Annotated in this window: 96 protein-coding genes and 1 pseudogene (2 of these 97 cut by a window edge); 55 read left to right on the top strand and 42 right to left on the bottom strand. The window is 71.1% G+C overall.

Annotated features, from left to right (window positions below; translation table 11 throughout):
• From treS to ABZ880_RS15315, 7 genes are all read left to right on the top strand, one after another.
• Nucleotides 1–1,223 carry the 3' portion of a maltose alpha-D-glucosyltransferase gene (gene treS / locus ABZ880_RS15345; RefSeq protein ID WP_361261790.1) on the top strand. 496 nt of this gene lie to the left of the window's left edge, so 1,223 of the gene's 1,719 nt are visible here — the last part of the coding sequence; its start codon lies beyond the left edge, outside the window; the stop codon is at nt 1,221–1,223.
• 26 nt (nt 1,224–1,249) lie between these two features.
• Nucleotides 1,250–2,611, top strand: a complete 1,362-nt coding sequence (locus ABZ880_RS15340) for a maltokinase (RefSeq protein WP_361261787.1) — start codon at nt 1,250–1,252, stop codon at nt 2,609–2,611.
• A 4-nt stretch (nt 2,612–2,615) separates the two neighbouring features.
• The gene (gene glgB, locus ABZ880_RS15335; RefSeq protein WP_361261784.1) at nt 2,616–4,814 is read left to right on the top strand and encodes a 1,4-alpha-glucan branching enzyme; all 2,199 of its coding nucleotides are present in this window, start codon (nt 2,616–2,618) and stop codon (nt 4,812–4,814) included.
• A gap of 62 nt (nt 4,815–4,876) precedes the next feature.
• On the top strand, nt 4,877–5,965 hold the full coding sequence (locus ABZ880_RS15330) for a glutamate--cysteine ligase (RefSeq protein ID WP_361261781.1): 1,089 nt from the start codon (nt 4,877–4,879) through the stop codon (nt 5,963–5,965).
• Nucleotides 5,966–6,135: 170 nt separating this feature from the next.
• Complete coding sequence (locus tag ABZ880_RS15325; protein ID WP_361261778.1) at nt 6,136–8,040, top strand: AMP-dependent synthetase/ligase; 1,905 nt, start codon at nt 6,136–6,138, stop codon at nt 8,038–8,040.
• Nucleotides 8,041–8,261: 221 nt separating this feature from the next.
• On the top strand, nt 8,262–9,635 hold the full coding sequence (locus ABZ880_RS15320; protein ID WP_361261775.1) for an NAD(P)/FAD-dependent oxidoreductase: 1,374 nt from the start codon (nt 8,262–8,264) through the stop codon (nt 9,633–9,635).
• 79 nt (nt 9,636–9,714) lie between these two features.
• Nucleotides 9,715–11,955 (top strand): FUSC family protein, encoded by a 2,241-nt coding sequence (locus tag ABZ880_RS15315; RefSeq protein WP_361261772.1) that lies wholly within the window; start codon nt 9,715–9,717, stop codon nt 11,953–11,955.
• 6 nt (nt 11,956–11,961) lie between these two features.
• On the opposite strand, the gene ABZ880_RS15310 is transcribed toward ABZ880_RS15315, so the two are convergent.
• The 6 genes from ABZ880_RS15310 to ABZ880_RS15285 all read right to left on the bottom strand — a co-directional run bounded on the left by ABZ880_RS15310 (nt 11,962) and on the right by ABZ880_RS15285 (nt 15,892).
• Nucleotides 11,962–12,393: a hypothetical protein gene (locus tag ABZ880_RS15310; RefSeq protein ID WP_361261769.1), complete on the bottom strand. Its 432-nt coding sequence runs from the start codon at nt 12,391–12,393 to the stop codon at nt 11,962–11,964.
• Nucleotides 12,394–12,421: 28 nt separating this feature from the next.
• Nucleotides 12,422–13,261, bottom strand: coding sequence for a DUF1206 domain-containing protein (locus ABZ880_RS15305; protein WP_361261854.1), 840 nt, complete (start codon nt 13,259–13,261; stop codon nt 12,422–12,424).
• 20 nt (nt 13,262–13,281) lie between these two features.
• Nucleotides 13,282–14,151 (bottom strand): ANTAR domain-containing protein, encoded by an 870-nt coding sequence (locus ABZ880_RS15300; protein WP_361261765.1) that lies wholly within the window; start codon nt 14,149–14,151, stop codon nt 13,282–13,284.
• A complete protein-coding gene (locus ABZ880_RS15295) occupies nt 14,148–14,384 on the bottom strand; it encodes a DUF5133 domain-containing protein (RefSeq protein ID WP_361261762.1) in 237 nt (78 codons plus the stop codon). The genes ABZ880_RS15300 and ABZ880_RS15295 overlap by 4 nt, the downstream gene beginning before the upstream one ends.
• Before the next feature lie 28 nt (nt 14,385–14,412).
• Complete coding sequence (locus tag ABZ880_RS15290; RefSeq protein WP_361261759.1) at nt 14,413–15,261, bottom strand: SigB/SigF/SigG family RNA polymerase sigma factor; 849 nt, start codon at nt 15,259–15,261, stop codon at nt 14,413–14,415.
• Nucleotides 15,262–15,448: 187 nt separating this feature from the next.
• Entirely contained in the window at nt 15,449–15,892 is a 444-nt protein-coding gene (locus ABZ880_RS15285; RefSeq protein WP_361261756.1) for an ATP-binding protein, read from the bottom strand.
• Between the two features lie 265 nt (nt 15,893–16,157).
• Between ABZ880_RS15285 and ABZ880_RS15280 the strand changes: the two genes are divergently transcribed.
• From ABZ880_RS15280 to ABZ880_RS15270, 3 genes are all read left to right on the top strand, one after another.
• Nucleotides 16,158–16,379, top strand: a complete 222-nt coding sequence (locus ABZ880_RS15280; RefSeq protein ID WP_361261753.1) for a hypothetical protein — start codon at nt 16,158–16,160, stop codon at nt 16,377–16,379.
• Nucleotides 16,380–16,421: 42 nt separating this feature from the next.
• Complete coding sequence (locus ABZ880_RS15275; RefSeq protein ID WP_361261750.1) at nt 16,422–17,909, top strand: aminotransferase class I/II-fold pyridoxal phosphate-dependent enzyme; 1,488 nt, start codon at nt 16,422–16,424, stop codon at nt 17,907–17,909.
• A 278-nt stretch (nt 17,910–18,187) separates the two neighbouring features.
• Nucleotides 18,188–18,643, top strand: a complete 456-nt coding sequence (locus ABZ880_RS15270; protein WP_361261747.1) for a cyclic nucleotide-binding domain-containing protein — start codon at nt 18,188–18,190, stop codon at nt 18,641–18,643.
• 4 nt (nt 18,644–18,647) lie between these two features.
• On the opposite strand, the gene ABZ880_RS15265 is transcribed toward ABZ880_RS15270, so the two are convergent.
• Nucleotides 18,648–19,979: an MFS transporter gene (locus tag ABZ880_RS15265; RefSeq protein ID WP_361261744.1), complete on the bottom strand. Its 1,332-nt coding sequence runs from the start codon at nt 19,977–19,979 to the stop codon at nt 18,648–18,650.
• Between the two features lie 96 nt (nt 19,980–20,075).
• Nucleotides 20,076–20,690, bottom strand: coding sequence for a LysE/ArgO family amino acid transporter (locus ABZ880_RS15260; protein WP_361261742.1), 615 nt, complete (start codon nt 20,688–20,690; stop codon nt 20,076–20,078).
• 66 nt (nt 20,691–20,756) lie between these two features.
• Here ABZ880_RS15260 and ABZ880_RS15255 point away from each other — a divergent pair, with 66 nt between their 5' ends.
• Nucleotides 20,757–21,668, top strand: coding sequence for a LysR family transcriptional regulator ArgP (locus ABZ880_RS15255; protein WP_361261739.1), 912 nt, complete (start codon nt 20,757–20,759; stop codon nt 21,666–21,668).
• Here the strand turns inward: ABZ880_RS15255 and ABZ880_RS15250 are convergent.
• Entirely contained in the window at nt 21,650–22,369 is a 720-nt protein-coding gene (locus ABZ880_RS15250) for a TetR/AcrR family transcriptional regulator (protein WP_361261736.1), read from the bottom strand. The genes ABZ880_RS15255 and ABZ880_RS15250 overlap by 19 nt on opposite strands.
• 125 nt (nt 22,370–22,494) lie before the next feature.
• Between ABZ880_RS15250 and ABZ880_RS15245 the strand changes: the two genes are divergently transcribed.
• A complete protein-coding gene (locus ABZ880_RS15245) occupies nt 22,495–23,709 on the top strand; it encodes a saccharopine dehydrogenase C-terminal domain-containing protein (RefSeq protein WP_361261733.1) in 1,215 nt (404 codons plus the stop codon).
• Between the two features lie 110 nt (nt 23,710–23,819).
• Complete coding sequence (locus tag ABZ880_RS15240; RefSeq protein WP_361261730.1) at nt 23,820–24,074, top strand: WhiB family transcriptional regulator; 255 nt, start codon at nt 23,820–23,822, stop codon at nt 24,072–24,074.
• 65 nt (nt 24,075–24,139) lie between these two features.
• On the opposite strand, the gene ABZ880_RS15235 is transcribed toward ABZ880_RS15240, so the two are convergent.
• From ABZ880_RS15235 to ABZ880_RS15220, 4 genes are read right to left on the bottom strand one after another with little or no spacing between them, the layout of a single operon-like run.
• Nucleotides 24,140–25,966: a HAMP domain-containing sensor histidine kinase gene (locus ABZ880_RS15235; RefSeq protein WP_361261727.1), complete on the bottom strand. Its 1,827-nt coding sequence runs from the start codon at nt 25,964–25,966 to the stop codon at nt 24,140–24,142.
• On the bottom strand, nt 25,963–26,661 hold the full coding sequence (locus tag ABZ880_RS15230; protein WP_361261725.1) for a response regulator transcription factor: 699 nt from the start codon (nt 26,659–26,661) through the stop codon (nt 25,963–25,965). Before ABZ880_RS15230 ends, ABZ880_RS15235 begins: the two co-directional genes overlap by 4 nt.
• 19 nt (nt 26,662–26,680) lie before the next feature.
• Complete coding sequence (locus tag ABZ880_RS15225) at nt 26,681–27,445, bottom strand: L,D-transpeptidase family protein (protein WP_361261722.1); 765 nt, start codon at nt 27,443–27,445, stop codon at nt 26,681–26,683.
• Between the two features lie 41 nt (nt 27,446–27,486).
• Nucleotides 27,487–28,911, bottom strand: coding sequence for a M1 family metallopeptidase (locus tag ABZ880_RS15220; protein ID WP_361261719.1), 1,425 nt, complete (start codon nt 28,909–28,911; stop codon nt 27,487–27,489).
• Nucleotides 28,912–29,063: 152 nt separating this feature from the next.
• On the opposite strand from ABZ880_RS15220, the gene ABZ880_RS15215 reads away from it, so the two are divergent.
• Nucleotides 29,064–29,423, top strand: coding sequence for a DUF488 family protein (locus tag ABZ880_RS15215; protein WP_361261716.1), 360 nt, complete (start codon nt 29,064–29,066; stop codon nt 29,421–29,423).
• On the opposite strand, the gene ABZ880_RS15210 is transcribed toward ABZ880_RS15215, so the two are convergent.
• The 5 genes from ABZ880_RS15210 to ABZ880_RS15190 all read right to left on the bottom strand — a co-directional run bounded on the left by ABZ880_RS15210 (nt 29,378) and on the right by ABZ880_RS15190 (nt 35,797).
• Complete coding sequence (locus ABZ880_RS15210; RefSeq protein ID WP_361261713.1) at nt 29,378–31,234, bottom strand: GMC family oxidoreductase; 1,857 nt, start codon at nt 31,232–31,234, stop codon at nt 29,378–29,380. The two genes, ABZ880_RS15215 and ABZ880_RS15210, sit on opposite strands and share 46 nt — an antisense overlap.
• Entirely contained in the window at nt 31,231–32,613 is a 1,383-nt protein-coding gene (locus tag ABZ880_RS15205; protein ID WP_361261710.1) for a hypothetical protein, read from the bottom strand. The genes ABZ880_RS15210 and ABZ880_RS15205 overlap by 4 nt, the downstream gene beginning before the upstream one ends.
• Nucleotides 32,610–33,296 carry a GntR family transcriptional regulator gene (locus ABZ880_RS15200; RefSeq protein WP_361261707.1) on the bottom strand — a complete coding sequence of 229 codons (687 nt, stop codon included), beginning with the start codon at nt 33,294–33,296 and terminating at the stop codon, nt 32,610–32,612. The genes ABZ880_RS15205 and ABZ880_RS15200 overlap by 4 nt, the downstream gene beginning before the upstream one ends.
• 180 nt (nt 33,297–33,476) lie before the next feature.
• On the bottom strand, nt 33,477–35,147 hold the full coding sequence (locus tag ABZ880_RS15195; protein WP_361261704.1) for an FAD-binding dehydrogenase: 1,671 nt from the start codon (nt 35,145–35,147) through the stop codon (nt 33,477–33,479).
• 17 nt (nt 35,148–35,164) lie between these two features.
• Nucleotides 35,165–35,797 (bottom strand): TetR/AcrR family transcriptional regulator, encoded by a 633-nt coding sequence (locus tag ABZ880_RS15190; protein ID WP_361261701.1) that lies wholly within the window; start codon nt 35,795–35,797, stop codon nt 35,165–35,167.
• Between the two features lie 125 nt (nt 35,798–35,922).
• Between ABZ880_RS15190 and ABZ880_RS15185 the strand changes: the two genes are divergently transcribed.
• The 4 genes from ABZ880_RS15185 to ABZ880_RS15170 all read left to right on the top strand — a co-directional run bounded on the left by ABZ880_RS15185 (nt 35,923) and on the right by ABZ880_RS15170 (nt 39,936).
• Nucleotides 35,923–36,549 (top strand): alpha-ketoglutarate-dependent dioxygenase AlkB, encoded by a 627-nt coding sequence (locus ABZ880_RS15185; protein ID WP_361261699.1) that lies wholly within the window; start codon nt 35,923–35,925, stop codon nt 36,547–36,549.
• 166 nt (nt 36,550–36,715) lie between these two features.
• Complete coding sequence (locus ABZ880_RS15180) at nt 36,716–37,819, top strand: acyltransferase (protein ID WP_361261851.1); 1,104 nt, start codon at nt 36,716–36,718, stop codon at nt 37,817–37,819.
• A gap of 93 nt (nt 37,820–37,912) precedes the next feature.
• Complete coding sequence (locus tag ABZ880_RS15175; RefSeq protein WP_361261696.1) at nt 37,913–38,659, top strand: MBL fold metallo-hydrolase; 747 nt, start codon at nt 37,913–37,915, stop codon at nt 38,657–38,659.
• A gap of 41 nt (nt 38,660–38,700) precedes the next feature.
• Complete coding sequence (locus ABZ880_RS15170; RefSeq protein ID WP_361261693.1) at nt 38,701–39,936, top strand: DUF4032 domain-containing protein; 1,236 nt, start codon at nt 38,701–38,703, stop codon at nt 39,934–39,936.
• 1 nt (nt 39,937) lies between these two features.
• Here the strand turns inward: ABZ880_RS15170 and ABZ880_RS15165 are convergent, their stop codons facing one another.
• Nucleotides 39,938–40,810 (bottom strand): universal stress protein, encoded by an 873-nt coding sequence (locus tag ABZ880_RS15165; RefSeq protein ID WP_361261690.1) that lies wholly within the window; start codon nt 40,808–40,810, stop codon nt 39,938–39,940.
• Nucleotides 40,811–41,057: 247 nt separating this feature from the next.
• On the opposite strand from ABZ880_RS15165, the gene ABZ880_RS15160 reads away from it, so the two are divergent.
• From ABZ880_RS15160 to ABZ880_RS15135, 6 genes and pseudogenes are all read left to right on the top strand, one after another.
• Complete coding sequence (locus tag ABZ880_RS15160) at nt 41,058–42,224, top strand: transposase (protein ID WP_361261688.1); 1,167 nt, start codon at nt 41,058–41,060, stop codon at nt 42,222–42,224.
• A 120-nt stretch (nt 42,225–42,344) separates the two neighbouring features.
• The gene (locus ABZ880_RS15155) at nt 42,345–42,701 is read left to right on the top strand and encodes a VOC family protein (RefSeq protein ID WP_361261685.1); all 357 of its coding nucleotides are present in this window, start codon (nt 42,345–42,347) and stop codon (nt 42,699–42,701) included.
• 130 nt (nt 42,702–42,831) lie between these two features.
• The gene (locus ABZ880_RS15150; protein WP_361261682.1) at nt 42,832–44,508 is read left to right on the top strand and encodes an FAD-dependent oxidoreductase; all 1,677 of its coding nucleotides are present in this window, start codon (nt 42,832–42,834) and stop codon (nt 44,506–44,508) included.
• Nucleotides 44,505–45,965: an ATP-binding protein gene (locus ABZ880_RS15145; protein ID WP_361261680.1), complete on the top strand. Its 1,461-nt coding sequence runs from the start codon at nt 44,505–44,507 to the stop codon at nt 45,963–45,965. Before ABZ880_RS15150 ends, ABZ880_RS15145 begins: the two co-directional genes overlap by 4 nt.
• Nucleotides 45,962–46,315 carry a UBP-type zinc finger domain-containing protein gene (locus tag ABZ880_RS15140; RefSeq protein ID WP_361261677.1) on the top strand — a complete coding sequence of 118 codons (354 nt, stop codon included), beginning with the start codon at nt 45,962–45,964 and terminating at the stop codon, nt 46,313–46,315. The genes ABZ880_RS15145 and ABZ880_RS15140 overlap by 4 nt, the downstream gene beginning before the upstream one ends.
• Nucleotides 46,316–46,458: 143 nt before the next feature.
• Nucleotides 46,459–49,415: pseudogene (locus tag ABZ880_RS15135) on the top strand (AAA family ATPase).
• 12 nt (nt 49,416–49,427) lie between these two features.
• On the opposite strand, the gene ABZ880_RS15130 reads toward ABZ880_RS15135, so the two are convergent.
• The 4 genes from ABZ880_RS15130 to ABZ880_RS15115 all read right to left on the bottom strand — a co-directional run bounded on the left by ABZ880_RS15130 (nt 49,428) and on the right by ABZ880_RS15115 (nt 56,063).
• Nucleotides 49,428–50,558, bottom strand: a complete 1,131-nt coding sequence (locus ABZ880_RS15130) for an SGNH/GDSL hydrolase family protein (RefSeq protein WP_361261848.1) — start codon at nt 50,556–50,558, stop codon at nt 49,428–49,430.
• Between the two features lie 104 nt (nt 50,559–50,662).
• On the bottom strand, nt 50,663–53,029 hold the full coding sequence (locus ABZ880_RS15125; RefSeq protein WP_361261674.1) for a glycoside hydrolase N-terminal domain-containing protein: 2,367 nt from the start codon (nt 53,027–53,029) through the stop codon (nt 50,663–50,665).
• A gap of 20 nt (nt 53,030–53,049) precedes the next feature.
• A complete protein-coding gene (locus ABZ880_RS15120) occupies nt 53,050–54,849 on the bottom strand; it encodes a carbohydrate-binding protein (protein WP_361261672.1) in 1,800 nt (599 codons plus the stop codon).
• A 26-nt stretch (nt 54,850–54,875) separates the two neighbouring features.
• Nucleotides 54,876–56,063, bottom strand: coding sequence for an ROK family transcriptional regulator (locus tag ABZ880_RS15115; protein WP_361261669.1), 1,188 nt, complete (start codon nt 56,061–56,063; stop codon nt 54,876–54,878).
• A gap of 95 nt (nt 56,064–56,158) precedes the next feature.
• Here ABZ880_RS15115 and ABZ880_RS15110 point away from each other — a divergent pair, with 95 nt between their 5' ends.
• Nucleotides 56,159–56,890, top strand: coding sequence for a hypothetical protein (locus ABZ880_RS15110; protein ID WP_361261666.1), 732 nt, complete (start codon nt 56,159–56,161; stop codon nt 56,888–56,890).
• A gap of 15 nt (nt 56,891–56,905) precedes the next feature.
• On the opposite strand, the gene ABZ880_RS15105 is transcribed toward ABZ880_RS15110, so the two are convergent.
• Nucleotides 56,906–58,702, bottom strand: coding sequence for a M4 family metallopeptidase (locus ABZ880_RS15105; protein WP_361261663.1), 1,797 nt, complete (start codon nt 58,700–58,702; stop codon nt 56,906–56,908).
• A gap of 256 nt (nt 58,703–58,958) precedes the next feature.
• Here ABZ880_RS15105 and ABZ880_RS15100 point away from each other — a divergent pair, with 256 nt between their 5' ends.
• A complete protein-coding gene (locus ABZ880_RS15100) occupies nt 58,959–60,170 on the top strand; it encodes a serine hydrolase domain-containing protein (protein WP_361261660.1) in 1,212 nt (403 codons plus the stop codon).
• 21 nt (nt 60,171–60,191) lie between these two features.
• Here ABZ880_RS15100 and ABZ880_RS15095 read toward each other — a convergent pair whose 3' ends face one another.
• The 5 genes from ABZ880_RS15095 to ABZ880_RS15075 are packed head-to-tail and all read right to left on the bottom strand — an operon-like array spanning nt 60,192 to nt 67,719.
• Nucleotides 60,192–62,855 (bottom strand): discoidin domain-containing protein, encoded by a 2,664-nt coding sequence (locus ABZ880_RS15095; protein ID WP_361261657.1) that lies wholly within the window; start codon nt 62,853–62,855, stop codon nt 60,192–60,194.
• A gap of 22 nt (nt 62,856–62,877) precedes the next feature.
• Nucleotides 62,878–64,599: a DUF2264 domain-containing protein gene (locus ABZ880_RS15090; protein WP_361261655.1), complete on the bottom strand. Its 1,722-nt coding sequence runs from the start codon at nt 64,597–64,599 to the stop codon at nt 62,878–62,880.
• On the bottom strand, nt 64,599–65,465 hold the full coding sequence (locus tag ABZ880_RS15085; RefSeq protein WP_361261652.1) for a carbohydrate ABC transporter permease: 867 nt from the start codon (nt 65,463–65,465) through the stop codon (nt 64,599–64,601). Before ABZ880_RS15085 ends, ABZ880_RS15090 begins: the two co-directional genes overlap by 1 nt.
• 8 nt (nt 65,466–65,473) lie before the next feature.
• Nucleotides 65,474–66,400, bottom strand: a complete 927-nt coding sequence (locus ABZ880_RS15080) for a sugar ABC transporter permease (RefSeq protein WP_361261650.1) — start codon at nt 66,398–66,400, stop codon at nt 65,474–65,476.
• Nucleotides 66,397–67,719 (bottom strand): extracellular solute-binding protein, encoded by a 1,323-nt coding sequence (locus ABZ880_RS15075; RefSeq protein WP_361261647.1) that lies wholly within the window; start codon nt 67,717–67,719, stop codon nt 66,397–66,399. Before ABZ880_RS15075 ends, ABZ880_RS15080 begins: the two co-directional genes overlap by 4 nt.
• Before the next feature lie 91 nt (nt 67,720–67,810).
• Between ABZ880_RS15075 and ABZ880_RS15070 the strand changes: the two genes are divergently transcribed.
• Complete coding sequence (locus ABZ880_RS15070; RefSeq protein ID WP_361261644.1) at nt 67,811–68,857, top strand: LacI family DNA-binding transcriptional regulator; 1,047 nt, start codon at nt 67,811–67,813, stop codon at nt 68,855–68,857.
• 1 nt (nt 68,858) lies between these two features.
• Here ABZ880_RS15070 and ABZ880_RS15065 read toward each other — a convergent pair whose 3' ends face one another.
• On the bottom strand, nt 68,859–70,151 hold the full coding sequence (locus ABZ880_RS15065) for an alpha-L-fucosidase (protein WP_361261641.1): 1,293 nt from the start codon (nt 70,149–70,151) through the stop codon (nt 68,859–68,861).
• A 244-nt stretch (nt 70,152–70,395) separates the two neighbouring features.
• Between ABZ880_RS15065 and ABZ880_RS15060 the strand changes: the two genes are divergently transcribed.
• The 6 genes from ABZ880_RS15060 to ABZ880_RS15035 all read left to right on the top strand — a co-directional run bounded on the left by ABZ880_RS15060 (nt 70,396) and on the right by ABZ880_RS15035 (nt 77,589).
• The gene (locus ABZ880_RS15060) at nt 70,396–72,000 is read left to right on the top strand and encodes an ABC transporter substrate-binding protein (RefSeq protein WP_361261638.1); all 1,605 of its coding nucleotides are present in this window, start codon (nt 70,396–70,398) and stop codon (nt 71,998–72,000) included.
• 124 nt (nt 72,001–72,124) lie between these two features.
• Nucleotides 72,125–73,102 (top strand): ABC transporter permease, encoded by a 978-nt coding sequence (locus ABZ880_RS15055; protein WP_361261845.1) that lies wholly within the window; start codon nt 72,125–72,127, stop codon nt 73,100–73,102.
• Entirely contained in the window at nt 73,099–74,019 is a 921-nt protein-coding gene (locus ABZ880_RS15050; protein WP_361261635.1) for an ABC transporter permease, read from the top strand. The genes ABZ880_RS15055 and ABZ880_RS15050 overlap by 4 nt, the downstream gene beginning before the upstream one ends.
• On the top strand, nt 74,016–75,029 hold the full coding sequence (locus ABZ880_RS15045; protein WP_361261632.1) for an ABC transporter ATP-binding protein: 1,014 nt from the start codon (nt 74,016–74,018) through the stop codon (nt 75,027–75,029). The genes ABZ880_RS15050 and ABZ880_RS15045 overlap by 4 nt, the downstream gene beginning before the upstream one ends.
• A complete protein-coding gene (locus ABZ880_RS15040) occupies nt 75,026–76,138 on the top strand; it encodes an ABC transporter ATP-binding protein (RefSeq protein ID WP_361261629.1) in 1,113 nt (370 codons plus the stop codon). Before ABZ880_RS15045 ends, ABZ880_RS15040 begins: the two co-directional genes overlap by 4 nt.
• Nucleotides 76,135–77,589 carry a glycoside hydrolase family 3 N-terminal domain-containing protein gene (locus ABZ880_RS15035; protein WP_361261626.1) on the top strand — a complete coding sequence of 485 codons (1,455 nt, stop codon included), beginning with the start codon at nt 76,135–76,137 and terminating at the stop codon, nt 77,587–77,589. The genes ABZ880_RS15040 and ABZ880_RS15035 overlap by 4 nt, the downstream gene beginning before the upstream one ends.
• Nucleotides 77,590–77,599: 10 nt before the next feature.
• Here ABZ880_RS15035 and ABZ880_RS15030 read toward each other — a convergent pair whose 3' ends face one another.
• Entirely contained in the window at nt 77,600–78,928 is a 1,329-nt protein-coding gene (locus ABZ880_RS15030) for a helix-turn-helix domain-containing protein (RefSeq protein WP_361261623.1), read from the bottom strand.
• Nucleotides 78,929–78,958: 30 nt separating this feature from the next.
• Entirely contained in the window at nt 78,959–80,875 is a 1,917-nt protein-coding gene (locus ABZ880_RS15025; protein ID WP_361261620.1) for a glycoside hydrolase family 97 catalytic domain-containing protein, read from the bottom strand.
• A gap of 185 nt (nt 80,876–81,060) precedes the next feature.
• On the opposite strand from ABZ880_RS15025, the gene ABZ880_RS15020 reads away from it, so the two are divergent.
• From ABZ880_RS15020 to ABZ880_RS14990, 7 genes are all read left to right on the top strand, one after another.
• Nucleotides 81,061–81,735 carry a polysaccharide lyase family 7 protein gene (locus tag ABZ880_RS15020; RefSeq protein ID WP_361261617.1) on the top strand — a complete coding sequence of 225 codons (675 nt, stop codon included), beginning with the start codon at nt 81,061–81,063 and terminating at the stop codon, nt 81,733–81,735.
• Nucleotides 81,736–81,843: 108 nt separating this feature from the next.
• Nucleotides 81,844–83,229, top strand: coding sequence for a CAP domain-containing protein (locus tag ABZ880_RS15015; protein WP_361261614.1), 1,386 nt, complete (start codon nt 81,844–81,846; stop codon nt 83,227–83,229).
• A 63-nt stretch (nt 83,230–83,292) separates the two neighbouring features.
• On the top strand, nt 83,293–83,970 hold the full coding sequence (locus tag ABZ880_RS15010; RefSeq protein ID WP_361261611.1) for an AIM24 family protein: 678 nt from the start codon (nt 83,293–83,295) through the stop codon (nt 83,968–83,970).
• 172 nt (nt 83,971–84,142) lie between these two features.
• A complete protein-coding gene (locus tag ABZ880_RS15005; RefSeq protein ID WP_361261608.1) occupies nt 84,143–85,183 on the top strand; it encodes a tetratricopeptide repeat protein in 1,041 nt (346 codons plus the stop codon).
• On the top strand, nt 85,180–86,217 hold the full coding sequence (locus ABZ880_RS15000) for a polyprenyl synthetase family protein (RefSeq protein ID WP_361261605.1): 1,038 nt from the start codon (nt 85,180–85,182) through the stop codon (nt 86,215–86,217). Before ABZ880_RS15005 ends, ABZ880_RS15000 begins: the two co-directional genes overlap by 4 nt.
• A gap of 108 nt (nt 86,218–86,325) precedes the next feature.
• Nucleotides 86,326–87,285, top strand: a complete 960-nt coding sequence (locus ABZ880_RS14995; RefSeq protein ID WP_361261602.1) for a threonine/serine dehydratase — start codon at nt 86,326–86,328, stop codon at nt 87,283–87,285.
• 171 nt (nt 87,286–87,456) lie between these two features.
• Complete coding sequence (locus tag ABZ880_RS14990) at nt 87,457–89,079, top strand: serine/threonine-protein kinase (protein ID WP_361261599.1); 1,623 nt, start codon at nt 87,457–87,459, stop codon at nt 89,077–89,079.
• Here the strand turns inward: ABZ880_RS14990 and ABZ880_RS14985 are convergent.
• On the bottom strand, nt 89,071–90,516 hold the full coding sequence (locus ABZ880_RS14985) for a serine hydrolase domain-containing protein (RefSeq protein ID WP_361261596.1): 1,446 nt from the start codon (nt 90,514–90,516) through the stop codon (nt 89,071–89,073). The two genes, ABZ880_RS14990 and ABZ880_RS14985, sit on opposite strands and share 9 nt — an antisense overlap.
• An 84-nt stretch (nt 90,517–90,600) precedes the next feature.
• Here ABZ880_RS14985 and ABZ880_RS14980 point away from each other — a divergent pair, with 84 nt between their 5' ends.
• The 3 genes from ABZ880_RS14980 (at nt 90,601) to ABZ880_RS14970 (ending at nt 93,501) form a co-directional block, all read left to right on the top strand.
• Nucleotides 90,601–91,572 carry an LLM class F420-dependent oxidoreductase gene (locus ABZ880_RS14980; RefSeq protein WP_361261593.1) on the top strand — a complete coding sequence of 324 codons (972 nt, stop codon included), beginning with the start codon at nt 90,601–90,603 and terminating at the stop codon, nt 91,570–91,572.
• 108 nt (nt 91,573–91,680) lie between these two features.
• On the top strand, nt 91,681–92,697 hold the full coding sequence (locus ABZ880_RS14975; protein ID WP_361261590.1) for a hypothetical protein: 1,017 nt from the start codon (nt 91,681–91,683) through the stop codon (nt 92,695–92,697).
• Between the two features lie 93 nt (nt 92,698–92,790).
• On the top strand, nt 92,791–93,501 hold the full coding sequence (locus tag ABZ880_RS14970; protein WP_361261587.1) for a DUF2238 domain-containing protein: 711 nt from the start codon (nt 92,791–92,793) through the stop codon (nt 93,499–93,501).
• On the opposite strand, the gene ABZ880_RS14965 is transcribed toward ABZ880_RS14970, so the two are convergent.
• A complete protein-coding gene (locus ABZ880_RS14965; RefSeq protein WP_361261584.1) occupies nt 93,422–93,925 on the bottom strand; it encodes a DUF6328 family protein in 504 nt (167 codons plus the stop codon). The two genes, ABZ880_RS14970 and ABZ880_RS14965, sit on opposite strands and share 80 nt — an antisense overlap.
• 181 nt (nt 93,926–94,106) lie before the next feature.
• Here ABZ880_RS14965 and ABZ880_RS14960 point away from each other — a divergent pair, with 181 nt between their 5' ends.
• Nucleotides 94,107–94,457: a hypothetical protein gene (locus ABZ880_RS14960; RefSeq protein WP_361261582.1), complete on the top strand. Its 351-nt coding sequence runs from the start codon at nt 94,107–94,109 to the stop codon at nt 94,455–94,457.
• 10 nt (nt 94,458–94,467) lie between these two features.
• Here ABZ880_RS14960 and ABZ880_RS14955 read toward each other — a convergent pair whose 3' ends face one another.
• Nucleotides 94,468–95,451, bottom strand: coding sequence for an aldo/keto reductase (locus ABZ880_RS14955; protein ID WP_361261579.1), 984 nt, complete (start codon nt 95,449–95,451; stop codon nt 94,468–94,470).
• A gap of 136 nt (nt 95,452–95,587) precedes the next feature.
• Between ABZ880_RS14955 and ABZ880_RS14950 the strand changes: the two genes are divergently transcribed.
• The gene (locus tag ABZ880_RS14950) at nt 95,588–97,321 is read left to right on the top strand and encodes a cholesterol oxidase substrate-binding domain-containing protein (RefSeq protein ID WP_361261576.1); all 1,734 of its coding nucleotides are present in this window, start codon (nt 95,588–95,590) and stop codon (nt 97,319–97,321) included.
• Nucleotides 97,322–97,373: 52 nt separating this feature from the next.
• Here the strand turns inward: ABZ880_RS14950 and ABZ880_RS14945 are convergent, their stop codons facing one another.
• Nucleotides 97,374–97,979: a TetR family transcriptional regulator gene (locus ABZ880_RS14945; protein WP_361261573.1), complete on the bottom strand. Its 606-nt coding sequence runs from the start codon at nt 97,977–97,979 to the stop codon at nt 97,374–97,376.
• Complete coding sequence (locus ABZ880_RS14940; protein WP_361261571.1) at nt 97,976–99,415, bottom strand: MFS transporter; 1,440 nt, start codon at nt 99,413–99,415, stop codon at nt 97,976–97,978. The genes ABZ880_RS14945 and ABZ880_RS14940 overlap by 4 nt, the downstream gene beginning before the upstream one ends.
• A 394-nt stretch (nt 99,416–99,809) precedes the next feature.
• Between ABZ880_RS14940 and ABZ880_RS14935 the strand changes: the two genes are divergently transcribed.
• From ABZ880_RS14935 to ABZ880_RS14925, 3 genes are all read left to right on the top strand, one after another.
• Nucleotides 99,810–100,160, top strand: a complete 351-nt coding sequence (locus ABZ880_RS14935; protein WP_361261568.1) for a tyrosinase cofactor — start codon at nt 99,810–99,812, stop codon at nt 100,158–100,160.
• A gap of 34 nt (nt 100,161–100,194) precedes the next feature.
• Nucleotides 100,195–101,019: a tyrosinase family protein gene (locus ABZ880_RS14930; RefSeq protein WP_361261565.1), complete on the top strand. Its 825-nt coding sequence runs from the start codon at nt 100,195–100,197 to the stop codon at nt 101,017–101,019.
• Nucleotides 101,020–101,129: 110 nt separating this feature from the next.
• Nucleotides 101,130–101,582 (top strand): SRPBCC family protein, encoded by a 453-nt coding sequence (locus tag ABZ880_RS14925; protein WP_361261563.1) that lies wholly within the window; start codon nt 101,130–101,132, stop codon nt 101,580–101,582.
• 23 nt (nt 101,583–101,605) lie between these two features.
• Here ABZ880_RS14925 and ABZ880_RS14920 read toward each other — a convergent pair whose 3' ends face one another.
• On the bottom strand, nt 101,606–102,304 hold the full coding sequence (locus ABZ880_RS14920) for a ribonuclease H (RefSeq protein WP_361261560.1): 699 nt from the start codon (nt 102,302–102,304) through the stop codon (nt 101,606–101,608).
• Nucleotides 102,305–102,335: 31 nt separating this feature from the next.
• A complete protein-coding gene (locus tag ABZ880_RS14915) occupies nt 102,336–103,133 on the bottom strand; it encodes a VOC family protein (protein WP_361261557.1) in 798 nt (265 codons plus the stop codon).
• Nucleotides 103,134–103,284: 151 nt separating this feature from the next.
• Here ABZ880_RS14915 and ABZ880_RS14910 point away from each other — a divergent pair, with 151 nt between their 5' ends.
• From ABZ880_RS14910 to ABZ880_RS14880, 7 genes are all read left to right on the top strand, one after another.
• Entirely contained in the window at nt 103,285–104,289 is a 1,005-nt protein-coding gene (locus ABZ880_RS14910; protein WP_361261842.1) for a zinc-binding alcohol dehydrogenase family protein, read from the top strand.
• A gap of 261 nt (nt 104,290–104,550) precedes the next feature.
• Complete coding sequence (locus tag ABZ880_RS14905) at nt 104,551–105,993, top strand: family 2B encapsulin nanocompartment shell protein (RefSeq protein WP_361261554.1); 1,443 nt, start codon at nt 104,551–104,553, stop codon at nt 105,991–105,993.
• A gap of 14 nt (nt 105,994–106,007) precedes the next feature.
• Entirely contained in the window at nt 106,008–107,057 is a 1,050-nt protein-coding gene (locus tag ABZ880_RS14900; RefSeq protein ID WP_361261552.1) for a family 2 encapsulin nanocompartment cargo protein terpene cyclase, read from the top strand.
• A gap of 47 nt (nt 107,058–107,104) precedes the next feature.
• Complete coding sequence (locus tag ABZ880_RS14895) at nt 107,105–107,983, top strand: geranyl diphosphate 2-C-methyltransferase (protein ID WP_361261549.1); 879 nt, start codon at nt 107,105–107,107, stop codon at nt 107,981–107,983.
• Nucleotides 107,984–108,212: 229 nt separating this feature from the next.
• Entirely contained in the window at nt 108,213–108,887 is a 675-nt protein-coding gene (locus tag ABZ880_RS14890; protein ID WP_361261546.1) for a response regulator transcription factor, read from the top strand.
• A 30-nt stretch (nt 108,888–108,917) separates the two neighbouring features.
• The gene (locus ABZ880_RS14885) at nt 108,918–110,579 is read left to right on the top strand and encodes an ATP-binding protein (RefSeq protein ID WP_361261543.1); all 1,662 of its coding nucleotides are present in this window, start codon (nt 108,918–108,920) and stop codon (nt 110,577–110,579) included.
• Between the two features lie 106 nt (nt 110,580–110,685).
• A complete protein-coding gene (locus tag ABZ880_RS14880) occupies nt 110,686–111,600 on the top strand; it encodes an SGNH/GDSL hydrolase family protein (RefSeq protein ID WP_361261540.1) in 915 nt (304 codons plus the stop codon).
• Here the strand turns inward: ABZ880_RS14880 and ABZ880_RS14875 are convergent.
• The 3 genes in view from ABZ880_RS14875 to ABZ880_RS14865 are tightly spaced (each overlapping or abutting the next) and all read right to left on the bottom strand, a layout consistent with a single transcriptional unit that may run on beyond the window.
• Nucleotides 111,563–112,231, bottom strand: a complete 669-nt coding sequence (locus ABZ880_RS14875) for a TetR/AcrR family transcriptional regulator (protein ID WP_361261537.1) — start codon at nt 112,229–112,231, stop codon at nt 111,563–111,565. The genes ABZ880_RS14880 and ABZ880_RS14875 overlap by 38 nt on opposite strands.
• Nucleotides 112,228–114,234 (bottom strand): CocE/NonD family hydrolase, encoded by a 2,007-nt coding sequence (locus ABZ880_RS14870; protein WP_361261534.1) that lies wholly within the window; start codon nt 114,232–114,234, stop codon nt 112,228–112,230. The genes ABZ880_RS14875 and ABZ880_RS14870 overlap by 4 nt, the downstream gene beginning before the upstream one ends.
• A protein-coding gene (locus ABZ880_RS14865) for an ABC transporter ATP-binding protein (protein WP_361261531.1) crosses the window boundary here: on the bottom strand, nt 114,231–115,343 show its 3' portion. It continues 636 nt past the right edge of the window; the window shows 1,113 of its 1,749 coding nt (coding positions 637–1,749); its start codon lies off the right edge, out of view; its stop codon occupies nt 114,231–114,233. The genes ABZ880_RS14870 and ABZ880_RS14865 overlap by 4 nt, the downstream gene beginning before the upstream one ends.

The raw sequence follows: 115,343 nt of genomic DNA, 5'->3' as shown, positions 1-115,343 counted from the left end.
CCAACTGGACCTTCGATCCCGTCCGGGGGCAGTACTTCTGGCACCGCTTCTTCTCCCACCAGCCGGACCTCAACTACGAGAACCCGGCGGTCCAGGAGGAGATCCTGGCCGCCCTCCGCTTCTGGCTGGACCTCGGCATCGACGGCTTCCGGCTCGACGCGGTGCCCTATCTGTACGCGGCCGAGGGAACCAACTGCGAGAACCTGCCCGCCACCCACGAGTTCCTCCGGCGCGTACGCCGCGAGATCGACGCGATGTATCCGGACACGGTATTGCTGGCCGAGGCCAACCAGTGGCCCGAGGACGTCGTCGACTACTTCGGCGACTACCAAAACGGCGGCGACGAATGCCACATGGCGTTCCACTTCCCGGTCATGCCGCGCATCTTCATGGCCGTACGACGGGAATCCCGCTACCCCGTCTCGGAAATCCTCGCCAAGACCCCCGCCATTCCCTCGAACTGCCAGTGGGGCATCTTCCTGCGCAACCACGACGAGCTGACCCTGGAAATGGTCACCGACGAGGAACGCGACTACATGTGGGCCGAATACGCCAAAGACCCGCGTATGCGCGCCAACATCGGGATCAGGCGGCGGCTCGCCCCGCTCCTGGACAACGACGAGAACCAGATCGAGCTCTTCACCGCCCTCCTGCTGTCGCTGCCCGGCTCGCCGATCCTCTACTACGGCGACGAGATCGGCATGGGCGACAACATCTGGCTCGGCGACCGCGACGCCGTACGCACGCCCATGCAGTGGACACCGGACCGCAATGCCGGCTTCTCGTCCTGTGACCCCGGGCGGCTGTTCCTGCCGACCATCATGGACCCCGTCTACGGCTACCAGGTCACCAACGTCGAGGCGTCCATGTCCGACCCGTCCTCGCTGCTGCACTGGACCCGCCGCATGATCGAGATCCGCAAGCAGAACCCGGCCTTCGGACTCGGCTCCTTCACGGAACTCCAGTCGTCGAACCCGGCGGTCCTGGCCTTCCTGCGCGAGTACGGCGACGACCTGGTCCTGTGCGTGAACAACTTCTCCCGGTTCGCGCAGCCGACCGAGCTCGATCTGCGCGCCTACGACGGACGCCACCCCGTCGAGCTCATCGGCGGGGTGCGCTTCCCCGCGATCGGTGAGCTGCCGTACCTGCTGACCCTTGCCGGCCACGGCTTCTACTGGTTCCGGCTCACCCGAGTCGCATCCCGCATCGGCCGCCGACCTTGAGCACGCCGACGAAAGGACGCGTGACCATGCAGAAGACCGCATCGCTGCGCCCCAGACGTACCGTCGCCTCCGGGCCCATGGCCTCGCTGGCCGGGCTGCTGCGCGAGTGGCTGCCGCGGCAGCGCTGGTTCGCGGGCAAGGACCGGCCGGTCACGGACCTCGGCCTGCTCTCCATGACCGAGCTGTTCCCGGGCTGTCTGCATCTGCTGGTCCACGCCGGTCAGTCGGGAGTGCCCGCACCGGGCGGCGCCTCCCCGTCCGGCGACTGCTACCAACTGCTGCTCGGCGTGCGCGAACACCTCTCACCGCGGCTGGGGCGGGCGTTGATCGGCAGGGCGACGGTCGGTCCGCTGGCCGGACTGACGGTGTACGACGCTCTCCAGGACCCCCGTTCGGCGCAGCTGCTGTTGGAGCGGCTGCGGCACCCGGGAGCGGCGGGCCCGCTGCGTTTCGAGGCCGACCCGTCGGTGCCGGTGCCCGCCGGGCTGGTGCCGCGGGTGCTGGAGGCCGAGCAGTCCAACTCCTCGCTGGTGTACGGCGACGAGTTCATCCTCAAGGTGTTCCGCCGCATCCAGCCGGGCGTCAATCCGGACCTGGAGGTGTCGGGCGCGCTGGCGCAGCAGGGCTGCGGCCGGGTGCCGGCTCCCGTGGCGTGGTTCCGTACGACGCATCCGCAGGAGGCGACGCTCGGCGTGCTGCAGCCGTTCCTGCGCAACGCCTCCGACGGCTGGACGCTGGCCCTGCAGGCGCTCGCCGCGGGCGACGACTTCACCGCGCAGGCGCACGAGCTGGGGCAGGCCACCGCGGAGGTGCACCTCGCGCTGGGCGCAGCCTTTCCGGCCGGGGCGCACGACGAGAGCGGGCGGACGGCGGCCGCGATGACCGAGCGTCTGGACGCCGCGGCGCACTGCGTGCCGGCGCTGCGCCCGTACGTGCCCGGGCTGCGCACCGCCTTCGGAGCGCTCGTCGCCTGCGATCCCGGGCCGCCCGCACAGCGCATCCACGGCGATCTGCACCTGGGGCAGGTGCTGCGGGCCGGCCGGGACTGGTTCGTCATCGACTTCGAGGGGGAGCCGTCCCGCCCGCTCGCCGAGCGGTGCAGCGCCCAGTCCCCGGTGCGGGACATCGCCGGCATGCTGCGCTCCTTCGACTACGCGGCCCGGCAGCGCCGCCCGTGGCGCCCCGAGTGGGCGCGCCGCTGCCGGGAGGCCTACTGCGCGGGCTATGCCGACCGTGCCGGCTGGGACCCGCGCAAGAAGCACGGGCTGCTGCGCGCCTATGAGACCGACCGAGCCGTGTACGAGGTGCTCTACGAGGCCCGGCACCGCCCCGACTGGCTCCCCGTACCGATGGCGGCGATCGAACGTCTCGCCGTAAGAGGAGGCTGAAGAGATGGCCCTGCGTGACACCTCGCTCCCCGTGCCGTCCGGCCGCCGAGGGACGGCGCCTCCCCTGGACCCCGGCGAACGCGAACGCCTGCTCACCGGCCGGCATCACGACCCGCACGCGCTGCTGGGCACCCATCCGGTGCCGGGCGGCATCGCCTTCCGGGCCCTGCGCCCGTATGCCAGAGCAGTGAGCGTCGTAGTCGACGGCAAGCGGCAGAAGCTGATCTCGGAGGGCGACGGTCTGTTCTCCGGCGTGCTGCCGCTCGACGCGATCCCCGCGTACACGCTGGTGGTGACGTACGCGGACGGCGAGCACGAGGCGGCCGACCCGTACCGCTTCCTGCCCGCCCTGGGTGAGCTCGACCTCCATCTGATCCGCGAGGGCCGGCACGAGCAGCTGTGGAAGGCGCTCGGCGCCGAGCCCATGATCCACGAGGGCGTGAGCGGCACCCGGTTCACCGTGTGGGCGCCGAACGCCCAAGGGGTGCGCGTCGCCGGGGAGTTCACCTGCTGGGACGGAACGGCGCTGCCGATGCGCTCCCTGGGCGCCTCCGGCGTGTGGGAGCTGTTCGTGCCCGGGATCGGGGAGGGCGCGCACTACAAGTTCGAGATCACGTCCCGGTACGGCGGCCGTTTCCTCAAGGCCGACCCGATGGCGCGGTACGCGGAGGTCCGGCCGGACACGGCGTCGATCGTGCACGCCTCGCACTACGAGTGGGGGGACGCCGAGTGGATGGCGCACCGGGGTGACGTCCCGGTGCACGAGGCGCCCTTCTCGGTCTACGAGGTCCATCTCCCGTCCTGGCGCCCCGGGCTGACGTACCGCGAACTCGCCGAGCAGCTGCCGCCGTACGTCAGCGGCCTCGGATTCACCCACGTCGAGTTCATGCCGGTCGCCCAGCACCCCTTCGACGGTTCCTGGGGCTATCAGATCACCGGCTTCTACGCGCCGACCTCGCGCCTCGGCACGCCCGACGACTTCAAGTACCTGGTCGACGCGCTGCACCAGGCCGGCATCGGCGTGATCATGGACTGGGTGCCGGCCCACTTCCCCAAGGACGACTGGGCGTTGGCGCGGTTCGACGGGGACCCGCTCTACGAGCCCGGAGACTCGCGGCGGGCCGAGCACCCGGACTGGGGGACGTACGAGTTCGACTTCGGGCGCACCGAGGTGCGCAACTTCCTTGTGGCGAACGCCGTCTACTGGTGCGAGGAGTTCCACATCGACGGCCTGCGCGTGGACGCGGTCGCCTCGATGCTCTACCTCGACTACTCGCGCGACTCGGGCCAGTGGTCGCCCAATGTGCACGGCGGGCGCGAGGACCTGGACGCGGTGGCGTTCCTGCAGGAGATGAACGCGACCGTGTACCGGCGGGCCCCGGGCGTGGTGACGATCGCCGAGGAGTCCACGGCCTGGGACGGGGTGACGCGCCCCACCGACAGCGGCGGCCTGGGGTTCGGCCTGAAGTGGAACATGGGCTGGATGCACGACTCCCTGGGCTACATCGAGCACGAGCCGGTGCACCGCAAGTACCACCACAACGAGATGACCTTCTCGATGGTGTACGCCTACAGCGAGAACTACGTCCTGCCGATCTCGCACGACGAAGTGGTGCACGGCAAGCAGGCGCTGGTGTCGAAGATGCCGGGCGACTGGTGGCAGCAGCGCGCCAACCACCGCGCCTACCTTGGCTTCATGTGGGCCCACCCGGGCAAGCAACTGCTCTTCATGGGGCAGGAGTTCGCCCAGGGGTCGGAGTGGGCCCAGGAACACGGCCCGGACTGGTGGGTGGTCGCCGACGGCTACGGCGCGGCGGCCGATCACCGCGGGGTCCGTGACCTGGTCCGCGACCTCAACACCGTCTACCGCCGCACGCCCGCCCTGTGGCAGCAGGACACGCGGCCGTCCGGTTTCCAGTGGGTGATGGGGGACGCCGCCGAGGACAACGTCTTCGCGTTCCTGCGCTTCGCCGCCGACGGCGCCCCGCTGCTCGCGGTCTCGAACCTTTCCCCCGTCGTAAGACACGACTACCGTCTTTGGGTCCCGGACGACATCCCCGTCTGGCGGGAGATCCTCAACACCGACGCCGCGTGCTACGGCGGCAGCGACGTCACCAACGCCGACGATCTCAAGCCGGAGGAGGAAAGGATCACACTCACCCTGCCGCCGCTCGCGACGGTCTGGCTGACCCCGTTGGCGTGACCGATCAATTGGGTACCCGGTGCTCGTCGAGCCGCAGCCCCGCCACAGAAAGGCGGCCTCACGTGCGCACCGTAGGAGTGGAGGAGGAACTCCTCCTGGTGGACCCGGACAGCGGGGAGCCGAAGGCGCTGTCCGCCGCGGTGCTGGCCCGTGCAGCGCAGGACGACACGTGCGGGGGCGTGTTCGAGAAAGAGCTGTACAACCAGATGCTGGAGTTCAACACGCATCCCCAGTCCGACATGGCGGACCTGAGCGCGGAGATCGTCCGCTGCCGGCGGGAGGCCGCCCGGCACGCCGGGACTCTCGGTTGCACGGTGGCCGCCCTCGCCACCTCGCCCCTGCCCGTCAGCCCGTCCGTCACCAGGGGCGACCGCTACCAGTGGATGGCGGAGCAGTACGGCATCGCCGAACAGCAGCAACTGGTGCTCGGCTGCCATGTCCATGTGGCCGTCGAGTCCGACGAGGAGGGCGTCGCGGTTCTCGACCGCATCCGGCCCTGGCTGTCGGTGCTGGCCGCGATCAGCGCCAACTCCCCCTTCTGGCAGGGCCGGGACACGCGCTACGACAGCTATCGCAGCCGGGTGTGGCAGCGCTGGCCGTCGGCCGGACCGACCGAGGTGTTCGGGTCGCCGGAGCGCTACCACCGGCGGGTGGCGGACATGGTCGCCAGCGGGGTGATCCTCGACGAGGCGATGGCGTACTTCGACGCCCGGCTGTCCCAGCGGTATCCGACGGTCGAGATCAGGGTCGCGGACGTGTGCCTGCACGCCGGCACGGCGGTGCTCGTCGCCACGCTGGCCCGGGGGCTCGTGGAGACCGCGGCGCGGGACTGGCGGGCGGGCCGTGCGCCCGTCGACCACAGCGTGAGCCTGCTGCGGCTGGCCGCGTGGCGGGCCGCACGCTCCGGGGTCGGCGACGAGCTGCTGCACCCGGCGACCATGCGCCGGCTGCCCGCCGAGACCGTGGTGCGGGCACTGCTGGAGCATGTCGGCGACGCACTCGCCGACAGCGGCGACCTGGAGCGTGCCGACGCCGGCTGCTCCCGGCTGCTCGACGGCGGCACCGGCGCCCGCATCCAGCGCGAACTGCTGGCGCGGAAGGGGAGTCTGCGGGAGGTCGTCACGGAGTGCGCGCGCCACACACAGGCGTGAATCGGCACGCCTCGGAGCATCAGGTTCACCTCGTGTCCCTCGAACGTTCCGAGATCATCACGGGATCGCACGTTCCGGTCACCATCCGCACCCACCTGGGCTAGATTCGAGCACCGTCGACAACGGAACTCGTCGGCAGGGTCACCCTCCGTACACTTCAGGAGCAGCGCATGCGCGACGTCGCCCTCGCTCCCCCCACCGTCTCGCCACTGACCGGCGGGCTGGCCGACAGCCTCTTCGACTTGGCGGCTGTCGATCCCACCCTTCCGCTGCTCGCACGCCGCTCCGACCCCTCCTCCACATGGGAGGAAGTCACCGCCGTGGAAGTGCGGGACGAGGTGGTGGAGCTGGCCAAGGGGCTGGTCGCGTCCGGCATTTCACCGGGCCACCGCGTGGCGATCATGGCGCGCACCCGTTACGAGTGGACGGTGCTCAGCTACGCGCTGTGGGCGGTGGGCGCCGAGATGGTGCCGATCTATCCGACGTCCTCGCGCGACCAGGTGGAGTGGATCCTGCGCGATGCCGGCTGCGTGGCCGTGGTGGTGGAGGACGAGCAGGCGGTGATGACGGTCGGCTCGGTGTGCGGATCCCTGCCCTTGCTGCGCCACGTCTGGCAGTTGGACGCGGGAGCCCTGGCCCAGCTGGCCGAGCGGGGCACGTTCATCCCGCTGGCCACCGTCGACTCGCTGCGCCGCATCGTGCTGCCGGACTCCACCGCGGCCATCACCTACACCTCCGGCACCACCGGCCGCGCGCTGGGCTGCGCCCTCAGCCACCGCAACCTGGCGAGCCCCTGCGACACGCTCCTCAAGGGCTGGGGCCACACCGTGATCCCGCCCGGCGAGCGCCAGGCGACCGTGCTGGCCTTCCTGCCCTTCTCCCATGTCTACGGCCTGCTGGTGCAGAGCCTGTGCATCCGCGGCGGCATGCTGATGGGCCATGAACCCGACATGACCGAGGAATCCCTCTCGGCGTCCCTGCGTTCCTTCCGCCCCACCTACCTCTGCGCGGTTCCCTCACTCCTGGAGAAGATCTACAAGAACTTCCTGCGCACCGCTCAGGAGGCGGGCCGGGGCGCCCTGTTCGAGCGGGCCGCGGACACGGCACGGGACTTCGCCGCGGCCCTCGAGCGGCAGCGGCTGGGCGGCGGATCGGGTCCCGGTTTCGATCTGCGGCTGCAACACGCCCTGTTCGAGCGGACGGTGTACCGCAAGCTGCGGGCCGCGCTCGGCGGCAGGGTGGTCCGGGCGACGTCCGGCGGCTCGCCCCTCAGCCGCGAACTCTCCCTCTTCTACGAGGGCATCGGCATCTACGTCAACGACGGGTACGGCCTCACGGAGGCCTCCGGCGGTGTCACCGCGCAGCCGCTGGGGCGGGAGATGTCGGGAACCGTCGGGCAGGCGCTGCCGGGCAACGACATCATCCTGGCCGACGACGGCGAGATCCTGGTCCGCGGGCCCTCGGTGTTCCAGGGCTACATCAACGCCGAGGCGGCGACGCGGTCCGCCCTGCGCGGCGGCTGGCTGGCCACCGGTGATCTCGGACGGCTCGACTCGGAGGGCTATCTGACGATCACCGGCCGCAAGAAGGACATCATCGTCACCAGCAGCGGCAAGAACGTCGCCCCGGCGGCCCTGGAGCAGCGCCTGAGGATGCATCCGCTGATCCACCAGGCGGTCGTCGTCGGCGACAACCGCCCCTGTGTCGGGGCGCTGATCACCCTGGACCCGAAGTTCCTGGCGTACTGGCGCGGCTCACTGTCGCTGCAGAGCGACACGCCGAGCCGGGAGGCCCGCGAGGAGAACGCGCTGCGGGAGGAGATCGGGCGGGCCGTCGCCGCGGCCAACAGCGCGGTGTCGCGCACGGAGTCGATCCGCGTCTTCCGGGTGCTGTCGGAGCAGTTCGACATGTCCAACGGGCTCATGACGCCGTCCATGAAGCTGCGCAGGGACGCGATCGTGAAGCACTACGCCTTCGAGATCGACGCCATGTACCAGGCGCGCTCGCGCGCTCCGCGGCAGCAGGTGCCGGACGAGCTGTCGAGCTGGGACGAGGCGGACAACGTCTTCCGCTGAACACCTCTGACCGCATCCGTGAAACATGTGATCCAAAACGTTCACTCCCGCCCGGTGCGTTTCCGGACGCGGGCGGGCATGGTTGTGCTCGACGCGTTCGTCTGCCTGCCGCGTCCGGCTGGCGCAACGGCCGGCACAACGGTGGGATCGATGTGGTGGGAGCAGAGATCCAGGGCAGGCGAAGGACGTTGGACACAGGCCGCCTGGAGCCGCAGAAAGGGATGAACACCGTGACACGACCCAGGATCCTGGTGGTGGGCGCAGGTTTCGCCGGCGTGGAGTGTGTGCGCCGACTGGAGCGGAAACTCGCGCCGGACGAGGCGGACGTCACCCTGGTGACGCCGTTCGCCTACCAGCTCTACCTGCCGCTGCTGCCCCAGGTCGCCTCCGGCGTGCTGACGCCCCAGTCGATCGCAGTGTCGCTGCGCCGCAGCAAGAAGTACCGCACCCGGATCATTCCGGGCGGAGCCATCGGCGTCGACCTGAAGGCCAAGGTCTGCGTCATCCGCACCATCACCGACCAGATCGTCAACGAGCCGTACGACTACATCGTGCTGGCCACCGGCAGCATCACCCGCACCTTCGACATCCCGGGTCTGACCGAGCACGCCTTCGGTATGAAGACCCTCGCCGAGGCCGCGTACATCCGCGATCACGTCATCTCCCAGCTCGACCTGGCCGACGCCAGCGACGACCCGGCGGAGCGGGCCTCGCGGCTGCAGTTCGTGGTGGTCGGCGGCGGCTACGCCGGCACCGAGACCGCCGCCTGTCTGCAGAAGCTCACGCACGCCGCCGTCAAGCGCTACCCGCGCATCGACCCGGCGCTGATCAAGTGGCATCTGATCGACATCGCCCCGAAGCTGATGCCCGAACTGGGCGACAAACTCGGCCGCAGCGCCCAGGAGATCCTCAAGCGGCGCGGCATCGACGTCTCGCTGGGCGTCTCCATCGCCAAGGCGGGCCCCGAGGAGGTCACCTTCACCGACGGCCGGGTGGTCCCCACCCGCACTCTGATCTGGACCGCCGGCGTCGTCGCGAGCCCGCTCATCGCCACGCTCGGCGCGGAGACGGTGCGGGGCCGGCTCGCGGTCAACGCCGAGATGAACCTGCCGGGCCACGACGGCGTGTTCGCGCTCGGCGACTCGGCCGCGGTGCCGGACAAGGCCAAGGACGATGAGGCGGCGATCTGCCCGCCGACCGCGCAGCACGCCATGCGGCAGGGCAAGCACGTCGCCGACAACGTCATCGCGACCCTGCGCAACAAGCCCCTGACGCCGTACGTCCACAAGGACCTCGGCCTGGTGGTCGACCTCGGCGGGACGGACGCCGTGTCCAAGCCGCTCGGCATCGAACTGCGCGGCCTGCCCGCCCAGTTCGCCGCCCGTGGCTACCACTGGATGGCGCTGCGCACCAACGTGGCCAAGGTCCGTGTGGCGACGAACTGGACGCTCAACGCGATCGCCGGCGACGACTTCGTGCGCACCGGCTTCCAGTCCCGCAAGGCCGCAAGGCTCAAGGACTTCGAGTTCACCGACGCCTACATGACGCCGGAAGAGGTGCGGGCGCACTGCGAGGCGAGGGATCTCAAGGAGTGAGGCGGGTGGCGGCGGTCCGGTCGCGCCGTGTCATGCTGAGATCCGGATCATGACGTGAAGCGGGAGTGAGTACGGCGGCGTGAGGGCAGCGGGTGGGTCGGTCCGGGCGCGGCTGCGCGATCTCGTCGCGGCCTCCGATCCCGGGCTGCTGCGCCTGACCGCGGGCCTCAGGACCGTGGGGGCCATCGCCCTCACGCTGGCCGTGCTCTCCCTGCTCGCGGACGACGTGCGCCTTCTGGTGGCGGGCGCCATCGCGGCGATGGTCTCCACCTTCGCCATCCGGGAGAAGCAGCGGACCCAGCAGGCCGTCACGCTCGCGCTCGGTCTTCCGGTGGCGCTGGCCTCCGTGTCGCTGGGCGCGCTGCTGCACTCCCGGGTGGTGGGCGGCGACCTCTTCTTCGTCGCCCTGATCTTCTGCGCGGTCTACGCCCGCCGCTTCGGCGACCGCGGCACGGCGCTCGGGCTGATCGGCTTCCAGGTCTACTTCCTGTCCCTGTTCGTCGGCGCCACCGTCTCCGCCCTGCCGCAGCTGTACGGGGTCATCGCGGTCGCGTTCGCGTCCAGCGCCGTGGTGCGTTTCGCCCTCGTGCCGGAGACTCCGGCGGGGATCCTCGACCGGCTGCGCGACGCCTTCCGCGCCCGGCTGGCCCAACTGGTGTCCGCGCAGCTGGAACTGCTCGACGCCGGCCCGGACGAGATCGACAAGGCCCTGCAGGCGACGCGCGACGGCACCGCGCGTCTGAACGAGTCGGCCATGATGATCCAGGGCCGTCTGGAGGAGGGCACCGCCGACGAGGCCGTGGCCCGGCTGGTGCAGCGCCGCATCGCGGACGCCGAGATCGCCGCCGAGCGCCTCGGTCTGCTGATCCTGACCGCGCGCAGCGCCGAGCGGGCGGACACGCTGACCCTGCATCTGCCGGGTGCGCCCGTGCCGCCGGGCGGGCATCTGCCCGTACGGGACGAGGCGACCGTCACCCTGCGCCGCGATCTGGAGGCGCTGCGGCTGCTCGTGCTGCGGCCCGTCGCCGAGGACACCGGCACCGGACTCTCCCAGCTGCGCAACCGGCTCCTGGGCTACCGGGACGAGGAGAACCTGCCGAAGGCGTCGCCCGCCGTCCAGGACGTGTTCCGCGGCATCGGTGAGGCGGCCCGGGCGGTGCTCGGGCTGCGGATCGCGCTCGACGGGCCGCAGGACGACTCGGACGACACGCCGTCGACGGCCCGGTCGCGGGAGGAGTTGGACGCCGAGGACGCGGCGATCGACGCGGGCGAGGAGGTCGAGGAGGAGGCGACGGGGCTCAGCCGGGCCTCCACGCGTGCCGCCGTACAGGTCGCAGTCGGGTCGGCGCTGGCCATCGTCGGCGGCGAGTTCCTCTCCAGCCAGCGCTGGTACTGGGCGGTGCTGACCTGCTGGATCGTGTTCATCAACACCGCCTCCACGGGCGAGATCCTGGTCAAGGGCTACCGGCGGCTGCTGGGCACGGTGCTCGGTGTCGTGGCCGGTCTGCTGCTGGCGGGCCTGGTCGGGCACCACACCTGGACGGCGTTCGCATTCGTGCTGCTGTGCGTGTTCGCGATGTTCTACACCGCACCGCTGTCGTACACGCTGATGTCCTTCTTCGTCACCGCCGCCCTGGGCGTGCTGTACACCCTGCTGCACACCTACAGCCTGTCCGTGCTGGTGCTGCGGGTGGAGGAGACGGCGCTCGGCGCGGCCTGCGGTGTGATCGCGGCGGCGCTCGTGCTGCCGGTGCACACGGACCGCCGTACGAACGACCTCCTCGTCACCGTGCTGGAGCGGCTCGGGGATGTCACCGAGGCCGCCGTGGAGCAGCTCAGCGGCGGGGACCCGGCCGAACTGCTCGACAAGGCACGCGAGTTGGACCAGGCGCTGGCCGATCTTCGGGCCGCCACGCAGCCGCTCACCCATCCGGTGACCCCGTTGCGGACCCGGCGCAACACCGCCCGCTACGTGGTCGCGCTCCTGGAGACGTGCGCGTACCACGCCCGCTCGCTGGCCGCCATGGCCGAGCTGCTGCCCACGCATCCCTCGATCGCGGCGGATCCCCGGCTGCGGCGGGCCGGGCAGCGGATCCTGCGCAACATCTCGGCGATCGGCGCGCGCGTCGCCGACGGGCGGGCCGCCGCCGAGGTCGAGACAGGGGCGAGCATCGCGGCCCTCCTGGAGACCGAGGTGCCGGGCAGCTCCCGCTACGGGCGCATCACCGACCGGGTGCTCAGGCATCTGCAGCGCCTGGACGAGGCCGTGGTGGGCCTGGCCCGGCCGCTGAAGGTACCGGTGGCGGCGCCGAAGCGGTGACCGTGCTCAGAAGTCGGTGGGCAGGTCGCTGGCCTCGGCGATGCCGCGCAGTTCCTCGTTCTGACGGTGGCGTTCCAGCAGGTAGTCGGCGATCTCGCCCAGCCGTGCCGGGTCGGCGGCGGTGTCCGCGTCGGTGATCACTCTGACCGGGCCGGTCTCCTCGAGGTCGATCTCGACGACCTCGTTGTCCAGCCGGCCGGTGACGGCGGCGGCGATGACCAGGGCGGCCTCGTCGCGAACCTCCTGGGACAGGCCTTCCGTACGGTCGCCGTCGAGTGCGAAGTCCAGCGCGGGCAGTCGCTGCTCCTCGAGCGCCCGCAGGACCGGTTCGACCACGCCGAGCAGCTGCCGGTAGTCCTCCGTGTCCATCCGGGTGCGCAGGATTCCGAGGTAGAGGTCGACGGGCCTGTGTTCCGGGGGAAACTCGGATTCGCTCATCCGGTCCGTGTTCCCCGCGATCCGCTTCTCAGACCCGGCGCCAGCGGGCCAGGGCGAACGAGAACATCCCGAACAGCACCAGACCGGCCGCGACGCAGACGAGCAGCCACGGCCCGAGCGGAGTGTGCGCGAACGAGCGCAGGGTGTCGTCCAGTCCCTTGGCCTTCTCGGGCCGGTAGTCGACCGCGGCACGCACGGCGAAGGTGCCCGCGGCGGCGAACACCAGGCCGCGCGCCGCGCCGCCCGCCACCCCGGTCACGTCCGTCAGCCGCCGGGCCCACGGGGCCATCTCGCCGAGCTTGACCTTGTCGCGGTGGTCGCGGCGCAGGGCCCGGGCGCCGATCCACACGCCCGCCACCACGACACCGGCCCCGGCCGCGCCCACGAGCCACTGCCCGGCGGTCAGGTCCAGGACCCGGGCCGTGACGTCGCGGGACTGCTCGTCGCTGGACCCGCCGCTGCCGTCGTGCGGTCCGGCCGCGAACGTGAACACCGAGTAGGCGACGACGACGTAGAAGACACAGCGGGCGGCCGCGAGCAGCCGCTTTCCGGCGCTGCGGCCGTCCGGCCCGACCGAACCGAAGATCACCTCCGACAGCCGCCACACCGCCATGCCCGCGAGGCCGAGGCCGAGCGCCCACAGCAGGACGGCGCCGAACGGCTGTTTCGCGAGCTCGGCGAGGGCGCCTCCGCGGTCCGCCTGCCGGTCGGCGTCGCCGAAGGCGATCTGCAGGGCCAGGACGCCGACCAGCAGGTAGATGACACCGCGTGCGGCGAGACCGGCCCGGGCGGCGCTCTCGGTCACCGAGCCGCGCGCCACCCGCTCGGCATCGAGCCGGCCGGTGCGCGCCACGGCACCGGAGTTCATGCGGACCTCCCTGGGTGCGTTCATGACCTGCGCATCCGCGTGCCCCGCATGCCGCGGCCGAGGGCGTGCAGATGCTCCAGGGCGTCCAGGACCACCGTGCGGTCGTGCCAGGCGAGCCACCTGCCGCCGTCGGCACCCACCACGTCGAGGGCCTTCATCTGGATCCTGGTCAGCCCGCCGAGGGTCCCTTCGAGATGGGCGGAGACGATGCCCACGCACAGGCCCGCAGTGGTCGTGAGTGGGACGCTGTGACAGGACCTGCTGCCGGCCGCGAGGATCGCCGCCCGGGCGGGCTCGGTGAAGACCGGGTCGGTCTCCACATCGTGGACGGTGACCTGGGTGCCCTCCCGGGCCGCCTGCGCGCAGGCCGTGCCGTCCTCGCCGACGAAGCCGAAGAAGTCGACGAAGTCGGCGGTGAGGCCGGTGTGCTTCTCTATGAGCAGACCGGGCTTGACCCGGTCTGCCACCTGGACGTTGCCCATGCCGGTGCCGACCACGGCGAGGGTCTGGCTCAGTACGGCGCCCAGGACGGCACCGCGGTTGCCGGGGTCGGGCCGGTGGTCGGGGTCGAAGTGCAGGGCGGGCGCCTGCTGGCGCAGGCGCCGCGGGAACCACAGCTTTTCCCGCGGGTCCGGGCGCGGGACGGTGGCCACGACGCCCGCGAGCGTCCGCAGCTTGACGTTGTACCGCTGCGAGGCCCGCTGCAGGAGTGCGAACGCGCTGTCCCCGTCGGGCAGCCCGTACCGCTCCTGCAGGATGCCCTGGGCCTGGGAGATCAGCGGGTGGGCGCGGGCCCGTGCGCGCAGGTCGCGCAACTCCGCCCGCAGCCTTGCCAGTTCGTCACGCTCCGGCGTCTGGTCGTCCGCCGCTGCGTGCCCGGCGTCTGTCATGGAACTCCGATCTCATTTGTGTCCGGTCGGGAAAAGGGTGCGGTCGCGAGCAGCCGGTGGGCCGCTTCCAGGGCCCGCCGCACATCTCGCGTGCCGGTCGACACGCAGAGGGTGTAGGCCAGGTCCTGTGCCCGCGGGCTCGCCCAGCCCCGGCCCGTCTCGGCCTCTTCGGCCAGCTCGGCCTCGTACTCCTCGACGAGCCTGCGCAGAACGGCTGGATGGGGGATCAGCATCGCTCTCACTCCTCGTTCGCTCGGGGGCTCAGGCCGCGACCGCTCGCCGACGGCCGCTGCGCCGGCTGCCCTGGCCCATGGCCTCGGCGCGCACGCGGGCGCAGCTGCGGCTGATGAGGCGGGAGACGTGCATCTGGGAGATGCCGAGCTGGTCGGCGATCCGGCTCTGTGTCATGTCCTCGAAGAAGCGCATGTAGAGGATGGTGCGCTCGCGTTCGGGCAGACGGCGCAGGCCTTCCTTGGCGGACTCGCGGTCGATCACGACGTCGTACGAGGAGTCCGGCGCGCCGAGGACGTCCGCGAGGCTGTAGCTGTCGTCCTCGCCCGAGAGCTCGGCGTCCAGCGACAGGGTGCTGAAGCTTTCCAGGGCCTCCAGACCGCTGTTGACCTCTTCCTCGGTGAGGCCGGTGTGGGCGGCGATGTCGGCGACGGAGGGTTCGGGGCTGCCCGGGGTCTGGGTCAGCTCGCGGCGGGCCACACGCACCTTGTTGCGGAGTTCCTGGACCCGGCGGGGCACCCTCAGGGCCCACATGCGGTCCCGGAAGTGCCGCTTGACCTCGCCGGTGATGGTGGGCACGGCGTAGCTCTCGAACGCTCCCCGCTCGGGGTCGAACCGGTCGACGGCCTTGATCAGGCCCAGTGCCGCGACCTGGCGCAGGTCCTCCACGGCCTCGCCGCGGTCGCGGAACCGGCCGGCGATGCGGTGGGCCATGGGCAGCCAGGCGGCGACGAGTTCATCGCGGAGCGCGTCCCGCTCGGGGCCGTCGGCCAGGTCGGCGAGACGGGCGAACCGGGCCGCCGTGTCGGGGGCGTCGTCGTGCTTGCGTGCGGTGGAGGTGGTCGGGCGGTTCTCCGTGCCGGAACCGTTTGTCGACATGTCGATAAGCATGCGGAATCGCTCCTGAACAGTGGTTTCAGGGACTTACCGCGGGAAGGGTGCACCCGGACCGACTGGAGGGCCGGGCAGCCATACCGCTCCCGCTGACGCGCCTCCGGTCCGAAGCACGAAATTCCATCTGCCCTGCCGCTGCGGGAACAAACGCCGTCGCAGCCACGGAAGGCATTCAGTCGAGGGCGACCACGGCGGTGATGCACTTGCCGCCGGTGGGCAATTCGGACACGCGGACGTCGCGTGCCAGCCGACAGACGATGGGCCAGCCGTGCCCCCCGACCCGCTGTCGTCGCCGCAGGTCCGCGGGGTCCCGGGCGACGGGCAGCCGGTCACTGCGGTCGCTCACCGAGACGCGGACGCCCGCTGCGACCACCTCGACGCGGAAGTCGGTGACCCCGCCGCCGTGCAAAATCGCGTTGGTCGTCAGTTCCGAGGCGACGAGCAGGGCGTCGCCGAGCGCCTCCGGGTCGCAGTGCGTGTGGGTGGCACGGCAGCGTTCGGTGACCGCCCGCTCGACGGCCCTGCGCGCCTCCGCCGGTTTGCAGGATCGTGGCTGCCCGGACCGCTCCGCGCCGTGCCGCTCGAGGGCGGAATCGGTCCTGTGCTGCTCGCACATCACCTGGCTCCCTGATCGGTGAAGAAACCGGCTTCCCTGGTGGGGGGAGGGAAGCCGAACCCGGCCCGCCCGCGGCCGCCGCATCGGGGCAAACGCCTCGCGGACGCGGCTGTTCCCCCGCTCGTTCGCAGCGACTTACGCCCTCGCACTGCGCGAGCACCGCGGGCCTCTTTTCTTCGGCTCACCTGCAGAGGCGCTGCCAAACCTCCCTTCCGGATATGCGCGGCCGACCCATCGGGGCGCCCAACCTGGGTACGCGGGTGCCATGACCGATGTCGTGGATTCGGACGAGCTGCTGCGGCGCATCCAGCGTGCGCGGGCCTGCGCGCAGCAGGAGAAACGGGAGTGGCGGGCGCGGGGCGAGGGCCTGCGGGCGAGTGATCCGGAGGCGGCGCGCGAGGCCGCCGTACGGACGCTGGCCTACGACGCCGTCCTCAGGGTGCTCGACGAGATCCTCACCCCGGGCCGGGGCACCGAACAGGGCTGACCGGCTGATTGACGGCACCCGATGCCGGGAACCCGGGTGCGCATGGCAGCCGATCACAGCCGAGCACCCGTTCTCGAAGCCCTGGTCGAATACCGCCGCCACGGGCGGCTGGGGTTCACCCCACCGGGGCACAAACAGGCCCGGGGCGCCGACCCGGCCGTACGGGAAGTGCTGGGTGATGCCGTCTTCCTCGGGGATGTGCTGGCGTCCGGCGGGCTGGACGACCGGCTCACCCGGGGGCGGGTACTGGATCGCGCCGAGGAGCTGATGGCCGATGCCGTGCATGCCGAGCACACGTTTTTCACCACGTGCGGCAGTTCCCTGTCCGTCAAGGCGGCGATGCTGTCGGTCGCGGGGCCGCACGAGAAGCTGCTGATCGGGCGGGACGCGCACAAGTCGGTCGTGTCTGGTCTGATCCTGTCCGGCATCGAACCCGTGTGGGTGGAGCCCCGGTGGGACGCCGAGCGGCGCCTTGCGCATCCGCCGTCCGCGGAGCAGTTCGAAAAGGCCTTCGAGGCCCATCCCGACGCCAAGGGCGCCCTGATCACCAGCCCGACACCGTACGGCGCCTGCGCCGAGCTGTCGGCGATCGCCGAGGTCTGCCACCGCCGCTCGATGCCGCTGATCGTGGACGAGGCGTGGGGAGCCCATCTGCCGTTCCACGACGATCTGCCGTCCTGGGCGATGGACGCGGGCGCCGACGTCTGCGTGACCAGCATCCACAAGATGGGCAGCGGCCTGGAACAGGGCTCCGTCTTCCATCAGCAGGGCGGTCTGGTCCCGCCGCAGCTGCTGAAGATGCGCGCGGACCTGCTCGGCACCACCAGCCCGTCCGTCCTGCTGTACGCCGGCCTTGACGGCTGGCGCCGGCAGATGGCCCTGCACGGACACGAACTCATGGGCACCGCGCTGGATCTCGCGGCCGAAGTCCGGGCGGCGATCGAGGAGATCGACGGCCTGCACGTCAACGACCGGGCCGACCTCTGCGGCGAGGGGCTCGCCGACGACCTCGATCCGCTGCCCGGTGTCATCGACGTCGAGGGCCTCGGGATCACGGGATTCCAGGCCGCCGACTGGCTGCGGGAGCACCGGCACCTGGACATGCATCTGACCGATCACCGCCGTATCGGCGCCCAGATCACCCATGCCGACGACCGGGAGACGACCGGTCAGCTGCTCACCGCGCTCAAGGCGCTCGCGCAGGCCGCGCCCGAACTTCCGCGCGCTCCGCGGGTGGATGTGCCGGAGCCGTCCGAACTCCGGCTCGCCCAGGCCCTGTTGCCACGGGACGCCTTCTTCGGCGCCACCGAGGACGTGCCCCTCGCCGAGGCCGCCGGCCGGGTCACGGCGGAGATGATCACGCCGTACCCGCCCGGCATCCCGGCCGTCCTCCCGGGTGAGCGGCTCACCGAACCCGTGCTTCGGTATCTGCGCACCGGGCTGGACGCGGGCATGAACCTGCCGGACCCCACGGATCGGAAGCTGGAGACGATCAGGGTCGTGGCCGCCAGTGAAGACCCCGCGAAGTGAAACCGGTCACGTGACCGGGTTCCGGGTACGCGAAACGCTCCCGGATGGTTTACGGTTCATCCATACGTGGTGACGGAGTGGACCGTACCGTCCTCCGACACCACCGCTTACGGCCCTGGCTGGTCTCCCCCGTCCAGCCAGGGCTTTTTCATGTTCTCCTCGCGTCTTCGGGATTATTGACCGGAACTGTCGTCCGCCGAGGTGCCCGGGGCGTCCGCAGCGGCTGAAATGGGCGTAGGGAAAGCACCGGAACCGATCGCCGGCAGGAGCCCCGCGTCATGACCAAAGCGATAAAACTGCTGACCGCCCTTCCGCCGCCCCAGCGCCAGAGCCTGATGACGCTCGCGCGGGAGGTCTCCTTCCCGGAGGACACCCGGATCTTCGAGGCGGGCGGCCGGGCCGACCGCTTCTGGGTCATCCGCTCGGGGGCCGTCTCCCTGAACCAGCGGGTCAACTCGCTGCAGCGGGTGACCGTGGCGAGCCTCGGTGCGGGCGATCTGCTGGGCTGGTCCTGGCTGTTCCCGCCGCACGAGTGGGACTTCGGTGCGGAGGCCTTCAGCCCCGTGCGCGCCTACGAGTTCGACGCGGCGGCGGTGTTGCGGCTGTGCGAGGAGGATCCGAAGCTCGGCCTCGCACTGGTGCGCAACGTCGCCGAGATCCTCGCGCACCGCCTGGAGATGACCCGCGGCAAACTCATGGAACAGCACACCAGCAGCCGGCGCAGCTCCCTGTAAGGCCTCAGATGCGGTAGCGGCGCAGGGCCGGTACGGCCGTGGCCAGGCCGAGCATCACGGCGACGACCAGGAGGCCGCCGCCTGCGGTCGCCGTGCGGGGGCCGAAGGCGGAGCCTGCGGTACCGTGCAGGACGTCGGCCAGGCGGGGGCCGCCCGCGACGACGACCGTGAAGACGCCCTGCATACGGCCGCGCATCTCGTCGGTGGCGGCGGACAGCAGGATCGCGCCGCGGAAGACCATGGAGACCATGTCGGCGAGCCCGGCCAGGGCCAGGAACGCCGCCGCGATCCACAGGTTGCCGCTCAGCCCGAAGCCGGTGATCGCGGCGCCCCAGGCCACGACCGCGCCGATGACCATCCAGCCGTGCCGGCGGGCCCGGGAGAAGGTGCCGGAGAACAGTCCGCCGAGCACGGCGCCGATGGGGATCGCCGCGAACAGCAGGCCCAGCGCGAGCCCTTCGCCGTAGGAGCCGTAGGTCTCTGCGGCGAGCTGGGGGAACAGCGCGCGGGGCATGCCGAAGACCATCGCGATGATGTCGGCGAGGAAGGACAGCAGCAGCACCTTGTGCATGGAGATGTAGCGGAAGCCCTCGGCGATCTCGCGCACTCCGGCGCGTCGCGCGGCCGCGCCGGCCAGGGGCGGCAGCGCGGGCAGCTGGTAGACCGCCCACACCGTCACGCAGAGGGCGAGCGCGTCGATCAGGTACAGCTCGGGCAGGCCGATGACCGGGATGAGGGCGCCGGCGAGCAGCGGTCCGACGACCTGGCCGGTCTGCATGACGGTGGAGCCGAGGGCGTTGGCGGCGGGCAGCTGTCCCTCGGGGACGAGGCGGGCGATGGAGGCGTTGCGGGCGGGGGCGTTCAGACCCCAGAACGCCTGCTGCATGGCGAGCAGCACCATCAGCGCGGCCACGGACTCCAGCCCGGTGAAGGCCTGCAGCCAGAACAGCAGCGAGGTGACGGCGATGCCGCTGTTGGTGATCAGCAGCAGCTTGCGGCGGTCCATGCTGTCGGCGATCGCGCCGCCCCACAGCGCGAACACCATCAGCGGCAGGAGACCGGCGAGGCTCGCGGCGCCGACCCAGGCGGAGGAGCCGGTGATGTCGTAGATCTGCTTGGGTACGGCGACCGCGGTGAGCTGGCTGCCGACGGCCGTGACGATGGTGGAGGACCACAGGCGGCGGTAGGCCGGGATGCGCAGGGGGCGGGTGTCCATGGCCCAGCGGCGCCAGCCGCGCCGGGGCGGTTCGACCGCCACCGGGTCCGGGGCCTCCGGTGTCTGCGGTTCGGTGCTGCTCTCGCTGGTGTCCACGGGCGTCCTGGTTGCTCGATACATCTTTCGGGGCCAGGGTTCACTATCCCAGCACCGTCCGGGAGTTCGGGACGCGCAGTCTCAGGTTGTGGAATCCGGACCGTGGACTTCATGGGCCCTTCACGCCCTGGCGACGAGCATCCCGCCGAGGCCGATCATCGTCGCGGCGACGAGACCGTCCAGGACCCGCCAGGCCGTCGGCTTCGCCAGAAAGCGGCCGAGCGCGCGGGCGCCGAAGCCGAGCGCCGCGAACCAGCACAGGCTGGCGGCCGCGGCGCCGAGGCCGAAGGTCCAGCGCAGCGGGCCGCGGTCGGCGGCGATCGAGCCGAGCAGGAACACGGTGTCCAGGTAGACGTGCGGGTTGAGCCAGGTCATCGCGAGGCAGGTGAGCACCGCCCGCCGACGCGATCCCGCCGCCTCCCCCTCCGCCCGCAGCGCGCCGCCCGGCTTCAGCACCCGGCGGGCGGCGAGGGCGCCGTAGCAGAGCAGGAAGGCACCGCCGATCCAGCCGACCGCGGTGAGTGCACCGGGATACGCCACCACCACGGCGCCGACGCCGCCGACACCCAGCGCGATGAGGGCGGCGTCGGACAGGGCGCAGATGCCGACGACGGCGAGGACCGCGTCGCGGCGGATCCCCTGGCGCAGGACGAAGGCGTTCTGGGCGCCGATGGCGACGATGAGCGAGAGGCCGGTGCCGAATCCTGCGGCCGCGGCGGTCAGTGCGGTGGACATGGCATCGACGCTACGGAGACGATCACTCCACGTACAGCTAAAGATTCTTACGTATCATTAGCGCTCGTGAAGACAGAGCTGACCGAGCTTCCGCTCGACCAGGTGCGGACGCTGCTCGCGGTGGTGGACGAGGGCACCTTCGATGCGGCGGCCGCCGCCCTGCATGTGACGCCCTCGGCGGTCAGCCAGCGGGTGAAGGCCCTGGAGCAGCGCACGGGGCGGGTGCTGCTGATGCGCACCAAGCCGGTGCGGCCGACCGAGTCGGGCGAGGTCGTCGTGCGGTTCGCCCGCCAGCTGGCCCGGCTGGAGCGCGATGCACGCGCCGAGCTCGGCATGAGCGGCGCCGGGGAGCCGACGCGGGTGTCGATCGCGGTGAACGCCGACTCCCTGGCCACCTGGTTCCTCACCGCCCTCACCCGGGCGCGGGAGCAGGAGCCGCGGCTGTGCTTCGAGCTGCGCCGCGAGGACGAGACCCGTACGGCGACGCTGCTGCGGGAGGGGCAGGTGATGGCCGCGGTGACCTCGTCGCCCGAGCCGGTGACCGGGTGTTCCGTCCGCGCGCTGGGCCGTATGCGCTATCTCCCGGTGGCGAGCCCGGAGTTCGCCCGGGAGCACCTGGCCGGGCCGCTGCGGGACGCGCTCGCCGAGGCGCCCTCGATGGCTTTCGACCGCAGCGACGACCTGCAGGACGCCTTCGTACGCCGGCTGCGGCGCGGCAAGGGCGGTGCAAGTCCGGTACGGCACTTCGTGCCCACGTCGGAGGGGTTCGTGGCGTCCGTGGCCGCCGGCCTGGGCTGGGGCGTGGTCCCGGAGGTGCAGGCCGAGCCGCTGCTGCGCGCGGGCCGCCTGGTCCGCCTCGCACCGGAGCGGGCGCTGGACGTGCCGCTGTACTGGCAGCAGTGGAAGCTGGACTCGCCCGCGCTGGCGGTGGTGGCGGAGGCGGTCATCGAGGTGGCGGGTCAGGCCCTGCGCGGCTGAGGAACCGCTGCCAACTGCGCCGCCGCGCTGTCCAGCAGCATCTCCAGCGCCGTCGGGTAGGCGCTGTTCACCATGCGGGCCGCCAGGAGGGGCGCCGCTTCGGCGATCCGCGGATGGGTGGTGCGGGGCAGGCGGGCGTACGTCGAGCGCCACATGTCCTCGTCCGCGTGCAGTGCGGCGCTCGGCAGTGCCAGGGAGGCGGCATCGAGGGCGGCGAAGGCCAGGGTCTGGTCGATGAAGGCGTGGTAGATGCGGACCGTGTCCGGAAGCGGGAAACCGGCGGTGCCCAGGACGTCCAACACGGCTTCGTCGGCGGCCAGTTCGTTGGCCCGACCGGTGACCCGGCTGGTGGTCAGCACCGCCGCCTGCGGGTGGGCGACGTAGGCGGCGTGGATGCGCAACCCGACCGAGCGCAGGTCCGCGCGCCACTCCCCCGTCGGGCGCCAGCCGTCGAGGGCCTGGCCGATGAGCGCGTCGCCGATGGCGAGGGTCAGCTCGTCCATGCCGCGGAAGTAGCGGTAGAGCGTGCTGGGGTCGGCGTCCAGGGCGAGGCCCAGGCGGCGGGCGGTCAGGCCCGCGCTGCCGTGTTCGCGCAGCATGCGCAGCGCCGTGTCGACGATCAGCCGCTCGGAGAGCACGGTGCCGCTCTTCGTGGGCCGACGCCTGCGGCGCTTCTCCTCGGGCACGACCGGTTTGGGCACGGCGGCCTCCCCTCCCTGCGCTCTCCGTCCTTATGCCAACGCCATTGACCTTATCCGGGACGGCGGCGTTGTATCTCGACCAGGGGCCCCGCGTTCACAGACCTGCAGCCGAGGGAGTTCGTGTCATGCGTGTACTGCTCGTGGGTGCCGGCGGTGTCGGCACCGCCATCACCCGGATCGCCGCCCGGCGTACGTTCTTCGACGCGATGGTGGTGGCCGACTACGACCTGTCGCGGGCCGAGGCCGCGGTCGCGGCCCTCGACGACGGCCGTTTCAGCGCCGCGCGAGTCGACGCGAGCGACGAGGAGGCGGTGGCGGAGCTGCTGCGCGGGCGCGGGTGCGACGTGCTCCTTAACGCCACCGACCCGCGCTTCGTGATGCCGCTGTTCCGGGCCGCCCGCGCCGCGGACGCCGGCTATCTCGACATGGCGATGTCGCTGTCGCACCCGCACGCCGAGCGGCCGTACGAGGAGTGCGGGGTCAAGCTCGGGGACGACCAGTTCGCGCAGGCCGAGGAGTGGGAGAAGGCGGGCGCGCTGGCGCTGGTCGGCATGGGGGTCGAGCCGGGGCTCTCCGACGTCTTCGCCCGCCATGCCGCCGACGAACTCTTCGACGAGATCGAGGAGATCGGCGTCCGCGACGGCGCGAACCTGACCGTCGACGGCTACGACTTCGCGCCGTCCTTCAGCATCTGGACCACGATCGAGGAGTGCCTCAACCCTCCGGTCGTCTACGAGGCCGGCCGCGGCTGGTACACCACCGAGCCGTTCAGCGAGCCGGAGGTGTTCGACTTCCCGGAGGGCATCGGTCCCGTCGAGTGCGTCAACGTGGAGCACGAGGAGGTGCTGCTCGTACCGCGCTGGGTGGACGCGCGCCGGGTCACCTTCAAGTACGGCCTGGGCCGGGAGTTCATCGACACGCTCCGCACGCTGCATCTGCTGGGCCTGGACGGCACCACGCCGGTGACGGTGCCGAGCGCCGCCGGACCGGTCGCGGTCTCACCCCGGGACGTCGTCGCCGCGTGTCTGCCGGACCCGGCGACGCTGGGCGAGCGGATGCACGGCAAGACCTGTGCGGGCACGTGGGTGCGGGGCACGAAGGACGGGGCGCCGCGCGAGGTGTACCTGTACCACGTGGTCGACAACCAGTGGTCCATGGCGGAGTACGGCAGCCAGGCAGTGGTGTGGCAGACGGCCGTCAACCCGGTCGTGGCGCTCGAACTCCTCGCCACGGGTGCCTGGTCGGGCTCGGGTGTCCTCGGTCCGGAGGCGTTCCCGGCCCGTCCGTTCCTGGAGCTTCTGACCGCGTACGGCTCGCCTTGGGGCATGCGCGAGGGATGAACACGGATTCTCCGCGACTTACTTCGTTTCACTCGTGCATCGACAGGTGACCCGAAAACGAGTAAGCCATTCGCGAGGGCACGTACGACTTCGATCGCAGGTGACTATTCATGGACAACTGGCGAGACCAGGCCGCGTGCCGCTACGAGGATCCCGAGCTCTTCTTCCCGATCGGCACGTCCGGCCCCGCGTTGTTGCAGACGGAACTGGCGAAGGCGGTGTGCGGACGGTGTCCGGTGCGGGAGCGGTGCCTGGAGTGGGCGCTGGGTCACGGGGAGATTCTGGGTGTGTGGGGCGGCACCGGCGAGACGGAACGGCGTGCGCTTCGCCGACGGCGGGCTCGAGCGGGGGCGCGCCGCGGGTAGTGCCGCGACGGGTTGTCGGGCGTCTGCTGCGCCGTTGTGGCTGGTCGCGCAGTTCCCCGCGCCCCCTACAGGGACGTTGCAGCGCCCGGTAGTCGCAAAGTGAACTCGGCTCCCGCGCCGGGTTCGCTTGCCGCGACGACACTTCCGCCGTGCGCGGCGATCAAGTGACGGACTATGGGTAGGCCCAGGCCGCTGCCTCCGGTTCGCCTGCTTCGGGACTTCTCGGCGCGCCAGAATCTGTCGAAGACGTGGGGCAGGTCCTCGGGGGCGATTCCCGTGCCGGTGTCGGTGACGGTGAAGACGACCTCGTCGCCGTCCCGGCGGGCCGTCAGGGTGACCGTGCCGTCGGCGGGCGTGTGGCGTAGGGCGTTGGAGACCAGGTTTCCCAGCGCCTGCCGCATACGTACCGGGTCGGCGTCCAGCCAGGGGCCGTCCTCGGTCTTCGTGTGTACGGCGACGCCCGCCGCGGCGGCGGCGACACGGTGGGCGGCGGCGACCTGGTCCAGCAGCTCGTCGGCGCGGACCGGCTCGCGGTGCAGCCGCAGGGTGCCCGCGTCGGCGGCCGCGAGGTCCTGCAGGTCGTCGATGACGCGCTGGAGCACCAGCGCCTCCTCGTGCAGGGAGGCGAGCAGTGCGGGATCGGGGTCGACGACACCGTCCCGGGTGACCTCGAGCCAGCCCCGGATGTTGGTGAGTGGGCTGCGCAGTTCGTGTGCGATGTCGCTGACCATGGCCTTGCGCTGAGCCTCGATGCGTTCGCGGCGCTCGGTGAGGTCGTTGAAGGCCTCCGCGAGGATGCCGGTCTCGTCCCGGGTGGTGACCGGGACCCGCACATGCATGTCCGGCGGCTGCTGGGCCGCTTCGGTCAGCGCGCGAAGCGGCCGTACGAGCCGGGTGGCGACCACGGCGGTGACGGCGAGGGTCACGGCGAGGACGAGACCGGCGGCGCCGACGATCTTGGCCTTGTTGGTCGGGGACATGTCGAAGCGGGGCGGGGTGGTGGGGTCGTCCCCGCCGAGGTACAGCTCCGCCACGGGGGCGACGTACGGGGCGAGTTGGACGCGCAGGGCGTCGTCGGTACAGGTCTGCGCGGTTTTCGTCACCTTCGCGTCGCCCATCTTGGCGTACTCGGCGATGACGTACCGGCTCGAGGTGGCCTTGCCGGTGGGATCGAGCATGAGGTGCAGGGGCGAGCCGAGGTCGAGGCCGTGCCGGTGCAGGCAGGCGCGGGCGCCCTCGGTCAGGTCGTCGAGCGCCTTCCTCTCGGTGCGTGTGGGTTCGCCGAGCAGTCCGTAACCGCAGTCCTGCGCCAGGTAGTCGGAGGTCGGGCCGCCGTCGGAATTGACGATCACGGGACGGCCGCTCGGGCTCTGCTCGACCTTGGTCTCGACGCCGAACCGGTGGTAGCACGTCTGTTGTTTGGCCGCGATCGCCTCCAGCCGCTCGCGCTCGCCCGCCGTGAGCCGGTACGGACCCACGGCACGGGGGTCGATCCCGCTGAGCTGGGCGCCGGACTCGGTGTAGGTGTCGGTGTGCAGTGGGTCGACGGTGGCGGCGGCGCCGAGGGGCAGGGACGTTCCCTTCGGCGCGGAGTCGGCGATGAAGGTGCGGTCGGCGGTGGTCAGGGCGATGCGCCGGCCGGTGGTGGCTGCGAGGGTGCGGACGGTTGCCTGAACTCCCTTCCATTCGGGGTGGGTTGCGGCGTAGCCGCTGAGCTCCGCCAGGATCCGCATGTCGTCGGCGAGGTCCTGTCCCTGTTCCTCGCGCAGGGCGCGGGTGGTGGTCTCCACGGCCAGCCAGGCCGTCGCCGCCACGGAGCAGACCGCGATGAGCACCGAGGCGATCAGCAGCCGTACCAGCAGCCGTTTGCGCAGGGGTATGCGGCGCTTCACGGGCGGGCGCCGCTGAGTTTGTAGCCGACGCCGAACACCGTCAGCAGGCGCACCGGGCGGCGCGGGTCGGCCTCGATCTTCCGGCGCAGGTTCATGACGTGGACGTCGATGGCCCGCTCGGTGGAGGCGCGGTCGAAGCCGCGGGTGCACTGCAGCAACTGCCGCCGGGAGAAGACCCGTTCGGGCTCGCCGGCCATGGCGAGCAGGATCTGGAACTCGGCGGGGGTGCACTCCACGGGCTCTCCGTCGCAGCGCACCTCGTGCCGGGCCGGGTCGACGGTAATGCCCGCGGCCCGTACGACGGGATCCTCGCGTACGCCGACGGCACGGCCGCTGCGTCGCAGCACCGTCCGGATGCGGGCCATGAGTTCGCGCGGGCTGTACGGCTTGGTCATGTAGTCGTCGGCGCCCAGCTCCAGGCCGAGCAGGACGTCGTCCTCCTCGGAGCGGGCGGTGAGCATCAGCACCGGGAGGTCCTCGTCGCTTCCCCTCAGCACCCGGCAGACTCCGAAGCCGTCGACGACGGGCAGCATCAGGTCGAGGACGACCAGGTCGGGTCTGAGTCTGCGGGCGGCGTCCAGGGCGGCCGCGCCGTCGTGGACGACGGTGGCGGTGTGGCCCTCCGCCAGCAGGGAGCGGCGGATGAGTTCGGCCTGCATCTCGTCGTCCTCGGCGACCAGTACATGTGCGCACACGCGGCGGATCCCAATCGGCTCAGCGGGCGAGGGACTTGGCGTCCCCCATGACGACGACCGGATGGCGGTCGGGGTCGAGCGCCCGCAGGAGGTCCTTCATGTCCGCCTCCGAGATGCTGACACAGCCGTGGGTAGGGCCGCCGTGGTCGACGTGGAACCATATGCCGCCGCCGCGGCTCGCGCCGAGGGGCCGCGTCCAGTCGAGCGGCGAAGTGCCGGGTTCCCGGTTGTAGTTGATGGCGATCACGTAGTCGAAGGAGCCCGCGAGCGGTTCGCCCTCGAAGCCGGTGCCGGGTGCGGTGAATCCGCCGGAGCGGTGGTACGGCAGCCGGGTACCGGGGTCGCGCAGCAGCCCGCCCGCGTCGGTGAGACCGTAGACGCCGACGGGTGAGCGCAGGTCGCCGCCCATGTGGTGCTCGGACCAGCCCTTGAGCGCGTTGTGCGCGGGCCAGTTGTCTCCGGCCTGCCAGCCGGTGGCGGTGTGCTCGTACAGAACCACCGTGGACAGTGGAGAGTTCTTGCCGCGCCCGGTGACGACGACGGCCTGGCGGGCGTCGGCCGGGATCTCGGCGAGCGTCTTGGGCCCCAGGCCGGGCAGCTGCTGCGGGGCGGACTCGACGGTCAGCTCGCGTGAAGGGGCGGGTATCGGTACGGCCGCGGGTGTGCTCGCCCCGGCCTTGGCGTCGCCGGACGGGTGGCCCGGCGACGCCATGGCCCCGCCGCCGCACCCCGTCAGGAGCAGCGGGGCGGCGAGCAGCACGGCACGGCGTCTGTGCGTGATCATGATTCGACCTTGGCCCAGACTTGTGAGGAACTCGTCAGGATCTAGGGGGTGTTCGGCTTCCCGGCAGAGTACAGCCAGGTGGTGAACACACTGTCGAGGTTCTTGCGGGACTCCTGTTCCGCGAGGTGGACGAACTGTCGGGTGGTGCCGTGGCCGCCTCGGTGTTCGGTCGCCCAGGCGCGCAGGATGCGGAAGAAGGTGCGGTCGCCGACGGCCGTGCGCAGGGCGTGCAGGGCCATGGCGCCGCGTTCGTAGACGGGGGTGCCGAAGATGTTCTCGCCGCTGCCGGGGTCGCCGGGCGGGAACTCCCACAGGTCGTCGCTTGCCGGGCGGTCGTAGAGCTCGTCGAAGGTCTCCTGCGCGGTGTCGCCGCCGTGCTGCTCCTCGTAGAGCCATTCGGCGTAGGTCGCGAAGCCCTCGTTGAGCCAGATGTCCTTCCAGGAGGTGAGGGAGACGGAGTCGCCGAACCACTGGTGGGCGTTCTCGTGGACGAGGGTGGACAGGTCGGGCGCCGAGTCGTACAGGGGGCGGGACTGGGTCTCCAGGGCGTAGCCGACGTCCGGGGCGCGGTCGACGATGGAGCCGGCGTTGCGGAACGGGTAGGGCCCGAAGAGTTTGCTCTCCCACTCCAGGACGGACGGCAGCTTCTTCAGTACGGACTCCGCGTCGGAGGCCTCGCGCGGGTCGACGGCGTTGTAGACCCGTATGCCGTTGTGGGTGGTGTACTGCTCGACCTCGAACTTCCCGACCGTCGCCGTGGCGAGATAGGCGGCCATGGGCTCGCGCTGGCGCCAGTGGAACGTGGTGTGGCCCTGTGCGGTGCGCTGTCCGACCAGGACACCGTTGGAGACGGCGGTGCGTCCCTTGGGGACGGTGACCGTGATGTCGTACGACGACTTGTCCTTGGGGTGGTTGTTCGCCGGGAACCAGGTCATGGCGCCCTGCGGCTCGCCGGCGACGAAGGCGCCGTCGTCGGTGGGGATCCAGCCGTCGAGCGAGCCGTCGGGGTCGGTGACGGGCTTGGGGGTGCCGTTGTAGGCGACGGTGACGCGGAACTCCTCGCCCGGGAACAGGGGCCGGCCCGGTGTGACGACGAGTTCCTGGCCGTCACGGCGGAAGTCCGCCGCGGTGTGGTCGACGGTCAGGCCGGTGACCTTCAGGCCCTTGAAGTCGAGGTCGAAACGGGTGAGCAGCTGGGTGGCGTGGGCGGTGAGGACCGCGGTGCCGTCGAGGTGGCGGCTGTCCGGGTCGTAACGGAGGGTCAGGTCGTAGTGGTCGACGTGGTAGCCGCCGTTTCCGGCGAGCGGGAAATAGGGGTCACCGGCGCCGGGCGCGCCGCTGCCGATCGCGGACGCGGGCCCGGCGGCGGCCAGCAGCGCCGCGAGGGCGACGGGGACGGTCACGATCAACGCCTCGCGGCGCAGCACGGTCGCGGGTCTGACGGCCTGTCGGCGAGATGGCCTCACATGCGCTCCTGGGGGGTGGCCTGATGATCATTCGGATTCAGGCTATGGGCCGTCCCGGCGGGCCACATCCCCAAAGAGGTCAAGTCACACAGCGTCACCCGGCGCACTCCGCTTAGGCTCGACACCACCCGCCACCGGAGAAGGGCCCGACCGTGAGCGTTCGCATCCGTCGCGTCTACGAACCCCCCGAGCCGGACGACGGCGTGCGCGTCCTGGTCGACCGGCTGTGGCCGCGCGGCCTGTCCAAGGACGCGGCGCGCGTGGACGAGTGGCCCAAGGCGCTCACCCCGTCGACCGAGCTGCGCCGCTGGTATCACGCGGGCGAGGGGTCGTACGAGGAGTTCGCCGGCCGTTACGAGGCGGAGCTGGATGCCCCGGAGGCGGCCGAACTCCTCGACCATGTGCGGGAGTTGGCCGCCAAGGGGCCGGTGACGCTGCTGACCTCCGCCAAGTCTCCCGAGCAGAGTCACGCCGCCGTGCTGCTGCGTCTGCTGGAGCCGGGTGCGAGGTAGGCCTCGGTGACGGCCAGGGCGGCCGCCATGATGCTCAGTTGAGGGTTCGCCTCCGGGCAGCTCGGCAGGACCGAGGCGTCGGCGACGAGGACGCCGTGGACGCCGCGCAGCCGGCCCTCGGGGTCGGCCGGTGCCCGCTGCGGGTCGCCGCCCGCGGCGACCGTGCCGGCCGGGTGGAAGGCCGACAGGTGCAGGTCGCGCGGGGTGATTCCGGCGAGCAGCGCGTCGAGTTCGGCGAGGCTGCGGGCGCGCGGCGCACGGGGGACGCCGGTGAGGACCTCGTGGGCTCCGGCGGCGAACAGGATCTGGCCCATGGCCCGTACGGCCGTCATCAGGCGCCGTCCGTCGCGGGGGTCCAGGGGGTAGCGGACGAGGGTGCGGTCGCGGCCCAGGACGCGGCCCGCCGGACGGTCGGCGATCATGGCGCCGAGGACCGCGAGCCGGTCCGCGCCCTCCAACTCGCGGCGCAGGGAGCGTCCCAGGCCCGGGAGGACGAAGCTGCTCATGCCGGGCGGGCTCGCGGTGGCCTCGATGAGGATGCCCCGGTCGTGCAGTTCCTCGATGCCGGCGCTCTGCAGGACGCCCTGCCAGGAGGTGACCGGTTCGCTGAAGCGGCCGGCGACGGTGGTGGCGGGGTGCACGCTGAGGTTGTGGCCCAGTCGCGGATGCCGGCCCAGTGCGGAGCGGCGCAGCAGTGGCGGGGTCTGCAGGGCGCCCGCGGCCGTGACGACGAGGGGGCTGAGGATCTCCAGTTCGCTGCCGTCGGCCCGCCGCGCCAGCACGCCCGCCGCCCGGGGCGGTCCCGGTCGGTCGCGGTCGAGCAGGATCCGCTGGGCACGGGCGCCCGTGACGATGCGCGCTCCGTGGGCGCACGCGTCGGGCAGGACGGACAGTTGCACGCTCTGTTTGGCGCCGGTGGGGCAGCCCACCACGCATTGGCAGGAGCCCCGGCAGCCCGGTGCGTTGCGCCGCAGCGGACCGGCCCGCCAGCCGAGCCGCTCGGCGCCCGCCAGTGCGAGCAGGCCGTTGGCGCCGAGGACGTCGAGGGGCTGGGTGGCGACGTGGAGGGTGCGTTCGATCTCGTCCAGGCGGGCCGGGAGGTCGTCGGCGAGGTGGAAGCCGTAGCGGCTGCTCCAGCGGTCGAGGACACGGTCCGGAGTGCGGTAGCAGGTACCGGAGTTGACGACGGTGGTGCCGCCGACGGCCCGGCCGACCGGCAGCAGCAGGGGCGGGTCGCCCAGGGCCGCGGTCGCTCCGCCGTCCCGGTACAGGTCGGTGAAGCGGTCCAGCGGTGTGCGGCGGCCGAAGGAGGCCGTGGTGTGGTGCTCGCCCTCCTCCAGTACGACGACGTCGAGCCCGGCGCGCGCGAGGGTGCGGGCGGCCATCGCCCCGCCGGCGCCGGAACCCACGACCACCGCATCGGCGGTGCTGCGGGCGGGCCACTCCTCGGCCGGGGTGCAGTCCAGCGGCGGGTCGTCGGGCCCAACTGGCGCCCGCGGAAGGGGAGTTCGCTCGGTGGCCGCCGCGAGCAGCACGGGCACCTTGAGGAGGTCGAGCGCCGGCACGAGTCCGGGGCGCGCGGACAGCGAGTCGAGCACCCTCTCGCGCTCGTCCGGGGTGAGGGCGGCCAGTCGCCGCCCGCTGTGCAGGACCGCGTACGCGTCCACGGCGGTGGCGGCGGCGCGCGCACCGGCCCGCACAGGCCCGGGCAGTGCGGACAGGAACGCGTCGAGTCTGCCGGGCACGCGCGCGAGCCAGGCCTCGTCCCCGGTGTCGGCGAGCAGCGCGGCGACCAGCCCCTCCCCCGTCATCGGTCCCCCACCTCGGCGTGTGCGGTGCCCTCCAGCGTCCACGAGGCCTCGGTGCGCCAGTGGCCCCACCAGCGCTCCAGCAGGATTGCCGCGTCGGCGCTCTCGCTGTTGCGGCACACCGCGGGCGCGCCGTCCGGGTCGCGGTAGTCCAACGCGAGGGTGCGGTCGGCGGGTTGGGTGACCTGGATGCGGATGCGACGCAGCAGGGTGCGGCCGGTCACCGTCCACTCGGGCAGTCCGATCCGGGCGCGGAACCGCCCGACGCCCAGCAGTCCCACCGCGGAGCGTTCCGCCCGGCGCGGCCAGTCGCGGCCGCGGTGGCGTAGACGCAGGAAGACCAGCGGCGGCAGCCTGCGCAGCCCGGGGCGCGTCGACACCGCCGCGATCAGCTCCAGTACGCCGCCATCGCCGAGGTCCGCGTGGAGCCAGGCCCAGCGGCGGGCGTTGCCGTGGCCGTGGATACGGGCGGAGGCTCCGGGGGCGGCTCGGAGGGTCAGGGTCCGTTCCCCGTCGGAGAAGGTGCCGTCGTACTCGGCGCGGGCCGCCGGGAGCATGTGGGCGGCGGGCAGCAGGGGGCGCTTCCAGGACCAGCGAGGGAGGGTGAACAGCGGCTCGGTCAGGGGCTGTTCGGTGAGGTCCCAGCGGAAGTCGCCGGCGCTGCCGGTCAACCGGCCCGGCGTGGCGGTGACTTCGTCGGCGGTGAATCCGTCGGTCGGGCTGCTCCAGGGGCCGGGCCCGAAGCGGCTGTGGCGGACCTTGCCCCCGGGCGGGAACGAGGCCGCCCAGCCGTGGGCGGTCGGCGCGGATCCGTCGGTGGGGGCGACCAGTTCGTGGTGCAGCCAGATGCCGGTGCCGGTTTCCGGGTCGGTCAGGGTGGTGTACCAGACCTCGGTGCGGCCGGGGCTGCCGTCCCAGCGCGGCGCCAGGTACTGCGCGGGGTCCTCTCGCCGGGGGAAGCGGAAGCTGAGGAGGAAGGGTGCCAGTGCGGTGGCGACGGGGAAGCGGAGGGTGCCGCGGCCGACCCGCTCGCCGTCCTCGTACAGGGTGAACGGCAGGACGGTCATCGACTTCACGGGGCGACGCGGGGTCACCGACTTCCAGCCGTCCAGGGTGAGCGCGCGGCCGTCGGCGGTGAACGACAGCCGGTAGCGGATACGGCGCCGGGCCAGGGGCGAGATCTCCAACTCGCCCGTGGCGTCCGGGTCGTCGCCCAGTCCGCTGATGCGGACCCGGCCGCCGATCCGGGCCCGGGTGGTGCGGTGCGGGCGCAGTACCTCGTCGGCCTCGGCCCTCAGGTCCAGGCGGATCCGGCGCAGGGGGTGCCCGGCGTCGAGCCGGACCGTGCCGAGCATGGTCTCCGTGAACACGGTGCCCCTCATGCGAGCCCCTCCAGCATGATCCGCTCGGTGTCGCGCAGATAGGCGTCGGCGGCGGCGTGCGCCCGTCCGGTGTCCGCGGACGTCACCGCCTCGATCACCGGAGCGAGGCGCCGGTGAGCGGCTTCGGCGTCGGTGAAGGGGCCGCGCAGGGCTGCACGGACGGGGAGATAGGCGTTGAAGAGCGTGTTGGTCAGCAGGACGTAGACCCGGTTGCCGGTCGCCCGGGCGAGGGCGCGGTGCACCTCGACGTCGGCCAGCTGCACCACGTCCGCGCCGTCCGCCTGCCGTACGGCGTCCAACAGCGCACGCAGTTCGGCGTGTTGCGCCCCGGTGGCCCGCGCCGCCGCCCGCTCGGCTATCAACGCGCCGACGGATCGCCGTACTTCGAAGATCTCGTGGACCCATTGGGTGTCGTGGCGTACGAGCATCGGCAGCAGGTCCGCGCCGCCCAGCCGGATGAAGTCGCGCACCTTGGTGCCGACGCCGTGCCGGGTCTCCAGGAGGCCGGCCTGCGCGAGACGGCCGAAGGCGTGCTTGAGGGTGGTGCGGGTGACGCCGTATCCGCCGGCGAGGCTGCGCTCGGGCGGCAGATAGCTGCCCGCCGGGTGCCGTCCGGCCAGGATGTCCTCGCGCAGCCTGGCCTCGAGGACGTCCACGATGGTCTCGCGGGGCAGTGCCTCCACGGATTCCTCCTCGGCACGGTGGGGTTGAGTGGCTGAGTGACTCATCCACTGAACCAGTGCTCGGGTCCGAGGGGCAACCCCCTTGCGGGGGTGCGTTGTTGCTCAGGTTCGTTTTGCCGGGAATCGCCGCGGGGGCGGCGGGCTGTGTGCTCCGGCCGCCCCCGCGGGCAGGTGATCGTGTCAGGCGGTCTGCCCGGCCGCCGCCCGTCCGGCCGCCCGGCCCGAGAAGAGGCAGCCGCCGAGGAAGGTGCCCTCCAGGGCGTTGTAGCCGTGGACGCCACCGCCGCCGAAGCCGGCGACCTCCCCGGCCGCGTAGAGCCCGTCGATCGGGTTGCCGTCGGCGCCCAGCGCGCGGGAGTCGAGGTCGGTCTGGATGCCGCCGAGGGTCTTGCGGGTGAGGACGTGCAGCTTGACGCCGATCAGGGGTCCGGCCGCCGGGTCGAGGATGCGGTGCGGGGTGGCGACGCGGCCGAGGCGGTCGCCGATGTAGCGGCGGGCGTTGCGGATGCCCTGGACCTGCGAGTCCTTGCTGTACGGGTTGGTGATCTGCAGGTCGCGGGCCTCGATCTGGCGGCGCAGGTCGGCCGCGTCGAGCAGCGGTTTGTCCGTCAACTCGTTCATCTTCGCGACGAGTTGCTCCAGGGTGGGCGCGGTCACGAAGTCGGCGCCCTTGCGCAGGAAGGCGTCCACCGGGCCCGGGGCGCCCTTGCCGAGGCGGTTCTTCAGGACGGCGGCCTTGTCCTTGGCGGTGATGTCGGGGTTCTGCTCGGAGCCCGAGAGCGCGAACTCCTTCTCGATGATCTTCTGGGTGAGGATGAACCAGGAGTGGTCGTATCCGGCGATGTCCTCGGTGGTGCGCAGGTGCTTGAGGGTGTTGAGGGTGTCGTAGCCCGGCAGGCAGGGGTCGGGCAGACGGCGGCCGAGCGCGTCGAACCACAGGGAGGATGGTCCGGGCAGGATGCGGATGCCGTGGCCGGGCCAGATCGGGTCCCAGTTCTGCAGGCCCTCGGTGTAGTGCCACATGCGGTCGCGGTTGACCAGGCGTACGCCCGCCTGGGCGCTGATGTCGAGCATGCGGCCGTCGACGTACGCGGGCACGCCGGTGACCATCTCGGCGGGCGGGGTGCCCAGGCGCTCGGGCCAGTAGCGGCGGACGATGTCGTGGTTGGCGCCGATGCCGCCGGTGGTGACGACGACGGCCTGCGCGGTGAGTTCGAAGTCGCCGACGCGGTCGCGGTTGGAGGCGACGCCCCGGGCCGAGCTGTCCTCGGCGAGGACGGTGCCGCGCACCCCGCGCGCGGCGCCCTCCTCGATGACCAGCTCGTCGACCTGGTGCCGGTGGTAGAAGGTCAGCAGCCCGTCGCGCGCGGCCCGCTTGGCGTGGTCGACGAAGGGCTCCACGACACCGGTGCCGGTGCCCCACGTCACATGGAAGCGGGGCACGGAGTTGCCGTGGCCGTCGGCGCGCAGGTCACCGCGCTCGGCCCAGCCGACCGTCGGCAGCAGCTTGATGCCATGGCTGTCCAGCCAGGGCCGCTTCTCGCCCGCAGCCCATTCGACGTACGCGCGCGCCCAGCGCACCGCCCAGGAGTCCTCGTCGTCCGTCCGGTCGAACTGCGCGCTGCCCTGCCAGTCGCTCCAGGCCAGGTCGAAGGAGTCCTTGATGCCGAGGCGGCGCTGTTCCGGGGAGTCGACGAGGAAGAGCCCGCCGAAGGACCAGAAGGCCTGCCCTCCGAGGTTGGCGGCGTTCTCCTGGTCGACCAGGGCGACCCGCCTTCCCCTGCTGGTGAGTTCATGCGCGGCGACCAGGCCCGCGAGGCCCGCTCCGACGACGATGACGTCCGCATCCATGGCGACGTGTCCCTTTCTCAATGGGCCGGTTGGGGGTTGCCGCTGCCGTCGGTCAGCAGCGCGGTGAGCAGTTGCTTGAGCCAGACGCGGGCGCTGTCGACGTCCTTGTCCAGCAGGAGTTGGGTGGTGACTCCGTCGTAGGCGGCGACGACGGCATGGGCCGCGCCGTCCACGTCACCGAGCACGGCGGGCAGTCGGGGGAAGCCGTGCGCGCGGGCGAGCCGGTCGGCGATCGCCCGCCGCAGCCGCGCCCGGTGTTCCAGCAGCGTCTCGGCGACCTGCGGATCGCGGGCGGCGTGCACCAGGAAGTCCGTCTTCACCAGAAGCCAGTCCAGATCGAGCAGCAGCACCTCGGTGACCCGGTCGACGGCGGCCGGCACGTCGAGGTCGGGTCCGTCGAGGGCGAGGGCGCCGGAGACCTGGTCCGCGATCAGATCGGCGCGCTGCTGATAGAGGGCGAAGAACAGCTCGTCCAGGCTGTCGAAGTTGGAGTAGAAGGCGCCCCTGCTGTATCCGGCGGCCTCGCAGACCTCCTCGATCGAGACCCGCCCGAAGCCCTTGGCGGCGAACACCGCGAAGGCGGCGTCGAGCAGGTTGGCCCGCGTCTGCACCCGGCGCCGGGTCACCCGCCGCACCGTCTCCTCAGCCACCGTCGGACCTCCGTTCGATACAGGAATGTATCCGATACACCGATGTATCGAAAGACTCGCGAGCACGACGAAAGTCCCGGCGAAACGATGGGAACAGATATTCGAATAAGGAGTACGCTGGATCCATGACCACGCACCTCCAGGGCTCGCTCTTCGACCAGACCGACCAGCTCCGCCTCGGCCCCCTCGACGGGATCCGCCGGACGCAGCTCGGGCTCGGCGCCTGGATCGACGTGCTGCCCGGATGGCTCGGCGGCTCGGACGGCCTGTTCGAACGGCTGGCCACCGAGGTGCCGTGGCGTGCGGAGCGACGCAAGATGTACGACCAGGTCGTCGACGTACCCCGGCTGCTCGCGTTCTACGGCACGGACGACGCCCTTCCGCACCCGGTGCTGGACGAGGCCCGTGACGCGCTGTCCGCGCACTACGCCGACGAGTTGGGCGAGCCGTTCACCACGGCGGGGCTGTGCTACTACCGCGACGGGAGGGACAGCGTGGCCTGGCACGGCGACCGGATCGGGCGCGGCGCACTCGAGGACACGATGGTGGCGATCCTCTCCGTGGGCGCACCCCGCGACCTGCTGCTGCGTCCGACGCGCGGCGGCGAGAGCGTACGGCGGCCGCTGGGCCACGGGGACCTGATCGTGATGGGCGGCTCCTGCCAGCGGACGTGGGAGCACTCCGTCCCGAAGACCACGCGCGCGGCGGGACCGCGCATCAGCATCCAGTTCCGCCCGCACGGCGTGCAGTGAGGCGGAGAGGCGGCCGCTTCGGCTGCACGCAGGGGGCTGCCTCCGGCGGACGGTGCCGGAGGCAGCCCTTCCTCTGGGCGGGGCGCCGCGCCGCCCCCACACTGGCGGAGCGAGCGCGGAAACCGAACGGGCGACCACGACTCCCCGCCGTTTCGAACTCGACGCCCTGCGTGCCCTCGTCGTGCTCGGCCTGGTCTTCTTCCATTCCGCCCTGGTCTTCGACCCCGACGACGACTTCTACGTCAAGAACGCCGATACGACGCCTGCCGTGACCGTCCTCGCCGGGTTCGGCGTGGTGTGGGCGATGCCGATGCTGTTCCTGGTCGCCGGTCTGGGCGCGCGGCACTCGATCCGCCGCCGGGGCCCGCGCGGCTTCGCCCGCGAACGCCTGCTGCGCCTCGGCATCCCGCTGGTCCTCGCCACGATCCTGCTCTGCCCGGTCCCGCAGTGGCTGCGGCTGCGGGCCGCCGACCCCGGCCACCACGAGTCGTACTGGCACTTCTGGCCACGCTTCCTGACCGTCCACCTCGACCTCGGCGACTTCCTGTTCGTCCTGGACGGGAAGTACTTCGAGACCGGCCACCTGTGGTTCGTCGTCCTCCTGCTCGCCTTCTGTCTCCTCCTCGCCCCGGTCGCCAAAGCGGTCGCGACGGGCGCCGAGCGCACCGCGCGGGCGGTGGAGCGGCGGCCCGCCCTGCCACTGCTGCCCGCGCTGCCGCTCGCCGCGATCAACGCGCTGCTGGGCATGGAGGAGGGCTTCGCGGGCTGGAACCGCTGGGCCTACCTCCTCTTCTTCGTCTTCGGTTACGCGCTCGCCGACGACATGCGCGTTCGGGCCGCCCTGCGCCGCCGCGCCGTTCCGGTCGCTGTGGCCGGGCTGCTGCTGTTCGCGGCGACGGCACCCGGATTCATGGCCGAGGACGATCCGTTCACCGCGTGGACGCCGCTCGCGGTGGGCTCCCGCGCGCTGTTCTCGGTGGCCGGCTGGTGCTGGGTGGCGGCGATCCTCGGGCTGCTCGACCGGCGGGAACGCACACGACCCGCTCCGGGACCCCTCCTGGGATACCTCGCCGTCGCGGCCCTGCCGCTGTACGTGCTGCACCAGCCGGTCGTCGTCGCCTTCGCCTACGGGGTGGTGAGCTGGAGCGCGCCGATCCCGGTCAAGTACGCGGCGATCGTGGCCGGTTCGCTCCTCGTGATCCTCGTGGCGTACGAGTACGGGGTGCGGCGGACGCGGGTGACGCGCTTTCTGTTCGGGATGCGTCCCTGAGCTCGCAGATTGGCGCGGACCCGACGCTTCCGGTCCGGCCCGGGTCTGCTTTGCTGGTCCCGTCGGGCAGGGATCTCACCACGCGGGGCAATCATGCAGGCAGACGTGCGGCAAGTCACCGATGGCATTCACCTGGTGCACGGGAGCAACACGAACTGGGTGATCCTCACCGAGGGGGACGAGGTCACTCTGATCGACACCGGCTACCCGGGCGACCGGGAGCAGGTGCTCGCCTCGCTGGCGGCCGTGGGCAGTTCGCCCGAGGCCGTCGCGGCGGTGCTCATCACCCACGCGCACAACGACCACCTGGGCTCCGCCGAGTACCTGCGCAGCACCTACGGCACACCCGTGTACCTGCACGAGGCCGAAGTGCCGCACGCGCGCCGGGAGTTCCTGCACCAGGTGACCGTCGGGCAAGTGGTGAAGAACAGCTGGCGGCCCGGCGTCCTGCCCTGGGCGCTGCACGCCATGCGTTCCGGCGGCACGGCCCATGTACCGGTCGCCGCACCCGAGGCGTTCCCGACAGCAGGGGCACTCGACCTGCCCGGCCGACCCGTGCCCGTCCACACGCCCGGCCACACCGACGGACACACGGCCTTCCACCTCCCACACGCCGGCGTGGTGATCCCGGGTGACGCCCTCGCGACGGGTCACCCCACCTCGCGGCTCCAGGGGCCGCAGATGCTGCCCGACATGTTCCACCACGAGCGCGCCCGTGCCGTTGCGTCGCTGGACGTGATCGCCGCGCTGGAGGGCGATCTTCTGCTGCCGGGGCACGGTCCCGTGCACCGCGGTCCGGTCCGTGAAGCGGCACTTCAGGCCAAGGAGCGCGCCCTTTAAGGTGAGGTGACGATCACCCGCGAGGCAAGGACACGCGAGCCATGGCACTGCAGATCAGCGCGACGAACCCGGAGCACCCCGCGCTCCTGCTCGAACTGCCGTGGCATCTGCCCCTGGAGGAGTGGCCCGAGGAGTACCTGGTGCCGCTGCCCCGCGGCATCTCCCGGCACGTCGTCCGCTACGCCCGCGCCGGCGACGAGGTGATCGCCGTCAAGGAACTGGCCGAGCGGCCCGCCCTGCGCGAGTACGAGCTGCTGCGCGACCTGGACCGGCTCGCCATCCCCGCGGTGGACCCGCTGGCCGTGGTCACCGGCCGCACCGACGGCGAGGGCGAGCCACTGGAACCGGTGCTGATCACCCGGCACCTGCGCGGCTCGCAGCCGTACCGCTCGATGTTCGAGACGACGATGCGGCCGGCCACCATGCACCGCCTCATGGACGCGCTGGCCGTACTGCTGGTGCGGCTGCACCTCGCCGGGTTCGCGTGGGGCGACTGCTCACTGTCCAACACCCTCTTCAGACGCGACGCAGGCGCGTACGCCGCCTACCTCGTGGACGCCGAGACCGGCGATCTGCACCCTCAACTCAGCACCGGGCAGCGGGAGTACGACCTCGATCTGGCCCGGGTGAACATCAGCGGCGAACTGCTGGACCTGGAGGCGTCCGGGGCACTGCACCCGTCCGTGGACCCGGTCGAGTTCGGCATGGAGATCTGCGCCCGCTACGGGGACCTGTGGACGGAACTGACCCGCACGTCGGTGTACCCGGCGGGCAAGTACCAGTACATCGAGCGCCGGATCCGCCGTCTGAACGAGCTCGGTTTCGACGTGGCCGAGATGCAGATCGAGCACTCCTCCAACGGCGACACCGTCACGTTCGTGCCGAAGGTCGTCGACGCCGGGCACCACCAGCGGCAGTTGCTGCGCCTGACCGGTCTCGACACCGAGGAGAACCAGGCCCGACGGCTGCTGAACGACCTGGAGAGCTGGATGGCCACCCAGGACGACTACGCACCCGGCGACCCCCTCACGGCCCGCCCCGAGGTGCTGGCCCACCGGTGGGTACGGGACGTCTTCCGCCCCACCGTGCGCGCCGTACCGCCCGAACTGCGCGGTTCGATGGACGCGGCCGAGATCTACCACGAACTGCTCGAACACCGCTGGTACCTGTCCGAGCGGGCACAGCACGACATAGGCCTCGACACGGCCGTCGAGGACTACATCCAGAACATCCTGCCGACGGCGCGCGAGACACTGCAGCCCACCACCGGCGAATGACTCAGACGTGCGGCACCACGGCCACCGGGCACGGTGCGTGGTGCAGGACCCCGTGGGCCACCGAACCGATGCGCGCCCCCACGGCCGTGCGACGGGCACGGCGGCCGACGACCATCAGCTGGGCGCGCGCGGCGACCGACAGCAGGACCTGCCCCGCGCTGCCGATCTCCACGTGCTCCACCACGGGGACGTCGGGGAAGCGCTCCCGCCACGGCTGCAGTGCGGCGGACAGCGCCTTGCGCTCGAACGGCTCCAGGCCGCCCGCCTCGTCGAGCAGATGCATCGAGCCGGGGCTGTAGGCGAACACCGGCGGCAGCGTCCAGGCCCGCACCGCCCGCACGGCGGCACCGCGGGCGGCCGCCGTCTCGAACGCGAACCGCAGGGTGTCGGCGCTGTCGTCCGGCTCGCCCTGCTGGCCGACGACGATCTCCCGGCCCGCCGCCTCGGCGGTCGGCTGGTCCCCGGCGCGCACGAGCACCACCGGCCGGGTGGTCTCGGCGATCACCTGCTGGCCGACGGAGCCGAGCAGGAAGCCGACGACGGGACCGTGCCCGCGTGAGCCCAGCACCAGCAGCTCGGCGTCCGCCGCGGCGGCGACCAGGGTGTCGACCGTGTCGCCCTCGACCACGTCGGTGGTGACGTCGAGACCCGTATGCCGCGCGGTGACCGTGCGCGCCGCCTCGGCCAGCGTGTCCCGCACCCACGCGGCCTGCGTGTCCGGGTCCGCCGCGTCGATGGCCTCGTACGGCTGGAACCGCCACGCCTGCACCACGCGCAACGCGAGTCCGCGGCGGACCGCCTCCCTGGCCGCCCAGTCAAGCGCGGCGAGACTCTCGTCGGTTCCATCGACTGCTGCGGTGATCGGGCGGGTCATGCGGCTGCCTCCCAGTGTCGTGGTCACGTCCCTCGGGCCCAGTCTTCACCTGTTTCTTGCGAGGACGCCCCGGCGTTCACGCCGGGGAGGATCGCATCCCGGGCCTGCGACGCGAGCGTCGCCGTATCGATCTCTTGGCGGGCGGAGCCGGGCAGCAGGGCGAACATGTGTACCTCTGATCGCCGATCGTGATGAACGGGTCGGATTCTTGGCAAGTTTGTCGCATCGTCGCACTATTGTCGGGGCCGTGAAGCTGGTGGTGCAGGTGAAGCTGCTGCCGACGCCCGAGCAGGCGACGGCCCTTGAGGCAACCCTGCGGGTCTGCAACATGGCCGCCGACCATGCCTCGTCCGTCGCGTACGAGACGGGTGTCAAGAGTCGTAACGATCTTCAAAAGGCCGTGTACGCGGACTTGAAGGTCCGGTTCGGTCTGTCCGCGCAGCCGGCGGTGCGGGTGGTGAAGAAGGTGGTGGACGCCTACGCCACGCTGCGCGCAAATCTGACGGCGGGCAATCTCGGCCGCGTGGACTCGAAGCGGTATCGCAAGGCCACCGGCTCTCCGATCGCCTTCCGGCCCGCAGCCGCCCAGCCCTTCGACGACCGCTGCCTGTCCTGGCAGTTCGATGCCCGCACCGTCTCGATCTGGACCGTCCATGGGCGGCACAAGAACATCCGTTTCGCCGCCTCGCCCAACCAGCTGAACACCCTGGCCGCACACCGGCGCGGCGAGAGCGATCTGGTCTGCCGGGACGGCAAGTGGTTCCTGATCGCCACCTGCGACGTGCCCGAGCCGGACGCGTACGAGCCGGTGGACTGGATCGGCGTGGACCGCGGCATCGTCAACCTCGCCACCACCAGCGACAACACCAACCATCAGGGCCGCCGCCTGGGCCGCTACCGGCGCTGGCAGGCCCGCAAACGCGCCGAACTCCAGGCCAGGCAGACCCGCGCGGCCACGCGCCGCCTCGCCCGCCGGGCCAAGAAGGAGCACCGTCATGCCACCCACTTGAACCATGCGATCAGCAAGGAGATCGTGTCCGTCGCGCAACGCACCGGACGCGGCATCGCCGTCGAGGAACTCGCCGGCATCCGCGACCGGGTACGGCTACGCCGCGATCAGCGGGGCACCCTCTCCTCCCGGCCCTTCCGCCAACTCGGCCAGCACCTGGCCTACAAAGCGCGCCGGGCCGGGGTGCCGTTCCTCGAAGTGGATCCGGCTCATACCTCGCAGCGCTGTCCGCGCTGCGGACACACCGAGCGGGCCAACCGGCGCGACCGGGACCGTTTCCGCTGTCGTCGGTGCGGGCTCGCTGGCCCCGCTGACCTCGTCGCCGGGATCAACGTGCGCAACCGTGCACGCTCGGCGTGGGCATTCGTCACCATGCCCGTCGCTCCGGCGTCCACCCGGGCCTGAAGCGAGATGCGACCCGTGACCGTCCTGCCGTAGGGGACAGTCGGGAGCGCGACAAGGTGTGCACGACCGAGCCGTACAGGCTCGGCCGTGGACGGCCGAGAAGGTGACTACGCTCCGGACATGACCTTGGAATGGGAGCAAGTCAACGTGGACGCGGCCGACCCCGTGGCACTGGGCCGGTGGTGGAGCGAGGCGCTCGGCTGGGTCGTGGTGAACGACGACCGCGAGGAGTACGAGATCCGACCGGAGAAGGACCGTCTCCCGGGCATCATCTTCGCAGCGGTGCCCGAGGGCAAGACGATCAAGAACCGTCTCCACCTCGACTTCCGCCCGGACGACCAGGATGCGGAGGTCGCCCGGCTTCTCGCGCTCGGCGCGCGGCACGCGGACGTCGGTCAGGGTGACGACGTGACGTGGGTGACCCTGGCCGACCCCGAGGGGAACGAGTTCTGCGTGCTGTCCTCGCGGCGCTCCTGAGGGGCGGCCTGCCGTATACCGGAGCGAAGCGGGACGATCGAACATACGATGGGCGGGAGCCGGCGCGGTGACCGCCTCTTGCGACAGGGCTCGCCGTGCCGCCGATCCGACCACTCGGGGTGGGAGACGTATGGCACAGGCGTCCGACGCAGCGCGGACCGTCATCATGACCGTGGACGACGACCCGGGAGTGTCCCGAGCCGTCGCCCGCGACCTGCGGCGCCGCTACGGCGAGTCGCACCGGATCGTGCGCGCGGAGTCCGGCGAGTCCGCGCTGGAGGCACTGCGCGAGCTGAAGCTGCGTGGCGATCTCGTGGCGGTGATCCTGGCCGACTACCGCATGCCGCAGATGAACGGCATCGAGTTCCTGGAACAGGCCCTGGACGTGTACCCGGGCGCGCGGCGGGTGCTGTTGACCGCGTATGCGGACACGAACGCGGCGATCGACGCGATCAACGTCGTCGACCTCGACCACTATCTGCTCAAGCCGTGGGATCCGCCCGAGGAGAAGCTCTACCCCGTCCTGGACGACCTGCTGGAGGCCTGGCGGTGCAGCGACTTCCGGCCGGTGCCCAGCACCAAGGTGGTCGGGCACCGCTGGTCGGCGCGGTCCTCGGACGTACGGGAGTTCCTGGCGCGCAACCAGGTGCCCTACCGCTGGTACTCGGCGGACGAGCCCGAGGGGAAGCGGCTGCTTGCGGCGGCCGAGCAGGACGGGCAGCGGCTGCCGCTCGTGATCACCCCGGACGGCACGCCCCTGGTCGAGCCCGAGGCGCCCGAGCTGGCCGCCCGGGTGGGCCTGGCGACGACCCCGGCGGCGGACTTCTACGACCTCGTCGTCATCGGCGGCGGACCCGCCGGGCTCGGGTCCGCGGTGTACGGGGCGTCGGAGGGGCTGCGGACGGTGCTCGTGGAGCGGTCGGCGACCGGCGGGCAGGCCGGGCAGAGCTCGCGGATCGAGAACTACCTGGGCTTCCCGGACGGCGTGTCCGGGGCGCAGCTGACCGACCGGGCGCGGCGGCAGGCGGCGAAGTTCGGCGCCGAGATCCTCAGCGCGCGCGAGGTGACGGGCCTGGAGGTCAACGGGGCCGCGCGGACCGTGCGATTCTCGGACGGGTCGGCGGTCGCCGCGCACAGCGTGATCCTGGCGACGGGCGTGTCGTACCGGCAGCTCGACGCGCCCGGTTGCACCGACCTGACCGGCTGTGGGGTGTACTACGGGTCGGCGCTGACCGAGGCGGCCTCCTGCCAGGGGCAGGACGTGTACATCGTCGGCGGCGCCAACTCGGCCGGGCAGGCGGCGATGTACCTGTCCCGGGGCGCCAAGTCGGTGACGCTGCTGGTGCGCGGGGCGGACCTGTCGGCGTCGATGTCGTACTACCTGATCCAGCAGATCAACGAGGCGCCGAACATCTCGGTACGCGCGCGTACCGTCGTGGAGACCGCGCACGGAACCGACCACCTGGAGCAGCTCACCCTGCGTGATGTGGACACCGGTGAGAGCGAACTCGTCGACGCGCAGTGGATGTTCGTGTTCATCGGTGCGGCCCCGCTGACCGACTGGCTGGACGACACGGTGCTGCGCGACGAGCACGGGTTCATCCTGGCCGGGCCCGACCTGACCCCCGACGGGCGCCCGCCGGCGGACTGGGAGCTGGACCGGCCGCCGTACCATCTGGAGACCAACATTCCCGGCGTGTTCGTGGCGGGCGACGCCCGCGCGGAGTCCGCCAAGCGTGTCGCGTCCGCCGTCGGAGAGGGAGCCATGGCCGTGATGCTCGTCCACCGGTATCTGGAGCAGTCGTGAGTGGGCAGCCGCTGCCCTGCAGCCCGCAGGAGATCGGTTCGCTGTTCCTGTTCGAGAAGCTGACGCCCGAGCAGCTCGGGCGGCTGTGCAGCGAGGGCCGGGTGGAGAGGTTCGAGCCCGGGCCCGTGTACGCCGAGGGCGATCCCGCCACCTGCTTCTACGTGATGATCGAGGGCACCGTCGTGCTGTCCCGCCGGGTCGGCAGCGACGACGTGGAGGTGTCCCGGACCTCGCAGCGCGGGGTGTACGCGGGGGCCATGCAGGGCTACCTCGGGGACCGGGTGCGGCAGGTCTACAACGGCTCGATGCGCGTCACGGAGCCGACACGGTTCTTCGTGCTGCCCGCCGACTCGTTCTCGAACATCATGCAGGAGTGGTTCCCGATGGCGGTCCACCTGCTGGAGGGACTGTTCTTCGGTTCGAAGAACACCCAGCGGGCCATCGGACAGCGCGAACGGCTGCTGGCGCTCGGCTCGTTGTCCGCCGGGCTCACCCACGAGCTCAACAACCCCGCGGCAGCGGCCGTCCGGGCCACCGCCACCCTGCGGGAGCGGGTGGGCAAGATGCGGCACAAGCTCGCCATCATCGCGCAGGGCAACTACGCCCCCGAGGTGATGGCGAACCTCATCGACATCCAGGAACGCACCGCCGAACGCGTCGCCAAGGCACCCACGTTGAGCCCGCTGGAGGCTTCCGACCGGGAGGACACCCTCACCGACTGGCTCGACGACCACGGCATCCAGGAGGGCTGGCGGATCGCGCCCACCTTCGTGCAGGCCGGCCTGGACGTGGACTGGCTGGACCAGATCGCGGCCGCCGTGGACGAGGACATCCTGCCGAACGCGATCGGCTGGCTCAACTACACCGTCGAGACCGAACTGTTGATGGACGAGATCAACGACTCCACCGACCGCATCTCGCACCTCGTCGACGCCGCCAAGCAGTACTCGCAGCTCGACCGCGCCCCCTACCAAGAGGCCGACGTCCACGAACTCCTCGACAGCACGCTGCTGATGCTGTCGGGCAAGATCGGCCAACGGATCGACGTGGTCAAGGACTACGACCGCACCCTCCCGAAGATCCCCGCCTACCCGGCGGAGCTCAACCAGGTGTGGACGAACCTGATCGACAACGCGGTCGCGGCCATGAACAGTGCGGGCGGGGAAGGCACGTTGACGGTGCGGACGGCGCTCGAGAACGACCGGCTGCTGGTGGAGTTCCGCGACACCGGGCCCGGTGTGCCGAAGGAGATCCGGGGCCGCATCTTCGACCCGTTCTTCACCACCAAGCCGGTGGGCGAGGGCACGGGGCTCGGTCTGGACATCTCCTGGCGGATCGTCGTCAACAAGCACCACGGCACTCTCCAGGTGGAGTCCGAGCCCGGGGACACCCGTTTCCAGGTCCTGCTTCCGCTCACCGCGGCGGACGAGGACGCAGCCGAGGAGGAGGCCGTATGAGCAGTGCCGACGGAATCGACCCCAGCGTTCCGCCCAGCGGTACCGGGTGCGTCGAGTGCGATGCGGTGGGTGGCTGGTGGTTCCATCTGCGGCGCTGTGCGCAGTGCGGGCATGTGGGGTGTTGCGACGACTCGCCGGCGAAGCATGCCACCGCGCATTTCCGGGCCACTGGTCATCCGGTGATTCGTAGTTTCGAGCCGGGTGAGGGGTGGTTCTGGGACTTCGAGGGTTCGCAGTTGTACGAGTCGGGGCCCGAGCTTGCGCCGCCGGTGAGTCATCCGGTGGATCAGCCGGCGCCGGGCCCTGCCGGGCGGGTGCCGGAGGACTGGGCTCGGACGTTGCGGTCCTGAGCGCCTGAGGGCCCGGGGGTGTCTGCGGGACGGCGAGTGCGGGTTGTCTGTGGCTGGTCGCGCCCGCGCGGCGGAGCCGCATTTCGATACAGCCCCGTGCCCCTTTGGGGTCGGCAATGGCGCTGTCAGTGCTGCGTGCCAGGATGGTTTTTGTGCCGCACATCGTATTCACCACGCCGCTGATCGGGCGGGAGGACGAAGTCGATCACCTCGCCGGGGTACTGGAGCGTGCCCGCGGTGGGGAAGCTCGGGCCGTGTTGCTCGCCGGGGACGCCGGGGTGGGCAAGACGCGGGTGCTGGACGAGGTCGCGGGGCGGGCCGTCCGGGAAGGGATGACGGTTCTCACCGGTCACTGTGTGGATCTCGGTGACGTGGGGTTGCCGTATCTGCCGTTCACCGAGGTGCTGGGTGTGCTGGCGGCCGACGAGCGGTTCGCGGAGGTCCTGGGCGCGCATCCGGTGGTCGACCGGCTGCTGGGCGCGGGCACGGACGCCGAGCGGGACGTGGGAGGGCGGCTCAGGCTGTTCGAGGGCATGGCGGGGCTGCTGGCGGATCTGTCCGAGATCGCTCCGCTGCTGCTGGTGCTGGAGGATCTGCACTGGGCCGACCAGTCCTCCCGGGATCTGCTGCGGTTCCTGCTCAGCCGGGGCGTCCTGCAGCGGCCCGCGGGCGGGGCGCCGACGCATCGGCTGGCGGTGTTCGCCTCGTACCGCGCGGACGATCTGCACCGCCGCCATCCGCTGCGCCCGCTGCTGGCGGAGCTGGTGCGGCTGCCCGCGGTCGAGCGGCTGGATCTGCGGCCCATGGCCGACGCCGAGGTGACCCGGCTGGTACGCACGCTGCAGGACCGTCCGCTGCCGGAGGCCACGGTCCGCGGGATCGTCCAGCGCGCCGAGGGCAACGCCTTCTACGCGGAGGAGCTCCTCGCGGCCACCGACAGCGAGGCCGGCGGACTGCCCAGCGGTCTGGCCGACGTCCTCCTCATCCGCTTCGAGCAGCTCTCCGAGACCGCCCAGCAGGTGCTGCGCACGGCCGCCGTCGCCGGGCGGCGCGTGGAGCACGACGTGCTGCGCGAGGCGGTCGGACTGCCCGAGGGCGAGCTGGAGTCGGCGCTGCGCGAGGCGATCGGCCGCCAGCTGCTGGTCCCCGGCGACGGGGACACGTACGCGTTCCGGCACGCCCTGGCCCGGGAGGCGGTCTACGCGGACCTGCTGCCCGGCGAACGGGCCCGGCTGCACGGCTCGTTCGCCCGTCTGCTCGCCGGGCACGGCCGTGCGGCGGAGCGCGCCCACCACTACCGAGAGAGCCACGACCTGCCCCAGGCGCTCACCGCGTCCCTGGAGGCCGCCGACCACGCCCAGCGCGTGGGTGCGCCCGCCGAGGAGCTGCGGCATCTGGAGACCGCGCTCGATCTGTGGGCGTCGGTGGACCCGGCGGCCCGGCCCTCCGGCGAAGGTGTCGACCGGGTGCCGCTCACGCTGCGTGCCTCGGCGGCCGCCGCGCGCGCCGGGGCCTCGCACCGTGCCGTGTCGCTGACCCGGTCCGCGCTCGCGAGCATCGGCCGGGACGCCGACTCGGAGCTCGCCGTCCGGGTCCGGTACACGCTGGCCGGGAATCTGCTGGACGTCGACAGCCTGACGGCCGCGTTCGCCTACAGCAGCGAGGCGCTCGCCATGATCCCCGCCGAGCCGCCCTCGAGGACGTGGGTGTGGGCGGCGGCGGTCCACGTCCTGGCGGCCCGCCAGGTCGGGGAGAACGAGACGGCGGTGCGGGTGGCCCGCCAGGCCCTGCATGTCGCCGAGGAGCTGGGCGTGACGGACGCGCAGGCCGACCTGCTGGTCTCGCTGGCGATCCTGGAGGGCGGTGGCCGCCGTACGTCCGAGGGCCAGGAGCGGCTGAAGAAGGCCCGGGAGCTGGCCCGGCAGGCGGGGAACGCACCGGTGGAGATGCGCGCCCTGTTCAACCTCGCCATCGGCTGTTTCGAGTCCGGCGACCTCGACGGCTGTCTGCCGTGGGTCACCGAGGGGCTGGAGCGCGCCCGCCGGACGGGGCTGCTGTCGTCGCCGTATCCGCTGGAGATGCGCTATCTGCATCTGCTGGTGCTGTACACGCTGGGCCGGTGGGACCAGTGTCTGCGGGCCGCGGCGGCAGACGCCGAGGTGCTGCCGGCGGCGGGCGGGTACGCGTCGGGACCCGCGCTGTACGTGGCGCTGGCCCGCGGCGACCTGACGGCGGCCGACCGGGCCGGGCTCCTGCTCGAGGGGCACTTCGACTGGATGGCCACGCTGGTCGCCGGTGTCACCTTGACCGAGGCCGCCGTGCTGCGGCGCGATCCGGAGGCGGCCGTGGAGCGGCTGCGGGCCACGGTCGAGGCGCTCGGCGACGACTCGGACACCCGCCCGGACGCCACGGTCCGGCTCGCCGCGCTGGCGCTGACCGCGGTCGCCGACGCGGCCGTTGAGCTGCGGCTGGCCGGTGACGAGTCGCATCGGTGGAAGGACACGGCGGACGAACTGGTCGAGCTGGCCCGGGAATCGGCCCTGCACGGCGAGGACGGCGCGCCACAGGGTCCCGAGGGTTTCGCCTGGCTGGCGCGCGCCGAGGCGGAGTGGCTGCGGGCGGTGTCCGGGCCGGACGCGGCGGCCTGGGAGAAGGCGATGGCCGCGTTCGAGTACGGCGACGTGTACGAGCGACTGCGCTGCCAAGTGCGGTTCGCCGAGGCGCTGTTGGTGGCCGAGCGGCGCGAGGAGGCGGCCGTGCAGGCCCGCGAGGCGAGGGCGGTGGCCGAGCAACTCGGCGCGGTGCCCCTGCTCGAGCGGCTCGAGGGTCTGATACGCCGGGGCCGCCTCGCCGACACCCCGCCCGACGGGGAGCGGACCTCGCCGTTGACCGCCCGCGAGCAGGACGTGCTGCGGCTGCTCGCCCAGGGTCGCAGCAATCGGCAGATCGGCAGATCGGCGAGGAGCTGTTCATCACCGGCAAGACGGCGAGCGTTCACGTCTCCAACATCCTGGCCAAGCTGGGCGCTTCGAGCCGTACGGAGGCGGTGGCGATCGCCTACCGGGAGGGTCTCATCGCGCCCGAGCCGACGGCCGGTTGACCAGCGCGAGCCTCACCCCCGTCCCGTGCAGTCGAGGCTGGGGAGGTCGACCGCGTCGGCCATGGCCTGCATTCCCTTGTCGTTCGGGTGCAGATGGTCGCCGCCGTCGAAGGAGGGGAAGATGCGCTCGGGGTCGTAGGGGTTGCGCAGGATGTGGTCGAAGTCGGTGACGGCGTCGAAGTCGGCGCTGGTGCGGATGAATTGGTTGACGTCCCGACGTACGGCCTCGGCCGCCGGGTCCCATTCGGACCAGCCTTTGAAGGGGGCGACGGTGGCGACGACGACGCACTTGCCCGCCGCGTGGACCCGGTCGGCGATCTCGCGGTAGCCGGCGATCAGGTCCTGGGCGGTGACTCCGGTGTGGGCCTTGAGGTCGTTGACGCCCTCGAAGAGGAAGACCGTACGCACGCCCGGCTGGGACAGGACGTCGCGCTGCAGCCGGTTCAGGGCGCTCTGCCCGGCGCCGTCGGCCAGCACCTTGTTGCCGGAGATCCCCTCGTTGGCGACGCCCTTGACGTGGGTGCGGGCGGTCTGCAGGCGGCGGGCGAGGTAGTCGGGCCAGCGGCGATTGAGGTCCGTGGTGGACTGCCAGCCGTCGGTGATGGAGTCGCCGAGGGCTACGACGGCTCCGGTGCCCGCGGACGGTCGTACGGTGACGGAGTCCAGGTAGGACCAGGAGCCGGTGGTCTCCGTCCAGTTGGCGGCGCTCTCCTCGGCGGTGTGGTCGCCCTGGGTCGTGTAGGACGTCTGCATGGCCATCCAGTGGCCGGTGGCCGGGCCCGCCGCGTCGGGCGAGTGGATGCTGACGACCAGGTTCGTCGTGGCGGGGAGCCTGCCGGGCAGCGGGTCGCTGACCGCGACAGCGCCGGCGGGGACGGTGACGGAGCGGGCGCCTTCGAAGGTCAGGGCGTGGTTGCTGCCGCGGACCAGTTCGGCGCCCGTCCGCTGGATGCCGGCGTGGACGTCGTCGAAGGTCACGGGCCGGTCCCCGAAGGCGTTGGAGAGCCGGATCCGCAGATCGGTGCCGCCGGTGCTGGTGTGCACGACCAGCCGGTAGCCGCGGTCGGCGACGCCGTCGCCCATGCGGTCGGCGCTCGCGCCCCAGGTGACGACGGACCGCGGGTCCGCGGGCGCGCCCAGCACGGTGAACTCGTGCGGGACGTCGGACGCGTGCACGGGCGTGGCCTGGGCTCCGCCGGTCAGCAGCAGGAGGACCCCCAGTCGGGCCGCACGTACGGAGCGGGCCCTCACCGGGCGAGGTCCTTCAGCGTGACGGATCCGCCGGGTTGCAGGGTCACGGTCCGTGACACGCCGCCGTACGCCACCGTCGTGGTGCGACCGCCGACGCTGCGGATGCGCGCTTCGGTCGGTCTGCCGTCCCTCCAGTCGAGATCGACGACGAAGCCGCCGCGGGCGCCGATGCCGTTCACGGAGCCGGACTTCGCCCAGGCCTCGGGGAGTGCCGGAAGGAGTTCCAGGTGGCCCGGGCGGGAGTACAGGAGCATCTCGATCACGGCCGCCGGGGTGCCGAAGTTGGCGTCGATCTGGAAGACGCCGTTGCCCGGCCCGAGTTCGTAGATGTCGAAGAGGTTGGGGGCGGTGCCGTTGCCGCCATTGGTCGACGGGCGGAGGTTGTTGACGATCAGCTGGTAGGCCTTGTCGGCGTTCTTGAGGCGGGCCCAGCACAGGCTGCGCCAGGCGTTGGCCCAGCCGAAGCTCTCCATGCCGCGCGCGGTGAGCAGGGCGGTGGCGCCTTCCACGATGTCGTCCGGGGTGGAGCCGTCGGGGCGGATGCGGTCGCCGGGGAAGAGGCCGATCAGCGGCGACAGGTGCCGATGGGTGGTCTCGCCGAGGTTGTCCGGGGACATCCACTCCTCCAGCCAGCCGGTCTTCGGGCTCACCTCTGGAAGATACAGACGCTTGCGCAGGCCCGAGACGGTGTCCGCGTAACCGCCGTCCCGCTTCAGTTCCGCCGCGGCGGTGCAGTAGTTGCCGAACAGCGCCCGCACCAGCTCCTGGGCGTAGGTGATCCCCTTGGCGTCGAGGGGGCCGTGCTCGGGCGACCAGTCGCTGTCGGCGATCAGGACCTCGCGCGAGCTGCCCGGGAGGGTCGTGGTGAGCAGCCGTGCCTCCCAGAACTCGCAGGCGCCTTTGAGCAGGGGGTAGATCTTCTCCAGGTGGGAGCGCGAGCGGGTGAACTCGTAGTGTTCCCAGAGGGTGTTGCACAGCCAGGCGTTGCCCGCGGGGTGCCACCACCAGCCGCCTCCGCCGTAGGGGTTGGTGGAGATGGCCACGGTCCAACCGGCGTTCTTGCCGGTGGAGTTGCGATAGCGGTTGCGGGAGTCGTTGAACAGGCGGCGGGTGAGGTCGGTCCAGGACGGGACCTGGGCGACGCAGTAGTCGGTGAGGGCGTCGAAGCACGGGGACAGGCCCGCCCGGTCGGCCGCCCAGTAGTTCATCTGGATGTTGATGTCGGTGTGGTAGTCGCCCATCCAGGCGGGGTCGTTGCCGTCGAGCCACAGCCCCTGCAGGCCGAGCGGCAGGCTGCCGCGTGACCCGGCGATCACCAGGTACCGCCCGAACTGCACGTATGCGGCCTCGAGTTCGGGGTCGGGCTCGCCGTCCCGGGCACGGGCCTTGATCCGCTCCCATGTGTCCATGGACCGCTGATCGGCTGAGGACGTACCGAGTGTGAGCGAGAACGTCCCGAACAGGGCGCGGTGGTCGGCGACATGGGTGCGCAGCAGGGTGTCGGCCGAGTGGGCGGCGGCGTCACGCACCTTGGCGCGGGCGAGACGCTGCGGATCCAAGGACGGATCGCGATAGCCCTTGGCCGCGTCCGGAGCGTAGTTGGTGCCGCCGCTCACCACCACGGTGAGGTCCTTGCAGCCGGAGAAGGCGATGTGCGTGCCGCTGACGGTGACGCGGCCTCCGGTGCCGTACGCGGTGACTGCGGCCCCGTACTTCAGGCCGTTGGCAAAGGCGGCGCCGAACGAGACGCCTGCGTCCTCGCCGTGCGTCCCCTCCAGCGTGACCGTGCCGGTGTAGCGCCCTCCCCCGCTCTGTGTGAAGTGCAGGACGATCGCGTCGTCCGGCCGGCTGGCGAAGATCTGCCTCCGGTACGTCACGCCCGAGCGGACGTACGACGTGGTCACCACGCCCTGCGCGAGGTCGAGGGTGCGCCGGTAGCCGGAGACCGCGCCCAGGTCGTGGTCGGGGATGTCGACGGTGAGCCGGCCCAGCAGGGTGAAGGAGCCGAAGTCGTCGCGGCCGTAGGGGAATTGGCCGTCGGAGTCGAGGGTGTCGTTGAGGCCGCCGGTCCACATCGTGGCGTCGGTGACGAGGAGGAGCTCGCGGCCGGGGTCGTTGCTCGCCAGGGCACCCAGGCGGCCGTTGCCGACGGGCAGACCCTGTTCGATCATGGAGTTGTCGTCGGCGGGGGCCTGCCACCACAGCGTCTCGGGTGAACTGCTCTGGTACGAGGCGGAGTTGCCGGGCCGCTGTGGTGCGGCCGAGGCGGTGAAGGCGGGGAGGGTGGCCAGGGCGGCTCCGGTGGCCGTGGCGAGGGCCAGCAGGTTGCGTCTGGGCAGCATGGAGGAGGGATCGGTGCTCATGGCGGCTCCTGGTGGGTCGTTCAGGACGACTTCGGTACGTCGATCCGGTCGATGTCCGGCGCGTAGCTGTTGCCGCTGTCGAAGGTGATCGTGTTGGAGCCGGCCTTGAGGGTCAACGGGACACCGACCGTTTCGGCCGTCCCCCAGTCGCCCGTGGACGGGAACTTGTGGCTGGTGGCGCCGCCGCCGTTGGCGGAGACGGCGACCGACCGGGCGTCGCCGCTGACGTAGGCGATCTTCACCAGGTAGGTGCCGGCCTTGTCGACGGTGATGTCGTTGAAGGTGAGCTTGCCACCGAGGTAGAGGTTGCCGACCTTCTTGCCGCCGGAGCAGGCGGAGCAGTCGGCGACGGACGCGTTACCGGCGAGGGTGTTGCCGCTCGACTCGGCCTCGTATCCGGTGAAGGCGAGGGCGCTGCCGTGCGGGGTGACGGTGAACAGGCGGGAGCCGTGGGCGGGCAGGGCCTGGGTGACCTTGTCCTTGTAGGTGCCGAGGTTCTCGTGGTTCCACAGGTCACGGACGGCGGCCTTGCCGGTGAAGCCGAGGGAGGCCCAGTGCGCGGTGACGGCGGCGGGCGAGTCGGCGAGGTTGAAGAGGGCGACGGTGTAGCTGCCGTCGGGGTTCTTCGCGGCCCACACCTGCTGCGGGTCGGACGGGGTGATCGGGCGTGCGGGCGGTGTGGCGCCCTGGTTGACGGCGATGACCTCCTTGTTGGTCAGGAGGGAGAGGCCGTAGGAGTCGAGGCGGGTGAGGTCGTCGCCGGTGTAGAGCGGGGACTTGGCGATGGCCCAGAGGGTGGCGTAACTCTGCCGCTCGGCCTTGGTGAGGCCGTCCATCTCACCGTTGCCGACATCGAGGGAGTCGAGGTCGTTCCAGCCGCCGGAACCCGCGTGCTTCGTCCAGCCGGGGGCGTCGTCCCAGCGGTCGTCGACGGAGTTCTCCCAGCTGACGAGGGTGTTGCAGTAGCACTCGACGTCGGTGTCGATGCGCCAGCCCTGCGAGTACTTCTTCCAGTCGGCGGCGTGCCCGATGTCCAGGGACCAGGACAGTTCGAGGTGGACGGGGCGGCCGGTGGCGGCGATGGCCTTGTTCCAGGCGGCCACGTCGGCAACGTTGTCGTACTGGTCACCGCTCTTGCCGGAGCCGGGACCGACGCCGTCGAGCTTGAGGAAGTCATAGCCCCAGCCGGCGATCAACTGGGCCTGTGAATCTATGTACTTCTGGGTGCAGGGTCGGGAGAAGTCGAGCTTGTACGAGCTGTCCCAGCCGTTCGTGGTGCGCAGGTCACCGTAGACGATGTCGGCGGTGGTGCAGCCGTCGGCGTTCCAGATGGGCGTCTTCCCGTCGCCGTACGCCTCCTTCTCCAGGCCCACCGGCAGGTAGATGCCGGCCTTGAGGCCCTTGGCGTGGATGCGGTCGGCGACGGACTTCATGCCGCTGGGGAAGCGCTTCGGGTCGGCCTTCTGGCGGCCGTACTGGTCGTACTCGGGCTTCCAGGTGTTGTCGCGCCACCAGCCGGCGTCGATGTTGACGTACTGGTAGCCGAACTTCTTGAGCCTGGCGGCCAGGGCGTCGGTCTGCTTGTTGACGTTCGCCTCGGTGAGGTAGCTGTAGTCGCCGTCCGGGTTGAGGCCGGGGTACTTGGACGACTGCATGCTCCAACTCGACCAGCCCATGTAGGGCTTGGCCGCGACGGCGGCAGCGTCGGTGGTCTCGGCGTGGGCCGCGGGCGCGACGGTGACGGCGCCTGCGGCGAGGGCCAGGACCACCACGGCTCTCAGGGCGCGTGCGGGCATGACGGAGTACGAGGATGACCGCATGGGTCGTACCTCCAGGGGGAGTTGGTTCAGCGGCTCGGGTGCGGGTCGTCGGGGGTGATGAAGGACTGGATCGCGGTGGCGGCGGCCCCGCGGGCCCACTCCTCGAAGGGCAGCGGGCGGGTCTGTACGTCGCAGTGGGCGGCGGAGCCGAAGGCGGCCGCGGTGAAGGTGTCGCGGATCTGCTCGGCGAACAGGTCGTAGGCGGCCAGGCCCTCACCGGAGATGATCACGCGTTCGGGGCCGAGGAGGTTGGCGACGGTGGCGATGCCGCGGCCGATGGCCTCGCCCGCGCGTGCGTAGACCTCGCGGGCGCCGGTGACTCCGCGGTGGGCGAGGTCCAATGCCTCGGTGGCATCGGCGACTTGGGTGCCCGTGGCCTCACGGATCCGGCGGAGGATCGCCGCCTCCCCCGCGATCGCCTCCACGCAGCCGCGGTTGCCGCAGTGGCAGGGCGGGCCCGCCGGGTCGACGGTGACGTGGCCGATCTCGCCCGCCACGCCGTGCGCACCGGAGACCACCCGCCCGTGCACCACAAGGCCGCAGCCGATGCCCGCGCCGACGGTCACCACGGCGAAGTCGGACAGGCCCACGCCGGCCCCGAACCACTGCTCGGCGACGGTCAGGGCCCGGACGTCGTTGTCGACGGTGACCGGCAACCCCGTGGTCATGGCGGCGAGTTCGGCCAGCGGCACGTCCCGCCACTCCAGGAACGGCGAGTAGCGTACGGCCCCTTCGACGCGGTCGACGTCTCCGGAGACGGCGATACCCAGGCCGTGCACGCCGACGCCCAACTTCCCTGCCTCGGCCAGGAGTTCACCCACGAGGTCCGCGATCGCGGCGAGAACCGGCTTGGGATCGCGGTCGGCGAGCGGCACATGGCGGGCGGCACGGATCTCGCAGCACAGGTCGGTGAGGACACCGATGACCTCGTCGCCGGTCACCTTGACGCCGACGAACAGGGCCCGTCCGCCGTCGACCCGCACGGGGTTCGCGGGCCGGCCGAGGGCCGGGCGGGTCTCCTCGGCGGTGTCCTCCACCAGGTATCCGGCCTCGATCAGGGGCCGGACCGCCTTGGTGACGGCGGCCGGGGACAGCCCCGCCCGCCGGGCCACCTCCAGCCGGGTGAGAGGCCCTTGGGACAGGACCGTGGTGAAGATCTGCGAGACGGCCGGCGTGTTCGCCGGGAACGTCTCGACACGAGGGGTCGGGCGCATGGCCGGAAACCTAGAGGGCTTCTTTTCCGTCGTCAATAAAAGAAGCAGGATTCGCCTGTGACCCGGCTGTCAGTGCCGGGCGGCACAATCGCCGTATGACGACGACCAATTGGGGCGAGCTGACCCACGCCTACGGCAGCGCCGAGGACATCCCTGGGCTGTTCGCGCAGCTCGGCGGCCCCGAGGACGACAAGGTGTGGTCGGAGCTGTGGTCCGCGCTGTGTCATCAGGGATCGGTGTACGAGGCGAGCTGGGCGGCGATGCCGGTGCTCGCGGACATCGCGCTGGGCAGGGCGCCCGGCGAGCCGATACAGGCGGTGCTCATGGCCGGACTGATCACGGCGGACCCGGACGACACGCGGCGCGAGCAGTACGCACGGGAGATCGGCGAACTGCTGGTGGTGGCGCGCGGGCTGCTCACCGCCCCGGGGTCGCGGGATTTCGTCTACCTGCAGATGGCGGTGCTCGCCTTCGAGGGAGCCGGTGTATGGGCGGAGGCGCTGGAGGGCGTGACCAGAGAGGAGTACGACCTCGAATGCCCCGAGTGCGAGGACTGTCTCTACGTGGCCTTCGGCTCGTACGGCACGTTCACCTCGGCGGGTGACTACGTGGGATCGGGCGCCAAGAACACGGAGGCCCGGGGGGATTTGACACCGACACCGCCCGAACGGCTCACGGGGATCGGCGCGCGCCTGCACCGGGAAGCCGTCGCCGCGGGCCAGGGCGAGGTGGCTCTCGCGCTGACGTATGTCTTCGGCAGGGCCCACTGCCCCTCCTGCGACGCCGAGTTCAGTGTGTCCGACGAGGTGGAGAGGCAGTGGGTGTGACGGAGCGGTGTGCCGTCAGTGCCGGGCGGCCGGCGTGTTGGCGACGGTCACGTTGACCGCGGCCCAGGCCTTGTCCACCGTCTTGTACTCCACGCTGCTCGCGCCGTAGAGGTCCTTGGCCGCCTTCAGCGTCGCGATGCGCGCGTCGTGGAAGTCGGTCGAGGAGACCATGTAGCGGGTCAGCGCCCGGTAGAAGATGGCCGTGGCCTTGGTGCGGCCGATGCCCTTGACGGTCGAGCCGTCGTAGGTCGGCGAGTCGTACTTGACGCCACCGATCGTCTTCTGGCCGCTGCCCTCGGCGAGCAGGTAGTACGCGTGCGAGGAGACCCCGGAGCCGGCGTGCACCTCGGTGTCGTACGTCTGGGGCGCCCAGTAGTCGATCGTGCCCTCGAGCTTGTCGAGGGACGGGTGGTCGAGGCGGCGCAGGAACTTCTGGTCCAGGCCCAGCTTCTCGCCGATCAGGTAGTCCGGCTTGTCCTTCACGTTGTTGGTGAAGAACTCGACGTTCGAGCCGAAGATGTCCGCGAGGGACTCGTTCAGCGAGCCCGGCTCGCCGTACTGGTTGCCGTCCGCGTCGACGCGGGTCGGCTCGAGCTTGGCGGTGGCGTCGACGACGCCGTGGGTCAGCTCGTGGCCGGTGACGTCGAGGACGACCAGCGGCTTCTTGAACATGTCACCGTCGCCGTCGCCGTAGAGCATGCAGCCGCAGGTGGGGTCCCAGAACGCGTTGGCGACCTTGTTGCCCCAGTGGACCATGGCCTTGGCGGCCTTGCTGTTGTTCGCGATGCCCTTGCGACCGAAGGTCTTCTTGTAGAAGTCCAGGGTCTTGGTGACGCCGTACTGGGCATCGGCCGCGGCGCTGTTCCGGCTCGAAGTCGCGCCGTTGCCGAACACGTTGTTGGTGGTGGTGATCTTCTTGCCGCGGCTGAAGCTCTCGGTCTCCGAACCCCTGGCGTCCCGGGTCTCGGTGCCGTAGCGGGTCGGGTCCTTCAGCAGGAAGCTGGTGCGGGCCGTCTGGGTGGTCTTCAGCGCGACCTGGCCGACGAAGAGCGACTTGCCCGTGCCGTTGGCCGTCACCGGGTAGCGGACGGCGGCAGCCGAGCGGGTCGCCGTCAGCCCGGCAGCCTGCGAGCCGATGCCGGTGGCGGGGTCGGCCGTCTCGCCGCGCTCGCGCAGGGCGTCCAGCACCTTGGGCGAGAGGAACTCGTCGCTGTCGGGCGTGTTGCTGCGGACCTTGCCGGTGAGGGCGTCGATGACGACCGTCCGGGAGCCGCCCTCGGTCGTGCCGCTGTCGCTGACCTGCACCTGGTAGGCCAGGGCGGAGGCGCCCTCACGGGCGTCGACGACGAGCTCGGCGCTGCCGGCGTCGCCCTTGGCGACAGTCGCCGCCTTCTGCTCGGCCTGCGCGGCCGACAGCTTGGCGGAGGTGGCCAGGGCGGGCTTGACGGTGTGCTCGGCGGCCCGGGTGACACCGGCGTACGCCAGCTGCTTGGTGAGGTGGACGACGAGGTCGCCGCCGAGTACCTGCATGCCCTGGTGGGTGCGGGTGAAGCGGACGTGCCGCGCGCCCTCCGGGTCGATCATGACGTCCTCGGCCTGCAGTTCGTCGCCGTGGGAGACGCCGGTCGCCGAGGCGTGGGCGAAGGCGGCCGTACTGGCGGCCTTCACCACGGCCGCGGCCGAGCTCTCGGTGGCGGCAGCGGCCTGGCCCGTCCCCGTGTCGGGGCTCCCGAAGGCGGTGCCCGCAAGGCCCGTGGCGGCCGTCGTCACAGCGACGGCGACCGCCACGCTGCGTATGTGCGGTCTACGCACTGATGAGGGTTCCTTCCTTGCAAGGCGGCCGGGATCACCAACCGCCTTGAGGCATGGCGCCGTTGAACGCCATGGGGGCTGGTCGGGCCCCAGGGCTGAACCCTTTCGGACGAGTCATGTCCATGTAAAGCCTAAATCATCGCTTTCAGTGCGATACATGGCAATACTTTGCAAATCCGCACCGCTCAGTGATCGCCGGATCACCAACTGTGTGTCGGTTGTGGAGATGTGACGGGACGGAAGAAGGTTGCCTCGTATGAATGTGACCCATCTCGCATCGCCCCTGCGCAAGGGAACGCTCCTCGGCACGGTCGTGCTCTGCCTGCTTGCGGTCCCCGCTCAGGCAGCCCCGGCCGCCGCGCCTCCGGAACCCGATCTGGCCGGGCTGCGCGGCGTCCTGGACAAGGCGCTCGGACAGGGCGCGCCCGGCGCCATGGTGCGGATCGACGACAACGGCACGGTCGACTCGATCGCCGTGGGCCTCGCGGACCGGGGGGATGGACGGGGTCTCGGCAACGACGACCGGTTCCGCATCGGAAGCATCACCAAGACGTTCTCGGCCGTGGTGCTGATGCAGTTGGCGGACGAGAAGAAGCTCGACCTCGACGCCTCGGTCGACCGCTATCTGCCGGGGCTGCTGCCCGACCGCGGCATCACGGTGCGGCAGGTGCTGGGCCACCGCAGCGGCCTGTACGACTACACCGACGAGATGTTCGCGAAGACGGTCCCCGGCTTCGAGGCGGTCCGCAGCAAGGTCTTCACCTACCGTCAGCTGGTCGACCGTTCGCTGCGGCACAAGCGGACCAACGCGCCCGGCGCCGCGTACGCGTACTCCAACACCAACTTCGTCGTCGCCGGCATGCTCATCGAGAAGCTGACCGGCAACTCCGTGCGGACCGAGTACCAGAACCGCATCTTCAAGCCGCTGAAACTGCGCGACACCTTCTACGTCCACCCCGGCACGACGATCCCCGGCCGCCACGCCAAGGGCTATCTCACGCCGGACCGGTCGGGCGCCGAGCTGGTCGACGCCACCGACCAGACGGTGTCCTGGGCGCAGAGCGCGGGCGCGGTCATCTCCAGCACTCAGGATCTGCACACCTTCCTCTCCGCGCTGCTCCGCGGCCGGCTGATGTCGCCCGCGCAACTCGCGCAGATGGAGCGCATGCTGCCGGTCAACAGCACGCAGGCGTACGGGCTCGGGCTGCGGCGCCGTGATCTGTCGTGCGGGATCTCGGTGTACGGGCACACCGGCGCCGTCCAGGGCTACTACTCGTACGCGTTCGCCACGAAGGACGGCAGGCGCAGCCTCGCCGCGCTCGCCAACACCTCCAACAACGCTGCGGTGCTCAACACGATGCTGGGCACGCTGGAGTCGGCGTTCTGCGGCAAGCAGGCGAAGCTGCGGCGCGCCGGCGCGGTCGTGGAGCGGAGCGAGGACGTCGCTCCCGGGGTCGTCCGGCACTGACGGAAGCCGTGCGGCCCGCCGTCACGGGCGGATCGTCAGCCAGTCCACGCGGGCGACCTGAGGACCTCCCTTCGCGACGAGGTAGAGGGTGTGGACACCGGCGAGCGCGCGGGACAGGGTGACCGACTGCTCCTGCCAGGTGCCGTCGGAGCCGGTGGCGTGCACGGGCAGGGTTCCGGCCGCCGGGCCCTGCGGGGTGTCGAGCCGTAGTTGGAGCGTGCAGCCGGCGGTGCAGGTGGAGGCGAGGCGCACGGTGAGCCGGTCGCCGCTCACGCCGGCCCGCCGGTATCCGATCCGGTCGCCGGAGCCCAGCACGCCGGTGGCCGCCGTACCACGCTCGGTTCCCCGCACGGACGTGGCCTGCTCGGCCTGGAGCGTGCTGGAGGCGTCGGGCCCGTCGCCGTACAGGCGCAGGTCGTTGACCACCCAGGGCGCGGGGCCGCTCGCGGTGAGGGTGATCCGGACATACCGGGCCGTCTGCGTCGGGAAGACCGCGTCCTGGGTGAAGGACCGGCCGGAGACCCGGGCGAGGGAGCTGCTCCAGTGCGTTCCGTCGCGGCCGGCGGAGACCGAGAAGGCGTACGGCTGTCCGCTGGTGTCGCGTCCGGCGTCCAGGGACAGCCGGTCGAAGGTCTTCGTCTTGCCCAGGTCCACGGTCAGCGACTGACCCGGGGCCTGTGCGGCGGCGGCCGTCCAGCGGGTGTTGATGTCGCCGTCGACGGAGGCGGAGGCATCCGTGCCGTCGCTCGCTGTGGCGGTCCAGGCACCGTGCCGGACGCGCTGCTGACAGCCGGGCAGGTTGCAGCCGGTCGACCAGATGGGCTCGCCGTACTCGTAGGCGCCGATGTCGGGAGCAGTGCCCCGTACGTCCGTGGTGATTCCGTCGATCGCCTCGCCCGCGTCGATGGCAGGTGACGTGCTCGTGAGCCACAGTTCGCCGTTGACGGCGTCGGTGTAGCCGGGCGTGCCGGTGATGAGGTTGGAGCGGACCACCGGCAGCGGGTCACCGGTCTGGCTGACCGTGATCGGCATCGGGCCGACGATGTTGCTGATGTATGTGTGCGAGGCGTCCGTTGCGTTGGACACCTGCACCGAGGTGCCGTTGATGCCCACGCCGTAGCTGGAGTTGTGGTCCTGGTTGCCGATGCTCGGTCCGGCGTGCCCGTTGAACGCGGTGCCCCGCTGGCCGGTGTTCCAGGCGACGTTGTGGTGCAGCAGGAAGTTGCCGGAGTAGTTGTCGATGTAGTAGCCGACCTGACCGTCCGCGTCGTGGGAGGTGTTGTGGTCGACGGAGCTGCCGGTGGCGTTCAGGCTGCAGCAGACGTAGAACGGCGCGCCGTCGCGGGAGGTGCGCATGGCCTCCGACATGTCGTTGTACGCGATGCGATTGCCGTGGAACTCCGTGCCGTTGAGCTGCCAGGCCGTGTCGATGGAGGCGCGTCCCGTGCGGCGGATCGTGTTGTGCGTGACCGTGTGGTCATTGCCGTTGATCTCTATGCCGGGTGTGTAGCTGCCCATCCAGCCGACATCGTGGATGTAGTTGTTGGTGACCGTGTTGCCGTCGCCGCGCACCAGGACACCGTCACCCGCGGACTGTGAGATCTCGCTGTTTTTCAGGGTGTTGCCCGTGCCGAGGATCTGCACGCCGGAGTCGAGGATGCGGGAGGCGACGATGTGCCCCTCGAAGGGTGGGATGGCGAGGTCGCTGTCCGGCGGCATGGGGAGGGTCGAGAACTCGGAGATGTATGTGGCGTGCAGGCCGTCGACCACAACTCCCGTACTCGACTTGCCCGTTCGCAGCGAGGTGCCCCACAGATCGAGGCCGCGGACGGTGACGTACGAGCTGTCGGTGAGGTCCACGCCCCAGAGGCGGTGCTTGGCGGTCACCGTGTGTCCGGTCATGCCGCCCTTGGTCGGGACCATGTAGAGCCGGTGCGCTGACTTGTCGTAGTACCACTCCCCCGGCTGGTCCAGGGCGGCCTTCGAGCCCACGAGGTAGTAGTTGCGGTAGTTCTGGTTGCCCATGCACAGGGGCGGGCAGCGGTAGTTGCCGCCCTTGAAGTCCAGCTTGCCGGGCGAGGTCGCGGTGACCGTGCCGGTCTGCTGGGCCCAGGGGTTGGAGCCCGCCCAGAGGTGCACGGTCGCGCCGGTCCAGTCGGCGTCGGGCAGGTCGGGGTCGTCGATGTGCTGGTCGGTCGAGGTGGTGTCGGCCCCGGCCCAGGTGGTGTTGAGCGGGTCGGCGCCGGAGTTGGGCCAACGGCCCTCCGCCGCACGGCCGTTGTCCAGGAACACTGCGTTGAAGTCCGGGTCGAGCGGCAGGTTCGTGTCGGCGGCGACAACGCCGTCGCCGGCCTCCTTCCAGCCGGTCACGGGTTCGGTGCCGTCGACGGTCACCGGGCCGTCGCCGTACGCGGCGAGGGTGATCGGGGCGTCCTCGGTGCCGGAGGGCGGGGTGATCTGTTCGCGGTAGGTGCCGTGATGGATCAGGCAGGTGTCGCCGGGGTGGACGCGGGAGAGGCAGGCGCCGATGGTGCGCAGGGGGCTGGATCGGGTGCCGGGCGCGTGGTCGCCGCCCCAGGGGGCGACCTGGAAGGTACGGCCACCGGATTCCGCTGCCTGGGCCTGAACCGGGAGGACCAGCAGGGCCGTTGTGGCGGCCAGTGCGGACAGCTGTCTCAGTCTCATGTCCCGTCTCCAGTCGTGGGTCTCATGTGCCTGTCCCCCGTCCTGGGGCCTGCCGCCAGGACGCCTCGGCCTCGGCTCCTTCGGGGACGCCGAGCACCGCACAGCTCAACCAGTGCTCGCCTGCCGGGAGTTGACCGGTCAGCATGGGCAGGGTCGTGCGGCGGGCGAGGACGTTGGTGCCGGGCAGGCAGTCGACGACCTCGCCCTCGCGCGAGCCGTCGAGGTCCCGTATGCCGGACAGGCCCACGGGTGCGCAGGCACGGGCGTAGCCGGTGCCTGCCGCGCGGTCGACCTCCGCGTCGCGGTCGACGGCGAAGGCGCCCTCGGCCGTGTGCAGCGCACGCGCGGTCCGGATGCGGTGCCTGCGCACGTGCCACGGGGGCGCGGCGGTCAGCCAGGTGGTGATCTCGACGTCGGGCCAGGGCCGCCAGGTGCTGCGCACCGTGTCGGCCGTGGTCTCGGGGTCGAGGGGTTCCTCGCGAACACGGTAGTGCGCGCCGCCGTCGTCGCTGAGCGCGAGCATCGAGTCGTACGCGCCCTGCTCCAGGCCGAGCGTCCCGTTCGGCAGGCTGAAGCCGAAGCGCGAGGAGTAGGCGAACTTGGCGTATTTCGCGGCACCTTGCCGTACCCAGGCGTGGTGCTGGCGCCCGGCAAGCAGCGTCACGTCACCGCCGGTGCGCATCAGGATCGCGCCGGGGTGCGGCTGGGCGCTGACGGCCGGCAGTTCGGGGGCCGGTTCCTCCGGGGCGGTCCAGAAGGGGTGGTCGGCGGGCAGCGCCAGCGGCAGGAATGCCTTCAGGGACCAGTAGGGCGAGCCCGGTGCGTTGTACTGCTCGGCCAGCGCGGGCTGCGGATACCCGTACCCGATGGACAGCAGTCCGTCGGGGCCGGTCACCGGACGCCCCTGCCACCATCGCAGATGCCGTAGGAGAAGGCCCTTGACCTCGCCCCACGGCAGCGCATCCACCCCTGCGAAGGGCAGCGCGCCCCAGAACGCGGCCTGCGCCCAGCGGTAGGTGAGGCTGCGTCCGTACGGGACGGCGGCCCCGTCGTCGGCGAACCAGTGCCGGAAGTCGTGCGCGAAACGGGCCGCCCGCTCACGGAACCGGTCGCCGTTCTCGGCGAGTTGGGCGTACAGCAGGCCGTAGAAGTGCATCGCCCAGGGCACGTAGTAGTCGCGGCGTTCGGTCGGTCCGTCGGAGTACCAGCCGTCGCCGAGCCAGAAGGTCTCGAGGCGTTCCAGGCGGGTACGGATCGCCGAGTGGTCGTGGGGCACACCCACCCGGTGCAGACCGAGGCCGATCAGCACCGGGAAGAAGTGCCAGTTGTTGTCAGCGGTTTCGCGGGGCAGGGCGCTCAGCAGCCAGCGGGCCAGTCGGTCGCGCTCGCGGCCGGTGAGCGGGTCCCAGAACGCCTCGGGCGCCAGGGCGAGGGCGAAGCCGATCGCGGCCATCTCGACGATCCGCTGGTCGTGGTCGCCCGGCTCGCCCCAGTACTCGGGGTGGTCGGGGTCGCTGCCGGAGGCCAGTCCGCGCACCCAGAGGTCTGCGTGCGGGACTTCGCCCTTGCCCGCGGCGAGCGGGGCCAGACCCCACAAAGGGCGAGCGAAGGACTCCAGTTCGGCGGCTGTGTCGTCGTGGATGGCGGTGTTGACGCCGAGCCGTACCCGCGCCCGCCCGGCGCTGAAGTGCGGCACGACCGGGGCCACCAACTGCCCTAATTCCTCTTGCAGTTGATCCCTCATCAGCCCTTCTCCGCCCCGGCCAGCAGGCCCGTCCGCAGGAAACGTTGCGCCAGCACGAAGCCGACGAGCAGTGGTGCGCAGGCGACCAGGCCGGCGAGTGCGGCCTCCGGCTGGTGGATGTCGAGGTCGGCGAAGCCGCTGGAGTTGTTGACCGCGCCGGTGGACTGGAGGAGGGACATCAGGCCGAGTTGGAGGGTGAAGGTGCGGTCGTCGGAGAGCATGACGAAGGGGAGGAAGAAGTCGGTCCAGCAGCGCACGAAGCCGAAGAAGGCGATCAGCGCGATCGCCGGGCGGGCCAGGGGCACCGCCACCGACCAGAAGAGCCGCAACTCGCCTGCGCCGTCGACGCGTCCGGCATCCAGGAGACTGTCGGGGAGGTTGGCCTGGAAGTGGAGGAAGGCGAGGTAGACGCCGAACGGGTAGAAGGACAGCGGCAGGATGACCGCCCAGACCGTGCCGGTGAGGTCGACCGCCGACATCTCCAGGTAGAGGGGCAGGACGAGTGCGGCCGGGGGCAGGATCATCGTGACGACGGAGAGGGTGAGCAGGGCGCGGCGGCCCGCGAAGTCGTGCTTGGCGAGGACGTAGCCCGCGGGGACGCACAACACCAGGGCCAGGACGACGCTGGCACCCGCGTAGATCACGGAGTTCCCGATCCACAGAGTGATCTCTCCGTCGTTGTACGACATCAGGTGCGACCAGGCGTCACCGACGTTGCCGAGCGCGCCGAAGCCGAGCGGGGAGCCGGTCGTCAGGTCGTCGGCGGTGCGGGTCGGCGCCAGGAGCAGCCAGAGCAGGGGCAGTCCGAAGAAGGCGGCGGCCCCGAGCAGGAAGACGGCACGGGCACCGCGGGAGACAACAGTCATCGGCTCACTCACCGGGTGGCGTACATATGGGTGCGGGTGATCACGATCCAGGCGGCCAGCAGGCCGACCGCGAGCATGGCCAGCGACAGCGCGGCGGCCTTGCCGAAGTCGCCGTCCTGGGTGGCGTAGACGTAGGCGAGTTGGTTGACGGACCAGGTGGGGCTGATCTGGCCGGGGGCGCCGGTGCCGAGCACGGTGGGTTCGACGAAGACCTGGCTGCCGGAGGCGAAACTGGAGATCAGCACGAAGGCGACGTACGTGCGGACCATGGGCAGCTTGACGTGCCACATGGTGCGCCAGGCCGAGGCACCGTCGACCTGGGCCGCCTCCAGGACGTCCCTGGGGAGCGCGGTGAGTGCCCCGTACAGGACGACGATCCAGCCGCCCGCGTGCACCGCGACGCCCATCACGGCGAGGACGGCGATGAGGCTGCCACCGGAGAGCGCGTCGGTGGCGCTGTGTACGTCCATCAGTCTCAGCAACGGTCCGAACGGGCTGTTGTCCGGGCTGACCATGAACAGCCACAGCAGGGCCGCGGCGGATCCGGTGACTGCGCCCGGGAGGTAGTAGACGAGTTGGAAGGCGCTCGTCGTCCTGCCTGGCCGGGCGTGCAGGGTGAAGGCCAGCGAGAGGACGGTCAGGAGCAGGACCGGGAGCCAGAGCAGAAGGTAGAGGGTGACGTTCTGGGCGGCCTGGCCGAGCCGGTAGTCGTCGAAGACCGCCGTCCAGTTGCGTCCGCCGGAGAAGGAGCCGTCGTGGACGAAGGAGGTCCACAGGGCGTATCCGGCGGGTGCGACACCGAAGACCGCGAGGAACAGGGTGTAGGGGCCGATGAGGATCCATACGGCCGTGGTGCGGCCCCGGCGTCCGCGACGCCGGGGTGGGGCCGGCGGTGCTTTCGCCTTCGCCGGCGGGCGGACGGGCGTGAGCGTCATGGTCCGACCGTGTAGTCGCTGGTCCTGGCGGCCGCGTCGAGCTTGTCCTGCCAACTTGCCAGCGCCTTCGGGAGGTTGCCGCCGGAGTCGGCCGCCTTGCCGACGGTGTCGTTGAAGCTCGCCTGCCAGTCGGCCTCGAAGCGGACGGCGCCGAAGCCGGGGCGCAGGGCGTTCGCCGCGGAGGTGAGCGCGGGCATCGGGTCGGAGGCGTAGTAGCCGTCCTTGGACTTGGCCTCGCCCCACGTCTTCGCGGCCGCGGTGAACGCGGGGTAAGTCGGCTGTTTGGCCTGCAGGGTGACATCGGTGGTCATCCAACGCACCAGGTCCACCGCTTCCTTCGTACGGGCGCCCGCGTGGGCGGAGACGAGGAGGGCGCCGCCGCCGACCTGACCGGCGTAGGACTTGGTCTCACCGGGCCAGGTGGGCATGGGGGCCGCGGTGATCCGGCCCTTGGGGACCTTGAAGGCGGGCCCGAACATGAAGTCGCCGAACCAGGCCGGGCCCGGCAGCATCAGGATCTTGTTCTCCTTGCCCAGCTTGGCGAAAGCGGGGTCGGTGGGGACGACGGTCGTGACCGCCTTGGCCTTGGCCATCGGCTGGAGGAGGTCGGCCACTCGGGTGCAACTCGGCTGGCTGAGGTCGATGTGCACCTTGGTGAGGCTGAGCGTGTCGCGGGTGGGGCAGCCACTGCTGCCGAAGTAGGTGCCCGCGCCGTACTTGCCGTTGACGGCGCCGACGATGGTGCCGGGATGGTCCTTGGCGGCCTTCAGGCCGACCTGCCGGTAGTCGGCCCAGGTCTTGGGGACCTCGTAGCCGTACTGCTTCATGAGCTTGGCGTCGTACCAAAGGACCGTCGGCGCGATGTCGTTGCGCAGGCAGTACGTCCTGCCGCCGAAGGTGCAGGTGTCCAGGGAGCCGGGGGTGAAGCCGTCGCGGACGGACTTGGGGACGAGGTCTTCGAGCGGGGCCGCGTAGCCGAACTTGTCGCTCGCGAGAGTCGCCGCCTCGGCCGGGTTGGTCAGGAAGGCGACGTCGGGCCAGCCGCTCTTGGTGCGGTTGGCGAGGGAGACCTTGGTGGGGACGTAGCCCGCGTCGGGCGGGATGGTGACGATGCGCATCTTCACGTCGGGGTGCGCCTTCTTGTACTGCTGGGCGGCCGGCGTACGGGTGTTGTCCACCCACACCAGCAACTCACCCTTGCCACCGCCCGAGTCGGTGCTCCCTCCCCCGGTGCCGCCGCAGCCCGCAAGTAACAGCGCCGCGGTGGCGGTCGCCAGGGGGGCGGTGCGCCAACTCCGGCCCGGACGCCATCTCCTCATCGAGAACCACCTGCCACCTCTACGCCGGAGGGTTGGATTGCGATAGTTTTCGCAATCTGCGACCGCTCCGGAAACGTAGGAGATTCATCCGATGACGTCAACGGTTCGGACAGGATCCGGCGAAGCCAGGAGGCGCACGCTGGCCGAAATCGCCGAGGAGGCAGGCGTTTCGGTCTCCACCATCTCCAAGGTGCTTCACGACAGGTCAGATGTATCGGCCGGGACCAGGGCCAAAGTGCAGCGCCTGCTGGAGAAGCACGGCTATCTGGCGAGGCGGCGGCCGACGGCCACCGCGGCACCGCCCGGCGGTCTGATCGACCTGGTCATCAACGAGTTGGACAGCCCCTGGGCGGTGGAGCTGATCCGTGGCGCGGAGGACGTGCTGCACGAGGCAGGCATGGGGCTGGTCGTCTCGGCGACGCACGGGCGGCAGAAGCGGGCACGCCAGTGGCTCGACTCGCTGGCCACGCGTCCCACGCGCGGCGCGATCCTGGTCGTCCCCGAACTCACCCCGGAGCAGCAGGCGGATCTCGCCGGGCTCGGGATCCCGTACGCCCTCGTCGCCCCGATCGACGAGCCCGCGCCCGGCATTCACTGGGTGGGCGCGACCAACTGGCCCGGCGGACTCGCCGCGACCCGTCACCTGATCGAGCTCGGCCACCGGCGTATCGCCGTCATCAGCGGCCCGGAGCGCCGGCTGACCTCACGCGCCCGGGTGGACGGCTACCGTTCGGCGCTGACGGAGGCCGGACTCCCCTTCGACCCGTCCCTGGTGCGCTACGGCGACTTCACGCACGGTCTCGCGTATCAACACGCCCTGGATCTGCTGGTGTTGGACGACCGTCCGACGGCGATCTTCGCCGGGAGTGATCACCAGGCGTTGGGCACCTACCGTGCGGCGGCCGAGCTGGGGCTGCGCATCCCGCACGACGTCAGCGTGGTCGGCTTCGACGACCTGCCGTTCGCGGACTGGGTGACGCCTCGGCTGACGACCATGCGCACGCCCATCGCCGACATGACCGCGCTCGCGGCCCGTATGGTGCTGCGGCTCCTGGCGGGGCAGGAGCCGGAGACGACGCGGGTGGAGGTGGCCACGGAGCTGGTGGTGCGGGAGAGCAGCGGGCCGCCCGCGCGCTGACTCACGCCTGCGTGAGGAACAGCTCCACGACCGGCACGAGTACGTCGGGGCGGGTGACCGGAAGCGTGAGGGTCAGCGTGTCGGCGGCCTGGGGCAACGGGTCGAGGTGGGCGTGCGGTTGTGGAGTGCTGTCGAGGACGCCGAGCTCGACCTCGCTGCCGTCGCCCAGGAGTTGGGCGTACTCCACCCGGCCGGCCAGCCCCGGCAGGTGGACGTGCCGGAACGGCCAGGCGAAGAGGTGCAGATAGAGGCGATTGCCGCGGCGGGTGTAGACGCCGTGGGCCGGCGGCTCGAACGCAGCCGGGCCCGCGCCGTGAACGGCACGCGCGTGCAGTCGCATCCAGTTCGCGATGGCGTCGAGGGTGGTGCGGGCGCGGGGCTCGAGGTTCCCGCGGCCGTCGGGACCCACGTTGAGGATCATGTTGCCGTTGTTCGCCACCGACTGGACGAGCATGCGCACCAGGTCGCCGGGGTCCTTGAACTCCAGGTTGTCGCGGTGGTAGCCCCATGAGCCGTTGAGGGTCTGGCACGCCTCCCACATGACCTGGACGCCGTCCTCGGTGAGCGGGCGGTCCGGCTGGTACTGCTCGGGGGTGACGTAGTCGCCCGGGATGCCCAGGCGGTTGTTGACGACGATGCCGGGCTGGAGGGCTCGGGTCAGCGCCAGGAGCTGGGCCGAGTCCCAGTCCTCCGGGCCCTTGCCGGGCATCCCGCCGCGCTTCCAGGGAAACGTGAAGTCATAGAACATCAGGTCCACTTGGCCGTACGAGGTGAGCAGCTCCTTGACCTGGGCGTGCAGGTAGGCGCGGTATCTGCCCATGTCACGGCCGGAGTTGAGGGCGGCGACGTCCGGTGTGTTGCGCAGCGGGTGGACGCCGTCGATGACGTAGTCGGGATGGTGCCAGTCGAGGAGCGAGTGGTAGAAGCCGACCTTCAGGCCCTCGGCTCGGAACGCGGCGACGAACTCGGCGACCAGGTCGCGGCCGCAGACGCGGGCCGACGTGTAGTCCGTGACCGCCGAGTCCCACAGACAGAAGCCGTCGTGGTGCTTGGTGGTCAGTACGGCGTAGCGCATGCCGGCGGCGCGCGCCGTACGGGCGAGGTCGGCCGCGTCGAACAGGTCGGGCTCGAAGTGGTCGACGTACTTCTGGTACTCGGCGTCCCCGATCTCCTCGTAGCTGCGCACCCATTCGTGCCGTGCGGCCATGCTGTAGACGCCGAAGTGGACGAAGAGGCCGAACCTCGCCTCCCGCATCCAGCCGGTCGCCGCGGGGATGTCCTGTGGCTCCGTCAAACCATTGCCTCCGATAAAGCGACTGGGGGCCATTCTTCCCCTTGCACCGTGCAGCATTAAACACCTTGCCGACTTACGAACCTGGTTCGTTTGTTTTCTGGGACGAGGTTCGTTTATCGCGAATTTCCGCTCACTTCTTGACGTCCAGCGTTTTTCGTCCACACAATGCCGCATCCGAGACGGGAGGTCAGCCGTGCGGCTCAGGCGTTGCTTCCGAACCGGTCCGGCAGCGGTGGTCGTGGTGATGAGTCTGGCGCTCACCGCCTGCCAGGACAGTGGTTCGGCGAATTCGGGCAATGGCTCGATGATGATCAACTATGCGTCCGGAAAAACCGTGCTGCAGCGCAATTTCAATCCTCTGACCAGCACCGGCGACGCATCTCCGGGAACCAGGATCTACATGTACCAGTCGCTCATGGGCGTGAACGTCCTCAAGGGCGGCGAATTCGAACCGTGGCTCGCCTCGGCGCAGAAACTGTCGCCGGACGGCCGCACGCTGACCGTGGACATCGACAAGAAGGCCACTTGGAGCGACGGGAAACCGGTCACCGCCAAGGACGCGGTGTTCACCTTCCAACTGGTGAAGAAGACACCCGCGCTCAATTCCTCCGGAGTTTCCTTCACCTCCGTGGCCGCGCAGGGCGAGAAGACGGTCGTGTTTCGTTTCGACAAGCCCGCCTTCACCCAGGTCGCCTCGATTCTCCAGCAGTACATCGTTCCGGAGAAATACTGGACGGGGAAGAATCCGGTCACCTTCACCAATCCCGACCCGGTGGGCAGCGGCCCGTACACCCTGAAGCGGTTCGACCCGCAGCAGATCACGCTGGGGCTGCGCGGCGACTACTGGCGCAGCAGGATCCAGGTGAAGCAGGTCCGGCTGCCCGTCGTGAACTCCGCCACCGAGATCTCCCAACTGACCAGCGGTCAGGAGGACTTGAGCGGCGGTGCCATACCCAACCTGGAGAAGCAGTACGTCGACAAGAACCCGGCGAAGAACGGCTACTTCTACCCGACATACGGATCGCTGATCCTGGTCTTCAACCATGACCGCGGCGCGCTGAAGGACGTCCATGTCCGCAAGGCGGTCGAGTCGGCGATCGACCGCAGGCAGCTAATCCAGCTCGTCACCCAGCTGGGCGCCACCCCGATCAGCCAGACCGGCCTGGACGCGGCGACGCAGGGCAAGTGGCTCGACCCCGCGTACAAGGACGCCGTGCAGACAGACCTCGCCGCGGCCAAGTCCGAGCTCCGGCAGGCCGGTTACACCATCAGCGGCGGCAAGGCGGTGAAGGGCGGCAAGCAGCTCACGCTCAACTACATCGAGGTCGCCGACTTCGCCGACTCGGTGCAGCGGGCCCGGATCATCGCCGACCAGCTCGGCAAGATCGGCATCAAGGTGAACGTGCAGCCGCTGGCCAGCGGCACCTACACGGACACCCGGGCGAAGGGCGACTTCGATCTCGCCGCCTACGGACTCGCGTACGGCGCCGTGCCGTGGCAGATCTACAACCCCCTGCTGAACAGCCAGTTCGCCGGCACCGCGAACGGCGGCAAGGCGCAGACGAACAACTACCTGCGCTGGCGCGACAAATCCACCGACGGCCTGCTCAACCAGCTTGCGAACTCGGGCGACGAGCAGACCCAGATCGACCTCACCCGCAAGCTGGAGAAGATCATCGTCGACCAGGTGCCGTTCGTGACGCTGTCGAACATCACCGCCGGCTGCGCGTGGAGCGCCCGCAACTGGACCGGTTTCCCCAGCAAGAGCGACCCGTACGACATCTGCGCGCCCTGGAACGGCGGACCGGCGTTCGAGAACGTGCTCGCACATCTGAAGCCGGTGAAGTGATGACCGTGTTCGGTGAAATACCTTCCGAGTCCCACGAGTTCGCCCGGTGACGGCGACGACGTTGCCGGTCGGTGAGGCTCGGTCCTCGGCGTCTCGTCGCCGGCGCGGCGGCCGGGCCCGGGTCCTGCTGCGCCGCCTCGGCTTCTATCTCGGCACCGCTGCCGTGGCCATCACCCTGAACTTCGTCATCCCCCGGCTCATGCCGGGGGATCCGGCCTCCGTCATCCTCAACAAACTGGCCCAGCGCTCGCAGGTCACCCCGACGACCGAGAGGTCCATCAGGGCGCTGTTCGGTGTCCCCGACCAGAACCTGTGGCAGCAGTACCTGCACTACCTCTCCCAGCTCGCCCACCTCGACTTCGGTGTCTCCACCGCGTACTTCCCGCAGCCGGTCAGCGAGATGATCTCGCAGGGCCTGCCGTGGACGCTGGGCCTGGTGAGCCTGACGACCGTCCTCGCGTTCCTGATCGGCACGGGCCTCGGGATCATCTCGGGTGCCCGCCCCGGCAGTCGCCTGGACAGCGTGATGGCCCCGCTCGCGACCTTCCTCGGTTCGATGCCGTACTTCTGGGTCGCCACCATGCTGCTGCTTCTGCTGTCGGTCAGCCTGCCGGTCTTCCCCTCCCAGAACGGCTACGACCTCAACCTCGAACCGGGCCTCAACCTCACCTTCATCAGCAGCGTGATCGCGCACGGTTTCCTGCCCGCCGCGACGATCATCGTGTCCTCGGTCGGCGGCTGGCTGCTCGGCATGCGCAACATGATGATCACCACCGTGGCCGAGGACTACGTCAGCCTCGCCGAGGCCAAGGGGCTCGGCCGGTGGCGGATCCTGCTCGCGTACGCGGCCCGCAACGCGATGCTGCCTCAGGTGGCGGGCCTGGCCATCTCCATCGGCACGGTCGTCGGCGGCTCGCTGCTCGCGGAGGCGGTCTTCGCCTACCCGGGCATCGGCTACCTCTTCTACCAGGCGGTCGTGAACCTCGACTATCCGCTGATGCAGGCCCTGTTCCTGATCATCTCGCTCTCCGTGCTGGTGGCGAACTTCATCGCCGACTCCGTCTACGTCCTGCTCGACCCGCGCACCCGGGAGGACGCATGACGCTCACCGCCCCGCTCACTCCCACGGCCGGCCGGCTGACCTGGCGCACCGCGCTGCGCAAGCTGATCCCCTCCAACGGGAAGGCCCGCGCCGGACTCGCGATCATCGGCGTGTACGTCCTGGTGGCCGCCGCCGGCCCGTGGATCGTGCAGTCCCTGATGGGCCTCTCCCCCACCGAACTCACCGGCGCGGTCCTCCAACCCCCGTCCTCCGGCCACCCGTTGGGCACCACCCAGGACGGCACCGACGTCCTCGCCCAACTCGTCGTCGGCACCCGGACGTCGCTGCTCGTGGGCGCGCTCGCAGCCGTCGTCTCCACCACGCTGTCGGTGGCCGTCGGGCTGATCGGCGGCTACTACGGCGGCACGCTCGACTCCGTCCTCGGCGCCCTCACCAACGTCTTCCTCGTCCTGCCCGGGCTGCCGCTGGTCATCATCCTCGCCGGGTATCTGCGCGGCCGGGGCGGCCCGTTCGCCGTGGCGCTGGTCATCGGGCTGACCGGCTGGGCCTGGGGCGCCCGCTCGAAACGCGTCCAGACCCTGTCCCTGCGCAACAGGGACTTCGTCGTGGGCGCCCGGCTGCTCGGCGAAAGCAATCTGCGGATCATGCTGGTCGAGGTGCTGCCCAACCTGCTGCCGGTGATCTCGGCGACCCTGATGCTCTCGCTCGTCACCTCCATCCTCGCCGTCTCCGGCCTGGACTTCCTGGGCATCGGCGACATCAACACCGTCAGCTGGGGCACCATGCTCTACTTCGCCCAGCAGCGGCAGGCGATGGTCTCCGGAGCGTGGTGGTGGTTCGTGCCGCCCGGGGTCGCGATCACCGTGCTCGGCGCCGCCGCCGGACTCGTCAACTTCGGCATCGACGAACTGACCAATCCACGGCTTCGGGACGCCCGGCGCAAGGGGGCACGGTGAACACGGAAGACCTGCTGCTGGACGTGCGCGACCTGAGCGTCGACTACGGCTCGGCGACCGAACCCCTGCCTGCCGTGTCCGGGGTGTCCCTGCAACTGCACCGCGGCGAGATCCTCGGCATCGCCGGCGAGAGCGGCAGCGGCAAGACGACTCTGATCAACGCTCTCCTACGGCTGTTGCGCCCACCCGCGGTCGTCCGGTCGGGCAGCGCGACGCTCCACCCGGCCTCGGGCGACCCCGTGGACCTGCTCCACGCCGACCCCCGCGCACTGCGCAGGACACGCTGGGAGCACACGGCCGTCGTCTTCCAGAGCGCGATGAACGCCCTCAATCCGGTGTCCAGGCTCAGCGCCCAGTTCATCGACGTACTGCGCGCGCACCGCCGTATGCCCAAGTCCCGGGCCCGGGAACGCGCCACGCACATGCTCCAGCTCGTCGGCATCCCCGCCACCCGTCTCGACAGCTATCCGCACGAGTTGTCCGGCGGGATGCGCCAACGGGCCACCATCGCCCTGGCCTTGGTGTGCGAGCCGGACCTGCTGGTGATGGACGAGCCGACGACGGCCGTGGACGTGGTGATGCAGCGGCAGATCCTGCGCCAAGTGATCATGCTGCAGCGGGAGTTGGGCTTCTCCGTCGTCTTCATCACGCACGACCTCTCCCTGCTCCTCGAGATCGCCGACCGGATCGCGGTGATGTACGGCGGGCGGATCGTGGAGAGCGGACCGGCCGGGGATCTGTACCGGGACCCGAAGCACCCGTACACCCGCGGACTGCGCGACTCGTTCCCGCCGCTGCGCGGGCCGATGCATCGCCTGAACGGCATCCCCGGCAATCCACCCGACCTGCGCGCCCTTCCGCCTGGCTGTGCCTTCGAGCCGCGCTGCCCGTACTCGACGGCGGAGTGCGGGGCAGCACCTCCGGAGTTGATCGAAAACGGCGCCGCCCGCGCGGTGGCCTGCATCCACGCCGACGAGCTGCCCGCGCCGACCGCTGGAGGGCGAGTATGACCGACGAGCAGGTCCCGGCCCCGGTGCAGGACGCGGCGGACGTCGCATCGGAAGCGACGGACGTCGTACTGGAGGCGGTCGGCGTCACCGTCCACTACCCGGTGCACCGCGCCCGAGGCGAGACCGTGCACGCGCTGGAGAACGCCTCGCTGCGCCTGCGTCCCGGCCGCACCGTCGCGCTGGTCGGCGAGAGCGGCAGCGGCAAGTCCACCTTCGCCCGCACGCTCGCCCTCGCCCAGGAACCCACCGGCGGCACCATCCTGCTGAACGGCAAACCGGCCTCGGCAAGGGGCCGCCGGGCTCGTCGTGGCTACGCCCGCCGGGTGCAGATGGTGCTGCAGGACCCGTTCGGCTCCCTCAACCCCCTGCACCGCGTGCGGTACTTGCTCGAACGGCCGCTGCGGCTGCACGGGTCCGTGACCGACCGCGACGATCTGGAGCAGCGCCTTCGCGCCCTGCTGGAACGCGTACGGCTCACCCCGCCCGAGCGCTTCCTGGAGGCCTTCCCGCATCAGCTCTCCGGCGGGCAGCGGCAGCGCGTCGCGATCGCCCGCGCGCTCGCCGTCGAACCCGAAGTGCTGCTCGGCGACGAGCTGGTGAGCATGCTGGACGTCTCCATCCGCCTGGAGATCCTCAATCTTCTCGCCACCCTCCGCGACGAGGAACGCCTGGCCATGCTCTACATCACGCACGACATCGCCGGCGCTCGCTACTTCGCCGACGAGATCGCGGTGATGTACGCCGGCGAGATCGTCGAGTACGGCACCGCGGAGGACGTCACCCAGACCCCGGCGCATCCCTACACCCGGCTGCTGCTGGACTCGACGCCGGATCCGGACCGGATGGAGTTCCTGGCGGGACGGGCGAGCCGGGACGACGGTACGACGCCGGAGTCCGCCGAGGACGACTACGGCGAACCCCCGGACCTGGTCCACCCGCCGTCCGGCTGCCGCTTCCACCCCCGCTGCCCCCTCGCCCGGCCCGCATGCAGCACCGAGCCACCCCCACGTGTCGATGTGACGGAACGTCACTGGGCGCACTGTGTACTGCTGTTGGAGCCGGACGAGGACACCTATGGCCGTACGACGACTCCGGAGATGACCCCGTGACCACGCTCCCCGGTGATCTCGTCGAGGCCGCGAGCCGCTGCCTCGTCGTCGGATTCGACGGAACAGCGCCTCCCGGCGAACTGAAGCGGCTGGCCGACAGCGGACTCGGCGGCATCATCCTGCACACCCGTAACGTCGCCGGGCGCACTCAACTGCGCGAGCTCACCGACGAGTTGCGCTCACTGCGCACCGGCCTGCTGGTCACCGTCGACCAGGAAGGCGGCGGCATCAGCCACCTGGCCGGGGCCGGAGCGCCTCAGACCCCGGGCGCCTGGGCGCTCGGCGTTGCCGACGACACCACGCTGACCGCCGCCGTCGCGGGCTCGCTCGCCCGGCATCTGGCCTTGTGCGGAGTGGCCGTGAGCTTCGCTCCGGTGGCCGACCTGCATCGGCTCGCCGCGAACCCCATCGTGCGTACACGGGCGTTCGGCGCCGACCCCGGCCTCGCCGCCCGGCACGTCACAGCCTGGATCGAGGCCACGCTGGCGGCCGGCGTCGCCCCGTGCGCCAAGCACTTTCCGGGTCATGGCTCGACCGCCGTGGACAGTCACCTGGGTGTCGCCGTCGACGCGAGGGACGCGCAAGTCCTGCGGGAGATCGACCTGTTCCCGTTCCGGGCCGCCATCACCGCGGGCGTCCCACTCGTCATGACGGCGCACGTCGTCTACCCGGCGCTCGACGCCGCCGCTCCCGCCACTCTCAGCCGCCGTGTCCTCACCGACCTCCTGCGCACCGAACTCGGCTTCCAGGGCGTCATCGTGACCGACGCCCTGGAGATGAAGGCGATCGCCGACGGGGTGGGCGAGGCGGCCGGTGCCGTCGACGCGATCGCTGCGGGAGCCGATCTGCTGATCATCGCCCGCCCGGATCCGGAACTGTGGCTGCGCTGCCGGGACGCCCTGCTCGACGCGATGGCGAGCGGCAGGCTGGACCCGGCCCGAGTTGTCGAAGCTGCCGGCCGCGTGGACGCCCTGGCCGGCCGGTTCGCGCAGCCGCCGGTGGTGAGCGGCGGGCGTGCTCCTGAGGACATCGGGTTGCTCGCAGCCCGGCGGGCCATCCGCTGGAAGCCACTGCCCGGGCCCGTCCTCGATCCCTTCGTCGTCGACCTGCACCGCCGCCCCAACCCCGCGCTGGAATGGGCCCGTTCCGACCTCGTCTCGGTCCTGCGCGAGGTCGTCCCGGGCACCGAGGGCGTAGTGGCCGCACAGGGCCCCGTGGACGTGGCCGGCATCCTGCGGCGCGCCCAGGGGCGACCGCTGCTGATCGCCACCGAGGACCCGGACCTGCACCCCTGGCAGGCCGAGGCCCGTGCGGCCCTGCTCGACGGGCGCCCGGACGCACTCCTCGTCGCCACCGGGATGCCGGACGCGGAGACCGAGGCGGCGGACGGGCTGTGTGCGTACGGGCGGGGTCGGGCCAATCTGCGGGCCGTTGCCGAGGCGCTGCTGTGACCGTGCGCCGTCAGGCTGTCGGCAGAGGGGTCCCGTTGCCGGATTCGGTGAGTGCCGCGTCGATCGCCAGACGATACAGACTTGTCGGCCTCCCCTTCCCATGAGTCTGTGCGCACCCCTCGGCGGTGACCAGACCGTGTGCGTGCAGCTTGCGGACCAGACGGCGGCCGCTGGGGTCGGTGATGGCCATGGCGTCGGCCAACTCGCGTGGCGTGACGGCCCGTCCGGCGAGGTCCTGCTCGATCGCGGCGAGCCTTGACAACGTTGCCGGACTGAGCCCGACGGTGCGCGCGAGCTCACGGATACGGTCGCCCGGCTCGCGAGAGGACTGGGCCTGCGGCTGCCCGCCCGGCCCCATCGGCCCGATGACCAGACCGCTGTCCTCCATCAGATAGCCGCACGCCCGGTGCTCCGACTCCGCGCGGACGGCGGCCCGTTCGGCGAGGACCACCGAGGTGCGGGCCGACGGTCCCACGCCGAAGCCGGCCGACACCTTCACATCCAATGCCTCCTGGGCCTGCTGCAGCACCGGCACGACGAGCCAGTTGCGGGTGAGGCTCTCGAACAAGGTACGGCGCCCGAGCACCACCACCCCGCGTCGGCCACGGTTCTCGATCCATGCGTCCGTGAACTCGGGTGTGGCCCGCAGCAGATGCAGCAGCCCCATCCGGCCGCGCTCCAAGTCAGCGGAGTTTCCGAGCCTGTTGACGCAGAAGACACCGGCGGCGAACCCGGCGGCACCCACCCGCTCGGACCGGATGCGCAACACCAGCTCGTGCAGTTCCGAGCGGATACTGGACGGCGTGGGCGAGCCGTTCAGCACCCGCAGGGTGCCGCGCAGCTGCCGCAGCACCGCGGTCCGAGCGGTGATGACATACCCGTCGCCGTCCTGGAGCGACCGCCGGTGGAAGGCGCAGATCTCCTCGACGTGCTGATCGTCGGCATACGGCAGACAACCGACCCTGGTCCGGTCGAGATGCACCGCCTCCGTGACCTCGGAGACCACCTCCTGGGCGAAGGTGTCGATGCTGACCGGAACCGGGGGCCAGCCGCGGGCCTGCGCCTGCGACAAGGCCAGGGCCAGGTCGAGGGCGGAGCTGCGGATGACGGCGACGGGAAGGTTGCGGGCGAGGACGTCACGGCAGGCGCGGTACGGGACGGCGCCCACCAGCAGTCCGTCCAGGGCATGGCCGTCGACGAGCCGCCGCACGCGGGGCAGGATCTCCTGCTCGTGCCCGTAGGTCACCCACTTCAGCGAGATCCCGGACAGCGGCTCGACGGCCTCCTCGAAGACCCCGCGTCGGCTTGCGTGAACGACGACTCCGATCGACAGACTCACGGCGTACCACCCGTTCACTAGGCCGACGGCTCATCGGTAGCAGGTCGCCACCCCCGGCCGCCAGGGGCACGCGATCCCGGCGAAGCCGCCGTTGGCCACGACATCGACGCTCAACTCGTCGCCGCCGCGCAGCACTTGCCGGTCCTGGACGAGACCGTCGGCGCCGTCCCGGATCGTCTCCACCAGCCACCGTCCCGCACCGAGCGACAGGGGCACCGCCGCCGTACGGGCATCCCCGGCGTAGACCCCGCCCAGGAACCAGCGGTCGCCGCTGCGACGGGCGAGGACCGCCTCCTGGCCGGGCTGTCCGGCGAGCAGCCGGGTGTCGTCCCAGGCGGCGGGCACCTGGTCGAAGAAGGCCCGGGCGAGCGGCCGGGCGTCGTACGACGCGGGGGTGCCGGCGAACATCTGCAGGCCCGACTCGTAGGCGACCGTCAGGCCCACCTCGGCGGCGTCCGAGTTGGGGCGCAGGCCCACGCGCTGGAAGGCGCCGGGCGTGAAGTCCATGGAGCCGATGACGTTGCGGGTGAAGGGCAGGGTGGTGAGGTGGGCGGCGGTGTTGGTGCGCTTCTCCTCGCCGCCGACGCCCTCCATAGTCATGACCTGCGGCCAGGTGCGCTGGATGCCCTTGGGGATCGTCGAGCCGTGGAAGTCGACCATGAGGTGGTGGGCGGCCGTGTCCTTGAGGATGGCGTCGTACCACTGGAGCATGGGCTGCGCCTCGGAGTTCATGAAGTCGATCTTTACGCCCTTGACTCCCCAGCGCTCCAGGGTGGGCAGCCACTGGGCGCGTTCCTCGGGTGTGTCGAGGTCGCGCTGGTGGATCCAGACGATGATGCCGACGCCCCTGGCCCGTGCGTAGTCGGTGAGTTGGGGCATCCAGCTGTTGGTCTGCCAGTCGGGGTCGGTGGTGTCCCACTCGTCGGTCTTGAAGTACCAGCCGGCGTCGACGGCTTCGTACGGCCAGTGCCGGGCCGCGGCGTAGTCGACGTAGGCCTTCTGCGCAGCGAGGCTCTGACCGGCTTCCCTGCCGCCGGCGAGCCAGGTCCACAGGACCGTGCCGGGGCGGATCCAGGAGGTGTCGGTGACCTTGGAGGCGGGGGCGAGGTCGTCGGTGAAGGTGGAGCGGGTGACGGTGGCCAGGTCGCCGGTGACCATGGCCCGCCAGGGCGTGGCGAGGGCGCCGTCGGTGTGGACCCGGTCGTCGGCGAGCTTGATCCGGTAGGTGCCGCTGCCCTGGTCGTGGGCGAGCCGCGCGCCGGAGTAGCTGCCGGTGAGGTCCGACTCGGCGAGCAGGGTGTAGCCGCCGTCGGTCGCGAAGAGCGCCTGGTCCGAGTAGTCGCCGGTGGGGGCGCTCGCGGCGGTGTACCGGGCGAACTGGCCCTCGTTGTCGACCCGGTAGGTGCCGAGCCACGCGCTCGCGTCCGACGGCAGGTTGAACGCCGACTTCTCGCCGAGCACGTCGCCGTGCCCCGCGGGCAGGACGTACCGGTAGGCGACGCCGTCGGCGGAGGCGCGGACGACGAGGTCGAGCCGGGCGCCCGCCGGGGTGGCGAAGGACAGACGGGTCTCGTTCATGAGGGCACGGCGTTCCAGCCGTTTGCCGGACTTGGTCCGGTAGCGCTCGTCGACCAGGCGGTCCTTGCGGTGCAGGAAGCGCAAGTCCGTGGAGAGGTCGGCCTGTTCGGTGACGATGCCGACGGGCGAAGGCTCGATGACCGTACGGCCGCCGCGGGACACCGACAGGCTCAGCGTGCCGGTCGTGCCGTCGAGGGCGACCTGGGCGCGAGGTGCGCCCGCCGCTGTCGCGCGTTCCGGGCCGGACACCGCCCAGAGCTGCTCGTGGGAATCCGTGCCGCGGTCGGCCCGCGCGGGCGCCGTCGTGCACAGTGTGGCCGCGAGTCCGGCGCAGAGCGCAGCAACCACGGTTCTGATCGGTACCGCCATGAAGAAGCCCTCCCGTATCGAAAGCGGAGCCGGGCCATACATCGGGTGTATCGATGAACCTAGGCACGCTTCGTGTCCCTGTCAACGACACGGATGCACCCAACTACCTTGACTCCTCCGATGTCTTGGGGTTGCCTGCGTTGGCGCACGAACGCCCTGCACCCCTTCGCCGGAGAGGACACGCCTTGAACAGAAGATCTCTCTTACGGGCCGGAGCCGGTCTGCTGACCGGTGGCGCCGCGCTCGCCCTCCCGCCCGTCCCGCTCGCCGTCGCGGCCGCCGACCCGACCGACGGATGGACGCAGACCTCGTTCACGTACAGCTGGCACAAACCCTGGAACCTCGACCTCGCCGACCGGCACAGCTACAGCGGCGGTGTCCACCGGATGTGGGTGTACGCCAGCGATGAGCCGTTCCAGGAGGGCAGCTCCACCGACCCGCGCACCGAGATGCGCTGGAAGGTCGACTACACCACGGGCGACCACATGTGGGACGCGGACGTCTACCTTCCCTCCGGCACGGACGGCGCCTCCTTCGTGCAGATCCTGCGTGGCGTCCATCCCTCGGGCACCCCCGCCACCGACATCATGCTGAACATCTACGACACGAACGGCGGCACCGTGCGGCGCTACGACGGCACGGTGCTGAAAACCGGCGCCTACGACAGCTGGTTCAACGTGAAGATCGCCCACCAGGCGAGCAGCGGCACCGGGACCGTCAGGGTGTACCTGGACGACTCCCTGGTCCTGACCGTCGACGACCGGGGCCCTGCCACGCGTTACTTCAAGAACGGCGTGTACAACCACGGTTCCGGCCGCGCGGAGGCCCGCTTCCGCAACATCCGCTACTGGACGCGCTGACCGGACCGCGCGCACGGCCGACCGGCACCCGGGCGGGAACCCTCGTCCGCCGGTGGACGTTTTCCGGACGACCCCACCGGGGCCGGACGACGACACCAGGGCGGCGGAATGAGCGAGTTGGTCCCCGGGGGCAACATGCCTCTTCCCGGCGGCGCGGTGACCGTCCGGGTGCCCGGCCCCTTCGACGTCTCCGCGCTCGTCACGGACGACGGGGGCAAGGTCCGGGGCGACGCCGACTTCGTGTTCTACAACCAGCCGTCCGCACCGGGAGTCCGTCTCGACGGCGACGCGCTCACCGTCGACCCACCGAGGCTGCGCCCAGGTGCCACGCGGGTCACGGTGGTCGTCAGCGCGGCCGAGCCCGGCACTCCCCTGGGCCGCCTCCCCGCCCCCACGCTCCATGTCACCGCCCCTGGCGGCGGCTCCCTCGCCCGGTTCGCCCCGCCGCACCCACGGCAGGAGACGGTGCTGCTGCTCGCGGAGATCTACCGGCGGGGCGGCGGCTGGAAGCTGCGGGCGCTGGGGCAGGGGTACGCGGACGGACTCGCCGGTATCGCGCGGGACTTCGGCGTCGATGTCGTCGACGACGGAGCGGCGAGCGCGGCGTCGCCGGCCCTCGCAGCCGGACCCGCGCCCCCGCTCCGGCGGGCATCCACGGCACCGCAATCCCCTGCGGGTGCAGCCGCAAGCCGGCCTCCGTCGCCGCGTCTCTCGCCCTCGCCCGACCCGGACGGTTTCCTCGGCCTGGTCAACTCCGCCCGGGCGGCGGCCGGTTCACCACCCGTCTCCCTCGACGCACGCCTCGCGACCGCTGCCCGCGCGCATGCCGCCGCGATGGCCGCCTCAGGACGCCTGGGTGTCGAGGGCCGGGACGGCGTCTCCGTCTACCAGCGGATCACGGCGGCCGGATACACGTACGTCACGGTCGGCGAGCATCTGGTCTCGGGGCCCCGCACCCCCGCCGAGTTCGTCGAATACTGCCTCAGCGACGAGCCGCCCCGACGCACCCTGCAGGAACCGGGCTTCACACACGCCGGACTGGCCTGGTCCGACGGCGCGGGCGACATCTACTGGACCGCACTGTGGGCCAGACCGCTCACCCCCGGCGACCTGGCCCGTACGGCGGCCGAGGTCGTCGACCTCACCAACCGGGAGCGCGCCCGCGCCGGTCTGCGCCCCCTGGCCGCCGACCCCCACCTCACCACCGCGGCGCAGGCGCACAGCGCGGACATGGTGGCCCGTGCCTTCTACTCCCACACCTCGCCCGAGGGCAGTCAGCCCTGGGACCGGGCGGCCGCGGCCGGCGCGAGACGCCGCTCGATCGGCGAGAACATCGCATGCGGCCAGCGCTCCCCCGCCGAAGTGGTGGACGGCTGGATGAACAGTCCCGGCCATCGCGCCAACATCCTCAAGGCCGACTTCACGCACATCGGGATCGGATTCGAGGGCGGCGGTCAACGAGGCACGTACTGGACGCAGTTGTTCGGCGCCTGACCACCGAAACCGTCCCACGCCGCGATCTTGGCGGAACGAGATCTTCCGGGACAAGATGCGCGCATGAAGGGTTCCCTCTTTTCCAGTGAGCACATGGTCCAGCCGGCCACACAGGCGGGCATGACCGTCGAGAACGCCAAATGCATCAAGTACGCGGTGAACGGCGAGATGCTCGCCCGCCAGGGCGCGATGGTCGCCTACCGCGGCAACCTCCAGTTCGAGCGCAAGGGCCAGGGCGTGGGCGGCATGCTCAAGCGCGCGGTCACCGGGGAGGGGCTGCCCCTGATGACGGTGCGCGGCCAGGGCGAGGCCTGGTTCGCGCACGAGGCGCAGAACTGTTTCGTGGTGGACGTCGACCCCGGCGACGAGTTCACCGTCAACGGCCGCAACGTCCTGTGTTTCGACGCCTCGTTGTCGTACCGGATCGCGACGGTCAAGGGCGCGGGCATCGCCGGCGGCGGCCTGTTCAACAGCGTGTTCACCGGCCAGGGCAGGCTGGGTCTGGTGTGCGAGGGCAATCCACTGGTCATTCCGGTCTCGCCACAGTTCCCGGTGTACGTCGACACGGACGCGGTGGTCGGCTGGACGGCCGGTCTGCAGACCTCGCTGCACCGTTCGCAGTCCATAGGCTCGATGCTGCGTGGCGGCTCCGGCGAGGCGGTGCAGCTGATGCTGCAGGGCGACGGCTACGTCGTCGTACGACCGAGTGAGGCGACCCCGCAGAAGGCCCAGCAGCACTGAGACCTCCCGCAGTGATCTGCGCCTCACGGGCAACCTCCGCGGAGCGGACCACGTCTTGACCAATATCAGGTGATGCCCCGGCCCCTGGGCCGGGGCACATTTTTCGACGCTCTATACACGGCATGTATACGCACTGTGTATACATGCCGTGTATAAGGAACGAAAGGGATCCATGTACGGCAAGGCATTCGCCCCGGAGTACCAGGGCGCCCTCACCACCCTGTCGGTGAACTCCTCGCTGACCGACGTACTGGCCGCCGGAACCAGGGAGTTGAGGGCCGCCGAGCGGGCGGGGCGGCACGGGGAGGTGGCGCGTTCCGGGCTCGCGGTCGCCGAGGCGCATCGCCGGCTGGGGCAGGTCGGCGACGCCGACCGGGCATGGAAGGCGAGCTACCGGGCGGCACGGGCGGCCGGGGACACGGCGGCGATGGCCTGGGCGCTGTGGAGCGGCGGCACCCTGGCCCGGCAGCGGGGCGCCTTCCCGCTGGCCTGGCGGCTGCTGAGGCTCGCGGCCGAGCTCGGCGAACTGGGCGGCGACGTCGTCGTCCGCGGCTATTCGCTCGCGGGCCTCGCCGAGACCGGCCGGATCCAGGGCGACTACCAGGCGGTCGCCCGGCTGCACGAGAAGCTGCTGGCCGAGGCCCGTCGGCGCGGGGAGGCACGGCACACGGTGTGGGCGCTGGAGGGCATCGCGCAGATCCACCGCAACACCGGCGCGTACGACACGGCGTACGCCCTGTTCGAGGAGGCGGCCGACATAGCGGCGCGCGCCGAGGACCGGCGCGGCCACGCGTGGGCGCTGCGCGGGCTCGCCGACATCGTGTCCGTGCGGGACGGCGATGTGGAGCGGGCGCTCGGGCTGCTGTCGGAGGCGGAGTCGACGTGCCGTGCGATGAAGCTGTCGAGCGCGCTGGCCTACAACCACAAGATGCGCGGCAACGTCCTGTACCGGGCGGGGCGTTATGCCGAGGCGCAAGAGCTGTACGAGCTGGCACTGACGGAGTTCCGCGCCATGAGCGAGCCGCGCGGGGAGGCGCTCTCCCGGCTCGGGTTGGCCAAGTCGTTGGCCAGGCTGGGCCGCGACCGCTCCGAGACGGCTGCGGAACTCGCATATCTGGCCTATGAACTGGAACGGATCGGGCTGCGACACGCCCGGGAGATGGTGGCCCGGGCCCAGGAAGAGTTCGGCGTCGAGGCGGAGGTCGTACGGTGACGGCCCTTCCCTCGGTGCTGCGGGCACCGGCCGATGCTCCCCAAGTCCTCGCCCGCTGCCGTGAGTTGGTGCGGCCCGCGCTGGTGGAGGCGGTCGGGCGGATGCATCCGTGGATGGCTGAGATGGCCGGGTACTCGTTCGGCTGGTGCGAGGTGGGCGGGGCGCCCGCCGTCGCGTCCGGCGGCAAGGGGGTGCGGCAGGCGCTGGCCGTGCTCGGGGCGGAGGCTGCGGGCGCGCCCGGGCGGGCCGGGGTGCCGGCGGCGGTCGCGGTGGAACTGGTGCACACCTTCTCACTGCTGCACGACGACATCATGGACGGCGACCCGGCCCGGCGAGGCCGCCCCACCGTGTGGAAGGCGTACGGCACCGGGCCCGCGGTCCTCGCGGGTGACGCGCTGTTCGCGCTGGCCGTGGAGACCCTCGCGGCCACGGCAGCCGGGCCGCAGGCCGTGCGGGTGCTGTCGGTGGCGCTGAGCGACCTGGTGCGCGGACAGGCGGACGACCTGCTGTTCGCCTCGCGCCCCTGGACGGGGCCGCAGCGGGTGCGGCCGGACGAGTACCGGGCGATGGCCGAGCACAAGACGGGCGCCCTGCTGGGCTGCGCGGCGGCACTCGGCGCCCTGCTCGGCGGCGCGGAACCATCGGCGGTCACCGCCCTCGACCGTGCCGGGCGGCACCTGGGGGTCGCCTTCCAGGTCGTCGACGACGTACTCGGCATCTGGGGCGATCCCTCGGTCACCGGGAAGCCGGTCCACGGTGATCTGCGGGAGCGGAAGAAGACGTTCCCGGTCCTGGCCGCGCTCGGCTCCGAGGCGCCCGGGGCGCAGCGGCTCGCCGCGCTGCTGGAGACCGGCGGGGACCCCGGGGAGGCGGCCGCGCTGATCGATGCGCTCGGCGGCCGGTCGGCAGCGCTGACGGAGGCTCGCGGTCATGTCGCCGCCGTGGAGAAGGCCCTGGCCGACATGGCCTTGGACGGGCGGGCCGCGGACGAGCTGCGGTCCCTGCTGGACTTCCTGGTGCAGCGGGATCTCTGAGGAGGCGCCGGGCACCGGCCCGAACCCGAAACAGTTTGACCTGCGTAACCTTCCGAGTAAGGGTGCAAGCGGTGCGGAATGTCGCCCCGCGCCGGGAGGACGGGTGTCTTGATCGGGATCTCGGAGATCGAAGCCACGGCCGAGCGGATCGCCGGGCACGTCGTGCGGACGCCCACGGTGCCGAGCCCGGGGGTGTCCGCGCTGCTCGGTGTCCCGGTCACCCTCAAGCTCGAACTGCTGCAGCGCACCGGCTCGTTCAAGGCGCGCGGGGCGACGGCGAGGCTGCTGTCGCTGAGCGAGCGGGAGCGGGCCGCCGGGGTCGTGGCGGTCAGCGGCGGCAATCACGGTATCGCCCTGGCGGTGATGGCCGCGGCCCTCGAGGTGAAGGCCACCGTGGTCATGCCGCGCTCGGCCCCCGCCCGTTCCGTCGAGATCGTGGCGGCCACCGGGGCGTCGGTGCGGCTGACCGACGACATGGCCGAGGCGTTCGCGCTGATGAAGCCGCTGCAGGAGGAGGGGCTGACGCTGGTGCACCCCTTCGACGACCCCGTCGTGATCGCCGGACAGGGCACCGTCGGTCTGGAGCTCGCCGCCGAAGCCGGTGACCTCACCGACGTGGTCGTCAGCATCGGCGGCGGAGGTCTGGTCTCCGGTGTCGCGGCGGCGCTGCGGGCGCTGCGCCCGGGCGTGCGGATCTGGGGCGTGGAGACGGAGGGCGCGGAGGCCATGTCCGAGGCGCTGGCGGCGGGCGGCCCGGTGCCGGTCGCCCTGTCGTCCATCGCGTCCACGCTCAGCGCACCGTCCGTGTCGCAGCTGACGTACGACCATGTGTCCGCGCTGGTGGACGAGGTGCTCGTGGTGCCGGACCGGGAGGCGGTGCAGGGCACGCTCGATCTGGCCGACCACGCCAAGGTGTGGTCCGAGCCCGCGGCCGGGTGTCTGCTGCCCGCGGCCCGGCGGGTGCTGGAGCGGGTCGGTGACGGCGCGCGGCTCGGGCTGGTGGTGTGCGGGGGCAACGCGACGACCGGCGATGTCATGGCGTGGGCGGAGCGCTTCGGGCTGCGCTGAGTTTCTGCCGCTGGGGTTGAATTCCGTTCAGGAATAGGGAACTTCCTCGAATTCGCCCGACGATGCGTGAACAAATGGCGCCGTCGGCCGTTGATTTGCGGTTCCTTTGAACACATCCCGTCGCACCCCCCGTACCTCTGTGAAAGCAGAGAGCCAGGGGTTCAGCGAGGGATGACCATGGTCAAGGCGCATGTCTTCACGCACGAGTTGGTCGCTGGAAGGTACCGGCTCGTGGATGTCGTCCATCGCGAGACGAACCGGGTCTGCTGGTACGGAAAGGACGTCAACGCCCAACGCCCCTACCTCCTCACGCAGATCGACCTCCCGGACGATCCGGACGGTGAGGCCGCGCCCAGGGCGACCGCACGCATCATTCGCATGTCCGAGACCATGGGGCTGCTGTGCCCCGGGGCGGTCGCGACGGTCGTCGACGCCGTGGAGCAGGACGGCACCCTGTGGATCGTCACCGAGTGGATCGACGGCACGCCGCTGGCCGAACTCGTCGCCCAGCAGGGCACGTTCAACTATGTGCGGGCCGCCCGGATCGGGCTGCAGCTGCTCGACGTGCTCGAGGCCGCGCACGGCGAGGGCATCACCCACGGTGAACTCAGCCCGGGCCAGGTGTTCGTACGGGACCGGGGTTCGGTCGTGGTCACCGGCTTCGGCCTGGCCGGCGCTACCCTGGCGCCGCGGCTCTCCGCACCGTCGTACGCCTCCCCCGAGCAGGCCCGCGACGAGCGCATCGGGCCGGCGGCAGACCTGTGGGCGCTGGGCGCGATCCTCTACACGATGGTCGAGGGGCGGCCGCCGTTCCGGGACCGGGACCGGCCCGAGACCACGCTCAAGGGCGTGGACCGGCTGCCGCTGCGCACACCGGTGCACGCGGGGCCGATCACCCAGACCGTGCAGGGGCTGCTGCGCAAGAACTACCGGGAGCGACTGACCCGTCCGGTGGTCCGTGAGGCCCTGGCCCGGGTGCTCACCGAGGATCCCGAGTCGACCATGGAGGCCGTGCCCCGGCCCCGGCTGCGCGGTGTCTACACCGCGGCCTGCCATGCGACTCCCGGTTGGAGCAGACGCACCATGGCGTTCGGGACCGCGCTGGCCGTGGTCACCGTCGCGGTCGCCGTGCTCGCCGCGACCCATCAACTGCCGGGCACGGACAGCGCCGGGACCGACTCGGCACCCCAGCCCTCGGCGTCCGTCACGGCCGGCGCGAGCACCGACGGGCGGACCTCCACCCCGTCCGTGTCGGCAACGCCCAGCACTTCGCCGCCCTCCGCTTCGTCCTCCACGTCCCAGTCCCCGTCCCCGTCGGGCAACGCGCTCCCCGCCGGCTTCCACCGCTACACCGCGCCGGAGGGCTTCTCGATCGCCCTTCCCAAGGGCTGGAAGCGGCAGGGCACTTCGCGGGTGGACGACCTGTCGTACCGCGTCTTCTTCGGCGCGAAGGACGACCCGCGCAGCCTCGCGGTCACCTACAGCAAGGTGGTGGGGTCGGATCCGGTCGCGGTGTGGCGTGACGACGTCGAGCCCGAACTGCAGCAGTACGCCGGGTACCGGCGGATCGGACAGATCAAGGCGACGACGTACCAGGGCGACAAGGCCGCCGACATGGAGTGGCTGTCCGAGGTCGACGGCAAGCAGGTGCACACCTTCGGCCGCGGTTTCCTCCTGGGCGGCGGCCGCGGCTTCTCGCTGCGCTGGACGACTCCGGCGGCCGACTGGGACGACTCCGTGAACCGGCAGGCGCTGGACACCTTCCTGCGGACGTTCCGGACCTCGTCAGACTGAGACGCGCGGCGCGCGCATGGCGCGCAGCCGCGGGCCGTGCAGCGGGGTCGTGTGCCACCGCGCAGTGAACGTCCGCTCGGGCAGCGAACACGTCACGGTCAGCCGGTGCGGTGTCTCCAGGAACAGGACGTCCGCGGCGAGGGTGTCCGCGTCGGTCCAGCCGCCGCTCACCGCGACCGGCAACGGCTCCTCGGCGACGGTCCAGCCGTCCTCCCCGATCCGCAGGTCCAGCCGACGGCCGTCCTCGGTGAGGCCGAGCCGCCAGCCGTCCGCTGCCGCCGTCACCTCGACCGCGCTCAGCCTCGGCTGGTCCGCGCAGACGCCACCGTGCGGTGTGAACTCGGCACCGGACCAGTCCTGTGCCCGTGCCGGCGGTACGGCGCTGCCCGCGGCCGGCGGCAGCGCGAGCCCGGCCAACCGCTCGCGCAGGGCCGTGTCCGCATCGCTCCGGCCGGGCAGCGGGCTGTCCTTGAAGGCCGGGAGCAGGTGTTCCCAGACCAGGTTCAGCAGCTGCTGCATCTCCTCGGTGGCGGCGGTCGTAGCGATCACGGCGTCGTGCTCGGGCAGCACGAGGCAGAACTGCCCGTAGGCGCCGTCGCCGCGGTAGCCGTGCCTCGACTGCCAGAACTTGAAGCCGTAGCCCCGGTCCCAGTCCGACCGGTCCTGAGCCCCCATCGCACCGGCCGTCGGGATGTGCGCGCGGGTGGCCTCGGCGACCCACTCCCGCGACAGCAGCCGCTTCCCCTCCCAGACGCCCTCGCGCAGATAGAGCTGGCCGAGCCGGGCGATCGCGTCCGTGGTGCCGTGCAGCCCACTGAAGCCCAGCTCGCGGCCGGACCGGTCGGCCAGCCAGGCGACCTCGCCGACGCCGAGGGGGTCCAGCAGGCGGGGGCGCAGATATCCGGTGAGCGACTGCCCGGTGACCCGCTGCACGATCGCGGCGAGCGCGAAGGTAGCGGGCTGGTTGTAGGCGAACACGGTGCCCGGCTCACGGTCCGGCGGCAGCAGCAGAAGGCCGCGGACCAGGTCGTGGCGGTCGAGCGCGTGCGCCCGGTCGTAGGTCTCGGCGTCGTGTCCGGTCGCCATGGACGCCACGTGCCGCACCCGCATGGCGCGGCTGCGCGGATCGGTGATGTCGGCCGCGAACTCCGGGAAGTAGGAGATCACCGGGTCGTCGAGGCCGATCAGCCCCTCGTCCAGGGCGAACCCGGCGGCCGTGGCCGTGAAGCTCTTGCTCACCGAGTACAGCAGGTGGAGGCGTTCGGGGGTGTACGGGGCCCACCAGCCGGAGGCGACGAGGTGCCCATGCCGCATGACCATCAGGCTGTGCGGCTCGATGTCCGGGGCGGCTTCGAGGGCGTCGAGGAAGCCGTGGACACCGGCGGCGTCCACGCCCTGGGCGGCGGGGGTGGCGGAGGGCAGCGGGCGAGCACTCATGACCGCATCCTCCCCCGGCGATCAACCCTTGATCGAGGCGGGGCCGAGCCGTTTTCCGTGGCGCATGAAGGGGACCCGGCGGTTATGGTGCAAATCGGATACACGATGATGACCGAGCAGGCCGGCCCCCGTGACCTCGTCGACCATCTGGTGCGGGCCGAGGACGCCGGCTACGACTTCTCGGTGACCTCGGACCACTACTTCCCGTGGCTGCGCTCGCAGGGTCACTCGCCGTACGCATGGAGCGTGCTGGGCGCGGCGGCCCAGGCGACCTCGCGCATCCCCCTGATGACCTACGTGACGTGTCCGACCGTCCGCTACCACCCGGCCGTCGTCGCGCAGAAGGCAGCCACGATGCAGCTGCTGTCCGAGGGCCGGTTCCGGCTGGGCCTCGGCTCCGGCGAGAACCTCAACGAGCATGTGGTGGGCGGTGGTTGGCCCTCGGTCGACGTACGCCACGAGATGCTCGAGGAAGCGGTGGAGATCATTCGCGCGCTCTTCAAGGGCGGCCATGTGAACCATCGCGGCACGCACTTCGACGTCGAGTCCGCCCGGCTGTGGGACCTGCCGGACGAGCCGCCGCCCATCGGCATCGCCGTCTCCGGCGAGCAGTCCTGCGCGCTCGCCGGCCGGCTCGCCGACCTGGTCATCGCCACCGAGCCCGAGGAGGGGCTGCTGACCGCCTTCGACCGGCACGGTGGCGAGGGCAAGCCACGGGTGGGCCAGCTGCCCGTCTGCTACGACCCGGACCGGGACACGGCGGTGAAGCGCGCGCACGCGCAGTTCCGCTGGTTCGGCGGCGGCTGGAAGGTCAACTCCGAGCTGCCGCACCCGGATTCGTTCGAGTCGGCGACCCAGTACGTGACCCATGACGACGTCGCCGCGTCGATCCCGTGCGGCGACGACCCGGACGACTTCGTCGAGGCCGTACGCCCGTACGCCGAGGCCGGGTTCGGCGAGATCGCACTGGTGCAGATCGGCGGCGAGTCGCAGCCGGCGTATCTGGACTGGGCGGAGAAGACGCTGCTGCCCGCGCTGCACGACGCGTTCGGCTGACGCGCCGCACAGCCGGGGCGGAGCTCTGGCAAAGCGCGCCAAGCGCTCCATATAGGCTGCCGGTCTGCACTTCTGCAGTCCGAACAGCTTTGTACAGGAGAGTCATCGGTGACACTGGCGATCGACCCGTCCGAGACGTCCCCCGCGCCCCTGTCCGACCTCGTGGCGCGTGACGCCCGGGAGTTCGGCGTCTATGCGCGGACCGGTGGATGGGCCTTCGGCCTGATGGTGGCGCGCAGCGTACGGCCCGGCGGGCAGGGCGCGGAGGAGACGCCGAAGGTGTCCGCGAAGGAGTTCGCGGAGCTGGCCGGATGCTCGCCCGAGCGTGTCATGCGCTACTACAAGGCCTGGGACCGGGCCGCCGACGACGGCATGGTGCCGCACTTCGAGGCGCTGCAGCCGGGCCAGGAGGTGGAGCTGCCGGACGCCGACGTGTGGCTGAGCTACTACGTCTCCCGCAACAGCGCCACCTCCGAGCGCGGCACCGCCATCGCCGAGGCCGCCGAGGCCGAGGGCATCCGGCCGACGAAGGCGCTGGAGGTCGCCGAGAACCCCACCGCGCTGCGCGCCGCGATCCTCGCCGACCCCTCCACCGCGCGTGCGGCCCGCCAGGCGCTGCTGGACCGAGTCCGTGAAGACCCGGAGCTGCAGGCCGAGTTGGCGCGTGACGTCGTACGCACCGACGACCTGAAGAAGGCCGTCGCGAGCGAGAGCCGCTCGGCCGACCGGATCGGCTATGTGCGCCAGATCGCCGAGACGGGCCAGGTCAAGACCCCCGCGGGCCAGACCATCGACGCGCCCGTCGACCTGCGCCAGGAGGCCGAGCGGCACCTGTCGCTCATCGACGAACTCGAGGAGGACGAGAACACCGGCGAGTGGGCCACCGAGGCCTACGACACCATGAAGTCGCTCGTGGCCGAGACGGTGGAGGCCGACCCCGAACTGCGCGTGCAGGAGCGGCGGACGAAGTTCTACAGCAGCCTGCAGAAGGCAACGAAGGTGTTCGAGGAGCTGACCTTCGACGATGTGCAGGAGTTCGTCGAGGACGACATGGTGGAGCGCCTGGAGGAGCTCCAGCAGGCCATCGCCTCGTGCCTGACGGCGCTGCGCGGCGCGAAGGGCTGAGCACCGCGTACCCGGGCGGGGCTGGGTAGCCGTACTCATGCCCGCGCCCACCCGCTCCATCACGATGGGGGCTCCTGACCAGGAGGAGCCCCCATGACTGCCGTTGTGCACCCCGCCGTCCCGAGACGGCACCTGCCCGCCGTGACGGCCGCCGTCGTGGTCGCCGGACTGGCCGTGTCGGCCTGGGATCCGCGCGAGCGCGGCACCTGGTTCCTGGAGACGGTGTGGGTGCTGGTCGGGCTGCCGCTGGTGGTGCTCGCCTGGCGGCGCTTCCCGCTGACCAACCTGCTGTGCTGCCTGCTGGCGGCGCACGCGCTCGTCCTGGCCGTGGGCGGCCACTACACCTACGCCCAGGTGCCCCTCGGCGACTGGGTGCGGGACACCTTCGGCCTCGACCGCAATCCCTACGACCGCTTCGGCCACCTCATGCAGGGCTTCGTCCCGGCGGTGCTGGTACGGGAGCTGCTCAGCCGCACCTCGCCGCTGCGCGGCAGCCGCTGGCTGGCCCCGCTGACCGTGTGCGCGTGCCTGGCCTTCAGCGCCGTGTTCGAGATGCTGGAGTGGCTGGCCGCCGTGCTCGGCGGGCACTCGGCGGACGCGTTCCTGGCGACGCAGGGCGATGTGTGGGACACGCAGTGGGACATGTTCTGCGCGCTGATCGGCGCGACGGTCTCGGTGCTGGTGCTCGCCCGCCTGCACGACCGGCAGCTCGACGCGCTCGGTGTCAGTCCGTCGTATGCCGGTGCCGGGTCCACCACGGCACCACGAACCAGCACAGCACGTACCACGCGACCACTCCCGTGACGATCCACGGCACGGCCGCGTTGTGGGTCGCGACCCGGAGGATCAGCAGCAGCGACGAGGCCATGGTGGCGAGGAGGAGCAACAGGCCGACGAAGGTCAGCCGGGAGGCCCAGGTGACGGCCTCCGCCTTGACCCGCTGCCCGGAGACCAGGCGGTGCAGGGAGACGGGTCCGATCAGCGCCCCGGTCGCGGTGGCGCCCAGCACCACCGTCACGATGTAGATGGTCTTGTCGGTCTGCTCCAGCGAGTCGTACTTCTGCTGGAACACGACGGTGAGCAGGAAGCCGAACAGGATCTGCACCCCGGTCTGGGCGACCCTGACCTCCTGGATCAGATCGCCCCATTTCCGGTCGGCGCGCTCCTCGTCGGTCTCGCGCCGTCCCCATTCGTTGACGCCACCGGCGTCCCTGTTCGTGTCCGGCACGGCTCCTCCCGGCTCGATCGCCCGGATGTTCTCTGCGACCCGTGTTCCCGATTTCGCCATGATTGATCAGGCCTGCCGCAAACAGGGGCCCTGTTTGAGCGATCACCGGGCGGTTACACGAAGCGCAGACGCAAGCGACGACCAGCAGGTGTACGACGACCAGCCGAGGAGTCCGTCGATCATGTCCGGCACCGAGCTCACGCTCACACTCAGCGGCGGCACCGCCGCCGACGCACGCGCGGTCGTGCGGGCCCTGGAGCCCGCCTTCGGGGCTCCCGAGGAGGAGCTGCCCGCGGACGACCGCGTGACGGTCCACACCGCGCGGTTCGAGCACGATCCGGCGGACCCGCCGCCCGGGGGCGCACCGGGCACCGGCGGTCAACTTTCCGGGGCCGTGACGGTGACGGTGCAGGGCAGCCCCGAGGCGGTGGCCAAGGCCCGCGAGAGGCTGGGTCACACCTTCACCGCGCAGGAGCAGGGTTCGGTCTCCGGCGACCAGGAGCAGGAGTGGCAGCTGCTCCTGGAGCCGTGAGTCCCCGGGTCTACCAGCGGCCTTCGACCTGGTCCTTGATACGGCGGTCGTAGAGCTCGCGGATCGCGGTGATCGTCTCTTCGCCGAGTTGCGGGAGCCGGGCGGCGGCCGCGTTGGCGCGGGCCTGTTCGGGTGAGCGGGCGCCAGGGATCACGGTGGTCACGCCGGGCTGCTGGACGATCCAGCGCAGGGCGAGCTGGGCCGGGGTGTATCCCTCGGGCGCGAGCGCGGAGAACTCGGCGGCGGCCTCGACACCGGTCGTGTAGTCGACGCCGGAGAAGGTCTCGCCGACGTCGAAGGACTCCCCGTGCCGGTTGTAGGTGCGGTGGTCGTTCTCGGGGAAGACCGTGTCCTTGGTGTACTTGCCCGACAGCAGCCCGGAGGCGAGCGGGACGCGGGCGATGATGCCGACGCCGGCCTCCTGCGCGGCCGGGAGTACCTCGCGCAGGGGCTTCATGCGGAAGGCGTTGAGGATGATCTGCACGCTCGCCACACCGGGCCGGGCGATCGCGGTCAGCGCCTCCTCGCAGGTCTCCACGCTGACGCCGTACGCGGCGATGCGCTCCTCCTCGACCAGGGTGTCCAGGGCGTCGAACACCTCGTCGCTGGAGTAGACGGGTGTGGGCGGGCAGTGCAGCTGGACGAGGTCGATCCGGTCGACGCCGAGGTTGCGCCGCGAACGGTCGTTCCAGGCACGGAAGTTGTCCAGGACGTAGTTCTGAGGGATCTGCTCGACACGGCGGCCCATCTTGGTGGCCACCAGCACGTGCAGGTCCGGCCGTCCCGCGAGGAACGCCGCGACGGTCTGCTCGCTGCGCCCGTCGCCGTAGACGTCGGCGGTGTCGAAAAAGGTCACCCCCGCCTCGGCCGCCGCCTCCAGCACCGCCAGGGCTTCCTTGTCGTCGACGTCTCCCCAGTCGGCGCCCAGTTGCCATGTCCCGAGACCGACGACGGATGCGTGCTGACCCGACCTACCGAATGTGCGCTCGTCCATGGCGTCAGTCTGTCATCCGTCACGTCCGCTCGCGGAACCGACGGCTCCGGCACATTTCCTGTGAATCATTCACTCACAAGAGCGATGTGTTTCGACGAGACGGCGGCACGTGTAAACCGGCGCCTAGCGTGGGCCCGTGACTGATCGTTCAGTGAGCAACTTCCCGTCCGAGGCGCCGGAAGAACCCTCCTGGAGCCGTCGAGGTTTCCTGCTCGGCGCGGGCGCGCTGGCCGCCGTGCCCGTCCTGCTCGCGGCCGATCCGGCGGTCGCGGCGCAGGAGTTACCCGACTTCCCGTCGAACGTCGCGCTGTACCGCTCGGCGTACCGCAACTGGGTCGGCGAGATCACCGCCGACGGGCTGTGGGCCTGTGCGCCGGACGGCCCGGCCCAGGTGGTCGACGTCGTCAACTGGGCCTGGCGGCACGGCTGGACGGTCCGTGCCCGCGGATCCGCGCACGGCTGGTCGCCGCTGACCATCACCGCGGGCACGCCGTCCGACGCGCCCGTCCTGCTCGTCGACACCGCCCCGCACCTCACCGGTCTGTCCCTCGACTCGACGAGTGCCGTGCGCGCCGGCACCGGCGTCACCCTGGAGGCCCTGCTCACCTACCTGGAGGAGCACGGCCTCGGGGTCACCGCCGCGCCCGCCCCGGGCGACCTCACCCTGGGCGGCGCGCTCGCCATCGACGCGCACGGCACCGCCGTACCGGCCAACGGCGAGCAGCGGCTGCCCGGGCACACGTACGGGTCGCTCAGCAATCTGGTCCTGTCGCTGACGGCGGTGGTGTGGGACGAGGCCTCGGACGCTTACGTCCTGCGGACCTACGACCGCGACGAGGCGGACTGCGCCGCCCTGCTCACCCATCTGGGCCGCTCGCTGGTGACGGAGGTCGTGCTGCGGGTGGGCGCGAACGTCAATCTTCGGTGCGTGAGCCGTACGGACATCCCGGCCGCCGAACTCTTCGCTGCGCCGGGCAGCGACGGGCGCACCCTCGCGAGCCATCTGGAGCAGTCCGGGCGGGTGGAGGCGATCTGGTTCGCGTTCACCGAGTACCCGTGGTTCAAGGTGTGGAGCGTGGCCCCGACCCGGCCGCTCACCTCGCGGCATGTGACATCGCCGTACAACTACCCGTTCTCCGACAACGTCCCGACCGTGGAGGCGGACCTGGTCGGGCGGATGACCTCGGACGCGGCCTGGTATCTGGCTCCGGTGCTGGGCAACGCTCAGTACGACGTGGCCGCGCTCGGGCTGGTGACGACGCTGTCCGCCGACATCTGGGGGCCCTCCAAGAACACACTGCTGTATCTCAAGCCCACCACGCTGCGGATCAACGCGAACGGGTACGCGGTGCTCACCACAAGGGCCCAAGTGCAGCGCGTGGTCGCGGAGTTCACATCCTTCTACCGCGAGCGGCTCACGGCGTACGCGGCGCTCGGCCGCTTCCCGGTCAACGGCTCGGTGGAGATCAGGGTGACCGGCCTCGACGACCCGGCAGACGCCGAACTGGACGGCGCCCGCGCCCCGTTGCTCTCTGCACTGCGGCCCAGCGACACACACCCCGAGTGGGACACGGCGGTGTGGCTGGACGTCCTGACGCTGCCCGGCACGCCGTACGCGGAGGCGTTCCTGCGGGAGTTGGAACGGTTCCTGCTGCGCACCTACGACGGGGAGCACGCGCTCACCCGCGTCGAGTGGTCCAAGGGCTGGGCCTACACCGACGAGGCGGTCTGGAGCGACGAGGAGGTACTGAGCTCGGCGGTACCCGCCTCCTTCGGCGAAACCGTGTGGGGCCGCGCGGCCGGAACCCTGGACCGGCTCGACCCGCACCGCGTGTTCGGCAACGCGTTCCTGGACCGGCTGCTGCGCTGAGCGGCTGCCGGTGCCGGAGACCGCTGATCAGCGCCGTGGCCGTCGTTCGTGGCTACGGTCGCGGGGTTCCTCCGCCCGGTGCGAGGTGCGCCTGTACCGCGGGCGCGTACCGGTCGACGATCTCCTCCAGGGCAGTGCCCCGCACCCGGGTGCCGCGCGCGATGCCGTACATCACGCCCAGGCCGAGCAGGTTCGCGACCGCCAGTTCCGCCCGCAGGCCCGCGTCGGGGCCGGTCAGGCGTGCGGTGAGGCGTTCGGTGACCTGGGTGCGGAAGTTGGCGCGCAGGATGTCGCCCTGTTCGCCGTGCAGCGGCGCGAACACGATCCGCAGGAGCGGGTCGGCGCCCTGCCGTGACTGGCTGACCAGGACGTGCCGGACCATGTGCCGGCCCAGTTCGTCGAGGTGGGCGTCCAGCAGGGCGTCGGCGTCGGACTCGAAGGACATGACGCGGGCGAACAGGGCGTCCTTGTTGCCGAAGTACTTCAGGATCAACGGCGGGCTGACACCGGCGCGTTCGGCGACCGCCTTGAGGGTGATGTCGGCGTGCGCGTGCCGGGCCAAAAGATGGCGGGCCGCCTTGAGGATGGCCGCTTTCGTCGCCTCGGCGTCCCGGCGGGCGGGCGCGGGTGCGGTGGGGGGAGTGCTCACGGCACTCATGCTCCCTCCAAGGCCTCGTCGCGCGCGTCCCGGGTGCGGTCGCCGCCGGTCGGCGTCCCGCCCGAGGCAGGGTCGCCGGGGATGGTCAGGGCCGCGGCGCAGGCCGCCAGGGCGATCGCGCCGGCCATCGCGAAGGCGAGCAGGTATCCGTGCAGGGTGGGCACGGGGGCACCGCCGAGGAGGCTCGTGTGGTGGACGAGCACCGCGGCGACGGCCGCGCTGGAGGTGGCCTGGCCGATGGTGCGCATCAGTACGTTGACGCCGTTGGCGGAGGCGGTCTGTTCGGCCGGGACGGCGCGCAGGATCAGGGTGGGCAGGGCCGAGTAGGCGAGGGTGGTGCCGGTAGCCACCACCGTCGCCCCCAGGATGATCATCCACAGGTCGCGGCTGTCGGCGATGCGCACCGCGTAGCCGCAGGCGATGACCGCGGCCCCGAGGGCGAGCGTGATCCTGGGGCCGCGGGTGGCGGAGATCCGGGCCGACAGGGGCGAGAAGACAAGCATGGTGACACCGCCGGGCAGCAGGCACAGGCCGGTCTCCACGATCGACAGCCCGAGCCCGTACCCGGTGGCCTTCGGCGCCTGCACCAGCTGGGCGGTGACCAGGGAGTTGGCGTAGAAGGCGAACCCGGTGAGCAGGGCCGCCACATGGGACAGGCCCACCCGGGGCCGTGAGACCAGCCGCAGGTCGACCAGCGGCCGCTCGGTCCGCAGCTGCTGCCACCACCACAGGGCCAGGACGACGACGGCACCGAGGAACAGCCCCACGACCCGCACACTCCCCCACCCCCACTGACCGCCCTGGGAGACGCCCAGCAGAAGGCACACCAGCCCGGCGGCCAGCCCCAGGGCGCCCGGCACGTCGAAGCGGCCGGGCTCGCGCACCGGCGACTCCTTGACCGCCCACCACACCGCCGTCGCGCCCAGTGCACCGAGGGCACTGGTCAGCCAGAACATGGTGTGCCAGTCGGCGTACTGGACGACCAGCGCGGCCAGCGGCAGGCCCAGCGCGGCACCGATGCCGACGGTCGAGCTCATCAGCGCCACCGCGGAGCCCCGGCGCTCGGGCGGGAGCTCGTCGCGCAGGATGCTGATCGACAACGGCACCACGGACGCGGCGGCACCCTGCAGGGCCCGGGCCGCGATCAGCACGACGATGTCCGACGACAGGGCGCACATCACCGAGCCGACGGTCATCAGCGCGAGGGCCGCGGTGAGCACCCTGCGCTTGCCGTACATGTCACCGGCGCGGCCGAGGACCGGGGTGAGAACGGCGCCGGACAGCAGCGTCGCCGTGACCATCCAGGAGACCGCGCCCGCCGAGGAGTTCGTCAGCCGGGGCAGGTCGGGCAGCAGCGGCACGACGACCGTCTGCATGACGGCCATGAGGATGCCACCGAACGCCAGCACGGGGACGGTGAGCCGGCCTCGCTCCATCGGCACTCCAGCGGTTGGTACGGGAAACAACGGGGTGAATGACAATTCACCATAGCCGGTGAATGGCAATTCACCCAAGGGAAGTCCCGCACAGGGCCCGTCGGCTGCCCTGGGTCGTCGATACGGGATCACGCCAGTTCTGCGAGGTGAGGCAGGCCACTGACGGCACAGGCGTCCGCGAAGGACCACCTGAAACAGACGACTCACGGGAAGGAATTCCCCGTTCCGGGGGTCGACAGGTCCCCTTTTCGGCGAGATCGACTTCGTTCAATCTTGCATGACATGTACACAATTGTCCTGATCGCAGCCAACCGTCCCCGAGGGATTTCCCCAGCTCACGGCGGGGCCGATAGGCATGCCGGGTCGTCAACCGAACGAACCCGGGAGATCCCGTATGCAGGCCCTGACCCGCCGCCACGCTCTCACCGTGGCGGCCGCCCTGACCGCGACGGCTGTTGCCCCCGTCGCGGCCGCCGCCGACCACCACCACTCGCCCGACTCCTTCGACGAGGTCTACAAAGGCCGCCGCATACAGGGCCGGCCGGCCTCCGGCGGCGGTCACCACCACGGCGGCGGCTACGCCGTGCTCGTCGACGGAGTCGAACTGCACATGATGCAGAACGCCGACGGCACATGGATCAGCGTCGTCAGCCACTACGACCCGGTGCCCACGCCGCACGCCGCCGCACGCGCCGCCGTCGACGAGCTGCAGGGCGCCGCACTCCTGCCGTTCCCCGCCAACTGACCCGTCCCGCAAGCACCTTCGGAGCACCTGCACCATGACCGTCCGCAAGAACCAGTCGGCCCTGACCGCCGACGAGAAGCGGCGCTTCGTCGCCGCCGTCCTCGAACTCAAGCGCAGCGGCCGCTACGACGCCTTCGTCACGACGCACAACGCGTTCATCCTCGGCGACACCGACAACGGCGAACGCACCGGCCACCGTTCGCCCTCCTTCCTGCCCTGGCACCGCAGATTCCTGCTGGAGTTCGAGGCCGCACTGCAGTCGGTGGACGCGTCGGTCGCGCTGCCCTACTGGGACTGGAGCACCGACCGCTCGCCGCGTTCCTCGCTGTGGGCACCCGACTTCCTCGGCGGCACGGGGCGCAGCCGCGACGGTCAGGTGACGGACGGCCCGTTCGCCGCGTCGGCCGGCAACTGGCCGATCAATGTGCGCGTCGACGGACGTACCTATCTGCGTCGCCAACTGGGCGCCGGGGTGCGGGAGTTGCCGACCCGGGCCGAGGTGGAGTCGGTACTGTCGACAGTGATATATGACATGGCACCCTGGAACAGCGCATCGGACGGCTTCCGCAACCACCTCGAGGGCTGGCGCGGCGTGAACCTGCACAACCGCGTCCACGTCTGGGTCGGCGGGCAGATGGCGACCGGAGTCTCCCCCAACGACCCGGTGTTCTGGCTGCACCACGCCCACGTCGACAAGCTCTGGGCCGAGTGGCAGCGCCGCCACCCCGGCTCCGGCTATCTACCGACCGGCGGCACGCCCGACGTGGTCGACCTCGGCGAGACGATGAAGCCGTGGAACGACGTACGGCCCTCCGACCTGCTGGACCACACCGCCCACTACACCTTCGACACCGACTGAGGGCACGACGGACGGCACCGGACGACGGCCGGGATGTGGCGGTTTGCCCCGCAGGACTCGGGTACCCGCGCCGGACGCAACCGACGTGAGAGCGAAGGAGAGGTTCACCCGTGTCGCAGGTCGAGGAATCCATCGAGGTCGGCGTCCCGGTGCACACCGCCTACAACCAGTGGACACAGTTCGAGACGTTCCCGGAGTTCATGAGCGGCGTGGACCGCATCGAACAGCGCACCGACACGCTCACACACTGGGTGACCAGTGTGAACGGGGTTCACAGGGAGTTCGACGCGGAGATCACGGAGCAGATCCCGGACGAGCGCGTCGCCTGGACGACGGTCGCCGGGGAGGCCCGGCAGGCCGGGGCGGTGACCTTCCACCGCCTCGACGACGACCACACCAAGGTCATGCTGCAGATGGACTTCCACCCGGACAGCATCACCGAGAAGGTCGGCGACAAGCTGGGGTTCGTGAAGCGGCAGACCAAGGGCGACCTGGAGCGCTTCAAGAGGTTCATCGAGCAGCGCGGCCGGGAGACCGGGGAGTGGCGCGGCGCGATCACCTGACCCGGCCGCAGCGCCCGGAGCCGCTAACCGGCCTCAGCCGTACGGCACTCCGGGTGCCCCCAGCCCTGCCCGTTCTTGGCGATGGGCTCCCCGGCGGCGTAGGAACGGCCGCACAGGCAGCGGCCGGGGAACTTCGCCTTGATGGTGCGGGCCGAGGAGGCGCCGTTCTTGCGCGCCGCGCCGGGTTTCCGGCGCGGCGCGGCCGTCTTCGGGGTGTCCGCGGAGGGCGGCGGCTCCGGTGAGCCGAGGTCGCTGCCCGCGGGCTCCTGGATCTTCGCCGCCTGGCTGGCTGCGCGGTCGGCGAAGTCGTTGAGCGGGTCGCCGTCGACCTGGTGGGCGGGCACGTAACGGAAGTCGACCGTGCGGCCGTCGAGCAGTTCGTCGATCCGGACGACGAGTTCCTGGTTGGCGACCGGCTTGCCGGCGGATGTCTTCCAGCCGTTGCGCTTCCAGCCGGGCAGCCAGGTGGTGACGGCCTTCATCGCGTACTGGGAGTCCATGCGGACCTCGAGCGGTACGCCCGGGTCGGTGGCCGCCAACAGGCGTTCCAGCGCGGTGAGTTCGGCGACGTTGTTGGTGGCCTTGCCGAGCGGTCCGGCCTCCCAGCGGGCCGGGCTCTCGGAGTCGTCGGAGACCACCCACGCCCAGCCCGCCGGTCCCGGATTACCCTTCGAGGCCCCGTCGCACGCGGCCACCACACGTTCACGCATGGGCTCGATCATGCCATGTGCGGACGGACCCCTCGCTCGGGGTCTAGGAGACGTCCTTGGTCTTCGGCAGCTCTCCTTCGGTCCTGTTGACGTCGATCACCGAGAAGCTCGCGCCCTGCGGGTCGCTCAGCGCCGCGAACCGGCCGAAGGGGCTGTCCATCGGGCCGAAGCGCAGCACGCCGCCGAGCTTGGTGGCCTTGGCGACCGCGTCGTCGCAGTCGGGGACGACGAAGTAGAGGTTGATGTACGACGGCACCTCGGGCGGGAACTCGTCGCCCATCTTCATACGGCCGAGGACCGTGGTGTCGCCGAGGTTGTACATACGGAAGTCGACGTTGTCGTCGACGATCTGCTGGGCCGTGTACGGGAAGACGGCGCGGAAGAAGGCGTCCGCCTTCTCGGGTTCACGGGTGAACACCTCGGCCCAGCCGTAGGCGCCCGGCACGGCGGTCGCCTCGAAGCCCTCGTGGGTGCCCGCCTGCCACACGCCGAACACGGCGCCGCTGGGCTCGCGGCCCAGGCACATGGTGCCGAACTCGCCCACCTGCATCGGCTCCATCAGCACTTCGCCGCCGTTCTCCCGGATCTTGGCGGCGGTGGCGGAGGCGTCCGGCGAGGCGAAGTAGAGGCACCACTGCGACTGGCCCTCCTGGCCCGGCATCGGCGGTACGACGGCGGCGACCGCCTTGCCGTCCGCGTAGGCCTGGGTGTAGTTGCCGTACTCCGACGACGCCTCGCCGAAGGTCCAGCCGAGCACGTCGCCGTAGAAGCTCTTCGCTCCCTCGACGTCGCCGAACATCGCATCGGCCCAACAGGGGGTTCCCTCTGGTTGTACGGCCATGACTGCGGCCCTCTCCCGATCGGTGGATGGTCCGTTTCCTCACGCTAGTCACACGCCCGCCGAAGCGCGCGCCGAACGTCTCGGTCCGTTTCAGACTGGATGTGAAGGGGTTCCGACGCTGCGGACGGGGTGCGGGATGACGGACGGGACGATGCGCGCGTGGTCGGTGGTGACGCCCGGGCCGGTCGAGGACAGGGGGCTGGAACTCGTCGGGAAACCGGTGCCGGTGCCCCGCGACGACGAGCTTCTCGTGCAGGTGCGCGCGTGCGGGGTGTGCCGGACCGATCTGCACGTCGCCGAGGGGGACCTGCCGGTGCACCGGGCGGGGGTGACACCCGGGCACGAGGTCGTGGGGGTGGTGGCCGGGTTCGGCACGGAGGTCGACGGGTTCACCGTCGGTGACCGGGTGGGTGTGGCGTGGCTGCGCCGGACGGACGGCACGTGCGCGTACTGCGTGCGCGGGGCCGAGAATCTGTGCCCGGCCTCGCGCTACACCGGTTGGGACGCCGATGGCGGCTACGCGGAGTACACGACCGTGCCCGCCGACTTCGCCTACCGGCTGCCGGGAGCCCTCGACGACGTGGCCATCGCGCCGCTGCTGTGCGCCGGGATCATCGGCTACCGCGCGCTGCGGCGGGCCGCGCTGCCGCCGGGCGGACGCCTCGGCCTGTACGGGTTCGGGGGCAGCGCCCACCTGTGCGCGCAGGTGGCGCTCGCCGAGGGCGCGACGGTGCACGTCCTGACCCGCGGCGAGGCAGCACGGCAGCTGGCGCTCGAACTGGGCGCGGCCTCGGCGCAGGACGCGTACGCGATGCCGCCCGAACCGCTGGACAGCGCCATCCTGTTCGCGCCGGTCGGCGATCTGGTCCCGTTCGCGCTGCGGGCCCTCGACCGGGGCGGCACGCTCTCGATCGCCGGCATCCACCTCAGCGACATCCCGCCCCTGCGCTACGAGACGGACGTCTTCTACGAGAAGCAGCTGCGCAGCGTCACCTCCAACACCCGTGCGGACGGCCGGGAGTTCCTCACCCTGGCCGCGCTGCACGGCGTGCACGCCACCACGCACACCTACCCGATGTCGCGGGCCGACGAGGCGCTGCGGGATCTCAAGGCGGGCCGCTTCGACGGGGCGGCGGTGCTGGTCAACGACCTGTAGTGCGGGGTGCGCGCGGTTCTTGTGCGCCTGTGCGCCGGAGGGGGCTGTCGGGAGCGACCGGCGTGGGAGTGCGGCGGCGGCAGTGGTCAGCCTCGCTTGCCGGGTTTGCACCACCGGGCCGTGAACCCGCCCCCTTCGCGCCGTACCGGGGCATCGCCGTGGCTGTTTGCCTTGTACATGCGGTGCGCGGCTGTCAGCCACCGCGTTGCCTCCTTCATCGACGACCACTCCACTCACCCCTGTCATCCCCAAGGAGGGAATGTGTCCGCGCCCGAAAGCGCCCCCGGACCCGCCACCGACGAACCCGTCCCCGATCCCGCCGGCGAACCGGAGCTGACCAGTCTCAGCACCCGGGCGGCACGCCAGCTCGCCACGACGACCAAGTCCGAACCGCAGATGCAGGCCATCAGCTCGCGCTGGCTGCTGCGGACCCTGCCGTGGGTCGACGTGAAGGGCGGCACCTACCGGGTCAACCGGCGTCTGCAGCTGCGGATCGGGCGCGGGCGGGTGCAGTTCGAGCAGAACGGCGCCGACGACATCAAGGTCATCCCCGAGACCCTCACCGAACTGCCGGTCCTGCGCGGCTACTCCGACACGGACGTCCTCCGGCAGGTCGCCACGCGCTTCCGGGTCCGCGAAGTACGCGCCGGGCAGGTGCTGTTCGAGGCCGGGCAGCCGGTCACGGAGGCGTACCTGGTGGTGCACGGCAAGTTCACCCGCTTCGCGGCGGGCAAGTACGGCGAGGAGGAGATCCTCGGGGTCGTCGCCGACGGCGACCAGATGGGCGACGAGGGCATCGGCCAGCCCGACCCGCTGTGGCTCAGTTCGGTGCGCGCGGAGACCGCCGGCGTGCTGCTGGTCCTGCCCTGGGACGTGGTCACGGAGTTCACCGAGCGGGTGCCGTCCCTCGCCGCGCATCTGGCGGCCTACGCCGAGCGGCAGAAGCTGCCGGTGAACCGCAAGGGCGAGGCCGACGTCCCCGTGCAGGCCGGCCATGTCGGCGAGCCGACACTGAACGGCGGCTTCGTCAACTACGACCTCGCCCCGCGCGAGTACGAGTTGTCGCTCACGCAGACCGTGCTGCGGGTCCATACCCGGGTCGCCGACCTCTACAACAACCCGATGAACCAGACCGAGCAGCAACTGCGCCTGACGATCGAGGAGATCCGCGAGCGCCAGGAGTGGGAGCTGGTCAACAACCGGGAGTTCGGGCTGCTGCACAACGTCGACTACGGCCAGCGCGTCAGCACCTTCACCGGCCCGCCGACCCCCGACGACATGGACGAACTGCTCGCCATGCGCCGCAGGACCAAGGTGTTCCTCGCCCACCCCAAGGCGATCGCGGCGTTCTTCCGGCAGTGCAACCGGCGCGGTCTGGTGCCGGGCACGGCGACCGTCGAGGGGCACGAGATTCCCGCCTGGCGCGGGGTCCCGATCTTTCCCTGCAACAAGATCCCGATCAGCCGCGACCACACCAGCAGCATCATCGCGCTGCGCACCGGGGAGTCCGACCAGGGCGTGATCGGCCTCTACCAGACCGGGATCCCGGAGGAGTACCAGCCGGGCCTGAACGTCCGGTTCATGGGCATCGACACGGCCGCGATCATTCGCTACCTGGTGACCGCCTACTACTCGCTGGCCATCCTGGTGCCGGACGCGGCCGGGATCCTGGAGAACGTCCAGATCGGCCGGACGGCCGACTGAGGGTGGAGCACGCGATGAGCACGCCCGCTTCCCCGCCTGCGCTGCCCGGACCGCCGAATCTGGCCCGCACCGTGCGCACCCGCCGCGGCGGGGCGATCCCCGGGCTCAGACACCGGTCCGTCGCCCCCGCCGACCCGGAGAAGGTGCGGGAGATCGACCACAGGCTCGAGGCCTGGGCCCGCGGCCTCGACCTGTTCCCCGAGGCCTGGTCGGGGGACTTCTCGGGCTTCCAGTTCGGCCGGGCCGTCGTACTGCAGCATCCGGCGGCGGCCGACCTGGAACGCCTCACCGTCGCCGGCAAGCTGCTGCTGGCGGAGAACCTCGTCGACAGCTGCTACTGCGAGGAGGACGAGGGCAGGGGCGGTGCCCGCCGCGGCCTCGGCGGCCGGCTGATCCTGGCCCAGTCGGCGCTCGACCCCTTCCACGGCACACCCGCGCTGCAGGAGCAGTGGGCGCACGGGGTGCAGGCCGACGGGCCGCTGCGCTCGTACCACTGGGCGCTCAAGGACTACGCCGTCCTCGCCACGCCGAGCCAGACCGACCGCTTCGTGCAGGACATCGCCCGGCTGCACCTCGGCTATCTCGCGGAGGCCGCCTGGTCCGAGATCCGCCACACGCCCCGCGTATGGGAGTACCTGGTGATGCGGCAGTTCAACAACTTCCGGCCCTGTCTGTCGATCGTCGACGCCGTGGACGGCTACGAGCTGCCCGAGGCGGTCTACGCCCGGCCGGAGATCCAGCGCATCACCGCACTGGCCTGCAACGCGACCACCATCGTCAACGACCTGTACTCCTTCACCAAGGAGCTGGCGAGCGACCCCACCCATCTCAATCTGCCGGTCGTCGTCGCGGCCAACGAGCGTTGCGGGCTCAAGGCCGCCTATCTCAAGGCCGTCGAGATCCACAACGACATCATGGCCGCGTTCGAGGACGAGTCCGCCCTGCTGGCCGCCACCTCGCCCCTCGTGGAGCGCTACGCCCGGGGCCTGTCCGACTGGGTGGCCGGCAACCACGAGTGGCACGCCACCAACACCCACCGCTACCACCTGCCCAACTACTGGTAACACCCGCACTTCTGACGTCCCGTCAGACGCACCACGAGGAGTCATCGTTGACCATCGCCCCCCACGCCGGAACCAAGGCGGCACCGGTGCCGACCCAGTCCACGTACCAGACCCGCGTCGCGGACTACTGGAACGCCGAGGAGAACCCGGTCAATCTCGAACTCGGCAGGATCGACGACCTCTACCACCATCACTACGGCGTCGGCGACGTCGACCGGTCCGTGCTCGACGAGCCCGACCCCGAGCTGCGCCGTGAGCGGATCACCACCGAACTGCACCGTCTGGAACACGCCCAGGCGGAACTCCTCACCACCCACCTCGGCCCCCTCTCCCCCACCGACCGCGTCTTCGACGCCGGCTGCGGGCGCGGCGGCGGCAGTGTCGTGGCGCATCTGCGCCACGGCTGCCACGCGGACGGTGTGACGATCTCCGCCAAGCAGGCCGAGTTCGCGAACGATCAGGCCCGCAGGCGGGGCATCGACGGCCAGGTGCGCTACCACCACCGCAACATGCTCGACACGGGATTCGCGACCGGCGCGTACGCGGCGTCGTGGAACAACGAGTCGACCATGTACGTCGAGCTGGACCTGCTGTTCGCCGAGCACTCCCGGCTGCTGCGCCGCGGCGGACGCTACGTCGTGATCACCGGCTGCTACAACGACACCTACGGGCGGGCCTCCCGCGAGGTGTCCCTCATCAACGCCCACTACATCTGCGACATCCACCCGCGCTCGGAGTACTTCCGCGCGCTGGCCCGCCACCGCCTGGTGCCGGTCCACGTCCAGGACCTCACCTCGGACACCATCCCCTACTGGGAGTTGCGCCGACAGGCCGACCATCTGGTCACGGGCATCGAGGAGACGTTCCTGACCGCGTACAAGAACGGAAGTTTCCAGTACCTGCTGATCGCGGCCGACCGGATCTGAGCGACGCCGCACCCCGCGCGGGGCCCGCGCCGGACGGCACGTTCCGGCGCGGGCCCGTGCGATGTCTCTTGCATCCCCGCATCGCACGAGCCCGTGCCGGAACTCCCCCGGGCGGCTCCCCCTTGAACCGTGGGCATTTACTGTTCTACCTTCGCCACATGGTCGGGGCATCAACGCCTGCTCACCAGCGCAACAACTGGTGGACGGCAGATGGGCCGGGTGATGCGGAATGCGTCCGCACCTCGCTCTGATCGAGGACGACCCCGACTTCGCACTGATGTGCCGTTCCTATCTGGAGCGCGCGGGCTTCACGGTCACCTGGGCCATGGACGCGCGCGCCGGCAAGGCCGCCCTGTACGAGGGCGACGTCGATCTCGCCGTGCTCGACCTGGGGCTGCCGGACGGCAGCGGTCTCGAGCTGCTGCGGGCGCTGCGGTCCACGAGCCGGCTGCCGGTCATCGTGGTCACGGGCCGCGGTGCGGAGGCGGACCGGGTGGCGGGGCTGGAGATCGGCGCGGACGACTACCTGGTCAAGCCGTTCTCGCAGCGGGAACTGGTGGCCCGTATCCACGCGGTGCTGCGCCGCTCGCAGCCGCATGACGCGCCGACCGTGCTCCGGGTCGGTGCGCTGCGCATCGACTGCGCCGCCCGCCAGGCGTCCGTCGACGGTGCGGCGCTGACGCTGCGCCCCAAGGAGTACGCGCTGCTGGAGATGCTGGCGGCCGCGCCCGGCCGGGTGTTCTCGGCGGATCAGCTGCTGGAGCGGATCTGGGGCTCGTCCTGGCAGCAGCCGGCGACCGTGGTCGAGCACGTGTACCGGCTGCGCGGCAAGCTCGCGCGCCTGGCCGGACCGGCCCCTCGGATCACCACCGTGCGCGGCTACGGCTACCGCCTCGACCCCTGAGTCACCCGCTGCGGCCACGGAGGTCCGACCATGCCCGACGCCCCCGACTTCCGGAGCCTGTTCGACGCGACGCTGTCGCCGCTGCTCATCCTCGACCCCGATTTCACGATCGTCGAGGTCAACCGCGCCTACCTGGCGGCGACCCGCACCGAGCGCGGCATCGTCGGCCACCCCATCTTCGAGATCTTCCCCGACAACCCGGACGACCCGTCGGCCGACGGCGTCGCCAATCTGCGCCGGTCGCTGGAGACGGTGGTCAGAAGCGGCCGTACGGACACCATGGCGCTGCAGCGCTACGACATCCCGACGGGCGAGGAGGGCGCCTTCGACGAGCGGTACTGGAGCCCCGTCAACGCGCCGGTGCTCGGGGACGACGGGCAGGTGCGGTACATCATCCACCGGGTCGAGGACGTCACGGAGTTCGTGCATCTGCGCAAGGTGGGGCGGGAGCAGCAGCGGGCCGTGGCGGACGCGCAGATGCGGGCCGAGGGCATGGAGATCGACCTGTTCGTGCGGGCGCGGGAGATCCGCGAGGTGAACGAGCAGCTGAACCGGGCCAATCACGAACTGGACGCAGCGGGGCAGCGGTTGCGGGAGGAGCAGCGGGCCAAGGACCGGTTCATCGCGACGCTCTCGCACGAGCTGCGCAACCCGCTCGCCGCGGCGACCGCGGCCACCGAGCTGCTGGCCCTCGACATGCCGGACGGCCATCCGGCGCTGGCGGTGCTGGAGCGGCAGTTGGGCACGCTGGCGCGGATGAGCAACGACCTGCTGGACGGGACGCGGGCGGTGACCGGACGTCTTGAACTGGTGCGCGATCCGGTCGACGTACGGTCCGTGGTGCACGGGGCGTGCGCCGACATACGAGGCCTGTTCGGGCACGAGGGCCGCACGCTGGGCGTGGTGCTGCCGACCGAGCCGGTGGTCGTGGACGGCGACCGGCTGCGGCTGGCGCAGGTCTTGACGAACCTCCTGTCCAACGCACTGAAGTACACCCGGCCGGGCGGGCACACGGAGGTGGGCCTGACGGTGGTGGACGGCCGGGCCCGGCTGACCGTGCGCGACGACGGCATCGGCTTTCAACCCGCCCAGGCCGAGGAGCTGTTCGGGGTGTTCATGCGGGCCGCCCCGGCCGGTCCGGACACGCCGGAGGGGCTGGGGCTCGGGCTCGCCGTGGCCCGTACGGTGGTGGAGCTGCACGGCGGCACGATCTGCGCGCACAGCGACGGGCCGGGCAAGGGCGCGTCCTTCACGGTGCTGCTGCCGACGGCCGACGGCGCGCGTCCGCGCCTGGCCGGGCCCCGGAAGATCCGCCCGGCGCAGAGCCACCTGTCCATCCTGATCGTCGAGGACAACGCGGACCTGGCCGCGACCTACCGCACTCTGCTGGAACGCCAGGGCCACCGGGTCACGGCGGTGCACACGGGCGAGGACGCGCTCACCGCCGTCGACGATCAGCCCTTCGACGTCGTGCTGTGCGATCTGGGGCTGCCGGACATCGACGGCTATGCGGTCGCCCGTGCGGTGCGTGCGCGGCCGGAGGGCGACCGGATCCGGCTGATCGCGGTGTCCGGGTTCAGCCAGGGCACCGACCGCGCCTTGTCGCGGGCGGCCGGCTTCGACGCCCACCTGGCCAAACCGCTGCCGCTCACGGATCTGCTGGAGCTCCTTCAGCGACTGGGCCGGGGCTGACCCGAAAGACGGTCCCTCGGCTTGAACTCACTTCTGTGTCTTCCGCCTTGGGCCCGGCTGTGCTTGCCTGGGGGGCCGTTTCGGTTGCCGGGGCTGGAGTCACCGTATGCGGAAACCGTGGTTCGTGGGGGCACTGCTGACCGGAGTGCTGCTGCTCGGCGCGTGCGGCGACCCGTCGTCCGGGCCCGAGGAGCCCCCGCCCTCGCCCGCCGTGCCCGGGGCGTCCGCCACGACGACCCACCAGCGGGCGCCCGCCTCCCCCGATGTGCCCGCGGTGGCACCCCGGGTGCTCTACCTCGGCGACTCGCTCGCGATGGAGGCCCAGAACGTGCTCGGGCAGGAGCTGCGCCGGGACCTGAGGGCGAAGTACACGAGCGCCCCGTACTCGGGCACCACCTTGTGCGACTACCTGGAGGGCACCGGGGAGAAGTCGCTCGTCCCGAATGCGGACAAGGCGGCCGCGCTGGTGCGTGCCCAACATCCGGACTATGTGGTCATGCAGTTATGGGGCAACGCGTGGGTCTACACGTGGTGCATGGACGGCATCACCTACGACGCCTCGCAGCAGAAGTACTTCACGCGCTACAAGGCCGACCTGCGCAGGATCACCGAACAGGTCGCGGCGGCGGGCGGAAGCAAACGCCCGAAGATCGTGTGGGTGCTGCAGGGTCCGGATCCGATCACCCCGGACCGGGTCCGGCACGTGAACGAGATGTACCAGCAGCAGGCCGCCGCCTCGGGCGACCTGGTCGCCGACGCGGGCGCCACGGTGAGCCCCGCCGGGGCCCGCTACACCTGGTCCCAGTACCTGCCGTGCACGGCCTACGAGCAGGCGCACCCCGACTACTGCACCCAGCCCTCCCGCGACCGCACCGCCCTCCACCTCGACAAGGACTACCTGCACTTCTGTCTGGCGCCCACGACGTCCACGCCGAAGCCGTGCCCGGTGCGCTCCCCCGGCATCCTGCGGATCGCCCGCGAGATCACTCGGGTGATCGGGGAACGAGCTCGCGCTCGATGAGCCGGTTGAGGTGCCGCCGGGCCTCCTGGGTACTCAACGGCGGTGCCTGGCGCAGCCGTTGCAGGGCGAGGCCGTCGGCGAGGGCGGCGAAGCGGACGGTGAACCCGTCGAGGTCGTCGGAGTCGAACTCGCCGTCGGCGACGCCCCGTTCGGCCAGTTCGCGGATCTGCCGGTGCCAGGCCTCGTACCGCTGTGCCTGGCCACGCGCGAAGGCCTCGTCGGTGCCCTGCTCGCCCGCGTTCCAGTAGTCGAACCACATCCGCCAGTGCCGGTCGGTGTCCTCGGTGAACAGCGCGTCGACGAGCAGCCTGAGCGCCTCGGCCCCACTGGTCGCCTGCTCGGCGGCCTCGCTGAGCTCGGCGTAGTACCGCTCGATGTGCAGCACCATCGCTTCGGAGAGGATCTCCTGCACGCTGCCGAAGTGGTACGTCACGGTCCCGACGGACACCCCGGCGGCCGCGGCCACGTCGCGCACACCGACCGACTTGTAACCGCGCTCCGCGATCAGCGGGACGGCGGCCTCGACGATCAGGCGCCGCCGCACCTCCGTGGGCTGCCGCGTCCGGTCGGCGGCGGCGACGGCACGGCGCGGGCTCTTCGCGGCCTGCTGAGGCTGCTTGGCGGCCGTCATCCCGACGTCCTCGGGGTGGTGCGGTGCCATGCGCGCTTGGCCACTGTCTCTCCGTTCGCCCGTGCTTCGATACGGCTGTCCATGATGAAGTCCGCGGCCGTGGCGCGCAGCTCCGTCCGCGTCATGATCTCAGCGTCCCAGTCGTCCCCGCGCCGCAGCCGGATGTGCCACTCGGAGACGGCCCGCGCGGACAGCGGGTCGTCGCTGCGGACGACGTACGTCTCGCGCGCGCTCTCCTCGTAGCGCAGCCCGTCCGGATACGTCCGCGATCCCCCGTAACCGGGGTTGACCTCCAGCGTCCACTCCCCCTTCGCCACGTCGTGCGTGACCAGACGCTCGGGGCGGGGGTCGGCCGGCACGTCGTACGCCACCGGCAGGGGAGGCGCCTGCTCGGGTTCCTCGAAGCGGACGGGCGCCTCGTCCCCGGCTTCGCGAACGGGCAGGAGTACGGCGCTGTCGGCCGGGACGACGTGCAGCACCCCGCGTTCGCCGTGCGGCCACACCCAGGGCCAGTACGTGTCGGAGACGGCGAGACGGATGCGGTGGCCGGGCGGGAAGGCGTAGCCGATGCCGTTGAGCTCGAACTCGACTTCCTCGTACGTCCCCGGCGACCACTCGACCGCCCGGTCGCGCCCGTGCCTGCTGAGCAGGTTGAGCACGCCCCGCGTGACGAGCGTGGACGAGCCGTCAGGCGCGACGTCGCACACGCGGGCGATGACATGGGCCCGCGGGGTGGCGCTGTCGAGGCGGAGCCGGACGCGCGGGCGGCCGAGGATCTCGACCCGCTCGGTGAGGGGCACGGAGTCGAAGCAGACCGAACGGCCGTCCTCCTCGCGCTGGTCGGGCGGCAGATCGCCCGCGTTGCCGAAGGGGAAGAAGCGCCCGGCGTCGAGACCGGTGTGCTGCGGGGAGCGTACGAGGACGGGATCACGGCTCTCGCCGAGCGCCCGCGTGTCCCAAGTGACCTTCGGGCTGGGCCATTTCGCGTCGCTCACCCACCGGCCCGGCATCTCCTCGTACGAAGGCGCGGGCGGGACCGGGTCGTTGAGCCAGGCGCGCAGCAATGGCTCGGCCATGATCCCCGTGTCGATGCCCTTCAGGTGCTGGTCCCACCAGCGCAGGGTCTCCTGGAGGAAGCCGATCGCGGGGCCGGGCGGCAGGCCGCGGTCGGGGTACTGGTGCGACCAGGGGCCGATGATGCCCCGCACCTGGTCACCGGGCAGGTGCTCGACGAGCCGCAGCACGGTGTCGCGGTAGGGGTCGTGCCAGCCGCCGACCGCGAGGACGGCCGCGTCGATCGCGGTGTGGTCCTCGCAGACGCTGCCGTGTTTCCAGTAGTCGTCGCGCTGCTGGTGCTCCAGCCAGGTGTGCAGGAAGGGTTCGAGGGCGTCGAGGCGCTCGCGCCACATGGGCAGCCAGCGGTCGGCTCCGACGTTCGCCGGGTCCGGCGGGCGGGCGGCGAAGGCGAGCATGGTGCCGGCCCAGGCGAGCATGTCGATGCCGAGGACTGCGCCGCCCGTGTAGTGGACGTCGTTGTCGTAGCGGTCGTCGGTCGAGCAGACCGTCACGATCGCCTTGAGGGGTTCGGGGGCGAGGGCGGCGATCTGGAGGGCGTTGAAGCCGCCCCAGGAGATGCCGAACATGCCGACCTTGCCGGTGCACCAGGGTTGTGCGGCAAGCCAGTTGACGACGTCGACGCCGTCCGCGAGCTCCTGGGCGTCGTACTCGTCGCCGGGCGTGCCCTCGCTGTCGCCGTGGCCACGGATGTCCACGCGCACGGAGGCGTAGCCGTGGCCCGCGTACCAGGGGTGGCGCTGGGCGTCACGCGGGGCGGTCCAGTCGCTCTTGCGGTACGGGAGGTATTCGAGCAGCGCGGGCACGGGGGTGGCCCCGGCGTCGGCGGGGCGCCAGATGCGGGCGTGCAGCCGGGTCGTGCCGTCACGGGTGGGGATCCACACGTCCTCGTGGACGACCTGGTGCTCGAACCGCTCGCGGTACTTCACGAGACTCCTTCGGTGACAGGGACGTTGACGGGCCGCCAGCGACGGACACGGTGACGGTCGCCGTGCTCGGTCCACACCTCGTCGGGTTCCGCCGCGTCCGCCCAGTCGGGGACGTCGTCCACCAACGGCCCTGCGTCGGGGTCGGGTTCGAGGGCGGCCGCCATCAACTGCCGGGTGTAGGGGTGGCCGGGAGCGGCGAAGACGGCCTCCGTCGGCCCCTCCTCGACCACGACGCCGTCCCGCAGAACGACTACGCGGTCCGCGATGCCGCGCACGACGGCCAGATCGTGGCTGATGAACAGGCAGGCCAGCTGCCGCTCCCGGCGCAGGTCGTCGAGCAGACGCAGCACGTCGGCCTGTACGGACACGTCCAGCGCGGTGGTGATCTCGTCGGCGATCAGTACGTCCGGTTCGCCCGCCAACGCCCTTGCGATGCCGATGCGTTGGCGCTGGCCGCCAGAGAGCTGGGCGGGCAGCCGGTCGGCCAGGGCGGGGTCGAGGCGTACGTCGGCGATGAGCCGTCGGGCGCGCTCGGCGGCCTCGCCGCGGCCGACCGCCGTACCGAAGAACCGCAGCGGACGCCGGACCGTGTCCCCCACCGAACGGCGCGGGTTGAGCGAGGTGTCCGCGTTCTGGAAGACGAGCTGCACCCGGCGCCGCAAGGACATCGGCCGCTGCCGGGCCGGCCGGGCCAGGTCGCCCTCCTCGTGGCTCATCGAGCCACCGGAGGGGGTGCGCAGCCCCGCCAGGGTCCAGGCCAGCGTGGACTTGCCGCTGCCCGACTCGCCCACGAGGGCGAGGACCTCACCGCGTCGCACCTCGAAGGAGACGCCGTGCACGGCACGGGAGCTGCCGTAGTCGACGGTGACGTCACTTGCGGAGACCGCGACGGGCGAGCCGTCCGGCACGAGGGCCTTCGGGCGGATCTCGCGCTCCCCCGTCTCCCCCACGAGCGCGAGACCGGAGTCGTCCAGCCGCGGCACGCTCGCCAACAGCCGCTTCGTGTACGGCTCCTGCGGCGTCGCGAACAGCTGCCGGGTGGGCGCCGACTCCACCACCCGGCCCGAGTTCAGCACGCACACCTCGTCGGCCAGATGCGCGACGACGCC

The sequence above is a fragment of the Streptomyces sp. NPDC047043 genome (assembly GCF_040644055.1).
Lineage (GTDB): Bacteria > Actinomycetota > Actinomycetes > Streptomycetales > Streptomycetaceae > Streptomyces.
This window is presented reverse-complemented; position numbering and strand designations above follow the sequence as displayed.

What these genes read in the sequence shown, in the direction of transcription:
- ABZ880_RS14915 (WP_361261557.1), bottom strand. Translation starts at nt 103,133, where the DNA reads ATGGCCGTACAACCAGAGGGAACCCCCTGTTGGGCCGATGCGATGTTC.
- ABZ880_RS15320 (WP_361261775.1), top strand. Translation starts at nt 8,262, where the DNA reads ATGAACACCGTGACACGACCCAGGATCCTGGTGGTGGGCGCAGGTTTC.
- ABZ880_RS15100 (WP_361261660.1), top strand. Translation starts at nt 58,959, where the DNA reads ATGAATGTGACCCATCTCGCATCGCCCCTGCGCAAGGGAACGCTCCTC.
- ABZ880_RS14875 (WP_361261537.1), bottom strand. Translation starts at nt 112,231, where the DNA reads ATGACGGCCGCCAAGCAGCCTCAGCAGGCCGCGAAGAGCCCGCGCCGT.
- ABZ880_RS15050 (WP_361261635.1), top strand. Translation starts at nt 73,099, where the DNA reads ATGACGCTCACCGCCCCGCTCACTCCCACGGCCGGCCGGCTGACCTGG.
- ABZ880_RS15010 (WP_361261611.1), top strand. Translation starts at nt 83,293, where the DNA reads ATGAAGGGTTCCCTCTTTTCCAGTGAGCACATGGTCCAGCCGGCCACA.
- ABZ880_RS14920 (WP_361261560.1), bottom strand. Translation starts at nt 102,304, where the DNA reads ATGATCGAGCCCATGCGTGAACGTGTGGTGGCCGCGTGCGACGGGGCC.
- ABZ880_RS14935 (WP_361261568.1), top strand. Translation starts at nt 99,810, where the DNA reads ATGCAGGCCCTGACCCGCCGCCACGCTCTCACCGTGGCGGCCGCCCTG.
- ABZ880_RS14955 (WP_361261579.1), bottom strand. Translation starts at nt 95,451, where the DNA reads ATGGACGAGCGCACATTCGGTAGGTCGGGTCAGCACGCATCCGTCGTC.
- ABZ880_RS15305 (WP_361261854.1), bottom strand. Translation starts at nt 13,261, where the DNA reads ATGAACTCCGGTGCCGTGGCGCGCACCGGCCGGCTCGATGCCGAGCGG.
- ABZ880_RS15170 (WP_361261693.1), top strand. Translation starts at nt 38,701, where the DNA reads ATGGCACTGCAGATCAGCGCGACGAACCCGGAGCACCCCGCGCTCCTG.
- ABZ880_RS15060 (WP_361261638.1), top strand. Translation starts at nt 70,396, where the DNA reads ATGAGTCTGGCGCTCACCGCCTGCCAGGACAGTGGTTCGGCGAATTCG.
- ABZ880_RS15165 (WP_361261690.1), bottom strand. Translation starts at nt 40,810, where the DNA reads ATGACCCGCCCGATCACCGCAGCAGTCGATGGAACCGACGAGAGTCTC.
- ABZ880_RS14885 (WP_361261543.1), top strand. Translation starts at nt 108,918, where the DNA reads ATGCCCGACGCCCCCGACTTCCGGAGCCTGTTCGACGCGACGCTGTCG.
- ABZ880_RS15150 (WP_361261682.1), top strand. Translation starts at nt 42,832, where the DNA reads ATGGCACAGGCGTCCGACGCAGCGCGGACCGTCATCATGACCGTGGAC.
- ABZ880_RS15185 (WP_361261699.1), top strand. Translation starts at nt 35,923, where the DNA reads ATGACCACGCACCTCCAGGGCTCGCTCTTCGACCAGACCGACCAGCTC.
- ABZ880_RS14980 (WP_361261593.1), top strand. Translation starts at nt 90,601, where the DNA reads ATGGTGCAAATCGGATACACGATGATGACCGAGCAGGCCGGCCCCCGT.
- ABZ880_RS15340 (WP_361261787.1), top strand. Translation starts at nt 1,250, where the DNA reads ATGCAGAAGACCGCATCGCTGCGCCCCAGACGTACCGTCGCCTCCGGG.
- glgB (WP_361261784.1), top strand. Translation starts at nt 2,616, where the DNA reads ATGGCCCTGCGTGACACCTCGCTCCCCGTGCCGTCCGGCCGCCGAGGG.
- ABZ880_RS15005 (WP_361261608.1), top strand. Translation starts at nt 84,143, where the DNA reads ATGTACGGCAAGGCATTCGCCCCGGAGTACCAGGGCGCCCTCACCACC.
- ABZ880_RS15115 (WP_361261669.1), bottom strand. Translation starts at nt 56,063, where the DNA reads ATGCGCCCGACCCCTCGTGTCGAGACGTTCCCGGCGAACACGCCGGCC.
- ABZ880_RS15295 (WP_361261762.1), bottom strand. Translation starts at nt 14,384, where the DNA reads ATGCTGATCCCCCATCCAGCCGTTCTGCGCAGGCTCGTCGAGGAGTAC.
- ABZ880_RS14910 (WP_361261842.1), top strand. Translation starts at nt 103,285, where the DNA reads ATGCGCGCGTGGTCGGTGGTGACGCCCGGGCCGGTCGAGGACAGGGGG.
- ABZ880_RS15090 (WP_361261655.1), bottom strand. Translation starts at nt 64,599, where the DNA reads ATGAGGGATCAACTGCAAGAGGAATTAGGGCAGTTGGTGGCCCCGGTC.
- ABZ880_RS14960 (WP_361261582.1), top strand. Translation starts at nt 94,107, where the DNA reads ATGTCCGGCACCGAGCTCACGCTCACACTCAGCGGCGGCACCGCCGCC.
- ABZ880_RS14900 (WP_361261552.1), top strand. Translation starts at nt 106,008, where the DNA reads ATGAGCACGCCCGCTTCCCCGCCTGCGCTGCCCGGACCGCCGAATCTG.
- ABZ880_RS14990 (WP_361261599.1), top strand. Translation starts at nt 87,457, where the DNA reads ATGACCATGGTCAAGGCGCATGTCTTCACGCACGAGTTGGTCGCTGGA.
- ABZ880_RS15300 (WP_361261765.1), bottom strand. Translation starts at nt 14,151, where the DNA reads ATGACAGACGCCGGGCACGCAGCGGCGGACGACCAGACGCCGGAGCGT.
- ABZ880_RS15120 (WP_361261672.1), bottom strand. Translation starts at nt 54,849, where the DNA reads ATGCGGTCATCCTCGTACTCCGTCATGCCCGCACGCGCCCTGAGAGCC.
- ABZ880_RS15080 (WP_361261650.1), bottom strand. Translation starts at nt 66,400, where the DNA reads ATGACGCTCACGCCCGTCCGCCCGCCGGCGAAGGCGAAAGCACCGCCG.
- ABZ880_RS15175 (WP_361261696.1), top strand. Translation starts at nt 37,913, where the DNA reads ATGCAGGCAGACGTGCGGCAAGTCACCGATGGCATTCACCTGGTGCAC.
- ABZ880_RS15015 (WP_361261614.1), top strand. Translation starts at nt 81,844, where the DNA reads ATGAGCGAGTTGGTCCCCGGGGGCAACATGCCTCTTCCCGGCGGCGCG.
- ABZ880_RS15110 (WP_361261666.1), top strand. Translation starts at nt 56,159, where the DNA reads ATGACGACGACCAATTGGGGCGAGCTGACCCACGCCTACGGCAGCGCC.
- ABZ880_RS14940 (WP_361261571.1), bottom strand. Translation starts at nt 99,415, where the DNA reads ATGGAGCGAGGCCGGCTCACCGTCCCCGTGCTGGCGTTCGGTGGCATC.
- ABZ880_RS15310 (WP_361261769.1), bottom strand. Translation starts at nt 12,393, where the DNA reads ATGAGCGAATCCGAGTTTCCCCCGGAACACAGGCCCGTCGACCTCTAC.
- ABZ880_RS15075 (WP_361261647.1), bottom strand. Translation starts at nt 67,719, where the DNA reads ATGAGGAGATGGCGTCCGGGCCGGAGTTGGCGCACCGCCCCCCTGGCG.
- ABZ880_RS15290 (WP_361261759.1), bottom strand. Translation starts at nt 15,261, where the DNA reads ATGTCGACAAACGGTTCCGGCACGGAGAACCGCCCGACCACCTCCACC.
- ABZ880_RS15270 (WP_361261747.1), top strand. Translation starts at nt 18,188, where the DNA reads ATGACCAAAGCGATAAAACTGCTGACCGCCCTTCCGCCGCCCCAGCGC.
- ABZ880_RS15140 (WP_361261677.1), top strand. Translation starts at nt 45,962, where the DNA reads ATGAGCAGTGCCGACGGAATCGACCCCAGCGTTCCGCCCAGCGGTACC.
- ABZ880_RS15040 (WP_361261629.1), top strand. Translation starts at nt 75,026, where the DNA reads ATGACCGACGAGCAGGTCCCGGCCCCGGTGCAGGACGCGGCGGACGTC.
- ABZ880_RS14880 (WP_361261540.1), top strand. Translation starts at nt 110,686, where the DNA reads ATGCGGAAACCGTGGTTCGTGGGGGCACTGCTGACCGGAGTGCTGCTG.
- ABZ880_RS14890 (WP_361261546.1), top strand. Translation starts at nt 108,213, where the DNA reads ATGCGTCCGCACCTCGCTCTGATCGAGGACGACCCCGACTTCGCACTG.
- ABZ880_RS15285 (WP_361261756.1), bottom strand. Translation starts at nt 15,892, where the DNA reads ATGTGCGAGCAGCACAGGACCGATTCCGCCCTCGAGCGGCACGGCGCG.
- ABZ880_RS14945 (WP_361261573.1), bottom strand. Translation starts at nt 97,979, where the DNA reads ATGAGTGCCGTGAGCACTCCCCCCACCGCACCCGCGCCCGCCCGCCGG.
- ABZ880_RS15205 (WP_361261710.1), bottom strand. Translation starts at nt 32,613, where the DNA reads ATGAGGGGCACCGTGTTCACGGAGACCATGCTCGGCACGGTCCGGCTC.
- ABZ880_RS15325 (WP_361261778.1), top strand. Translation starts at nt 6,136, where the DNA reads ATGCGCGACGTCGCCCTCGCTCCCCCCACCGTCTCGCCACTGACCGGC.
- ABZ880_RS15210 (WP_361261713.1), bottom strand. Translation starts at nt 31,234, where the DNA reads ATGACGGGGGAGGGGCTGGTCGCCGCGCTGCTCGCCGACACCGGGGAC.
- ABZ880_RS15260 (WP_361261742.1), bottom strand. Translation starts at nt 20,690, where the DNA reads ATGTCCACCGCACTGACCGCCGCGGCCGCAGGATTCGGCACCGGCCTC.
- ABZ880_RS15265 (WP_361261744.1), bottom strand. Translation starts at nt 19,979, where the DNA reads ATGTATCGAGCAACCAGGACGCCCGTGGACACCAGCGAGAGCAGCACC.
- ABZ880_RS15085 (WP_361261652.1), bottom strand. Translation starts at nt 65,465, where the DNA reads ATGACTGTTGTCTCCCGCGGTGCCCGTGCCGTCTTCCTGCTCGGGGCC.
- ABZ880_RS15245 (WP_361261733.1), top strand. Translation starts at nt 22,495, where the DNA reads ATGCGTGTACTGCTCGTGGGTGCCGGCGGTGTCGGCACCGCCATCACC.
- ABZ880_RS14930 (WP_361261565.1), top strand. Translation starts at nt 100,195, where the DNA reads ATGACCGTCCGCAAGAACCAGTCGGCCCTGACCGCCGACGAGAAGCGG.
- ABZ880_RS15240 (WP_361261730.1), top strand. Translation starts at nt 23,820, where the DNA reads ATGGACAACTGGCGAGACCAGGCCGCGTGCCGCTACGAGGATCCCGAG.
- ABZ880_RS14970 (WP_361261587.1), top strand. Translation starts at nt 92,791, where the DNA reads ATGACTGCCGTTGTGCACCCCGCCGTCCCGAGACGGCACCTGCCCGCC.
- ABZ880_RS15070 (WP_361261644.1), top strand. Translation starts at nt 67,811, where the DNA reads ATGACGTCAACGGTTCGGACAGGATCCGGCGAAGCCAGGAGGCGCACG.
- ABZ880_RS15195 (WP_361261704.1), bottom strand. Translation starts at nt 35,147, where the DNA reads ATGGATGCGGACGTCATCGTCGTCGGAGCGGGCCTCGCGGGCCTGGTC.
- ABZ880_RS15155 (WP_361261685.1), top strand. Translation starts at nt 42,345, where the DNA reads ATGACCTTGGAATGGGAGCAAGTCAACGTGGACGCGGCCGACCCCGTG.
- ABZ880_RS15125 (WP_361261674.1), bottom strand. Translation starts at nt 53,029, where the DNA reads ATGAGCACCGATCCCTCCTCCATGCTGCCCAGACGCAACCTGCTGGCC.
- ABZ880_RS15095 (WP_361261657.1), bottom strand. Translation starts at nt 62,855, where the DNA reads ATGAGACTGAGACAGCTGTCCGCACTGGCCGCCACAACGGCCCTGCTG.
- ABZ880_RS14985 (WP_361261596.1), bottom strand. Translation starts at nt 90,516, where the DNA reads ATGAGTGCTCGCCCGCTGCCCTCCGCCACCCCCGCCGCCCAGGGCGTG.
- ABZ880_RS15025 (WP_361261620.1), bottom strand. Translation starts at nt 80,875, where the DNA reads ATGGCGGTACCGATCAGAACCGTGGTTGCTGCGCTCTGCGCCGGACTC.
- ABZ880_RS15275 (WP_361261750.1), top strand. Translation starts at nt 16,422, where the DNA reads ATGGCAGCCGATCACAGCCGAGCACCCGTTCTCGAAGCCCTGGTCGAA.
- ABZ880_RS15225 (WP_361261722.1), bottom strand. Translation starts at nt 27,445, where the DNA reads ATGATCACGCACAGACGCCGTGCCGTGCTGCTCGCCGCCCCGCTGCTC.
- ABZ880_RS15280 (WP_361261753.1), top strand. Translation starts at nt 16,158, where the DNA reads ATGACCGATGTCGTGGATTCGGACGAGCTGCTGCGGCGCATCCAGCGT.